The sequence below is a fragment of the Brevundimonas sp. SPF441 genome (genome assembly GCF_009661015.1).
GTDB lineage: Bacteria > Pseudomonadota > Alphaproteobacteria > Caulobacterales > Caulobacteraceae > Brevundimonas > Brevundimonas vesicularis.
In genome coordinates, this window is the sequence record NZ_WJWX01000011.1 from 1 (window position 1) to 90,493 (window position 90,493).

100 protein-coding genes and 2 pseudogenes are annotated in these 90,493 nt (G+C 65.9%); 60 read left to right on the forward strand and 42 right to left on the reverse strand.

Annotated elements, in window-relative coordinates; genetic code table 11:
• Positions 1-693 (reverse strand): transposase zinc-binding domain-containing protein (locus GGC30_RS08110; protein WP_171483816.1); only part of this gene is annotated, 693 nt, incomplete at its 3' end.
• Positions 693-1,739 (reverse strand): annotated as a pseudogene (locus tag GGC30_RS08115) (DUF4158 domain-containing protein); the annotation flags it as partial. The gene GGC30_RS08110 and the pseudogene GGC30_RS08115, both read right to left, overlap by 1 nt.
• Here GGC30_RS08115 and GGC30_RS16765 point away from each other — a divergent pair.
• Positions 1,635-1,892: a hypothetical protein gene (locus tag GGC30_RS16765; protein WP_040214134.1), complete on the forward strand. Its 258-nt coding sequence runs from the start codon at positions 1,635-1,637 to the stop codon at positions 1,890-1,892. The pseudogene GGC30_RS08115 and the gene GGC30_RS16765 sit on opposite strands and share 105 nt — an antisense overlap.
• Before the next feature lie 912 nt (positions 1,893-2,804).
• Here GGC30_RS16765 and GGC30_RS08120 read toward each other — a convergent pair.
• Positions 2,805-2,963: pseudogene (locus tag GGC30_RS08120) on the reverse strand (type II toxin-antitoxin system YafQ family toxin); the annotation flags it as partial.
• Positions 2,964-3,029: 66 nt separating this feature from the next.
• Positions 3,030-5,987: a Tn3 family transposase gene (locus GGC30_RS08125; RefSeq protein WP_153923396.1), complete on the reverse strand. Its 2,958-nt coding sequence runs from the start codon at positions 5,985-5,987 to the stop codon at positions 3,030-3,032.
• 138 nt (positions 5,988-6,125) lie between these two features.
• Between GGC30_RS08125 and GGC30_RS08130 the strand changes: the two genes are divergently transcribed.
• Together GGC30_RS08130 and GGC30_RS16770 are read left to right on the forward strand one after the other, a co-directional pair.
• Positions 6,126-6,677 (forward strand): recombinase family protein, encoded by a 552-nt coding sequence (locus GGC30_RS08130; protein WP_153923397.1) that lies wholly within the window; start codon positions 6,126-6,128, stop codon positions 6,675-6,677.
• Positions 6,678-6,681: 4 nt separating this feature from the next.
• Positions 6,682-7,131: a YiiD C-terminal domain-containing protein gene (locus tag GGC30_RS16770; RefSeq protein ID WP_153923398.1), complete on the forward strand. Its 450-nt coding sequence runs from the start codon at positions 6,682-6,684 to the stop codon at positions 7,129-7,131.
• Positions 7,132-7,146: 15 nt separating this feature from the next.
• On the opposite strand, the gene GGC30_RS08140 is transcribed toward GGC30_RS16770, so the two are convergent.
• Positions 7,147-7,536: a hypothetical protein gene (locus GGC30_RS08140; protein WP_153923399.1), complete on the reverse strand. Its 390-nt coding sequence runs from the start codon at positions 7,534-7,536 to the stop codon at positions 7,147-7,149.
• A 179-nt stretch (positions 7,537-7,715) separates the two neighbouring features.
• On the opposite strand from GGC30_RS08140, the gene GGC30_RS08145 reads away from it, so the two are divergent.
• The 3 genes from GGC30_RS08145 (at position 7,716) to GGC30_RS08155 (ending at position 9,589) form a co-directional block, all read left to right on the forward strand.
• The gene (locus GGC30_RS08145; protein ID WP_153923400.1) at positions 7,716-8,126 is read left to right on the forward strand and encodes a hypothetical protein; all 411 of its coding nucleotides are present in this window, start codon (positions 7,716-7,718) and stop codon (positions 8,124-8,126) included.
• A 273-nt stretch (positions 8,127-8,399) separates the two neighbouring features.
• Complete coding sequence (ligD, locus tag GGC30_RS08150; RefSeq protein ID WP_194943553.1) at positions 8,400-9,377, forward strand: non-homologous end-joining DNA ligase; 978 nt, start codon at positions 8,400-8,402, stop codon at positions 9,375-9,377.
• Positions 9,374-9,589, forward strand: coding sequence for a hypothetical protein (locus GGC30_RS08155; RefSeq protein WP_153923402.1), 216 nt, complete (start codon positions 9,374-9,376; stop codon positions 9,587-9,589). Before ligD ends, GGC30_RS08155 begins: the two co-directional genes overlap by 4 nt.
• A gap of 63 nt (positions 9,590-9,652) precedes the next feature.
• Here the strand turns inward: GGC30_RS08155 and GGC30_RS08160 are convergent, their stop codons facing one another.
• Positions 9,653-10,309, reverse strand: a complete 657-nt coding sequence (locus GGC30_RS08160) for a hypothetical protein (RefSeq protein WP_153923403.1) — start codon at positions 10,307-10,309, stop codon at positions 9,653-9,655.
• Positions 10,310-10,461: 152 nt separating this feature from the next.
• Here GGC30_RS08160 and GGC30_RS08165 point away from each other — a divergent pair, with 152 nt between their 5' ends.
• Positions 10,462-10,800: a hypothetical protein gene (locus GGC30_RS08165; RefSeq protein WP_153923404.1), complete on the forward strand. Its 339-nt coding sequence runs from the start codon at positions 10,462-10,464 to the stop codon at positions 10,798-10,800.
• Positions 10,801-10,868: 68 nt separating this feature from the next.
• On the opposite strand, the gene GGC30_RS08170 is transcribed toward GGC30_RS08165, so the two are convergent.
• The 20 genes from GGC30_RS08170 to GGC30_RS08265 all read right to left on the reverse strand — a co-directional run bounded on the left by GGC30_RS08170 (position 10,869) and on the right by GGC30_RS08265 (position 31,692).
• On the reverse strand, positions 10,869-13,847 hold the full coding sequence (locus tag GGC30_RS08170; RefSeq protein WP_153923405.1) for a conjugal transfer protein TraG N-terminal domain-containing protein: 2,979 nt from the start codon (positions 13,845-13,847) through the stop codon (positions 10,869-10,871).
• A 9-nt stretch (positions 13,848-13,856) separates the two neighbouring features.
• The gene (locus GGC30_RS08175) at positions 13,857-15,410 is read right to left on the reverse strand and encodes a conjugal transfer protein TraH (RefSeq protein ID WP_194943554.1); all 1,554 of its coding nucleotides are present in this window, start codon (positions 15,408-15,410) and stop codon (positions 13,857-13,859) included.
• Entirely contained in the window at positions 15,337-16,278 is a 942-nt protein-coding gene (locus tag GGC30_RS08180) for a conjugal transfer protein TraF (RefSeq protein ID WP_153923407.1), read from the reverse strand. Before GGC30_RS08180 ends, GGC30_RS08175 begins: the two co-directional genes overlap by 74 nt.
• Positions 16,279-16,313: 35 nt before the next feature.
• A complete protein-coding gene (gene traN, locus GGC30_RS08185) occupies positions 16,314-19,472 on the reverse strand; it encodes a conjugal transfer protein TraN (RefSeq protein WP_153923408.1) in 3,159 nt (1,052 codons plus the stop codon).
• A 24-nt stretch (positions 19,473-19,496) separates the two neighbouring features.
• On the reverse strand, positions 19,497-20,345 hold the full coding sequence (gene trbC / locus GGC30_RS08190) for a type-F conjugative transfer system pilin assembly protein TrbC (RefSeq protein WP_153923409.1): 849 nt from the start codon (positions 20,343-20,345) through the stop codon (positions 19,497-19,499).
• Between the two features lie 11 nt (positions 20,346-20,356).
• Entirely contained in the window at positions 20,357-21,469 is a 1,113-nt protein-coding gene (gene traU, locus GGC30_RS08195; protein WP_228763675.1) for a conjugal transfer pilus assembly protein TraU, read from the reverse strand.
• 76 nt (positions 21,470-21,545) lie between these two features.
• Entirely contained in the window at positions 21,546-22,178 is a 633-nt protein-coding gene (traW, locus tag GGC30_RS08200) for a type-F conjugative transfer system protein TraW (RefSeq protein ID WP_153923410.1), read from the reverse strand.
• Complete coding sequence (gene lepB / locus GGC30_RS08205) at positions 22,175-22,684, reverse strand: signal peptidase I (RefSeq protein ID WP_153923411.1); 510 nt, start codon at positions 22,682-22,684, stop codon at positions 22,175-22,177. The genes traW and lepB overlap by 4 nt, the downstream gene beginning before the upstream one ends.
• Positions 22,684-22,947 carry a hypothetical protein gene (locus GGC30_RS08210; protein WP_153923412.1) on the reverse strand — a complete coding sequence of 88 codons (264 nt, stop codon included), beginning with the start codon at positions 22,945-22,947 and terminating at the stop codon, positions 22,684-22,686. Before GGC30_RS08210 ends, lepB begins: the two co-directional genes overlap by 1 nt.
• 4 nt (positions 22,948-22,951) lie before the next feature.
• Positions 22,952-23,455 (reverse strand): TrbI F-type domain-containing protein, encoded by a 504-nt coding sequence (locus GGC30_RS08215; RefSeq protein WP_153923413.1) that lies wholly within the window; start codon positions 23,453-23,455, stop codon positions 22,952-22,954.
• Positions 23,439-23,807: a hypothetical protein gene (locus tag GGC30_RS08220; protein ID WP_153923414.1), complete on the reverse strand. Its 369-nt coding sequence runs from the start codon at positions 23,805-23,807 to the stop codon at positions 23,439-23,441. The genes GGC30_RS08215 and GGC30_RS08220 overlap by 17 nt, the downstream gene beginning before the upstream one ends.
• Positions 23,807-26,395: a type IV secretion system protein TraC gene (gene traC, locus GGC30_RS08225; RefSeq protein ID WP_153923415.1), complete on the reverse strand. Its 2,589-nt coding sequence runs from the start codon at positions 26,393-26,395 to the stop codon at positions 23,807-23,809. The genes GGC30_RS08220 and traC overlap by 1 nt, the downstream gene beginning before the upstream one ends.
• 5 nt (positions 26,396-26,400) lie before the next feature.
• A complete protein-coding gene (locus GGC30_RS08230) occupies positions 26,401-26,823 on the reverse strand; it encodes a TraV family lipoprotein (protein WP_153923416.1) in 423 nt (140 codons plus the stop codon).
• Entirely contained in the window at positions 26,823-27,686 is an 864-nt protein-coding gene (locus GGC30_RS08235; RefSeq protein WP_153923417.1) for a DsbC family protein, read from the reverse strand. Before GGC30_RS08235 ends, GGC30_RS08230 begins: the two co-directional genes overlap by 1 nt.
• Before the next feature lie 33 nt (positions 27,687-27,719).
• Positions 27,720-28,127, reverse strand: coding sequence for a hypothetical protein (locus GGC30_RS08240; RefSeq protein WP_153923418.1), 408 nt, complete (start codon positions 28,125-28,127; stop codon positions 27,720-27,722).
• Positions 28,128-28,156: 29 nt separating this feature from the next.
• Positions 28,157-29,605 (reverse strand): TrbI/VirB10 family protein, encoded by a 1,449-nt coding sequence (locus GGC30_RS08245; protein WP_153923419.1) that lies wholly within the window; start codon positions 29,603-29,605, stop codon positions 28,157-28,159.
• On the reverse strand, positions 29,602-30,327 hold the full coding sequence (locus GGC30_RS08250; protein ID WP_153923420.1) for a type-F conjugative transfer system secretin TraK: 726 nt from the start codon (positions 30,325-30,327) through the stop codon (positions 29,602-29,604). The genes GGC30_RS08245 and GGC30_RS08250 overlap by 4 nt, the downstream gene beginning before the upstream one ends.
• Positions 30,324-31,010 (reverse strand): TraE/TraK family type IV conjugative transfer system protein, encoded by a 687-nt coding sequence (locus GGC30_RS08255; RefSeq protein ID WP_153923421.1) that lies wholly within the window; start codon positions 31,008-31,010, stop codon positions 30,324-30,326. The genes GGC30_RS08250 and GGC30_RS08255 overlap by 4 nt, the downstream gene beginning before the upstream one ends.
• Positions 30,926-31,210 carry a type IV conjugative transfer system protein TraL gene (gene traL, locus GGC30_RS08260; protein WP_153923422.1) on the reverse strand — a complete coding sequence of 95 codons (285 nt, stop codon included), beginning with the start codon at positions 31,208-31,210 and terminating at the stop codon, positions 30,926-30,928. The genes GGC30_RS08255 and traL overlap by 85 nt, the downstream gene beginning before the upstream one ends.
• A gap of 155 nt (positions 31,211-31,365) precedes the next feature.
• On the reverse strand, positions 31,366-31,692 hold the full coding sequence (locus tag GGC30_RS08265; protein ID WP_194943555.1) for a hypothetical protein: 327 nt from the start codon (positions 31,690-31,692) through the stop codon (positions 31,366-31,368).
• Positions 31,693-32,152: 460 nt separating this feature from the next.
• On the opposite strand from GGC30_RS08265, the gene GGC30_RS08270 reads away from it, so the two are divergent.
• From GGC30_RS08270 to GGC30_RS08285, 4 genes are all read left to right on the forward strand, one after another.
• On the forward strand, positions 32,153-32,638 hold the full coding sequence (locus tag GGC30_RS08270) for a hypothetical protein (protein WP_153923423.1): 486 nt from the start codon (positions 32,153-32,155) through the stop codon (positions 32,636-32,638).
• Positions 32,639-33,006: 368 nt separating this feature from the next.
• The gene (locus GGC30_RS08275; RefSeq protein ID WP_153923424.1) at positions 33,007-33,462 is read left to right on the forward strand and encodes a hypothetical protein; all 456 of its coding nucleotides are present in this window, start codon (positions 33,007-33,009) and stop codon (positions 33,460-33,462) included.
• A 219-nt stretch (positions 33,463-33,681) separates the two neighbouring features.
• Positions 33,682-38,028, forward strand: coding sequence for a strawberry notch-like NTP hydrolase domain-containing protein (locus tag GGC30_RS08280; protein WP_153923425.1), 4,347 nt, complete (start codon positions 33,682-33,684; stop codon positions 38,026-38,028).
• A gap of 304 nt (positions 38,029-38,332) precedes the next feature.
• Positions 38,333-39,250 (forward strand): DUF2493 domain-containing protein, encoded by a 918-nt coding sequence (locus GGC30_RS08285; protein WP_153923426.1) that lies wholly within the window; start codon positions 38,333-38,335, stop codon positions 39,248-39,250.
• Here the strand turns inward: GGC30_RS08285 and GGC30_RS08290 are convergent.
• Complete coding sequence (locus tag GGC30_RS08290; RefSeq protein WP_153923427.1) at positions 39,247-39,987, reverse strand: hypothetical protein; 741 nt, start codon at positions 39,985-39,987, stop codon at positions 39,247-39,249. The genes GGC30_RS08285 and GGC30_RS08290 overlap by 4 nt on opposite strands.
• Before the next feature lie 466 nt (positions 39,988-40,453).
• On the opposite strand from GGC30_RS08290, the gene GGC30_RS08295 reads away from it, so the two are divergent.
• The 10 genes from GGC30_RS08295 to GGC30_RS08340 all read left to right on the forward strand — a co-directional run bounded on the left by GGC30_RS08295 (position 40,454) and on the right by GGC30_RS08340 (position 49,120).
• The gene (locus GGC30_RS08295; protein ID WP_194943556.1) at positions 40,454-42,400 is read left to right on the forward strand and encodes a ParB/RepB/Spo0J family partition protein; all 1,947 of its coding nucleotides are present in this window, start codon (positions 40,454-40,456) and stop codon (positions 42,398-42,400) included.
• A 52-nt stretch (positions 42,401-42,452) separates the two neighbouring features.
• Positions 42,453-42,866, forward strand: coding sequence for a hypothetical protein (locus GGC30_RS08300; RefSeq protein WP_040350236.1), 414 nt, complete (start codon positions 42,453-42,455; stop codon positions 42,864-42,866).
• Between the two features lie 175 nt (positions 42,867-43,041).
• Complete coding sequence (locus GGC30_RS08305) at positions 43,042-44,094, forward strand: transglycosylase SLT domain-containing protein (RefSeq protein ID WP_194943557.1); 1,053 nt, start codon at positions 43,042-43,044, stop codon at positions 44,092-44,094.
• A 202-nt stretch (positions 44,095-44,296) separates the two neighbouring features.
• Entirely contained in the window at positions 44,297-44,665 is a 369-nt protein-coding gene (locus GGC30_RS08310) for a hypothetical protein (protein ID WP_153923430.1), read from the forward strand.
• A 357-nt stretch (positions 44,666-45,022) separates the two neighbouring features.
• Positions 45,023-46,426, forward strand: a complete 1,404-nt coding sequence (locus GGC30_RS08315; RefSeq protein ID WP_153923431.1) for a helix-turn-helix domain-containing protein — start codon at positions 45,023-45,025, stop codon at positions 46,424-46,426.
• A gap of 60 nt (positions 46,427-46,486) precedes the next feature.
• Positions 46,487-47,161, forward strand: a complete 675-nt coding sequence (locus GGC30_RS08320; protein WP_153923432.1) for a hypothetical protein — start codon at positions 46,487-46,489, stop codon at positions 47,159-47,161.
• A 283-nt stretch (positions 47,162-47,444) separates the two neighbouring features.
• On the forward strand, positions 47,445-48,209 hold the full coding sequence (locus GGC30_RS08325) for a division plane positioning ATPase MipZ (protein ID WP_153923433.1): 765 nt from the start codon (positions 47,445-47,447) through the stop codon (positions 48,207-48,209).
• On the forward strand, positions 48,206-48,604 hold the full coding sequence (locus GGC30_RS08330; protein WP_153923434.1) for a hypothetical protein: 399 nt from the start codon (positions 48,206-48,208) through the stop codon (positions 48,602-48,604). The genes GGC30_RS08325 and GGC30_RS08330 overlap by 4 nt, the downstream gene beginning before the upstream one ends.
• Complete coding sequence (locus GGC30_RS08335; protein ID WP_153923435.1) at positions 48,601-48,816, forward strand: hypothetical protein; 216 nt, start codon at positions 48,601-48,603, stop codon at positions 48,814-48,816. The genes GGC30_RS08330 and GGC30_RS08335 overlap by 4 nt, the downstream gene beginning before the upstream one ends.
• A gap of 25 nt (positions 48,817-48,841) precedes the next feature.
• On the forward strand, positions 48,842-49,120 hold the full coding sequence (locus GGC30_RS08340; RefSeq protein WP_153923436.1) for a hypothetical protein: 279 nt from the start codon (positions 48,842-48,844) through the stop codon (positions 49,118-49,120).
• 2 nt (positions 49,121-49,122) lie between these two features.
• Here the strand turns inward: GGC30_RS08340 and GGC30_RS08345 are convergent, their stop codons facing one another.
• Genes GGC30_RS08345 through GGC30_RS08360 form a run of 4 tightly spaced genes read right to left on the reverse strand, consistent with a single transcriptional unit; the run spans position 49,123 to position 51,174 of the window.
• Entirely contained in the window at positions 49,123-49,701 is a 579-nt protein-coding gene (locus GGC30_RS08345) for a thermonuclease family protein (protein WP_153923437.1), read from the reverse strand.
• Positions 49,701-50,156 (reverse strand): hypothetical protein, encoded by a 456-nt coding sequence (locus GGC30_RS08350; protein WP_194943558.1) that lies wholly within the window; start codon positions 50,154-50,156, stop codon positions 49,701-49,703. The genes GGC30_RS08345 and GGC30_RS08350 overlap by 1 nt, the downstream gene beginning before the upstream one ends.
• Positions 50,156-50,749: a hypothetical protein gene (locus GGC30_RS08355; RefSeq protein WP_153923439.1), complete on the reverse strand. Its 594-nt coding sequence runs from the start codon at positions 50,747-50,749 to the stop codon at positions 50,156-50,158. The genes GGC30_RS08350 and GGC30_RS08355 overlap by 1 nt, the downstream gene beginning before the upstream one ends.
• The gene (locus GGC30_RS08360; protein WP_153923440.1) at positions 50,746-51,174 is read right to left on the reverse strand and encodes a hypothetical protein; all 429 of its coding nucleotides are present in this window, start codon (positions 51,172-51,174) and stop codon (positions 50,746-50,748) included. Before GGC30_RS08360 ends, GGC30_RS08355 begins: the two co-directional genes overlap by 4 nt.
• Positions 51,175-51,401: 227 nt before the next feature.
• Here GGC30_RS08360 and GGC30_RS08365 point away from each other — a divergent pair, with 227 nt between their 5' ends.
• Positions 51,402-52,337: an ArdC family protein gene (locus tag GGC30_RS08365; RefSeq protein WP_153923441.1), complete on the forward strand. Its 936-nt coding sequence runs from the start codon at positions 51,402-51,404 to the stop codon at positions 52,335-52,337.
• 25 nt (positions 52,338-52,362) lie between these two features.
• On the opposite strand, the gene GGC30_RS08370 is transcribed toward GGC30_RS08365, so the two are convergent.
• From GGC30_RS08370 to GGC30_RS08380, 3 genes are read right to left on the reverse strand one after another with little or no spacing between them, the layout of a single operon-like run.
• The gene (locus GGC30_RS08370; RefSeq protein WP_153923442.1) at positions 52,363-52,998 is read right to left on the reverse strand and encodes a hypothetical protein; all 636 of its coding nucleotides are present in this window, start codon (positions 52,996-52,998) and stop codon (positions 52,363-52,365) included.
• Positions 52,988-53,203, reverse strand: coding sequence for a hypothetical protein (locus tag GGC30_RS08375; RefSeq protein ID WP_153923443.1), 216 nt, complete (start codon positions 53,201-53,203; stop codon positions 52,988-52,990). Before GGC30_RS08375 ends, GGC30_RS08370 begins: the two co-directional genes overlap by 11 nt.
• A complete protein-coding gene (locus GGC30_RS08380; protein WP_153923444.1) occupies positions 53,200-53,931 on the reverse strand; it encodes a restriction endonuclease in 732 nt (243 codons plus the stop codon). Before GGC30_RS08380 ends, GGC30_RS08375 begins: the two co-directional genes overlap by 4 nt.
• 256 nt (positions 53,932-54,187) lie before the next feature.
• Here GGC30_RS08380 and GGC30_RS08385 point away from each other — a divergent pair, with 256 nt between their 5' ends.
• The 3 genes from GGC30_RS08385 (at position 54,188) to GGC30_RS08395 (ending at position 55,313) form a co-directional block, all read left to right on the forward strand.
• Positions 54,188-54,415, forward strand: a complete 228-nt coding sequence (locus tag GGC30_RS08385; protein ID WP_153923445.1) for a hypothetical protein — start codon at positions 54,188-54,190, stop codon at positions 54,413-54,415.
• Between the two features lie 312 nt (positions 54,416-54,727).
• Positions 54,728-55,030, forward strand: coding sequence for a hypothetical protein (locus GGC30_RS08390; RefSeq protein WP_153923446.1), 303 nt, complete (start codon positions 54,728-54,730; stop codon positions 55,028-55,030).
• Between the two features lie 64 nt (positions 55,031-55,094).
• On the forward strand, positions 55,095-55,313 hold the full coding sequence (locus tag GGC30_RS08395; protein WP_153923447.1) for a hypothetical protein: 219 nt from the start codon (positions 55,095-55,097) through the stop codon (positions 55,311-55,313).
• Here GGC30_RS08395 and GGC30_RS08400 read toward each other — a convergent pair.
• Both GGC30_RS08400 and GGC30_RS08405 read right to left on the reverse strand, forming a co-directional pair.
• The gene (locus GGC30_RS08400) at positions 55,310-55,735 is read right to left on the reverse strand and encodes a hypothetical protein (RefSeq protein ID WP_153923448.1); all 426 of its coding nucleotides are present in this window, start codon (positions 55,733-55,735) and stop codon (positions 55,310-55,312) included. The two genes, GGC30_RS08395 and GGC30_RS08400, sit on opposite strands and share 4 nt — an antisense overlap.
• A 3-nt stretch (positions 55,736-55,738) precedes the next feature.
• Complete coding sequence (locus GGC30_RS08405; RefSeq protein WP_153923449.1) at positions 55,739-55,969, reverse strand: hypothetical protein; 231 nt, start codon at positions 55,967-55,969, stop codon at positions 55,739-55,741.
• 61 nt (positions 55,970-56,030) lie between these two features.
• Here GGC30_RS08405 and GGC30_RS08410 point away from each other — a divergent pair, with 61 nt between their 5' ends.
• Positions 56,031-56,420 carry a hypothetical protein gene (locus tag GGC30_RS08410; RefSeq protein ID WP_153923450.1) on the forward strand — a complete coding sequence of 130 codons (390 nt, stop codon included), beginning with the start codon at positions 56,031-56,033 and terminating at the stop codon, positions 56,418-56,420.
• Here the strand turns inward: GGC30_RS08410 and GGC30_RS08415 are convergent.
• Positions 56,417-56,800: a helix-turn-helix transcriptional regulator gene (locus GGC30_RS08415; RefSeq protein ID WP_153923451.1), complete on the reverse strand. Its 384-nt coding sequence runs from the start codon at positions 56,798-56,800 to the stop codon at positions 56,417-56,419. The genes GGC30_RS08410 and GGC30_RS08415 overlap by 4 nt on opposite strands.
• A gap of 174 nt (positions 56,801-56,974) precedes the next feature.
• A complete protein-coding gene (locus tag GGC30_RS08420) occupies positions 56,975-57,184 on the reverse strand; it encodes a hypothetical protein (protein ID WP_153923452.1) in 210 nt (69 codons plus the stop codon).
• Between the two features lie 857 nt (positions 57,185-58,041).
• On the opposite strand from GGC30_RS08420, the gene GGC30_RS08425 reads away from it, so the two are divergent.
• The 32 genes from GGC30_RS08425 (at position 58,042) to GGC30_RS08575 (ending at position 83,702) form a co-directional block, all read left to right on the forward strand.
• The gene (locus GGC30_RS08425; protein WP_153923453.1) at positions 58,042-58,419 is read left to right on the forward strand and encodes a single-stranded DNA-binding protein; all 378 of its coding nucleotides are present in this window, start codon (positions 58,042-58,044) and stop codon (positions 58,417-58,419) included.
• Positions 58,420-58,492: 73 nt separating this feature from the next.
• Entirely contained in the window at positions 58,493-58,732 is a 240-nt protein-coding gene (locus tag GGC30_RS08430) for a hypothetical protein (RefSeq protein ID WP_153923454.1), read from the forward strand.
• A gap of 82 nt (positions 58,733-58,814) precedes the next feature.
• Complete coding sequence (locus tag GGC30_RS08435) at positions 58,815-59,171, forward strand: hypothetical protein (RefSeq protein WP_153923455.1); 357 nt, start codon at positions 58,815-58,817, stop codon at positions 59,169-59,171.
• A complete protein-coding gene (locus GGC30_RS16625; RefSeq protein WP_255488867.1) occupies positions 59,168-59,302 on the forward strand; it encodes a hypothetical protein in 135 nt (44 codons plus the stop codon). The genes GGC30_RS08435 and GGC30_RS16625 overlap by 4 nt, the downstream gene beginning before the upstream one ends.
• 452 nt (positions 59,303-59,754) lie before the next feature.
• Positions 59,755-60,555 (forward strand): hypothetical protein, encoded by an 801-nt coding sequence (locus GGC30_RS08440; protein ID WP_153923456.1) that lies wholly within the window; start codon positions 59,755-59,757, stop codon positions 60,553-60,555.
• Positions 60,556-60,653: 98 nt separating this feature from the next.
• Positions 60,654-60,926 carry a hypothetical protein gene (locus GGC30_RS08445; RefSeq protein ID WP_153923457.1) on the forward strand — a complete coding sequence of 91 codons (273 nt, stop codon included), beginning with the start codon at positions 60,654-60,656 and terminating at the stop codon, positions 60,924-60,926.
• A 181-nt stretch (positions 60,927-61,107) separates the two neighbouring features.
• Complete coding sequence (locus tag GGC30_RS08450; RefSeq protein WP_194943559.1) at positions 61,108-61,596, forward strand: hypothetical protein; 489 nt, start codon at positions 61,108-61,110, stop codon at positions 61,594-61,596.
• A 101-nt stretch (positions 61,597-61,697) separates the two neighbouring features.
• Positions 61,698-62,249 (forward strand): recombinase family protein, encoded by a 552-nt coding sequence (locus tag GGC30_RS08455; RefSeq protein WP_194943560.1) that lies wholly within the window; start codon positions 61,698-61,700, stop codon positions 62,247-62,249.
• A 78-nt stretch (positions 62,250-62,327) separates the two neighbouring features.
• Complete coding sequence (locus tag GGC30_RS08460) at positions 62,328-62,624, forward strand: hypothetical protein (RefSeq protein WP_153923460.1); 297 nt, start codon at positions 62,328-62,330, stop codon at positions 62,622-62,624.
• Positions 62,625-62,843: 219 nt separating this feature from the next.
• Positions 62,844-63,416 (forward strand): hypothetical protein, encoded by a 573-nt coding sequence (locus tag GGC30_RS08465; protein ID WP_153923461.1) that lies wholly within the window; start codon positions 62,844-62,846, stop codon positions 63,414-63,416.
• Positions 63,413-63,727: a hypothetical protein gene (locus tag GGC30_RS08470; RefSeq protein ID WP_153923462.1), complete on the forward strand. Its 315-nt coding sequence runs from the start codon at positions 63,413-63,415 to the stop codon at positions 63,725-63,727. Before GGC30_RS08465 ends, GGC30_RS08470 begins: the two co-directional genes overlap by 4 nt.
• A gap of 388 nt (positions 63,728-64,115) precedes the next feature.
• Complete coding sequence (locus GGC30_RS16270; protein WP_194943561.1) at positions 64,116-64,754, forward strand: hypothetical protein; 639 nt, start codon at positions 64,116-64,118, stop codon at positions 64,752-64,754.
• 369 nt (positions 64,755-65,123) lie between these two features.
• Positions 65,124-65,321 carry a hypothetical protein gene (locus tag GGC30_RS08480; protein ID WP_153923463.1) on the forward strand — a complete coding sequence of 66 codons (198 nt, stop codon included), beginning with the start codon at positions 65,124-65,126 and terminating at the stop codon, positions 65,319-65,321.
• Positions 65,318-66,007, forward strand: a complete 690-nt coding sequence (locus GGC30_RS08485) for a hypothetical protein (protein ID WP_153923464.1) — start codon at positions 65,318-65,320, stop codon at positions 66,005-66,007. Before GGC30_RS08480 ends, GGC30_RS08485 begins: the two co-directional genes overlap by 4 nt.
• A 410-nt stretch (positions 66,008-66,417) precedes the next feature.
• Complete coding sequence (locus GGC30_RS08490; RefSeq protein WP_153923465.1) at positions 66,418-66,591, forward strand: hypothetical protein; 174 nt, start codon at positions 66,418-66,420, stop codon at positions 66,589-66,591.
• A 1-nt stretch (position 66,592) separates the two neighbouring features.
• On the forward strand, positions 66,593-67,294 hold the full coding sequence (gene radC / locus GGC30_RS08495) for a DNA repair protein RadC (RefSeq protein WP_153923466.1): 702 nt from the start codon (positions 66,593-66,595) through the stop codon (positions 67,292-67,294).
• A 380-nt stretch (positions 67,295-67,674) separates the two neighbouring features.
• On the forward strand, positions 67,675-68,751 hold the full coding sequence (locus GGC30_RS08500) for a phosphoadenosine phosphosulfate reductase family protein (RefSeq protein ID WP_228763676.1): 1,077 nt from the start codon (positions 67,675-67,677) through the stop codon (positions 68,749-68,751).
• Positions 68,752-69,121: 370 nt separating this feature from the next.
• Positions 69,122-69,964 carry a hypothetical protein gene (locus GGC30_RS08505; RefSeq protein WP_228763677.1) on the forward strand — a complete coding sequence of 281 codons (843 nt, stop codon included), beginning with the start codon at positions 69,122-69,124 and terminating at the stop codon, positions 69,962-69,964.
• Between the two features lie 340 nt (positions 69,965-70,304).
• Complete coding sequence (locus GGC30_RS08510; protein WP_153923467.1) at positions 70,305-70,631, forward strand: hypothetical protein; 327 nt, start codon at positions 70,305-70,307, stop codon at positions 70,629-70,631.
• Between the two features lie 403 nt (positions 70,632-71,034).
• The gene (locus GGC30_RS08515; protein ID WP_153923468.1) at positions 71,035-71,520 is read left to right on the forward strand and encodes a hypothetical protein; all 486 of its coding nucleotides are present in this window, start codon (positions 71,035-71,037) and stop codon (positions 71,518-71,520) included.
• A gap of 398 nt (positions 71,521-71,918) precedes the next feature.
• Positions 71,919-72,224 (forward strand): hypothetical protein, encoded by a 306-nt coding sequence (locus GGC30_RS08520; RefSeq protein WP_153923469.1) that lies wholly within the window; start codon positions 71,919-71,921, stop codon positions 72,222-72,224.
• 706 nt (positions 72,225-72,930) lie between these two features.
• Positions 72,931-73,314: a hypothetical protein gene (locus tag GGC30_RS08525; protein ID WP_153923470.1), complete on the forward strand. Its 384-nt coding sequence runs from the start codon at positions 72,931-72,933 to the stop codon at positions 73,312-73,314.
• Positions 73,311-73,613, forward strand: a complete 303-nt coding sequence (locus GGC30_RS08530) for a hypothetical protein (protein WP_153923471.1) — start codon at positions 73,311-73,313, stop codon at positions 73,611-73,613. The genes GGC30_RS08525 and GGC30_RS08530 overlap by 4 nt, the downstream gene beginning before the upstream one ends.
• Before the next feature lie 2 nt (positions 73,614-73,615).
• Positions 73,616-73,936 (forward strand): hypothetical protein, encoded by a 321-nt coding sequence (locus tag GGC30_RS08535; RefSeq protein ID WP_153923472.1) that lies wholly within the window; start codon positions 73,616-73,618, stop codon positions 73,934-73,936.
• Between the two features lie 10 nt (positions 73,937-73,946).
• A complete protein-coding gene (locus GGC30_RS08540) occupies positions 73,947-74,774 on the forward strand; it encodes a hypothetical protein (RefSeq protein ID WP_153923473.1) in 828 nt (275 codons plus the stop codon).
• An 824-nt stretch (positions 74,775-75,598) separates the two neighbouring features.
• Entirely contained in the window at positions 75,599-75,967 is a 369-nt protein-coding gene (locus tag GGC30_RS08545) for a ribbon-helix-helix protein, CopG family (RefSeq protein ID WP_153923474.1), read from the forward strand.
• A 64-nt stretch (positions 75,968-76,031) separates the two neighbouring features.
• Positions 76,032-78,194 carry a type IV secretion system DNA-binding domain-containing protein gene (locus GGC30_RS08550; RefSeq protein ID WP_153923475.1) on the forward strand — a complete coding sequence of 721 codons (2,163 nt, stop codon included), beginning with the start codon at positions 76,032-76,034 and terminating at the stop codon, positions 78,192-78,194.
• A gap of 2 nt (positions 78,195-78,196) precedes the next feature.
• Positions 78,197-81,358, forward strand: a complete 3,162-nt coding sequence (mobF, locus tag GGC30_RS08555) for a MobF family relaxase (RefSeq protein ID WP_153923476.1) — start codon at positions 78,197-78,199, stop codon at positions 81,356-81,358.
• A 111-nt stretch (positions 81,359-81,469) separates the two neighbouring features.
• Positions 81,470-81,829, forward strand: a complete 360-nt coding sequence (locus tag GGC30_RS08560) for a hypothetical protein (protein ID WP_153923477.1) — start codon at positions 81,470-81,472, stop codon at positions 81,827-81,829.
• 251 nt (positions 81,830-82,080) lie between these two features.
• Complete coding sequence (locus GGC30_RS08565; RefSeq protein ID WP_153923478.1) at positions 82,081-82,422, forward strand: hypothetical protein; 342 nt, start codon at positions 82,081-82,083, stop codon at positions 82,420-82,422.
• A gap of 14 nt (positions 82,423-82,436) precedes the next feature.
• Entirely contained in the window at positions 82,437-82,808 is a 372-nt protein-coding gene (locus GGC30_RS08570) for a hypothetical protein (protein WP_153923479.1), read from the forward strand.
• A gap of 9 nt (positions 82,809-82,817) precedes the next feature.
• Positions 82,818-83,702 carry a hypothetical protein gene (locus GGC30_RS08575; protein WP_153923480.1) on the forward strand — a complete coding sequence of 295 codons (885 nt, stop codon included), beginning with the start codon at positions 82,818-82,820 and terminating at the stop codon, positions 83,700-83,702.
• 54 nt (positions 83,703-83,756) lie between these two features.
• On the opposite strand, the gene GGC30_RS08580 is transcribed toward GGC30_RS08575, so the two are convergent.
• From GGC30_RS08580 to GGC30_RS08590, 3 genes are all read right to left on the reverse strand, one after another.
• Entirely contained in the window at positions 83,757-84,587 is an 831-nt protein-coding gene (locus GGC30_RS08580) for a hypothetical protein (RefSeq protein ID WP_153923481.1), read from the reverse strand.
• On the reverse strand, positions 84,584-84,811 hold the full coding sequence (locus tag GGC30_RS08585) for a hypothetical protein (protein WP_153923482.1): 228 nt from the start codon (positions 84,809-84,811) through the stop codon (positions 84,584-84,586). Before GGC30_RS08585 ends, GGC30_RS08580 begins: the two co-directional genes overlap by 4 nt.
• A gap of 105 nt (positions 84,812-84,916) precedes the next feature.
• Positions 84,917-85,489 (reverse strand): recombinase family protein, encoded by a 573-nt coding sequence (locus tag GGC30_RS08590; protein ID WP_153923483.1) that lies wholly within the window; start codon positions 85,487-85,489, stop codon positions 84,917-84,919.
• Between the two features lie 216 nt (positions 85,490-85,705).
• Between GGC30_RS08590 and GGC30_RS08595 the strand changes: the two genes are divergently transcribed.
• Together GGC30_RS08595 and GGC30_RS08600 are read left to right on the forward strand one after the other, a co-directional pair.
• On the forward strand, positions 85,706-88,660 hold the full coding sequence (locus GGC30_RS08595; protein ID WP_153923484.1) for a Tn3 family transposase: 2,955 nt from the start codon (positions 85,706-85,708) through the stop codon (positions 88,658-88,660).
• A 137-nt stretch (positions 88,661-88,797) separates the two neighbouring features.
• Entirely contained in the window at positions 88,798-89,442 is a 645-nt protein-coding gene (locus GGC30_RS08600) for a hypothetical protein (RefSeq protein ID WP_228763678.1), read from the forward strand.
• Positions 89,443-89,491: 49 nt separating this feature from the next.
• On the opposite strand, the gene GGC30_RS08605 is transcribed toward GGC30_RS08600, so the two are convergent.
• Positions 89,492-90,247, reverse strand: a complete 756-nt coding sequence (locus GGC30_RS08605) for a 2-keto-4-pentenoate hydratase (protein ID WP_153923485.1) — start codon at positions 90,245-90,247, stop codon at positions 89,492-89,494.
• Between the last annotated feature and the right edge of the window lie 246 nt (positions 90,248-90,493).

Below are 90,493 nucleotides of genomic sequence, written 5' to 3' on the forward strand. Positions count from 1 at the left end.
CACGCCGGTGGCGGGGTGGAAGATGATGCGCGATGGTGAGCTTTGAGAAGCTGCATCAGCAGCATCGCCCTCCTCGCCCGCCACTTCCTCAAACACGCCATCGACTGCGCAGACATGGAAGTGCACATGCTCGTTCAGACTGGAGCCAAAGCGGTGGATGAAGGCGACTGCGCCTATGTGCAGTGCTGCCTTGTCCACATTGGCCGCACCAGGGCTGTTGGCTTGCAGCGTTTGCGCGATGACGCGTAGGAAGATGCGCAGCACCATGCCCAGCACCGGGCCCTCTCGCTGCATGTAGTACCGCAGCCGTTTGGGCACCGACAGCACCCACTGGCGCACCGGCAGGCGGGGAAACACATGGTCGGTGAGGTGTGCCGCCGTCTCAGCCATGCGCCGGGTGTTGCATGAGGGGCAGACACCCCTGCCTTTGCACGAGAAGGCGACCAGGAAGTCGTGTCCGCAGTCGTCGCAGCGGGCGCGGGCAAAGCCGTGGGCGAAGATGCCGCACTCCAGATATTTCTCGAACGCTTTGCGCACGTAGGGCCTGGGGCTGTGGTGGTCGCCCTGGCCCTCAAATTGACCCTCGCAAGCCAGCTCCAGCCAGCTCTCGTAGTGCTCGGCCACGGTTTGGTAGAGCAGAGTGCGTTCGGGGTGGCGGGGGTTGTAGCGCTTGGGTTTGGCGGTGGCTGGCATACCAGGGAGGCCCTGCTCGGTGGTTTGCGTTTCTGGGTTTCGGTGATCAAGGCTTCAAGACGGGCACGCAACTCAGCATCTGGCACCGCACCTTGCGCGCTCAAGGCAACAAGTTCGCCGAGCAGCGTTTTGTACATTGCGGCCCAATTGACGGTAGCGGGGACATCGGCGGCAGCCTGACGCCACAGATCGGCGATCCGGCGCTGCACCATAAGGATCAACTGGTCTGTGGTGGTGAACAGGCAATACCGAAGAAAGCATGCGACCTCCACGGTGCGCGCTGGCTCTTTGATCTTGGCTCCGGCTGAGGGCGGCCTGGAGACAAGTCGGCGCGCGTAGCGGCGCAAGATGAGATCGGGGATGTCTGCCAGGTGCTTATGAGCGTCCAGCGTGTAAAGCAGGTCGATGCGCTCCAGTACCTCGCTGATTTGGCGGGTTGAGTGTTTCGCCGGTGCAGCCCATAGCCAACTCTGCTGGGTTTGTCCATCTGGGCGCAGCTCTGAAACTGAGGCTCGCCAGCGATCAAGTGTTGCTGGATCAACGCTGGCGGCGATGGCGGTGCCTGTTTCAACTTCAAGCTGGGCAAGTGCCGCCGCAATCAGTGTCCGAATTGCCCGCTCGTGCACGATCACCAGCTTGTTCTTGTACAGCCATTGACGCGCCCGCACGAGTAGCTGATCGCGGTCGGCGCAGCGCGCCACTTCGTCGCGCAGTTCACGTACCAGTGAGCGGCGCTGGTGCTCGCTCATCCACTGGAATCCAAGGACCGTGCAGGCTACTTGTTGGTGATCGAATAGCGTGCGCCCGCGTTCATACATGGCTCTCAGCGAGGCGACTTCTGGTGCTGCAATGCCAAGCTCGTTGCCAAGGTGGCGCCACAAGGCTACTGGAATTACCCGAAAGGCACCGAGCAAACGCCCACTCATGCGCAGGAAACCAATATGGAGCGCCAGACCAAGCTTGTGGGAATCACCTCGGCGTGCATTGATTGCGTCGCGCTCGGCACCATCGAAGGTGAAAAATGCCTTCATCTCGAAGTCGCTGATATCGCGGGGGAGCCCACGCATCCCCAAAAACGTTGTGTGCCAACCCTGCATCGTGAACCTCAAAAGTGGGAGGCCACCATACCCGTTTACAAAGCGAACAGGAAAGTCAATGAAATCAACGGTCTACCCAGACCACCCCCGCGCCAGTGCTAGCTTTGCGTACCGTCACTTATTGCACTGAAAACGAGGAGACCCCGTTTCGGGACAAGTCGGCCGAGGCCGGCCGGCGCAGCCCTGACGTTGACACTTGAGGGGCAGCGGGGCCGGCGCGATGTTGACACTTGGGGGGCAGCGGCCGATTTCGGCCTGGTCGAGCCGTCCAGGCGGCCGCCGAGGCGGCCTAAGTGCCTGATCGGCATGGAGTTATCCACCGAAGTTGTGGATAACCCTGTTAGGAACCCTGCCCCGGTATTGACACTTGAGGGGCGGCCCTACTGACACTTGAGGGGCGCGGTTCTTGACACTTGAGGGGCAGCGTATTGACACATGGGGGGCTTATCCATTGACACTTGAGGGGCGGCCTCTTCGCACTTTTCCTTGGCGTGACAACGGTTTACGCGCGTTTTTCGGTCATGCTAACCAGGTTTTTAACCGTCTTTATAACCTTTTTATATAACCAGGTAGTTTTAACCAGAGGCTGGCGAAAAAAACGGCAACACGGCCCAAGCTGCCGCGCAGCATGACCGGCCGCCGAAGGGGGGAAACCCCCCTTCTCGATCCCACCCGGCCGCAAGCGGCCTCCCATCCCCCCAGGGGCTACGCCCCTCGGCCGCCTTGCGGCCTCACCCCACAATGGAGCGCCTTCGGCGCTACGGCTTAGGAGAGCCACGCGCAAGCGCCTGGCGGAAGGCAGTAAGTTCGAGAGCTTGCGAGGGGGCAAAGCCCCCTCACACTCCCCAACCAGGTCGCCGCGGTTCGACCGGCCGCGCGATCCTCAAGCATCGCAGCAGCTCCACCGCCGCAGGTTTTACGCCAAGGAAGGGGGTCGGCCAGCTCGGCCGGTGGCGCGGAAAGCGCCCCTCAAGTGTCAATGAAACGTGAGACGCGGGGCCAGGCCCGCGCCGATCACAAGCCGAGTTCGGAGTGAGAGCCGAGGCGCACCAGGCGCAGCGTGTCGGCGTCGGGCTTCTGGTAGATCAGCACCAGGTCGGGCTTGACGTGGCAATCCCGGTGATCCTTCCAGTCCCCGGTCAGCGCGTGGTCGCGGTGCCGAGGTTCCAGGGGTCACTACACGAAAGTGTATTTTACGTACGCTAAGGGAGAACCTCTCGTGAACACGGGCGCACGCCATCATGCGGCCAGGAGCGATGAAGGCGTGCGCAGCGGGCGGAGTTGGCCGGGATCGGGGCGGCTTTCGACATTCCAACGATAGTCGCCGGTGAGCGAGATATGCTCCCATCCCAGCGGGGCGATATGGCGCGCAATGTCTTCCGGGATCGCCAGCGCCCCGACTGCCCGTTCGAGATAACGGGTGTTCCACAGGATGATGGCGGCCACGAGCAAATTGAGGCCGGAGGCGCGATAGGTCTGGTTCTCAAATCGCCGGTCGCGCAGCTCGCCGAGCTGGTTGAAGAAGAGCGCACGGGCAAGCGCGTTGCGCGCCTCGCCCTTGTTAAGCCCGGCCTGGGTGCGCCGGCGCAGGTCGAGATCACGCAGCCAGTCGAGCATGAAGATCGAGCGCTCGATTCGCCCAACCTCGCGCAAGGCCAGCGCCAGTCCATTCTGGCGTGGGTAAGCGGACAATCTGCGCAGCATCGCCGATGCGGTGGCGGTGCCGCTGCGGATCGAGGTAATGAGACGCAGCAGTTCGTCCCAATGGGCGGCGACATGCCCGATGGCGACCGGATCGCCGGTCATGCCGGCCAGCAGCGGCCCCGCTTCCTGATCCGGCAGCAGATGCAGGCGCCGGTCCTTCAGGTCGCGCAGGCGCGGCGCGAAGCGGTAACCGAAGAAGGGCATCAGGCCGAACACATGATCGGATGCGCCGCCGGTGTCGGTGTAGTGCTCTTCGATCGACAGGCCGGTGGCATGGTATAGCAGCCCGTCGAGGACATAGGGGGCCTCGCCGGCGGTCGCCGCGATCACCCGGCTCGCAAACGGATCATATTGGTCCGACACATGGGTGTAGAAGCTGACACCCGGCTCGTTGCCGTTGCGCGCGTTGATGTCGCCGATCGCGGCGCCGCGCCCGCCCGCATGGAAGAGCTGGCCGTCGCTCGAAGAGGTAGTGCCGTCGCCCCACAGCGCGGACAGCGGCACGGTGCGGTGAACGTCGATCAACCGCCCCAGCGCCTCGCCATAGGCGGCTTCGCTGATATGCCAGTCGTGCAGATGGGCGAGCTGACGCAAGGTCGCGCCCTGACAGGTCTCGGCCATGCGCGTCAGGCCGAGATTGATGCCGTCGGCCAGGATCACGGTCAGGAGCGCGTTGCGGTCATCCGCCATGCGACCGGAGCGGCGATGGGTGAAGCACTCGGAAAAGCCGGTCCAGCTATCGACCTCCAAAAGAAGATCGGTGATCTTCACGCGTGGCAGCCGATCATAGGCGATGCGGCGCATATCTTCTGCGTCGGGCGGCGTGATTGCCTTGAGCGGCGATATGACAACGCCGTTGCCGTCAAGGCGCACCTGGGGCAGCTCTCCCTGCCGAGCGAGGATCGTCACCCGCTCGATCGCGGTGTCGAGGCTGGCGCGGCGTCCGGCGATGAAGCTTTCGAAATCGGTGTCGATCGCCAGCGGCAGCGGTCCCCGCGCGCGCATCGCGTCAAAGGTGGCAGACGGCAGAAGATAGCTGTCGAAGGCGCGATACTGGCGGCTTTCCGCCACCCATATGTCGCCGGAGCGCAGCCGGTCGCGCAGTTGGGTGAGTACGCACAGTTCATAAGCGGCGCGGACGACCACGCCATCACGCAGCACGAATGGCCGCCATGACGGCGGCACGAACCGGAGCGGCGGTTTGTCGGGCAGGCGGCGTCGTCCGGTGCTATAGATGTCAGCCACGAGGCGGACCGCATCGAGCAAGCCCTGCACCGCACCGGCACCGCGAAACTCGAAGGCGTTGAGGAACCGCCCGATCACGGAGCGCAGCGAGCGCTGCCGCTCGATCAGTTCGGCCGTGCGGTCGATCGTTTCCGGCGCGATCAGCAGTTCGGCGTCCACGACCGCCGTTCCAAGTCTTTCCCAGTCGATCGAACCGATGGCGGTAAGAGAATCGACGCCCCGCGCTCGCGCGTCAAGCAAGGCCCGGCACGAGCCGGTGAGCAGGCGAAGCTGCGCCTGAAGCGAACGGATCGTGCCGATCGCCTTATTTTTGGTCCGGTTCTCGGCCCGACGCATCATGCTCCCCAGGAGCTTGTCCATCATCGTCAGCACGGCATCGGTCAGGCTTTCCTCGAGCCGGATGCCGGCAGCGACAAGGATCGCATGCCGGCGTTGGTCGGGCAGTTCCGCCAGATGCTGCGGCGTGATGCGTGCCGCCTCGTCGGCGATCCGGTCGAACGCCATCTGCGGGATCGTCGCGGCGCGCGATGCAGCCAGGCCCAGCCCGCGAACGTGGTCGAGCCGGTCGATCAGTCGCAGGACATTGCGCGGCGCTGGGGACAGCGGCGGGTTGCGCAGCCATGAGAGCCAGGTCGCGCTTTTGTCGTCGCGCCGCGACAGGAGGGCGTCGAGCCGTGCGCGTTCGGGTTCGCCGAGATCCCCGGCGAGCACGTCATGGACCAGCTCCCCGGCCTGCTGCCGCGCCCGTCGTACGATCGCCTCGATCACCGTCACAGGCGGCAGCAGCAATCGCCGGCGTCGCATCTCGTCGATGACGATGCCGGCAAGCCGCGAGGGCTGGGTGACGGTCTGCGCGATCGGCATGGCGAAAGCGACCAACGCGTGGAAATCCGCGCGACCGAAAACGAGATGACCGAAGCGCCGCGACAGGTCGGCAAGGTGCGTTCGCCGCGTCTCGTCGCGCCGGGCATAATCGGGCCATGACGCGGGCGACACATCCAACTGACGTGTCACGAAAGCGAGGATCGGCATGGGCGGCGCTTCGCCGGCTTCCAGCACGCGCCCCGGCCAGCGGAGATACAGCATCAGTATCGCATAACCGAGGCGGGTGGCGTCGCCGCGCCGGGTTGCGATCAGTTCAAGGTCGTCACGGGTCAAAGTGAAGTGGCGCGCGATCTCGCGTTCATCGAGCGACGGATCATAATGGTCCGCAAGCATCTCACGGGTCAGCAGGTGTCTTCTGGCCAAGCTCGAACCCCTCCACGTCGCTGTCCGTCAGACGCCCGTTGGACGGCCACCGGGAATGTGTCCGTCAACTCTGGACCTTCGATGGCGGTTCGGACAATATCGCATAATGATGCGAAAACGGACACATCGGGGCAGCACATGGCGCTGATTGGCTATGCGCGGGTCTCCACCCCCGACCAGAAGCTCTCGCTCCAGCATGACGCTCTGAAGCGGGCGGGATGCGAACGTGTTTTCGACGATCAGGCGTCAGGCGCCAAGACCGACAGGCCGGGTCTCGCCGAAGCGCTGGCCTATCTGCGCACCGGCGATACGCTCGTGGTGTGGAAGCTCGATCGGCTTGGCCGCTCGATGAGCCATCTCATCGAGCAGATCGGCGAGCTGGCGGCGCGCGGCATCGGGTTCCGATCGCTCACCGAGAATATCGACACCACCACGCCGGGAGGAATGCTGGTGTTCAACATCTTCGGCTCCCTCGCGCAGTTCGAGCGCGATCTGATCCGCGAGCGCACCCAGGCGGGTCTGCGCGCCGCGCGCGAGCGGGGCAGCAAGGGCGGGCGACGCCCTGTCGTCACTCCTGACAAATTACGCAAGGCGCGGGCGCACATCGCGGCGGGCCTTACCGTGCGCGAAGCCGCAGCCCGGCTAAAAATTGGAAAAACCGCCCTCTACAAAGCTTTGGAGCAACAGTAACGTCATGGAAATCGCCGCGCTAGAACAATACCTACACCACCAAATTCCACTCTCCGCGGCAATGAACGTTACGGTAAGTGGAACTACACCGGATTCAGTCATCCTAGGCGCTCCGCTAGAACCAAACATCAACCATAAGAGCACTGCCTTTGGCGGTAGCCTCTCAACGTTGGGTATCCTAGCCGCGTGGTCGCTTGTGCATCTTCGCCTCTTGGACGAGGGAGAAGATTGCGAGGTGGTTATTCAGTCTAACCAAATGGAATACCACAAGCCAGTCGTGGGGCCTTTCATCGCACGCTCTGCTCTGGCCGTACCCACCATATGGCCCACTTTTGTCAAAACCTTAAGACGGCGCAAGCTCGCGCGTATCGAGGTATATTCAGAGATAATCTTCAACGAGGACATAGTTGGTAAGCTGACCGGGCGATTTGTGGCGTTCTTGCAGAAGCCCTGACGGAAGCTTTGCCTCTCACCGTCGCCGTTCAGTTTTCGTTCTCAGGTGGCGTACGCAGAATGCACTTTCGTGTAGTGACCCCCACATGGATTGAACCGCTGCCGTGACCTCGGGCGTAGGTCCTGTGCGGCCAGGGGTTGTCGCGGCCGGCGCAGCGGCTTCGCGCGCTTTCTCGTCCTCAGCCCGTTTGGCATCGGCGACTGCACGGGCCGCTTTCTCTTCAGGCGTTGGCGGCGGCATGATCGAGGCGCCGACGATGAACAGCACCACTGAGGCGCCCAGCGCGAGCCCGGCGCGCTTTCGGGTGCCAAGCTTGATCCTTTTGATCGGCCGGACGAGGGCTATGATGCTAACGATGAACAGCACCATGCCGATAAGAGCGATAACCCCGCCTAAGTCGCGCATTTAGAATTCCCCCTAGTGTCTCTGTCTGACACAGAGGCCAACTTCGCGCAAAGGTGGGCGTTTGGGCAGGGTGATGGCCTCTCTAGGCCGGCAGCCTCAAATATATTCCAAATATAGTTGGACCGGCCGCTATCTCGTTCCGATAGTCCTTTCCCCAAGGCGGTGTCAGGACGCACCAGATGTCAGGTCAAAACGGTCCAGCACAAGACGTCGCCGTCGCCGGCGCTTCGATCGCGGACCTTTGCGCTCGATGGCTTTCCGTCGACCGCGAGATTGAGCACCTCACCGGTCGATGGTCGGCTCTGGAGGTTTTGGTGTTGAGGCCGCCGCCTCAATCGGGCGACATCAGCCCCGGCGCGGCCGATGAAATGACGCTTATCGATGATCGCCTCGTCTTCCTGGACGCCGACAAGGCCAGCTGCACTCAGGCGCTGGCCAGGACCTCAGCCAGATCGTTCGCCGATGTCGTCGGCAAGTTGGACGTCGCGTCGCGGATTCTCAGCGGCGAAGGCGGCCTCGTGCACGACATGGTCGCTGACGCTGTAGCGCATCTACCCCGGTTCTTTGCTGATCGCCCAGACATCCCCTGAGATGGGCTTCGCCCGGGCTTGCTCAAGGCGACCGCTGGCGCGGTGATCTCGGGCGTCCCCAGCTTCGCCTTCGGCTGCAGCAGGGGTCCCCTGCCCTTCCATCAGCCTTGACCTTGCCCTCCCGGATTGGTTTTTCGCCGCCCTCGCTCAAAGAGCGATGGCCTGCTCTGACTGGATGGTGGGGATTGTCCGCGTCGGCCGACACCGATGGCCAGTAGTCCGGTGAATATGGGTGCGGAGCGATTCCGGCCGACCTCCGTTGGAGTCCGGATCATGGCTCGCAGAAATCAGGATCTAGCGCTGACGCCCTCGATGCCCGGGACTTTCCTCCCCCTGGCGCATCCGACCCTTGTCGCCCGGCCGCCTAGCGGCGTGGGCTGGATCCACGAGATCAAATTCGACGGCTACCGGTTTCAGCTGAACGTCCAGTCCGGACGGGCTACCTGGTTCACCCGCAACGGCCACGACTGGACCCAGAAGCTGCCCTTGCACTCGGCCGCGGCCGCGATGCTCGAGGACTGCGTGCTGGATGGCGAGCTTTGCGCGCTCGATGATGCTGGCCAGCCTGCCTTTTCGGCCCTTCGGCGATCTCTGTCCGCCCGATCGAGCGGGCGGCTGGTCTATTTCGCATTCGATATTCTGTGGCGTGGCGGCACGGATCTCCGGCCGTTCGCCCTCTCGACCCGGAAAAAGGCCCTGAAGGAGGTCCTCGACGTCGCCGGCGTCGGGTCCCGAATTCGATACGTCGACCACTTCGCTGACTTGCCGGGTGACCAGCTCCTCGATGCAGCCTGCAGGATGCAACTCGAGGGCCTCGTCTCGAAAAAGACCGGCGAGAACTACCAGGCCGGCCGGACGTCGGTATGGGCGAAGGCGAAGTGTCGGCCGAGCCAGGAGCTTGTCGTGGGCGGTTGGAAGAGCGGCCCTGACGGGCGCTTCAAGGGACTGCTCACCGGCGTCTACGAGCGCGAAGGATTGAAGTATGCGGGGTCGCTTCAGACGGGGTTCGCCGATCGGCAGATGAAAGACCTCACGCCGCGCCTGAAGGCGCTGGCCCGACCAGGCACACCGTTCGCCGGCGTCCAGCCGCGCGCCGATCGTGGCGATGCTCTCCATTTCGTGGAACCTCAGCTGGTCGCCCAGGCCGAGATCGCCGAATGGACCGATTCCGGCCGGGTCCGGCAGGCGAGCTTCAAAGGACTGCGATTCGACAAGGTCGCGCTCGAGGTACGTCGGGAACGGCCTCGGTGACCCACTACGAGGCCCTGCAGGAGATCCAGCGCATCATCGCGGCCGCGATGCCGCCCGACAGCGGAGCCACTGTCTCTGGTCTGCTGGGGGACATTTCGGGCCCGCTCGCAGCCGTGGGCCTCGATCCCATCTCGGACGTCCAGGACATAACCGATGCGCCGGCGGAACCGTGCGAGGTGATTGATCTCTTTCCCGGCCGAGAGTCGACGTAACGATAGGGCCGCCCCTTGCGGAGCGGCCCTCTTTCTGCCGGCGGCTTCTTGTCAGAGCGCGAGTTACCGCTTCCAGGCCAGACCCGGGATTTCCGGCTCGCCTTCGATGAGGATTGCGGAGGCGCCGGTGCGAGCTTCGATGGCCTGCACCGTCCCTCGGAGCATGTTTTCCGTGAACTCCTGCGGCGTCCCGACCAGACGGTTGGCCAGAGCCCGGCCGAGGCGTTCGGTCACGCCGCCACCGCTCATCGCGGTGTCGCTGGCGAACATGTTCAGGTGATAACCCTGCCGGTCCTCACGCGCGTAGGGGAACAGGCAGAGCGTGGTGCGCAGCTCCTGGCTGCCCGAGACCCGGCGCGTGACGTGGGCGGTCCAGACAGCGCCGTCGCAGGTCGCGACCATGAACTGCTGAGTGCTGACCCCGCCCAGGGCGGCAAGTCCGGCAAGGCGGCTCTCCGCCAGCGGGTTCGACAGCACGAAGCGGCCGGGTTGCTCCGGAGTCTGGACGGCGATCGGACGGTTCGACTGAAAGTCGCTGGCGTAGCCCTCAAGGACGCGTTCTGCAGCGTCGATAATCACGCCCTTGGCGGCTTCCGTCTCGATGTCGATGATTGCGTAGGCTTGATAGCTGCGCTGACGGTTTTGCGCTTCTGCAGCGCTGGCGATGCCGGCGGCTGCGAGGAGCGCGGCGGCGGCGGCCGCGATGGATTTCATCTTCATTGGTGGGAACCCCTACCCTCACTTGGAAACGATGTTGAAATATCCCACGTCGAGGGTGGTCGACGTAAGTGCAGCGTCACAGATCCGGGCACGCTTGGCGTTTTGCGCGATCTGCGAGATGATGTTGCCGTCCTAGTTGCATGGAGGCCGTCGTGGTAGAACCGAACAAGAACACCAAGGAGACCGATGCCATGCAAGCCGCCCCTTCGTCTTTGAACCTGTCGCCGCAAGCCCAGCGCGTCTTGGAGGCCCAGCTGAATTTCGCGCTCGCGGGTCCGGGACTGATAGCCGGGGCGGTCGCGACCTATGTGTTCGCCGCCATCATGACCGTGGCCCTCCTGGGGGCGGTGTTTTGGGGAATCTCCTACGCCTTGGAGACGGGGAACCCACTGGCGTTGCTTTCGCTGGGACTGCTTCTGTTTCTCGCCGTGCCCTACATCACTGTCCTCAATGCGAACCGACTGCTGAAAGCTCGCCGTTCGCAGGGCTGAAGCGGCTCCCACGAATTCGCAGACGATAGAACGGCCGCCCCTCACCGGGCGGCCGTTTTCTTGTGCGGTCACGTGCCGTACCGGCGGCCCAGACGGGCGCTACCTTGTTCCTGCTGAGTGTCCTCGACATTCCGGCTGTTCCAGAGCGAGGTATCGGCCGGTCGATGAGCATCGATCACGCCGCCGCCCTCCCTGACATCCTCGCGGATAGAGTCACGCAGAGCTGAATTGAACACCGGACGCAGTACCGGTTCGCCGGCGTCGTTGGCCACGCCTCCGCCTGGCACACGACTACGGACGTCGGGCTCGCCGTCACCACTGTCGCCCGCCCCCCGGGCGCTGCGCGAGGTCTGGGCTTCGGCCGCCCGTTCCGCCCGCTCTTCCCGCTCGGCTTGCCATCCAGACGTGCCGGGCGCGAACTCGCTGGTTCCCGATCCGGGTTGACCCAGCCCCGCCAAGGTCACCCCCTGACGGAGGCTGCTGCCGTCCCCGCCGGGCTCGAGCAGCCTTACTTGTTCGGGTTCCATCTGCCGGACGGTCTGGCCGATCTCCCGGCCCTGGACGACCTGTTCCGGCGCAGCAATTTTCATCACCTCTTCCTGACGGAAGGATTGCTCAAGCTCGCGAACCATCGCGGTTTCGCCAGCCGACCCGCGGCCGGACATGATGTAAGCGGCCCGTTCCTCGTCGATCACGCCGCCGTAGGCGTCCCGCTGGCCCACGAGACGCTGCATCGCATACTCGGTGAACTGGTTGTTGAGGTTCTGGTCGATCGTTGCCGAGTTGGTCTTGGTGAAGTCCGCACGCTGGTCATAGGACCTCGCTTGCGATTCCGACTGATCGGCGGCGTCCATGATGCTTCTGGTCGACGAGAAGGTGTCGGAGATCTTCTCCGAGGACATCGACTGCGCCGTCGACGTCTGGCTGAAGGTGTTCGACGCAAAGTTGGCCGTGGTGCGATCCACGCGGTCCGTGAACCCTGCCGAGGACAGGGCCGTGCGAGCGGCTTGGACTTGGTCCGTCTCAGTGGTGTTCCGGGAGGCGGACGCCTCGACGCCGACAGTTGCGCGCCCTCCGGCCCTCACACCAGAACCCAGCACGCCTTGCCCAGGTGTTCCGACCGATCCTTCAACAAAGGCTTCGGCGGCCGCCCGGGCCACGGCCTGTTTGGCTGTCGACTCCGAGTAGCCATGCGTCCGCTGCAGGTTCTGCGAGACCTGGTCCATCACCTGATAGGTGGAGCCCCACGTGTCCCGTTCCTCGGATCCCATGGTGCGGGTCTTGCTGTCGCTTTGCAGCCAGCTGTTGACCCGCTCGACACCTTCCGACGCCACCCGCGACTGTGCCTCGGACACACTGCGGCGCAGGGCCTGCGCCTCTTCACGGCGCATTCCTGCGGCTTCCACCAGCGCCGAGCTCACGCCCTCGCTGAAGCGGGCGTTCCACGCCGTATTCGACATCGAGGACGTCAGGGTCCGCGTGCCATTGGCCCCATACTCCGTGCGGTTCAGATTGCCGTCCGTCGTCCGGAAATTGCCCTGATCCATCTCGCCCGAGGTCACCCAGCGATTGGCGCTGCGGTTGTTCCAGGACGCGTTCTCGAAGGCCGTGTTGCCGAAGGAGAAGTTGCCCGTCGTCGCGGCCGCACCCGCTGCCTCTGCCCCGCTCCGGAACTGCGACAGCAAGGCCTCGCCCTGACTGCCCACGGCCATCGCGCCCTTGGTCAGCATCCCGGCCAGAACCGGGATCATCATGGTCATGACGCCGGCGACGCCGGCGATGTCCGCATTGACGGAGCCGATCGCCTCAAGGTTTGCGATCTTGATGCCCGGTGCGCTGTCCGGAATGTAGGCTGCAGCGGCCGACTTGGTCGCGGCGGTCCCCATGCTGATCTTGTGCACGATGACGTACATCGGGCCCCAGAGCTGCAGATACAGGAACCCTGTCAGGTAGCCCTGAATCATGCGCGGCCCCAAGCCAGGCAGGAGGAAGGCGGGGAACAGGACCGGGAACATACCGATGAAGAGCAGATCGACGACGATCTTGAGGATCACGATCGCCTTTTCGGCCACGCCGCCCAGCAGCTGCTGGGTGTTGCGGGTCTGAACCTCGGCTTGCGTCTCGGCCATGACGGCGACCGCATCGCCGCCGGCCTCGGCCGAGAAACCCGTCACCCCACGTCGCACGGCATTGGCCATAAGGACCTGCTGGAACGTCGACGTCGCGTCGCGCGACGCGCCCAGCATGTAGGGATGCAGCGTGCCCAGCTCATTTTGGAAGGCGGCCTGCAGCTGGCTCTCGTCCAGCTCCGGGCGCAGCCTCCGCTCGAACAGTCGCATCGAGGAACTCAGGGTGGCCGTCCAGTCGGCGTTCAGGCGCTGCGCCGCCACCGTGCATGAAACGATCTCACGGCTGGTCGGGTTGTAATACTCGATCGAGCGGCCGGGGTTCGTGCCCTTGGTGACCGTGATGTAGGTCCACAAGTCGTTCTGGCGCGCCAGCTCTCCGGACGAGTAGTGGCCGTCGAGAATGTCGTAATAGACGCAGCCGCGAACGAAGGCGTGCAGGTTCTGTTCAAAGCGGGGATCCGCGATCCGGGCCGTGCGCAGCCGCTCGAACACCTTGGCGCCGTAGATCATCCCGGTGTTGGAGTATTGCGTCGCTTCCGGATCGCCAAAGGCGGTCTCCGTCAGCTCGATCACCCGGTGACCTACCCGGCTAGTGAGGCTGGCCGTCATCCCCACCCCGAGAGGCACGTTGGCGACGTCGGCGCCGGTCAGCGCCGGGTCGAAGACGTCGGTCACATGCACCTGGACCTTCGGCACCCAGAGGATCCCGTAGGAAATGTAGGCGATCAGAAACCAACGCAGGATCTTGCCGACGTTGAAGTCGAAGACCGCCTTCAGGATGCCCATCATCAGGCCGAGGACCAGCGCCAGCCGGATCAGCGACGAGATTCCGCCCGTCCCCGCCAAGAGGGCGACGGCCTGGAAGATATCGCGGTAGTATGACCCGCCGCCGTAGGTGATGACCTCGACCGTTTCCATGGGGTGTCCTTAGTTCGGGGTCTGCGAAGCGGAGAACGCGATCGCGTCTCCAATCCGCGTGCCAATGCGGGCGGTCAGGACCTGTTCAGCCTGCTGAGTGCGGGAGATCATCGCCTCGATCGACGACGTCTTCTCTGCAACGAGGGACTGCTTGGCGCCGATGTTCTGGCGGACGGTGTCGATGCTCGCGCGCCACTGGTTCAGCTGGCCCTCGTCCATGCCGACCATGTTGCGAGCCCCGTCCTCGACCATGGACACCGACCGGTTGAGCCAGGTGTAGAGGAGGTCCAGCGCGATGATGTCCGAGTATTGCGCCAGAGTGCCGGCGGCCGCTGCGCCTTGCTGGGCCGTGTAGACGCTGGCCATCTTGTAGACGGGCAGGCTCACCATGTTCAGGAAGTCCTGTTCCTGCGCGTTGAGCGTCTGCCGCGCCTGGATCTTGCCCACGATGCCCCGAAGCATGGCCTCAACGCGGTTCTTCAGCGCCTTGCTGGCCACCAGGTTCTGCGAGCCGCCGTATTTGACCGGGTTCAGGCAGAGTTCGACCGTGTCGCAGCGGTGCGTCCGGAGGCTCCCGCCGTCCAGCAGCTTGGTGATGACGCCGTCGTCGTCGGCGTCGGCCGGAATCACGTCGATGATGCACCCGTTGTTGTCCGGGCAGCGGTAGATGATCGTCCCGGTCAACGTCATCATCAGTTCGGCCAACTCGCGGTCGCCCGCCAGAAGCGGATGCTGCTTGGTCGCCTCCCAGGCGATGTTCTTGTTGACCGGGATCGACTTCTTGTCCTGGGCCGGAAGGTTGTTGAGGTTCTGGGCCAGGCGGTTCGGGCAGTCATGTCGGGCCGCAATCCGGTCGGAGTAGAAGCCGCGATACGTGGAAAGGTCCGTGCAGACCTGCATGGAGGCCGTGTCGCTCCGGCCCCACAGCCCGCCTACGAGGGCCTGCGCCTGCTGGCAGGAGCTCATGTTCTGGGCGTTGACCTCGTTGGCCAGCTTCTGCAGCGACTCGATCTGGTCAGCCACGATGGGGGACAGGCTCTTCAGCGCCAGCATGAAGGCATAGCTGATCGCGTTCGACGCGACCGACTTCATGTGGGCGACCAGCTGGTCGCTGTTGATGAAGGAGAAACCGCCGGTGAAAATGTCGATACCGCCGCAGCCGGCGCGAACGGACGGCATCTGGATCGACCCGATCTGGGTCGTTTCCTGCGGCGTCCGCACCGCCATGTTGCCCAGCGTGTAATAGCCAGCGCTCTGCCCCTGGAAGGCAGTCGGGCCGGTGACGTTCGCCGAACCCAGCGAACTGGACCAATAGGTGTCCATGCTGCTGTTCACGTCGCTTGCGGGCGCTGCGCTCGACAGGAGCGTGAAGGAGGCCGCGACGACGCTGGCCAGCGCGGCCCGGCGCCGACGTCGGCCCTTCAACTTGGCGATAGGATCAGCGCCGGGGGCGCGATGGTCGTTCTTGCGCTTCATGAGCGTTGCTCCTTTAGAAATCTGTGCCCGGCTCTTTGGAGAGCAGGACGAAAAGACGTTCGGCGATGTCGTCCATCGCCATGACACCGGCCCCGGCGTAGGTCAGACAACCCTGGGGCTTGAGGCACGGCAGCAGCTCGAGGATTTGACCGTTGCTCCCGCGGACCCGCGTCGGCCGGATCTGACCTGTGCGCGGATCCATGTCGGACTGTTGGAAGAACAGGAGCGCCGGCGTCGTTTGCCGCACGCCCCACGCCGCCAGCTGGCCCTGGTCACGCACCGCGCCGGGGAAGTGCGGGTTCGGCGCGCCGTCGGCCGACACCGCGCGCACCGTCATCCCGTAGCGATCGGAGAAGGCCTTTACGATCGGACTGGCGATCGTGCAGGCGCCGCAGCTGCCCCGGTAGACGTAGAAGACCCCGACGCGGGTCGACACCCCGCGCAAGAACAGGTCCCGATCCGCCATGCGGTCATCGGTCCAGCCATGCTTGGCCACTTCTGTCACCGGCCGGCGCACGGTGTAGTCGAGATCCGGATTGGTCCACGTCAGCCGCCTATAGTGGTCGGCGAAGAGGCCGCCCCGTTCCAGGGCGACCTGCTGCAGACGGTAGTAGCGCTCGACGGTCTCTGGCGTCGGCCGCCAGACGGCAATCGACCGGGCTTCCTCGAGCTGGCGCTGATACTCCTCCAGCTCGCGTACTTCGGGCGGCGTGGCGGCGCTGATAGTCGGTAGCGGCGCGGCCTCTTCGGCGGGCTCAGGCGGGGTAGGTCGCTGGCAGTAGAACCACATGCCCAAGTCGCGACCGCAATACTCTTCAGAAGCGCCGCTCGCGGCTGGCGCGGGCTGCGTCTGATACGGCGATTGGGCCCGGACCGGGCCGGTCAGCATCAGCGAGGCGGCAAGGCCAGCCGCCATCGCGAAGCCGAACCGTTGCGGGATCGAGAACGAGATCATGGAGTCTACCTGGTTGTGGGGAGATTGGCGGACGCTCACGGCTGGCCCCCGCCCGCTTCGTTGGTTTCGCCGGGCCCGGGCGAGCCGTTGCCCATCAGGCTTTCGATGCTCTGCTGAATCCGGCCGACAGTGCCGCCGGCGTCGGGCGTCGAGATCTGATCCATCAGGCCCGCCGTGAACTCGGAGAAGTCGACGTTCGACAGGTCCAGTTGCTGGAACTGTTCGACCGTGAACCCGGAGCAGTCGGCGTCTTTCGGCGTGCCCCAACCCTTGCCGATTTGCGGGCGGCCCGCCTGGTGGACGATCTTCGCTAGCGTCCCTTCGAAGGCGCAGTAGCGCATGGCCTTCTCGGTGCAGATCCCGAAGAACGACTTCTGAGAGCAGTATGTCCCGACATAATGGGTCGCCTTCGCCTCCTGACGCGTCATGAGGGTCTTCTCTTCCTCAGAACACTGCGTCAGGCCTAGATCGACGCCCCAACCGCTGTCCTTGCAGCAGTTGCGGAAGCCGAGGACGGCCTTGCGGCACCGCATCGGCTGGCCTTTGAAGATCGTCAGGTCCTTTTCGTAGTCCTCGCCCGCCATCTGAGCGATCAGAAGCGCGGCCAGGGCGTCCGGCATGTCGGTGTCGCCCTCATCTTCGTTCCCGACGCACATGTTTCCGATGCAGACCCGCGTCTGGCATGAATTCCGGGTTTCTTCGGTGACCACTTCCTTCTTGCATTCGTAGACGTTCTCCCACGCCCGGCATTGGGCGGCGGGCACATCGTCGAGGCAGACCTGTTCCTTCATCTCGCAGCCGGAGGGCGGCGAGCAGTTGTTCCCGGGCTCGCCCATCGTTTCGCAGGTGTAGGTGTCCGTCTCTTCCCAGCACGGCGGCGTGACGGGCACGCCATTTGGCCCGATGCGGGTTTCGCCCGGCTGCGAGCAGGTCGTGCTGGTTAGCGTGCAAGCGCCGTTGCCCCGGGAGGGGCAGGCGTTGTCGTGCATACCGCCACCCGTCCAGTCGATCGGCGTCTCGACCACGGGCTCGTTCGGCACCGGGTTCTCGCAGCGATAGCGGTTCAGCTGCAGCGAGCAGGAGCCGTCCGGCGCCGTGCCGGCGCAGCTTTGCCCGATCAGCTGACAGCTGGCCACCGGCGCACAGGTGTTGACGGCCGTCGCACGATCACAGGTCCAGGACTCGCGCCGTTTCCACGGATTACGTGTCACCGACAGGCCATTGATCACCCGCGTCTCATTGCCGATGACGACCACGTTCGACGTCAGCCGGCACGCCGGGTCATTGCGGTTCGTGGCGCATGGGTCGGTCCAGTATTCCCCGACTACCTCCCGCGGCGTCTCGATAGGCGTTCCCCCGCCGCTGGCGGGGTTCTCGCACCGATAGGTCCGGTCATAGGCCGTGCAGTTTCCGGCCCTGTCCTGCGATGCACACGTCTGAGACTGCTGAACGCAGCCGACGAACGGCGTGCAGCTGTTCACCGTCGAGGACGACGAGCAGATGTAGTCTTCCCTGACGGTCCACGGGTTCCGCGTCACCTGCAGCCCATTGATCGTCCGGGTCTGGCTGCCTTCGATGACCACCTCGCCCTGCTTCACGCAGGCGCCATTCCCGGCGAGGGCGTTGCAGCCGTTGTCCCAGGTGTCGGAGACGACGTCGCGGATGACTTGGCTCGGCGTCCCCGCGCCCGGGACCTGGTCCTCGCAGCGGAACCCTTGTTCGAAGCGGGCGCAGCCGCCCGAGGGGTCGGTGTAGGTGCGCTCCGAACCTGTGCAGGTCCCGCCGGCATCGGTGGCGAGGCATCGCTCACCCGTCAGCGCCATACCGGCCGGGGCGGCGCAGCCCGCGTAGTCCGTCCGGCTTCCGCAGGTGTAGCGCCGCGCATACTTCCAGCATTCGCGATAGACCGACGTCCCATCAATCATGCGACTGCCGGCGGGCTCGGTGCAGACATCGCCGGTCATCCGGCAGGTCGTGTCGGCCTCAAGCGGCGCGCAGGTGTTGTTGGTTTTGACGCCTTGGTCTCTGCCCGGCCCCGCCGTTTTGACGTAGAATTTGAGCCAGTGGGGATTGGTCGATCTGGAGCTCCACCCGGTCCGACCGAAGCTGTCGCCCAGGATCTTGTTCATGTCCGAGATGTTGAGGCCGTTGGGGCAGTTGGCCGAGAATTTCCAGATCGTGCCTTCCTTGCGGTAGTTGCTGATCGTGCACCCGGAGTAGGCCGCTACATCGGCCGCCGTCGTCACCGCGCGCCAGGATTCACCGTCAAAGGTCCCGGTCGGAAAGATCTCCACGACCTGGTTCACATCGCAGAATTTATCGACCGAAGTCCCCGCATAGCCTTGCTGACAGACATAGCTGGACGGCAGGCCCGAAGGCGCAGCGCAGACGCGCCCGCCGGAGGCCACGCATCCCGGTTGACCGTTCGCCGTACAGGCGGCGTTCGGGGCATGGGTCGATCCGTTCCACGTCTGAACGCAGCCATACTGATAGTCCTCGTCCACCACGACGATGCGCCGCCGCTGGCAGCTCGCGGGCGTGTGCGTCCACACCGTCCCGGTCTTGCAGGAGTAGACATAATCCTCGTCGACCGTGACGACGCGCTCAGGCTCACAGGTCCGGGTTTCAGACCGCCACTGGTTACCGGCCTGACACTGGTAGACGTAGTCCGTGTCGAATTCCGGCTTGTAGATCCGCGTGCAGCTCTGAGGCTGGTTCGTTACCGGCGTCGCGGTCTCACAGGTGTAGAGGCTTTTCTCCTCGTGCGTGACCTGCGTCGTCTCCTGCTGGCACGACGTATTCGCGTCCCCTGTCAGGTCCCCAACCTCGTTGCCCGGATCACCGAGCAAATCCAGCGACCGCTTCAGCCAGTCGTCGTTGTTCGACAGATCATAGCGGGCGGCGTTCACGGAGCCGCCGCCAATGACCTGCAGGTATTCGTTGCCGGGCGCATTGGCCTCGCCGGCGCTGATCAGCCGGTTGGGATCGCTGCTGTAGCCAGACCAGCCGGTCGTATCTCCCCCGGCGCCGGGCACGACCTGGCCGGGGTCGCCGAGCGGCGGGGGTGGATTGCTGCCGGCGAACCCGCCCGCTCCCCCGTCGCCCGACGTCGTGGTCTGAGCGAAAACAGGCAGGACGCCGCCCATAAGGGCGACGCCGCACGCGATTACTACGGCGCTACGCGCCTGCTTCAACAGACCTCGATAGGACACAGTCCATCACCCCTCTAACCGGGCCAAAGCCGCTCTCGCGACGTCGGGCGCTTGGTCACCGCCCTGGGCCAACAGGCGCAGAGCTTCCGCGAGGCTGATATTCCCCGCGAGGCGGTCGTGAGGGGTTGCCACGCTATCGCAGTCGACGCCCTGGTCACACGGTTGGACCGGAGCCTTGGCTGCAATAAACGTCGGTACGCGTTCGACACCAAAGGCCCGAAAGACCTGAGGCTCGATCGCCACGCCGCCGATGCTATTCTCGTCGAAAATCTCTTTCGCAGCAACTAACGTTTGCTCAAAAGACCCATTCACCAGACCGCGAATGACGACTTTGGCCCCGGCCTTGTTCGCATCGAGCGCCAGCTGCCGCAGTGCGGGCTTCGGCATCGTCAGAGACACGGCGATGTAGAGCGCTCCCTCCTCCTCGGGCTGCGCTGAAGCGATCTCGGCGGCATCGCCGAAGAACGGATCATTCTTCAGCATCGTCATCCCACGCTGCAGGTTCTGACGGTTCGTCGCGGCGAGGGTCTCGGCCTCCTGCCGATACTCCTGCCCCCGCTCCTGGACCTGAGTGGCCCAGCCCTGAAGCGCCTCCTCGGCCGAGCGCCCGCGGGCCTCGGCCTGGTCGATCAGTTCACGGGCGGCCGCTCCGAGCGCGCCCGGGTCCTGTGCCCACGCCGGGGTGGAAGCCCACATCACGGCCCCGCCGGCCAGCAGCGAGCCCGCCATGGAGAAGGCGACCCACTGGTTACGGAAACCGAGGCACAGGAAGGTGATGGCGGCCGCCAGGACGCCTATGAAACCGGCCCAGCACGCCAGCGTGCCGGAGAACGACGGTAAGATGGAATCGAGCATGGTCCTGCCCCTTATGGAATGACGGTGACGCAGCAGTTCCGCTTGCGCCAAACGAGGAAGCCGTAGTCCTCACCCTTGATCGGGATGGTCTTCCCGCTCTCGTAGGGGACCGTTGAGGAGCCGATCGCGGGGCACGTGAACGGGCCGCGCGTGTGGCGCACGGGGTTCACCAGCTGGAAGCGGTACTGGCGCTTATCCATGATCGGCATCTTGTATTTCGAGCAGACCGCTTGCGGCCCGCTCGTACCGTCGGCCAGCAGTTGCCGGTGCATCTTGAAGGCGAAGCGTTCGGCCGCGAGCAGAGCGCCCTGAATGTCCGAATACTCACCCGAGATATTGCCGTTCATCGGGTACATCGTCCCCTGACAGCCCGCGCACCAGAACATCTCGTGACGGGCGTGACCGGCCGTCGTCGAGGCACAGTCGACAGAACAGGCGGCCGTCGCGATCGGGTTGGCGAAGATCAGCGCTTCAGGGTGGATCAGGATCGAAAGGTGATCGTCCTGCCAAAGCGGATCCAGTTCGGTGATGTAGGCGATATCGAAGGAGGTCCGCTCGACGCACAGGAAGTCGGTCAGCAGTTCCAGCCACACCATGACCGGATAGACGTACCAGTGGACGTGATACGCGGACCGGTCGGCCACCCCGTCGCTCTTGCGCGACGACTTGCCGGGATAGCCGAAGCCCGGATCAATCTTCACTCCGCCCAGGTTGACGAAGCAAAAGGGCCGCTGGGTCACGTCGGCCAGACGCGCGGGTTCCCAGAACCCGACCGACAGCCCAATCCGGAGAAAGAGCGGCGGCGGGGCCGGACAGGCGCACACGGGCGACGACGGATTCGGCGTGTCAGGCTTGTCGCCCTTGAACAGGGGAATGGATCCCAAGGTCAGGGGGAAGAGGCACGACCAGCACACGTCGGTGATGGGATTGACGAAGCGACCTTCGCAGGGGGCCGCGTCAGCCGGGTCCTGCGCAGCAACCGCCGTGGCCGCCCCCGAGACAGCGGCGACCGCCGCCGCGCTAGCAGCCAGAGCGCTTCCTTCCGTCGCGGCCGCGCTCACCGGGGCAAAGACCATCAGGGTCGCCGCCGCTACGGCGCCGACTCGCGAGAACAGGCGTTTCATGTCCACGCCTCCAGCGCCGGGCCCAAGGCGGCGGAGCCGACCAGGACGAAAACGCACCATGCGATTTCGACGCCGGTCACGGCCGGACCTCCGAGATCCGAAGCTTGTCGCCGTCCTTCTCGACGCGCGCCGGAACCTGTCGGATCCCGAAGTGGGTCGACAGTTTGGCCTCCTGGTCGAAATAGAACTGGACCCGCCGGCGGCGCATCAGCTCCATCGGCGCGCCCTTGGTCAGAATGAGCCGCACACGATGCTCGCCGCCCTCACGCAGCTGGCCGACAGCCCAATCGACCTGGGCGGCGTCGTCGCCGTCGAGGAAGATGAGGATGCGGTCAAACCCGGGCAGGCGTTCCAGCGGATTGATCCGTTGGCCCGCGCGGGCAAAGACGCGCCCGCGATGGTCTGAGAAGTCCTGCGGCACGATGATGGACGGGTCGAACAGCCAGCTGCGCGGCTCAACGGTCCGCACCAGCCCGGGAACAGGGTTCGGCCGTTCCACCTTGGCCTGGACCCGCCGCTTGAACTCATCCTGCAGCTGACCCATCCGGCCCGAGGCCTCGGCGCGCTTCAGCTGCTCCGAGATCATCTCGAGAATGTCGCGCTCGGCGATATCGAACGTCTGACCATGTGTCCCGAGGTCGCCGGCCAGCGCAGGCGAGGCAGCGGCCATGAAGAGCGCGGCGGCCGCACCGCACAGCAAACGATTCATAGAATGGGCTCCACTTTTCCGATGATCCGGTCGGCCGAGATCCAGCCGATCGCCGCGTAGCGGCTGTCCAAGGAATCGACGTGGTCACCCACGACGAAGATGCGGCCTTCCGGGATCACGCCAGTCGGGCCGATCGGCGCGGCTTCGCCCGACCGGGCTCGCTCCTTGGCCGCCCCGACCAGTTTTCCGGCGACATAGAAATTCCGCGCCTGCGTCTCGACACGGTCGCCCGCCACGCCGGCGACCCGCTTCACGAAGCGCTGTCCCTCCGGGTAATAGGGGGTCGGCGGCGCTACGAACTCGACCAGATCACCACGGGCCACGGCCTTGTCGGACCGGTCCGTGATGAAGGCCCAATGCGGCAAGCTTTCCGTCACATTGATCCCGAAGCCGTAGCGGGCGCTCACGCCCTCGCCACCCTTCCAGGCCAACACCCCGCCCAGGAAAAGGACGAGCATCCCCACCCGGCGCCATGAGGGCGGATTGGGGTCAGGTTCCAACGGCATCACGCGTTCTCCCTGTCCAGAAGAAGGCGACCGGCCATGGTGACGCGGTACTCGTCGTCGAAAAACGTCTCGATCCGGCTGAAGCTCGTGATCGGCAGTTGAGCGGACACCACCTTGCCATCGGCCAGGACCTTCACGGCCTGGAAGATGGCGTCGCTCCCCGGTGTAGTGGGCACGAACTGCCACGCCTCCGGCAGAGGTTCGGTCAAATGAAACCGCAGGAATGCCATCTCGGCGCTATCCAGAACCCAGCCTTCGCCCACTCTCTTACGGCGCTCCCGCTGCAGTCGGCGTCGGGGCGGCCAGTGCGGCCGGCCTGCTGCCTCCGGAGGCTTCCGCCAGCGCCAATTGTACGGCGTCGCCCACCTCCTTGGTGATGTCGGCCGTCTCGCCGGCCAGCACGCATTCCCGCGCCAGCAAAAGGACGTTCTTGCTCGCCGCAGCGCGCCTGACTGTGTCCTGCGTCACCGCGAGGAACATCTCGGTCTTCACGCGCGCTTCCTCCGGCGTGATATCCGAGAGCGCCAGGCGGGAGACGTAGCCTTGGCTCATCTCGCGGACGCCGACGGTGACGATCATCGGCTGGTCCTCGCGGACGATCTTCACCCATGCGGCCACATTCGAGACCGCCAACAGAGCGATCGCCGCAACGGCGGCCTGCCCCTTCGTGGGCATCCACTTTTCCAGCTTCTCGCGCATCGTCGGCTGGCGTGCCGGCGGCAGCGGAGGCGGCGTGGGCTGGGCGGTCTCGTGTTCAGGCTCGGTTGTCATCGGCTTTCCTTTCCGTCCCGCTCAGGACGGCTTGTTTGCGGGGGAAGCGGCAGAAGCCGACCAGCACGGTCGCGATCAGCCACACCGCCATCATGAAGATCAGCACCGGCTCGCGGGCAGCGGGCGGGGCGTCGGCGTAGTGGGTCCAGAAACCGCCCCACAGCCGCGCAGCCGTGGGGAGCTCGAAACCCGCGAGGGAGAAGGTCAGCAGCCCCAGCACGCAGGCAGCGATGCAGGCGCAGTCGACGGCGAACGCTACCCGGCGACCGGCCGCGTGAACTAGGCGGCGAACCCGGTTCAGCGCAGGCGCGTCGTCGAGCGCCGCCGCCCATGCTGTAAGTCCTGCGGCCATCAGCGACGGCTACCTTCGTAGGCCACTCGCGCCACCGCTTCCGACAGCGGCACGCCGCTCGCCTCAAGGCGCTTGATCTTGTCGAAGACCGCCGGTGTCGTGGAGTAGAGCGTCGCGGAGTAGGGATCGAGGACGAGGCGCGCCAGGAAGCGCGCGTCCGGTCCCATCACCACCATTTCCGAGTATTCCCGGTCCACAACCTTCAGCGACTTCAGCAGCGTCATGGTGGCGTCGTCGACCTTCATCCGGTCGTTCGTCCGCAGCTGCTCCAGCGCCTCTTCCTTCAGACGCAAGACGACCTGGTGATCGCTGTTCTCAAGGCAGGCGCGGGCACCGTCCGTCTTGTAGTAGTCGTTGATCGACTGCGTACCGGTGATGATCGCGCCGCCTTCCTTGCGGCAACGGCGCGCGAACCCTTCGATGAACTTCCCGGCCGCGCCGTCCGACAGGAGCTGCCAGGCCTCATCGATGATGAGCGCCTTCTTCAGCCCGCGGCCGCCCTTTTTCATACGCTGGCGGACGAGGAAGAGGATCGCGAGCACGACGACGGCCCGCAGGTCCGCCTTGCTCTCCAGATCGCTCATCTCGAAGACGGTATAGGGGTTGTCGATCTGCAGCGTGGTCGCGCCGTTGAAGAACCCACCATAGGATCCGTCGCGACCGTAGGCGCCCAGCGCGAGCGCCAGATTCTGGCCGCGCTCGCCGTAGTCCCGAGCGAGGACGTCAATCACATCGGCGAAGGAGCCGTCGCGGGCCTTGTCGGCCCATACGGTCATGACCGCCTTCTCGATCGCCCCCTTTTCCTCGTCGCTGCACCCCTGCGCCCCACGAGCGGCCTGCTCGATCATGAGGCGGATCATCTCGACGCCTTCCAGGAGATACTCCTGAGCGCTTTCCTCAGAGGCCTGCGACGGGTCGATGATCGAGAACGGGTTGATACAGGTCCGCTTGTCCAGATTGAAACGCACGAACGCCCCGCCCAACAGGATCGAGCTGTTCTTGAACGACTCCCCGTCGTCGATGACGAAGACCTCGGCGCCGGCGCCGCGAAGCGAGGCCGCTGTCTCCTGCATGAACACGGATTTGCCGGAGCCTGACGCGCCGACGACGGCCGTGTTGTGGTTGCCCGCCTTGTTCGCGAAGATGCTGTAGGTCATCACCTGACCGCGCCGGCCGACCAGCAGCATGTGCGGAAGATCCATGCCCAGGAACTCGCCCTGCAGCGGAGCGAGGCGGGCCGCGACCGTCGTGGGCATCCGACGAAGCCGGCCCATCGTCGCCAGGTCCTCGAACAGGCCGCCGCCAAGGCTCAAGGGCAGACAGGCAAGAACCGTCTGCAGGTGAATGTCGTCGTCCCGCTGAAGCACGAACCGGCTGTTGCGGAAGACCGAGCGGAGGCTTCGCTCGGCCCGCTCGGCATCCGCGATCGGCGCGACCGACAGGATGAACATCCCCATGCGAGCCAAGAGGGCGCCTTCCGCGACGTCCTCCATCACCATCGTCCAGTCCTCGGCCGCCTTGCGCGACTCCGGGAACATGCGTCCGATCGGATTGCTCACCGCCTGGTTGGTCCGGAGGCGTTTGAATTCGGCCGTCGACCGGGTCTTTTCCGCCGTCATCGGCGAGAAGCAGAGACACATCACGGTCGGGCCGATCAGCCGCAGCTGGTCGTTGAACATGTCGCCCAGGACCCGGGACATCAGCCCTTGGGTCCAGTGTTCGGGGTAGTCCTTGACCGAGAAGCCGCGGATCTGGAAACGCTCATCCCGCGAGGCGCCATCACGCGCCAGCGCCACGACATCGTCCGACAGCTCCGGCCGGAGAAGGTCGTCGCCTTGGGCGCGGCTCTGGACTTCGATCCGATCCCGATACCGGGTCCAGGTCGTCTCCGCATCCACCATCTGTTCGTTCAGCCAGCGGTCTTCACGGAAGACGTTTTCGCGCGGGCGGATGTTGGTCGTCGGATTGAGAATATCCCCGACCAGGGAGATCAGCTGCTGGGGCGTGACGATCGCTGAGTCGCTCCGAATGGCCCGGATATCGGCCATGAACTTCTCGCGCGCCTCGATCATCTGTTCGGCGGCGACCGATGTGTTCGACCCCTCCATCTCGACAGCGATGAAGATCCGGAAATCCCGGAAATAGAAGGGCGCCTGGCTTGAGGCCGTCCGCCACGCCGCGTCGCGGAAGTGCTTGCGCCGATGCCGGGCCAGCGTGTCGAACACACCCCCCTGCTTCGCCCGTTCGGTCGCCCATGGATCGATCACGTCGCCGATCTTCGGTGACGCGTAGGAGATGACCTGGACAGTCGCGCCTTGCGGCACGCTGTGCGTGAAAAGCTCCGCCAAACTGCGGCTGGTAGCCTCGTCCGCGCCGATCAACGGCACGACCTCAAGGATCCAGCCGATCGTCGAGTTCTGCTCGTAGAGGCCCTTCGTCTCGTCGTAGCTGCGGTAGGGCAGGAAGTCGCTCAACCGCGCCGACGAGAAGTATCCCCGAGGCATGTCAGGGGGCGGCGGCTCTTCGAAAACCGTCCGTCCGACCTGTTCCAGAACGCGTTTGACCGCGTCCCCCATCTTGCCAGCCATACCGGCTACTCCTGGACCGCGTTGCGGCCGATTTCCGAGGCGGACGGACCGGGGCGCGGCGCGTTCGGGGCGGGCACCCACCAACCCCCGCGGCGCATCACCGCCCAGACCTCAGACCGCTGGTGATAGTCGCCCTGCGCATCCACCCACGGCGCGAACACGACGGGGAGGATCTGATCGCCTTCGCGGCGGGGGCCTGTGCCGTCCGAGAAGACGAACGGTTGCGGTTCCCACCAGCGAACGGGGACGGCATTCTCGATACCGGGCGATTCCGGGTTGGCGGTCCCCGAGGAGCGAGTGCCGTCGATCTGCGCGATCGACGCGCAGGTCTGACCTTCGCCCACTCCACCGCAGGCCCAGCTGCCCTTGGTGTTGGTGGAGCAAGCCGCGAGGCTTGCTCCTGCCAGCAAGATCAGCGCTACCCGCATCAGCTGGCCCCGCCCAGGAACGCCCGGAGCTCGTTGACCGGCATCCAACCGCTGTTGGTCCGGCCGTCCGCGCGCACGATCATCGGCGTGCCGTTGATCCCGTTCTGCCGGGCGAACTCGACGTTGGCCGCGACTGCAGCTTCGGCGGCCGCGCAATCCCCCGAGGTGACGACTTCGCCGCCGCTGTAGATCGCATCGATCCCCGCCACGCGGTCTTTGGCGCAGAGCGCGAGCTTGGCCTTCTCCGGGCTATCCGGGCCCATGAACGCGATCGGATATTCGGTGACTTCGATGTCGCGGACGTTCTTCAGATCATCATGCAGACGCTTGCAGAAGCCGCAGTTGAGGTCCGTGAAGATGGTCATCTTCAGCGGCGCGCCCGGGTTATGGACGACGGCGTTGGCCTTCGGCAGGGTCACGCGAATGATCGGGCTGTCCGCCGGCGCAGCGGGCGCAGAAGCGGGCTCCACGCCCGGAGCGCCCGCTGCGCCCGGGGCGGCAGGCGCCGCGCCGCGAATGCGGGCTTCGGCCTGACCCACGGCCGCCAGCTCACGAAGTCGGACGTCTGTCACGTCCACCTTGTTTTCGAGGTCCAGGACGGCCCCGACGAAGGCGAACTTCGCGTCGCGAGTGACGTAGAAGACGTTCGAACCGGCGACGACTTCGCACAGGTTGGCGGGGCCTTTGTCGCAGTCCGCCGAGGTGATCGGCGTGTTGGGGAATTCCTTCTGGACCTTGTCCTTCAGGCTAGTCCCGAAGCCGCTGGCCACCGCCACGGTGGCGACACCGATGACGGCAAGCGCCGCCAGGCCGGAAACACCGGCGAGGATCTTCGCGCGGCGGGATTGGAGAGAGATTTTCATGAGATCTGGCTTTCTTGAATGGAAGACGGACGATCAGGCGGTGACGGCGTCAGCGTCTAGGCAGACAGGTTCAGCCGCGACGGTGCTGGCCTTGTCGCAGCACGCCGGGTCCTCGCAGCAGTGATCGTCGCCCTGAAGCGACGCGAGGATTCCGGCGACCGAGGCCATGGCCTTCTTGATGGCGATGGCTGCGGCATTCTGGCCCGGCGCGTCGGTCGGGGCAGACAGCGTGGTCTTTTCCTTGGCGGAATGGTCGTGCGGGGCGTGACCCTCGGCCGACTTCGGCGCAGCGCTTCCAGCGCCCTTATCGGGGCAGACCTGCGAAGACGACGCGGATTGCCCGTGATGAGGGCAGTCGCAGGCCGTCGCGACCTGTGCGACGACCGGCGAGGCGGTCAGGACGAACGCGGCAAGCGCGGCGGCGGTACGGAGGTATTTCATGGCGTGACTTTCTGATTTGAAGGACAGGTTCAACGGCGGGCTGGGCCGCCAATTTCGAACCCGCTCAGGAAGACGAGTTCGACCTCGATGCCGGTCGGCATTTCCACGACCGGCTGGTACTGCTCGGCCCGCTTGACGTAGTAGTCGGCCAGCATCTCGGCGGCGTTGGCGACGCCGGAACCGGCGGCGCCAGCCGCTACGTCACCCGCTTCCAGACGGGGCGGCGCGGTCAGCGACCCCCCTGCCCCGATGCCGATCGAGCTCGACATCTGATCGGTGTAGCGAGACAGACTGTTTCCCAGGCCCTGCAGCGTTCCGGCGATCATGGCGCGGCCGGTCAGCCCGCCTTCACGCGAGATCACATTGCCCCGCACGCCGGCCTTGCCCAGGTGGGACGCGTAACCCTCGACCGTCGCGACCGAAAACTGCCGCGGCCCCGCCGGGCACGAAATACGCTGCAGCCGGATGTAGACCTTCTCCGAAGACAGTTCGGCATAGGCCGCGCCGTTCACCAGGCAGCCGGTCAGATCCGTGCGTTGATAGCGGCCATCCGCGCCGACGTGGATCGCCGGGCCCGTCAGTCGAAAGAGGACCGGCTTCGGGTCCGAGGTGCTGGTGACGCCAGTCGCGGCGTCCACGCCGACCAGAACACGCGCTCGGGTGTAGGCGTTGGGGGGCACGAACCGTTCGGTGTCGAACACCTGCATCGAGCTCGACATGTACTGTCCCTGCCCCGTGCCGCCCGTTCCGCCTGCCTGCGTACCCGCAGCGCCACCGGAGGTGCGCGAGGTGGAGACGGTCGGGCCGCCCGCAGCGCCCCCTGGGCCAGCGGCGCCAGCCACCCTGACCGTCGAAAGAGACCGGCGCGGACGGACGCCAGAATCTGCCCCGGCGACGCCGGGAGCCATCTGTCCGCCCGCGCCAGCCCCGACGGGTGCAAACGGATCACCGCCACCCATCGGAGCCGGAGCTACGCCGTTAGCTTGCATGGCCGGCGCGGCCCCTCCCGCGTTCACAGCAACCCCGCCCGGCCCGGGGGGAGCACTGCTACCGCGAGTCTGAATCTGATTGTTCAGCGCGTCGATCGTGCGCAAGGCATCGGCGCGCTCGGCTTCCAGCTGCTGCCGGGCGCCTTGGGCCTCCGCGCTCAATTGCACGTTCTGCCCATTTAGTTCGGCGATCTGGCGATCCAACTCCTGGACACGCACAGCCAGCTCGGAGGCCTGCGCCTCGCCGGACATGTTCTGGCCGCGAGCCAGGTCAGCCGTTGCGAGAATACGCCGCGCGGCCTCCGGGTTATCCCGCGAAGGAACCGGCTTGAGCATCTGGTAGATTACGAAGCCGCCGCCCGCGAGCACCAACGCGGTGATCGCACCCCAGATGATCGTCTGGCGCCGCTTGGCCGCGCGATTGGAGTCGCCGGGAATGGGACCGTCAAAGGCGGGCTCGGCCGCCGGCAGTTCAACTTCATGGCTCAACGGACTTCCTCCACGACGAAGACCCGTCCATCAGCGCCCGGGAGCAGCTCCACCCGGTCGGCGGCGGCGGCCATCACCCCAGCGACCAGGAAGCTGTCCACGACGACCGGGACGGTCGCCTCGGAGGCGTTGCGGATCGCGAGGACCTGACCTCGCAGGTTCGCGACTTCGTAAGTCTCGACCACACGGAGTTCGAACGGCCCGACCCGTGTCGCCTGGCCTGCCCGCGCTTCGCGCCGCACGCCTTCGGGGGCCTCTCCGTTGAACATCAGCCGGAAGAGCGCCGTCACGGTTTCCATGTAGCCGCTGCGGCGTTCGGAGCGCTGGACGGTCTCCCCCGAACCGGACGAGGCCGATGCGCCCATATTCACCGTGACTGTCTGCCCCGCCACCGCAGCGGGCGAGAGGGTCGCTTGGACCGTTCGGCCTGACTGCGTGACCAGGAACAGGGTGAAGGTCCGCCCCAGGACGTCGCCGTCAAAGGCGACATAGACATCACCTGTGGCCTCCTCGGCCTCGACCATCATCTGAGGGCCGTCAGGTTCGCTGATCGAGCGCACCGAGACGATCTTGTCGCCCTCGATTGCGATGCGGGACATCTGGTCGGCCGATACAACGGCTTCGAATTGTCCGTTGCGGACCTGGACGGGATCGGCATGGGCTGGGTTGGTCGCCAGCAGCGCGGCGCAGAACGCGGCGCCCGTGAGAAGCGCACGCTTCATAGCTGTTCATCCTTGTTGGAAACTGGAGCGCGGGTGCCCTGCGCCTGGTCCTTCTCGACCGGGACAAAGCTGGCGAGACGAAGCATCGAACCGCGCTTGTTGAAGGTCAGGCCGTAGGTCGCCCGTTTGGTCTCGACGATCCGCGTGCCGTTGCTGGTTTCAAGCTCACCGACGACTTCGACGTAGAGCTTCGATGGGTCGACGAAGAAGTCGTTCGGATAGAAGGTCTGCGACGTTCGCGTGTTCTGCCGCTCCTGGCGGTCAAGGATCAGCGCCGCCTTGATCTCCTGATAGGTTTCCGGCTCGGTGATCCGCTCAAGGTTCCGCTCGAAATACCGGGCGCTCTCGGGCGTCCTGTTGAGGAACAGGTAGGTCGCATCCCGCGCCAGACGTTCGAGGTAGTCACGGTCAACGCCACCGTGCGCCGAGATCTCGACCGAGTCCGACAGGCTGGGGACCAGAACCACCTTGTTCATCGTCGCCACCGAAACCGCCATCGCGGCGTTGGCGGTGATGCTCGCGGCCAGCATAATCGACACCGCTGTCAGGCGCCGGTTCAGCACACGCGCCTGATTGTTCACGTTCATTGTTTTCATGGTCAGCCCGCCAGCTCGCGAAGATGGGAGGGCGGCGTCGCCTTCAGCCGGAAGACGTCCGAGGGCAGAAGCCAGTAGGCCGCCCATTTCAGTCGGCTGAGGGAGCTGCCCTGTTTGAACTTCCGCAGCGCCCACAGGCACGTGCCCGCCACGATGAGGCCGACCAGGAAGTTGAAAACCAGAATGCAGATCAACAGAGGAGCGACGACTACGGCCAGCTCGTCCGGAGTAAACACCAAATAGCGCTCAGGCGCGTCGAGGTGTTGCGGAATATATGTGTCTTTCATGGGCCTAACTGGTTGCCCCGAAGAACAGTGCGCCGGTTTGCAAGCTACGCGCTGTACTTGGGATTGCTGAGCTAGGGAGCGGAGCGACGTGGAACCCCTTCCGACGCCGCCCCGCCCTCATCGCTCTGAGAGTAAAGGGGGGATGCTCCCCTCTCTTAGAAAACGGCCGAAGCCAGAGCGGAGACGATCCCCGGGCCCGTGGCTGCTGTCAGCCCGATCCCCGCTGCGCCGCCGATCAGACGCCAGTCGAACTTCATCACCATGCCGACCAGGGCCACGGCGACACCGGCCACACCCGCCAGCTTGCCGAGCGAACCTTCGGTCCAGTCGGTCAGCTGAGAGACGGTCGAGTCGAACGTGTTGTCCGTGCCGGCAACGGCGGTGGCGGTCACCGCGACAGCGACGGCGCCCAGAAGCAGGGCGCGCTCGACGTTGCGGATAACCTTCGGGTCGGACAGCACAGCGGCCGAACCCAGCGTCATCACATTCCTCTTCATAGTTATAAACCTCGTTCCTAGATGAGCCGACGCGCTAGGCCGCCTCGGCCCGACCTAAAAACTCATGGTTCGGATAGCAACGCAATCCTTTTTATTGCGTTGCGCCCTGAAATCGGCGTTTTGTTGCTTTCCGATTACTTAACACGCTGCGGTCTTACTTCCGCTTCTTGCGTATTCGAAGCCGCCCGCCGCCCGCGCGACTCCGTGCGATGCGGCCCCCTCCCCGCTTTTCGCCCGTCGGCATCCGCGCCATGCGGACGCGCTTCCGCATCCGTCCGCCCTCGGCCTGCGTAATACTGCTGCGTTGCTGCGTTTCGCGCGTTCAGCCCCGCGCGTTGCGTTGTCCGGGCCGCATTCGGGGGGCGCGGTTAATGGCGGAATCTGTTACGCCGCATTGGTGCCCCGGGCGGAAGAACAGTGGTCCGGGGGGAGGACGGGATATCTTTTGGGCAACGACACCATTTCATCGGGTGGGGACGAACCCGTGCGCGAGCCGCAGGTCCTCAAAATCCCGCTCACGGCCGATCCTGTGTTCTGGAATGCAGTTGACGCAGCCAAGGCTTTTCACCGCGTCACCCAAGGTCGGCAGCTGTCGACGTTGGACCTCGTCGGTCCAGCCCTCCAGGCCCTGAAGCAGCGCACCGGCGCCATCGCGACGAAGCGTCTCGAAGCGCTCGACATCGGTTACTACTCGCGCAAGGGCACGCTGCGGCTCCCGCTGTCGACCAAGCCCTTGGCCGACGAGGTCGCTATGCACCTCATGGCCACTGATGCACGTCGCACCGGTTCGGCCCCTGGACACCGCCGGCACTATTGGAGAACCACGCGCGCCGTCGTGCTGGTCGCCCTCTACATGTACGGCCTCGCCTGCCGTGCCATTTTGATATCGACCTACGGCAAGGACGACTTCCCGCCGCCCGACCGTCCTTAACAATACCTTAAGTTGCGGCCCCTCAGTCTCTTAAAACGACCCGCCAGCCGCGTCTGTGCGGCGTTCCAGCCACGGGATGCGTCTTTTTTTGGGCATCGTGCGGACTCCGCTCCGCTTTCCGCTTGCTTCCGCTCGCCTATTTGGTGATTCTAGGGCTCCGCTGATTTGCAACTGGCGGACGAATGGCCTCTACGCTGATCCGCGGCCCCGGACCCCAGCGCCAATGAAGCCAGGCTGAGCAACCTACCCCTCTGCCTTGCGCAGATCACAGACGCCTCTGCTGCGGGGGCGGCCTAGATGAGGGGGGACTCGGCCAGATAAGTTGGGGTTACGCCGCAGCGCGCGGCCAGTAGTTTTTTGGGGGCCTTATGCCGTGGAAAGACAAGACGCCGTCGCCTGATCAGATCAAGCGTCGCGTTGCCTACTTGATTGCCGTTCGGTGTCGCCAGCAGGGCATCAAGAACATCGCCGAGAAGGCGGGCTTCAATCGAGATACAGTGAGCGCCTACGCCGATCCCAATTACGGGTCGAAAGGCGGGCCTCAGAAGTTAGACATCACCCTCGCCATTCTCGGCGCAACCGGCGACGATTTCGCCCAGGTGATGTACGCCGCTCAGAACTCGACCGATGAGGCGACCTTCTGGGCGATGATGCACTGCGTCCTGGTCGCCCAACAGCAGCTGGCCATCCGTGCGACCAATGAGGACCGCCTCGCGGGCGGCCGCCTCCTGCCACAAGCCCTCGCAGTGCCGCGCACACGCGCCACCGACCAGGTCATTTCTCACGAACCGATCTACGACGAGCCACACCGCCTCGCCATCTAACACCCGCCCGGCCCAACAAGGCCCCGCCCAGGCAACTGGAGCGGGGCCTTTTTGCGTCTGGGTTTCCGGCCTGACGCCGCCGTTCCGACCGCGCCGATCGTCAACCGCCGGAGCAGGCGGACAGAGCGAGAGGGAGAGGAGGATTCGAGAGGGGCAAGATCGATAGGGCGAGAGAAGAGAGCCCTTCCGGTCCGGTTCAACCCTTTCCGGAGACCTCCGATGACCCACGCTTCCGCTCGCCTGATCACAGGTTCGCTTTTCGACGCCCCCAGCCGGACAGATGCACTGATCGCCGCCGCTTGGGTGCTGGCCGTCGCCCTGGGCAAGGGTCGTCAACTCGACGCCCGGCTCCTCCGCACGACCCTGGAAGACACCTTCGGCGCAAGCGACGCCGAAGGGGCGTGGGACTGGAAGGACGCCTACGAGGCCTCGGAGCTGGCCCAGGTCCTTTACCTTCGCCGGCAGGCTTCCGCCCTGATTGGGCGGCGCGACGCGCCCTTCGAGATTCTCGCGGAGTTACGCGATCTTCTGGCGCTCACCCCGTCCCAGACGCGCCGGTCGGAGAACCAGGTCGCCTTCCAGCAGTTCTCCACGCCGGTCGACCTCGCCTTCGTCGCCAGCATCGCCCTCGACACCCGGTCCAGTGACGTGGTCCTCGAGCCTTCCGCCGGCACGGGCCTTCTGGCCGTGTTTGCCGAAATGGCCGGCGCGCGCGTCCACCTCAACGAGCTGGACCCGCGCCGCGCCGAGTTGCTCGACACTCTCTTTCGCGACACGCCCGTCACCCGCCTGAACGCGGAACAGATCAACGATCGCCTTCCTGCGTCGGTCCAGCCGAACCTGGTCGTGATGAACCCACCCTTCTCCGTCACGCCAGATGTCGTTGGGCGGGCTCAGGGCGCAGACTTCCGGCACATCGCCTCCGCCCTCGCCCGGCTGGCCCCCGGCGGCCGCCTTGTCACCATCACCGGCGCCGGTCTTTCCCCTGAAGCTCATCCCCAAAGGTTCGCCGCCCTTCAGCGCCGGGGCGCCACACTCGCTTTCACAATGCCGGTGGACGGTCGGGCCTATGCCCGCCACGGCACGACGATCGACACTCGCCTGACCATCTTCGACAAGGTCGCCCCGGCCGATGCGGAGCAACTGACGCAATCGGGCCCGACCGCCAGCGATTCAGCCGCGCTGCTGCAGGCGGTCTTGGACGCGCCTCGTCGTCTCGGCGCTCCCGCGCCAATCGCAATACCCCGTGCGCCCGTTCTGCGCCCAACCGCCCCCCGCGTCGCGGCTCGCCCTGCATCCGGACTGGTGACCCCGCCTTCGCCGACGTTCGCCGACGTCATCGAGCTTGACTACGCCTTGGCCAACGCCGGAGATCACCGCCCCGGCAACGACGCCGACGGGATCTACGAGACCTACGCCGTCGAAAGCATCTCCATCGCTGGCGCGAAACCCCACCCCACGCCTCTGGTGCAATCGACCGCCATGGCTGCGGTCCGCTTGCCGCGCCCGACCTACCGTCCCCACCTCCCCCGCCGTCTGGTCGACGACGGCATCCTTTCTGAGGCCCAGTTGGAGACCATCATCTATGCCGGCGAGGCGCATAGCGCGGATCTGGCCGGATCGTGGGTCGTCGACGAAACCTTCGACAACGTCAGCGCCGCGCCAGACGGCGATGAACGCGCAGTCACCTTCCGCAAGGGCTTCTTCCTCGGCGATGGAACAGGGGCCGGCAAGGGGCGTCAGCTCGCCGGAGCCATCCTCGACAACTGGCTGAAGGGCCGCCGCAAGGCCGTCTGGATTTCGAAGAACGACCCGCTCCTCGAGGACGCTCAACGCGACTGGACCGCCCTCGGCGGCCGCCGCGAGCAGATCGTTCCGCTCTCCCGCTTCAAGCAGGGCGCCCCGATCACCCTGTCTGAGGGCATCCTGTTCGTTACCTTCGGCACGCTGCGTTCCGGCGCTCGCCAGGAGAAAGCTTCGCGCCTGCAGCAGATCCTCGACTGGCTGGGACCGGACTTCGACGGCGTCGTCGCGATCGACGAGGCTCACGCTCTGGCCAACGCCGCAGGCGAAAAGGGGGCTCGTGGCGACCGCGGACCCTCCGAACAAGGCAAGGCCGGCCTCCGGCTGCAGAACGCCCTGCCCCGCGCCCGGGTCCTGTACGTCTCAGCGACCGGCGCAACGACGGTGGCCAACCTGGGCTACGCCTCCCGCCTCGGCCTCTGGGGCGGCGCGGACTTCCCCTTCCCCACGCGCGCCAGCTTCGTCACCGCGATGGAAGCCGGCGGCGTCGCCGCCATGGAGGTTCTCGCTCGCGACATGAAGGCGCTGGGTCTCTACACCTCGCGCGCCCTGTCCTACGCCGGCGTCGAATATGAGATCGTCGAGCACGCGCTGACCAGTGCTCAGATCGAGATCTACGACGCCTACGCCGATGCGTTCTCGATCATTCACAACAACCTTGAAGACGCCCTGAAAGCGACCGGCATCAGCAGCGAGGACGGCGGCGCCCTCAACGGGAACGCCAAGGGCGCGGCCAGGTCGGCGTTCGAGGGCGCGAAAGTCCGTTTCTTCAACCACCTTGTCACCGCCATGAAGGTCCCCACGCTCATCCGTTGGATCGAGAAGGATCTTGCCGAGGGTTTGGCGCCCGTCATCCAGCTCGTCAGCACCGGCGAGGCCATGACCGATCGTCGCCTGGCGGAGGTCCCCGTGTCCGAATGGCACGACCTGCAGATCGACGTCACGCCCCGCGAGTACGTGATGGACTATCTGATGCACTCCTTCCCCGTGGCCTTGTTCGAACCGTACTCGGACGAGGACGGCAACATGCGCTCGCGACCCGCCGTCGACGCCGGCGGCCAGCCCGTCCTTTGCCAGGAGGCGCTCGCCCAACGCGACGAGCTGATCGAGTATCTCGGCGCCCTGCCCCCCGTTCAGGCCGCGCTGGACCAGATCGTTCATCACTTCGGCACGGATCGCGTCGCTGAGGTCACCGGCCGGTCTCGCCGGATCGTCCGCAAGACCACCCAAGGCCAGAGCCGACTCTGTGTCGAGACTCGCCCGGGCTCCGCCAACCAGGGCGAGACCGCCGCGTTCATGGACGGCAAGAAGCCCATTCTGGTCTTTTCGGACGCGGGTGGGACCGGCCGCAGCTACCACTCGGATCTCGGTGCGGTGAATCAGGCCACACGCGCACACTACCTCCTGGAGCCAGGCTGGAGGGCTGACGCAGCCGTTCAGGGCCTCGGCCGCACCAACCGCACCAATCAGAAGCACCCGCCGATCTTCCGGCCGGTCGCCACCAATGTGAAGGGCGAGAAGCGCTTCCTCAGCACGATTGCCCGCCGCCTCGACAGCCTCGGCGCGTTGACCAAGGGCCAGCGCCAGACCGGCGGCCAGGGTCTTTTCCGGCCGGAAGACAACCTCGAGTCTGACTACGCCAAGACGGGCCTTCGTCGGCTGTATCACATGCTCTATGCCGGTCGCGTCGACGGACTGACCCTTGGCGCCTTCGAGGCCGCGACCGGTCTGTCCCTTTGCGACACGGATGGCACGCTGAAGGAGGACCTGCCCCCGATCACGCAGTTCCTGAACCGCGTCCTCGCCCTTCGTATCGACATGCAGAACAGCATCTTCGGCTATCTCGAGGAACGCATTGAGGCCGAAGTGGAAGCCGCTGTCGCCGCCGGCGTCTTCGAAGTCGGCGTAGAGACCCTGACGGCGGAACGGTTCACCGTCACCGCCCGCAAGACGATCTTCACCCACGCCGAGAGCGGGGCGGAAACCCGCCTCCTCACCGTGACCCAGGTCCAGCGCGTCCAGCCGCTGCGCCTTGCCGACGTTATGGGGATCCGCGCCGATCGCGAGGGGGTCTTCCTCATCAACCGTCAGTCCGGCCGGGCGGCGCTGGCTGTTCAGGCCCCCGCAAGGATGTTCGATGACGGCCGCGTTGAAGACCGCGTCCGCCTGTATCGTCCAATGTCTCGCGATACGGTCAGCGTCGGCGAACAGGCGGCGTCGCAATGGCAACCTGTCGAAGAGCCCGCCTTCGCTCTGGCCTGGCAGACCGAGATCGACAGCCTTCCCGAAACCATGGAGTCGACCATCAGCGTCGTCACCGGTCTCCTGCTCCCGATCTGGTCACGACTGCCCCAGGACACGACGCGGGTCTATCGCCTGCAGACGGACGACGGGGAGCGTATCATCGGCCGTATGGTCGCCGAAGCAGACCTTGGCGGCGTCTGCCGCCAGTTCGGTCTGGACGCGCCGGCTGTATCGCCAGTCGCCGGATGGGCCATGGTTCGCGATCAGGGCGTGACCCTGCAACTGGCCGAAGACGTTTCGGTCCGCCGCAGCCTGGTCATGGGCGCTCAGCGCATCGAGGTGACCGGCATCCTGCCCTCGTCCCTGCCCGCCATGAAGGCGATGGGTATGATGACCGAGATCATCAGCTATCGGACCCGTCTCTTCATTCCTTCGACCGACGCCGGCGCCGACATCCTGGCGCGACTGGTCGCTCGCTATCCGCTGGTCTCGACGATCGCCCGCCCGCGGGCCGCTTGAGGCCTTCCATGAGGTCCACCTGAACCAGGGCCTCGACGTTCAACACCCCGCCGCCTGTCGGCGGCCGTCCTGCAGGGTCGGCTGATCACGGCGCCAGTCCTTTGGGGCCTGAGAGAGCCGCATCCGCGCCTTCACGAGAGGGGGACCGGCGAAGGGTCGGGCTAGAGCGCCCTCGACGGTCCAGGCAACCGCTGGCGCGGTCCTCCACTCCGTTTCGGCCCTTCGGGTGCATGCCCGTCGCCCATCGCCTGTTCGGTCCCCGTGAAGGTCGCAGGGTGCGGCCCGGCCACAAGGAGGACTCGCCATGTTGAACCCCGATCCCCATCCCGCCCAGGACATCAGTCCTACGGCCGCGTTGCTCGACGAGCTCGCCCTGACGGGCTATCGGCCCATCGGCGATGAACAGGATCCGCGTCCACTTCCGGAAGCGGACGTTTGCCGACAGGCGCTCGCTGACGCCTTCGACGCAATCGGATGGATGCTCAACGACACGCGCCTCGAGGAGGAGACGTCCGACATCCTCTGGCAGTTCACCAACATCTTCCACCGCAAGGTCGATCGGGTCGGCCGGGTGCTCGATGACAACGAACAAGCGCAGCGCCGCTCCATGATGGAGCAGAATGGCTCGGAGGTCCGCTCAGTCGAGCTGGAGCGCCTTACGGCGGAGGGGATCAGCCTTGTCGAGCAGCGGAACGCCTTCGAATTTGTCCGCGACACCGCCGCTCAGCTGTTCGCCCAGCACACCGGGTCCGCGTGGCGGCCGGCGGCCGGCTCGATGGTCAACCGCAAGACGGTTACGTCGGCCATGATCGACAGCCGCGATTACATGAACGCCAAGGCCCGGGCTGACAACGCGGTCCTGGTCCCACAGGGCACCCTCATTGCCTTCACTGCAGGCCCAGACTTCAACGACCACGACAAGATCTTCGCCGCTCTCGATCGCGTCCGGGAAAAACACCCCGATATGATCCTGATCCACGGCGCAACACCCAAGGGCGGCGAGCGCATCGCAGCGTGCTGGGCCAATAACCGGGGCGTCACTCAGATTCCGTTCAAGCCTGACTGGAACCGCCACGACAAGGCGGCCCCGTTCAAGCGAAACGATGTGATGCTCGATCAACTGCCTGCCGGCGTCGTCGCCGGGCCCGGCAACGGCGTGACCATGAACATGGTCGACAAGGCCCGTGCGCGTGGCATCCCCGTAATGCAGCTCGCGGCCTAACCGGCTACGCCCACCGATTCTCTCAACCACCTCTGCGCGGGTGGATTCGCCCGCCATAGCGCGTGCAACTCGCTGCTTCGCCATTCGAGCGCTGCACTCCGATCAGTGCCGGAAGTATCGGCGACCATCGCGACGATCTCCGGATAGCGACGCCGCGCGATTTCCAACGCCTTGCCCATCCTCTCCGCGTCCCCGCGTCGATGGGCCGCCAGCAAATCCGTCAAAACCCACGCCGGATGCTCGTCGCCCTCGAAATGAGGTCGGCGGCGCTCGAAGGACGCGTCATCACCGGTGCGCACGTCCAGGATCGCAAGCAGATACCTCGCGCCCATGCTGTCGCGAGGCTGCTGTCGCATCACCCTGCGATAAATCCCGCGCGCCAGATCGGCGTGGCCGGTCTCCACCAGACAGCCCGCCAGCAGGGTCGCGGCCCGGAGGTACGGGCGCGCCTCCACCATGTCGAAAACATCGCGTTTCGGCGGCGCCATCACCTTCTGCCGGGCCCTGACGCGATTCCAGGCCTCGTCATGCGCAAGATGCGCCAGCGCCAGACGCACATAGGGCGCGCTGGCCAGCCGGCGGACCTCTTCCTGATCCGCGAGGACAATCAGCGCATCGGGACATCGGGGATCGATCTGCAGCGCCGCCTCGACGCCGAGGATCTCCTCCAGCGCTCGGCCGCTTACCCAGCCCCTCGGCCAGGACTTCCTGCGCCCGCAGCTGGCGTGCACCAGCATCCATCGACTCCATTTGACCTCCGATTGTTCGTCGTTCCTCCTGCCCCATCGCCCCCCGCCACGGCTAGATATCCCGCCTATCTCCGCTGGCGCGGCCGGCGGGAGAGGGGCTCGCTGCGCTCGCGCATTCCTCGGCGTTGCAGTCGGCATTGGAGGGGGGCCGCCCCCTCACACGTCAAGACGACCCCTCGCCCTGACGGGCGGGGGCGAGAAGGCCCGGTATCCCCAGCCTTCGCCGCTTCGCGCCTGCAGGCCGGGTGATCCCCCTCCGGGCCTCTCGGTCTGTGACGTGTTTCACCCCCCTAAGCGCGCGGCTTTGCCGCCCGCGCTCCGGAAACTCGCGCGGGCGTGTTTCGATTAAGTCGTTCCTGCGGTGCTGATTTGGAAAGGCCGGAGATTGTCTCTGGCGTGGGCATCGCGAGGCTTGGGAACCGTCTGCGTCCAATCAAAAACAAGGACGATGACGATGCAAATGACCCCTATTGATACCGCTTCGGCGACCGAAGTTTCCGGCACCATCCGGGTGCGCCTGGGTGCGAAGTTGAAGGTTGCGCCTGAGAACGTGCGGGCCAACAGCAAGCCCGCCCAAGACGACATCAGCGGACTGTGCGACTCCATCGCCTCCCCCGTGGGGCTGCTGAATCCTCTGGTCGGCTATGAGGAGGACGGCGTCCACTACGTCACCGCCGGGCGGCGGCGTCTGCGGTCGCTCGAACGGCTGAAGAAGGAGAAGCGTCTCCCGGCCGACATTCAGGCGCTCGGGGTCAGTTTCGTCCTGAAGCCCAAGGCCGTGGCCCTCGAAATCAGTCTGGCCGAGAACGCGCAGCGCGAGGCGATGACGGTTCAGGAAGAACTGTCGGCCTACAGCGCCCTTTCGGCCAAGGGGCTGGACGCAAGCGAGATCGCAGCGGTGACGGGTTCGACCCGCAAACGTGTCGCGCAGCTTCTGAGCCTGTCCCATGTGGCCCCCGCCGTCCTGGACGCGTTCTTCGCCGGTCGGTTCGACATCGACACCCTGCAGGCTTTCACCCTGACGGACGATCATGAGCGGCAGCTGCAGGTCTGGGGTCGCTTCGAGGGTCAGCGTCACATCAACGACTGGAATGTGCGCTCGATGCTGCTGGACAGCACTCTCGACGCGTCGGATCGGATCGCCCTCTTTGTCGGGCGGGACGCCTATGCGGCGGCGGGCGGCACGTTCGTCATCGACCTGTTTCAGGACGGGGACGACACCACGGCGGCGTGGGCTGACAGCGCTCTCGCCCACCAACTCGCCCAGGACAAGCTGAACGAAGCCGTTGAGGCGGTTCGGGCCGAGGGATGGGCCAATGTCGAGGTGGCGCAGAAGTCCTATGGCTACGAGGGCGGTCAGCGCCGGCAGTATCCGGCGCGGCGTGACGCCACCGAGGCCGAAGCGGCGCGGATGGCCGAACTTCGGGCGATCAGCAACGACCACGATATCGGCGCGTGGGATCGGGCCGTAGCCGGTGAAGAACTGCGCAAGCTCACGGAAACGCTTGAGGTCTGGACCGACGAGCAAAAGGCGGCGGGGACTGTGTTCCTGATCCTGCAACACGGCGGGAAGCTGACGATCGAGCGCGCCTACTTCCGGGCCACCGCGCAGAGCGGGGGCGGGACCGGCGAGGCGAAGGAGAAGCCCGCGTTCGGCCACGAAGGCCACCAACGGATGACCCGTATCGCTACGACCGCCGTTCGCAACGCCGTCGCCGTCAACCCGGCCGTCGCCTATGACACGATGGTCGCCCACCAAGGCTGGATGGTTCTGCGGAACCGTTCTGACCACGGCTATGCCCTGTCCTTCGCGAAGGCGGGGGCCGAACCGGCCGAGGGGATCACGGTCAAGGGGGATCGCGAATACGAGGACCTCTATGCCGCTTGGGATGAGCGTCTGCCTTCGACCTATCTGGAGTTCTTCCCCTACGTCGTCGCCCTGAGCGCGGGGGAAAAGGCCGAGCTTCTGGCGCTCTGCGTGGCCTGCCAGTTGAACGCCGTCGAGAGCCGGGCCGACTATCGGCGGCCTCGCGCGTGGGCCCAGCTGGGGCTCATCGCCGCTCACGCCAAGGTCGATATGGCCGAGCGCTGGACGCCGGATGCGGAGTTCCTCAAGGGCGCGGGCAAGAAGGCTCTGACGCAGGCGATCACCGATATGGGCATGGACGCCGAACCGTTCGCCAAGGAGAAGCGCACGGGACTGGTCGAGATCGTGGCCCGGAACGCCGCCAAACACCGCTGGACCCCGCCGATGCTGGCGACCCTGGCGGAACCGACCCTGTCACCCAGCAACAACAAGGCTGATATCGGGGCTGGACCGGCCGGGGCCGTTGATGACGATGATTTCGCGGACGACGAGTTCATCCAGGACGAGGACGCCGAAGCGGGCGCCGAGGACTGAACCTTTGCGGAGGGGGCTTCGGCCCCCTCCCCTACTCTTGTCGGAATCCCCCATGTCCCGTTGCATCCCTATCGACGACGCGCACCAGGCGACCTTGGTGTCCATCGCCCTTCGCCGTCTGAGCGTGTCGGCCGAGATCGCCCAGCATCCCGCCAAGGCCGCCGCCCTGCGTACCCTGATCGAGCGCGCCTCGTCGGCCGCCCTCGCGGAACAGCCTTCCACTGCCTTCATTGCCGCCGTTCGGGCGGACGTTCCGAGCCGACGTTTTCGGCTCGTTCCGATGGACGGCGCTGACCGCCTTGCAGCCGGTTACGCCGTCCTCGGCCTCAGCGAGGCGCAGACGCTCGCCGACGCCGCCGCCCAGGTTGGTCAGTTGATCGGGCAGACTGTGCCTCGCGCTCAACCGTTGGAACACTTGGCCGAAGCCGGGTTCCACGTCTTCCATTCGCCGGCTGGCCTCGACTAGCCCGCATCCGTCGCATCGAGCCTGGACCACTCTGGACAGGCCACCTTGGGGGTCAGCTTCGGCTGGCCCCTTTTTTTGCCCTTGTGGGCCCTGGGTTGCGCGCGACGGGGCCGGTGTGCGAAAAGGCCCGCGCTGTCAGTCCGATCCCTGCATCCCCCACCCCATGGATGCAGAGATGAAACAGAACCTTCTCGGCCGACCTTCGGCCTTCGCCATTGTCGCCTGCGCCGTATCGGCGCTCGCCTTGTCCGCCAGCGCTCACGGGCTTCGTTCTCATTCGGAGATCGAGGCGGCGGCGTTCGCGGCCGTGCGCGACGGCCCCGGGCTGGACCTCCTCACCGACCCCACGCCCACACTCGATATGCTCGCTGCGGATCCAGTGGCGCGCGCGATCCGCGCAGAGGCCGACGCCAGCCGGCTCGTCGGCCGGGCCCTGCCCCATGTGCCGACCGCTCCGGACGCCGCCGCTCCGCTCGATCCCCTGATTGCCGCCAAGGTCGCCTCGACCTTCGCCGCATTCTCGGAACCCGGCGCGACGCGGCCCGCCGCGCCGGTCCAGGCGTTCAGTTTCCAGCGCTACCTGTCTCGAGCAGCTCGCGCGCCCCGGACCCGCCGCGCTTCGTCGCGATCGTCGACGCCGGCGGCTCACGTCCAGTTCGCCATCCAGGCCGCGGCCGAGCGGTCGGGCGTATCGCACGGCTATCTGTGGCGGGCGGCCAAGCGGGAATCGTCATTTGACCCCTCGGCCAGGGCGGCGACGTCCACGGCGGCGGGCCTCTATCAGTTCATCGAAACGACCTGGTTGCTCACCGTGCGTCGCCACGGCGCATCCTATGGCCTCGGTCACCTCGCCTCTCAAATCCACCTTGACCGAAACGGCGAGCCCTTCGTGAACGACCGCGTCGTGCGCCGCCAGATCCTCGCGCTGCGCTATGACGCCCAGCTTTCCGCATATCTCGCCGGCGAGTTCACGCGCGAGAACGCGAGCGCCCTGCGCTCCTACCTGCGTCGGCCGCCGCGCGACGGCGAGCTGTATATGGCCCACTTCCTCGGCTCCGGCGGAGCTGTAAGCCTCCTGCGCGCCAACGCGCATGATCCGGCCAGATCAGCGGCGGGGCTCTTCCCTCGCGCCGCCTCCGCAAACCCGAGCCTGTTCTATGCCGGCGGCCGTCCCCGCAGCGTCGCCAGCCTCAGGATGCTCCTCATCTCCAAAGGAGAGGCCGCCTAACCGCAGTTTTCAGCGGAGTCGCAAGCTCGGACGTATGTCGTTGGATTCACGGAATGCCTCTATATTGCGTCGGGCTCCGCGCGGCGCTAATGGTGATCCGCACGGGGCTGTTCGCAGTCCTCATTTTCACATGTCCAGACACCGCCCCGGCCCTTGTTTCGGGGCGTAACTCACCGCATAGTGTGGGCGAGAGGTGCTGTTCGTGTCCGACAAAACCCACGCCAATGTTGCCGCCCGCCTTCCCCAAAGCGTCATCGCTGGGCTGAAGGCTGAACGGGAAGCCCTCGGCCTGCGATCAGTGTCGGCCGTTGTCGAGCGCCGCCTACAGCGTTGTGTCGCCAACGGTTTTGCCGCCGGCATCTCGCGCCAACCTCTGTCGGGAAGCCGCGTTGACCTCGCCTTCAAGCGGCATTTCGTCGATGCCCTCAAAGAAATCGCCAAAGACCAGCAGGCCGACCTGGGCTCGTTGATCTATTCGGCCACCGCAGATCTTCGGGCGCCTTCGCGCCTCGAAGGCGTGTCCACGCGGTCACATCTCTCCGCCGACCTGAGCGGAGCGCGCGCCGCCTAGCGGCCGCATACCCCTCGCCGGGGCCTTTCCAGGACTCAAACATACCGCCGAATTGTAACTTGGCGTTAACCCATTCGGCCGCTCATTGCCCCTGTTTCCCAATTGCTGTTGGGAAAACTTGACGCGAATCGTGGGGCGCCGTCCCATGACCGCACCACCAAGCGAGTCGGAGGGGTCCAGACAAAGAAAAACCGCCGTCCCCAGAGGGAACGGCGGGCGTGCTTCAAAAAAAGCAAGGGTCTAAATTGTGCAGAACCCTTATGCGCGCTCGCTCCCCCCATCGTCAAGACAAAAACGCCCTTTGAGGGCGACGGCGAAGCTTTGCCCGAAATCCCTCCCTGAATAAGGGAGCGACCGATGCTCACGCATCATCAGGCCAGCGCGGGTGCGCGGGGCCTACGACCAGTCACGCCTGCCCATCGGCGGGCGGAGGATTACGCGCGCCAGTGGTCCGGTTTGCCGGATGGAGCGACCAAATCCAGTCTCCTCCGCCTCCTGGAGGACGTCCCTGCCCGCGCTATGGGCCTCAAACCCCGGGAACGGGCGTTCCTGCATCACCTGGTGAAGCTTCAGCCGGCGGAGTGCTTCAAACCCTCGGCGGCCTTGGCGGGGCTCGATCTGGATGCGGCTGGGCTCGCCCTCATCTCGACCTACGCCGACGCCTATCTGATGGCGGATCTCGACGTCACTTGCCGCACCTTGGCTCGCTGGCGCGAGAAAACGAGCCGCCTGGGCTGGATCAGCTTCCGGGACAGCCCCGATCGCACCCGCTACCGGATCGGCGCGGCGGACGCGCCCGAGGAGGCCTACGGCGTCGATCTCCGGCCCCTGATCGTCCGATACCGCGAACTGGAAGCCCTTCGCGACCAGGACCGCGTCGATCGCCACGAGCTGCGCACCCTGCGACGCACCCTCAGCTGCCGTTCAACACGCATTCGCAGCCTGCTTGCCGTCCTCCTCGCCAGCGAGGAACACGGCTTCGCCCAGACTGCTTTGCGCGCCATCGAGGCGGTTCGCCGCGGCAAGGATCTCGACATGGCCCGGATGGCCGTCGCCCAGGCCGACGCAGCCGTGGGACGCCTTGAAGCCCTGCTGGACCACCAGGTCTGGAGTTCTTCAGGGGTGACAGAAGAGTCCGGCGCGCCTGACAGAAACGGCGCCCAATTACTCCCTACTCAGCCTGGAAAAATTCTAATTAGTGAATCTTCTCTAGGTAGAGGGGCTCTCCGAGAGGAGTACGCGGCCTCGACGGAGCCAACACCGGCCGAAACCGACGCCCTGGACGAGGATGGCGAGGTCTTGTGGCAGTCATCCGCTACCTACGACGATGATCCTGCTGAGGATGACCAGGATAGCGTGACCGTCATCGAAATCACACCCGTCTCAACGACCCGCCGACGTCCCCGGGTCAACGCCCCGGCCATAGGCGACATCATCATCGCCCTGCCCGATATCCTCGCCCAGAAGGACTTCCCCTTCACGCGCCATCCCATGTTCCCGACCGACGAGGCCCTTGTGGTGGCCTACGGGCAGTCCGCCGCGAGCCGTGTTGGGCTGACGAAGGAAGAGATCCGCCGCCATTCCGCCGGCGACGCCGGAGTTGCCTTCGCTGTGGCGGCGCTTTTGGCCGAGTTTACGGCGGACGTCCGCAACCGGCGGGCCTACCTGCTCGGCCTGGTCGCGCGCCTCAACGATCCTCTTGTGACCGTCAATCTCTGGGCCAGCTGGAAACGTCTCGTCCGCGTATCCACACCGGACTGACTTCACTAAGATTCAACCTCCGGACGTCACACTGGCGTCCAAGTATTCGAGGGCGTGACCATGACCTTCCCCGTCGTAGAGACCTTTGCCGACTTCGACAGCCATGCGCGGCGAGCTGCGACCGCGCAGGACGCCAGTCGGGTTCTTGGCGGGCGGCCCGTCGAGTTCGCCAGCGAATACCTCTCGGGCCCGTGGCCGACGCTTGAAGGCTTCGATCAAGACGCCGCGCGCCTCGGCGTAGCCGAATTCGCCCGCCGCGTTCCTGTCATGGGCGGTTGGGTGGTCTCAGTGTCCTTTTGGCGGCCGCGCCCTGCCCTGCCCCGCGCTATGACGCCTAAACAGGCCCTGGCCGCCCTCTCCTGCCCTCCTACCGGTCCGGAAGGGCCACCGGACGCCCGTACAGCCGCTGGCGAGACCTTTGGTCCCTCCGGTCGCCTGTATCGCTCCCTGGCGGCGCTTCGGCGCTCCAACGCCGCCGCGCTTGCCGCTGGCGTCATCCGGATCAGGCCGCTCGACGAGCGCTGGACGTTCGACATCCGTTTTACGCCGGCTCCGCCCGTCTCCAAGTCCGCTCGCCCGGGCAAGACGACCGTTCCGGCCGCATCGGCAACCCCTTCCTCGATCGTCCCGCCTATCTCGGACCTCGGCGCCAACGAGGTTCACGATCCCCTTGGCACTGACGTGGTCTTGGTTGACGATGAGGGCGACGGGATTCGCGTCAGGGCTTCTGCCTAGCCTAGACCACTCTAGACCACTCTAGACCTGTCTAGACTGGTCCGTGGCCTCCGGGGTTGTCCGTGCCATCCGTCGCCCGCCGTGTGGTCCGTGTTCTCCGTTGTTTGCCGTGCCCTCCGGGCCGTCCGTGCCCTCCGGGTTATCCGTCACCTCCGTGACTTCCGTCGCGTCCGTCGCGTCCGTCGCGTCCGTGGTGTCCGTCTTGTCCGTGGGGGCCGTGTGGTGTAGGGTCTCCGGATGCCACGGCGCGTCCGTGCTCACCGGACGCTCGGGAGGGAGCCTCATGCCGAACATCATCTTCGCCAACACCAAGGGCGGCAGTGGAAAGACCACGGCCGCTTTGACCCTGACCTCGGAGCTTCTCGCCGCAGGAGCCCACGTGGCGCTCCTGGAAGGCGATCCGAACCGTCCGCTGGCGCGCTGGGCCGAACGCCGGGGCGCGCCGGTTATCGACGGACCAAAGACTCGAGTGGGCAGCGCGGCCGACGCCGCCGTCGCGATCCGCGAAGCAGCCGGCGACAGCAAGCTGCTGGTCATCACCACGGACAATGATGACGAGGCCGTCCTTGACTGGCTTCAGGCCGCGCAGGGCTGGGGAACCTTCGTCATTGCCGATCCGGAGGGGAGCCCGAACCAATGGCTCGCCCAGGTCATCTCCCAAGCCCATCTGGTTCTTGTGCCGTTCGCGCCCACGACGTTGGACGCCAATCAGGTCGCTCGCACCATCCGGCAGATCAATCAGACGGAACGGATCTCCAGCAAAGCCATCCCGCACCGGATCGTCATCACCCGGGCGAACCCCGGCGCCGTCATGACCCGCGACGAACGGGACATCCGCAAGTCGCTCCTGGAGAACGCCTTGCCGTTGATGGACGTCTCCCTGGCCGACCGGCCTGCTTTCCGGGGCATGTTCAAACACGATGCCCTGCTGAGCGAGTTGACCCCCGACCAGGTGGGCGGTCTGCCGCAGGCGCGCAGCAATGCCGCCGCCTTCGCGGAAGAAATCATCGAAATCCTCCGCCAGCCCGCCGCACAGAAAGCCGCATGATGACCAAGTCCAGCGACGCATTCGGATTCGAGGCGATCGGCGAGGAGCGCAAGGGCCTCGATCTGTCGGATTTCACGCGCTCGCCAGGGGCGCCGATCGACAGGCCTGCGGCCGAGGCCGCCCGGGAAGTCGCCGACGCGGCCGGGTTTCAGTCGCGCGGCAAACCTGCATCGCCGCGCCGCGCGGGGCAGGGGAGGGCCAACCCTCCCGGAAAGGTCAAGATCAGCGATCTGATAGGCCGGCCCGATGTCCCCGACGAACCTCGCGCCCAGCTGAACATGATGGCCCCGGCGAGCCTTATCGTGCGGTTCAAGAAGATCGAGCACGAACGGGGCGTCAGGGCGTGGGAAGTGCTGAAGGCCGCCTTGGACGCGCTCGAAGGGCCTGAGCAGTGAGGGACCGCCTTCACCAGCTCAACGACCACGAACTGTCTGAGGTTCTGGCCGCCCTCGCGGCCTGGCAGTTTCCGGGCGGTTTCACCGACGAACAGCTTCAGGAAATCGCTACTGACGGCGGACGCTACGCCCGAATGGACACGCGCGGCCTTCAGGCCATCATCGACCGGCTCAACCGCGAGGGTGAACCGGTCCAGTCTCGGCCGGCATAACCGGCTGTCCCGGTCGGAGGTAGTGATGGACAAGCGGCGCATCGCTGCCGAACTGCACAATCTCTTTGGCGACGACCTGGACAGCCGGTTATCGGCGGCCAAGGTCGCGAACAATCTTTGCGCCCGTAGCCCTCTCGTAAATCGCGCCTCCGCGACGGAAGCCGCATTTGCGCGGATGTGGGATTACGAAGCCAGTGGGCTTGTTGAGAACTGTCCTGGCCCCCGTGGAGGCGCTGGTTGGAAGCTCACGTCCAAGGGCACGGCGCTGCTAATGACCCGCGCATCAACCCCACATGCCGGATAGCCCTAAAGTCGGTTGAGAGACCGGCCGCAGGGCCGCCGCGTTTCCACGCCCATGACGTCGCTCGTGAAGTCGCCCTGCCGGCGATAGGCGCTCGGGCGGGCGAAGGAGCCCGCCCAGAGGCCCAGACGCGCCTCACAGGCCCGCATGGCGCTGCTGCGGTAGTTTCCCACGAAGAAGGGAACGGCCAGCCCTCTGGACGTCAGCCAGTCCGCCAGATCCACGCCCCGCACCGTGCAGCGCACGACGGCCCGGTCCTCATGGTTCAGCGCCCGGGCCGGGTTCCAGTCGCGGTAGTCGCAACGCACCTGGTCGCGCCCGATGTAGGTCCGGAGCGCCTCGGCGACATGCTCTCCGCACAGGAACGCCTGGCCATTGCGCAGGCACTGTTGCCGGATCTCGGGCGCGTCCACGCCCCACAGCCGTAGCCGATCATTGCCGATCGCCAAGGTGTCGCCGTCGACGACGCGGGCCCGGCCGACATAGGTCGCGCGCCTTTCCGTAGCGGCCGCGGCGCTGGCCAGGGCGATGGAGAAGCCGACCGCGATCGTGGCGGCCCAGAAGACGACGGGGAGATTGCGCATTATCGGGTCTCGGTGATTTCAGGCAGGGCAGGGGAGCGGGCTTCAGGCGTTGGAAGGACGACGAGGGCGGTCAGCAGGACCCCCACCATCCATGTCGCGGCCGCGAACCAGACGATGCGCTTGCGGCGCTTGGACGCCGCGCTGCGCTGGCGCCCTTCAATGGCGTCGTGGATCCAGCTGAGGTAGCCCAACACGCCGGCGGAAAAAAACGACAGGCACGCCAGCGTCAGGACCGTGGAGGCGCCCAGGAGCGGGGGGACGATCACCGCTGCGCCAGAGATCAGCGCCACCCGCAACAGGAATCGGGAAAGGCGCTGAATGGCCCCTGACTGGCCCACCAGGCCCGCCCTGACCCTCGGCGGAATGATCCGCCGCCAACCCAGGTGATCGCGCCCTGAGCGGCTTCCCCAGGGCCCGGCATCGCCTTCGGCCTGCAGCTGTCTCTTTCCGAACATCAGCCGCCCCACACCGGGGGCAAAGCGACGGATCTCGGGCGCGAGGCGCGGAGTATCTCGAGCTTCGTCGGAAGCGGCATGGGTCCGCGCTCGAGGAGAACCTCGCAGATCATCTCCATGAACCTGAGCTTGCCGAACGCCAGCTGGCCGGCCGCGCCGACCGCTGTCGTCGACGGCGAGACGTCGAGGGTCGCCGCCAGTTGCCGCAGTTCGTAGATGTGCAGAAGGCTGAGCAGATCGGACACGCCCGGCTTGCCGATCGTCGCCGGCATCGCCAGCGCCGGCACAATACCGGGCTTCGCCACCCGGAAGCCCACATGAAGGGGCAGGCAGCCTCGCAGCTCACCCACGGCCGCCGGCGTCGAGAGAACCCAGATTTCCGCCAGATACGCCTTGGCGGCCGTCACCAGATGGACCAGGGCGCTCCGATCGGAGGCCGCGTTCCAGAAGAAGATCCCGCAGATCCGGCCATCCTCGATCACCGCGAGGTCTACCTTGCCCCCACACGGCAGACGCAGGTCCCGCATCGTCCTGCAGTGGGGCCGTTCATTCTCCAGCCAGACATAGGCCGCATCGATCAGATAGCCGGTCATGCGGCCACGCTCCGGTGAACCGCTTCCCGTTCCAGGTCGAACGCATCGAGCGCTTCTTGTTTCGCGCGGCCGAGGATCTCGCGGATCGAGCCATCCGCCTCGAGCAGATGCACCACCCTGTGACCCAGGGGCCCGCGCGCGATGACGCCCGCCTGCAGGAACCCCAGAACCGTAGTCCCTTCACGCCAGGCGAACACAAGACCGCCGTCCGACGCACCCAGCGCCGACGGCAAGCGCAGCAGATGTTCCGGGGTCATCCCGTGGAACGACGCCCTCCGGACAAACTCCATGATGAACGCATGGCCCAGCCGGATGGCCTTGGCGATGTCGTCTCCCGTCACGACGTGCGTCGGCTCGACGATTAGCCCCGAAAGCTTGTCATACCAGGGCTGGCAGAGCCCCAGCTCCTCATCATCGAAGATCATTGGGTTCTCCAAGTCGGTCTCTCCTGTGTGATCAGATCTGTTTCGCCCCGGCCGCGAGCCGGCCCCGGGCAGCGCTCCCCGAAAATCGAAGGGCGGGCCGCGGCGGCCGCAACGGCTTCGCCGTCCTCCGCTGCGCTGCGGTCCTGCGGATGCGTCCCCCGCTCGGAGCCCGCCCGATTGGTTTCGGGTCGCCCGGGGATCGGCCCCGCGCGCGAGGAGGCTTCCAAATGAAGGATCGCAAGAGTCCCGCCGACCGGATCACCGCCAGCATCATCGAGCAGCTGGAACAGGGCGTTCGGCCCTGGACCAAGCCGTGGGCGTCCAAGGCCGGCGGATCCGTCGCACTGCCGTTGCGCGCCAACGGCGAGCCCTATCAGGGCATCAATGTCGTCATGCTCTGGCTTCGCGGAGCCACGGAGGGCTACTCCGGCTCCCGATGGATGACCTACCGCCAGGCCGCCGCCCTCGGCGGGCAGGTCCGCGCGGGCGAGAAGTCCACCCTCGTCGTCTATTACGGCCAGTCCCAGGCCAAGGGAGAACCCGATCCGTCCGCCGGCGACGCAGACGCCCGCAGCTTCCGTTTCCTGAAGGGCTATCCCGTCTTCAACGTCGAACAGATCGACGGCCTTGACGCCGAGTTCTACCCCACACCGGTCCCCGCCCAGGAACCCGATGCGGCCGCCGAACAGGCCCGCATCGCCTCGGTCGAAGAGTTCCTCGCCGCAACCGGCGCCCAGATCAGCTGGTCCGGCGATCAGGCCTACTACGCCCCGGGCCCGGACCACATCCGCCTCCCCGAACGCCACCTGTTCCGCGACATCGAGCAGGCCTACGCCACGGCCGCGCATGAGCTGATCCACTGGACCGGCGCCAAGCACCGGCAAGACCGCACGTTCGGCTCCAAATTCGGCGATCCCGCTTACGCCCGCGAGGAGCTGGTGGCTGAGCTTGGAAGCGCCTTCCTCGGCGCCCACCTCGGCTTGCGGCCCGACCACATCGAGAACCATGCGGCCTACCTCGACCACTGGCTGAAGGTCCTGCGCACCGACAGCCGCGCCATTCTTCGCGCCGCGTCCCAGGCCCAGGCCGCAACCGATTACCTTCTGGCCATCGCTGGACGCGCGGTCGCCCCTGTCACGGAGGATCTCGCAGAGGCCGCGTGACGGCCTTTCCCTACCCTCTTCGTGTTCAAAAGGCGGCACGCCGGCGGCCCTCCGTCGGCGTGTTTCCTGTCGGCGTTTTCCGCAAGGAGAGCGTCTGCCCCATACCCGACACGACATCGATGGGCTCGACGATCTCCTCCACCAGTGTCTCTCGGCCGAACAGTTCCGCCAGGCCGCGCCAGTTGCGGCCATAGGCGACGCTCACGCGGTATCGACCTGGCCTTAACAGTATTTCGGTATGCCCATCTCCAGCGACAAAACCGGTCGCGACAGGACTTCCGTCTTCCCATCGCCGAACCCTAACGACTGCGCGGGTCTCGCCGCCGGCGCCTCGCACCACGAAGGGCTCGTGGCCCGCGGAATAGTCGTTCGGCTCGTGAAGATTGACCGTACCACTCGTCGGGAAGGCCTCCTGTGGCCCTAGCTCGACGACCGCCGGCACATCGGCCAACCCGAAGTCGATCGTGCGCCACCAATTCTTGGCGCCGAGCGCGAGAGTTGCTCCAGCCGAGAGCAGAATCGCAACGCCCGCGAGGATTTGCCTATCGATCACCCGGCGTCGCCCTTTATGACGCATCTGACGCGGGGTCGCATCGCCGAACGCCTTCCGCAAACGCTCGGCCCGGGCCTCCCGGAACCACTCTCTGTCCTCAACGCCCACTGACTTGCTCCTCTCTCACGAAGAGCCAGCCGTTCACCTGCAGGACCTCGCCGGTGTCCATGCACGTCGCCTCGAACGTCCCGTCCAGATCGGCGTCTGCAGCATGGGCGAGATCTAGATCCACACCCGTCGAGAAGAAGTCTCCGCGACAGTCATGGCCGCGCTCGGCGGCCAGCTGCGCGGGCGATCTCGGGGCGGCGCTCACAGCACCGCCCCTTCGATCGCTGCGCGCCCCTTGGAGGGAGGGGGGACAGAGGCGCGCGCGATTTGAGGTTTTCCGGCTTCGACGGGCGAGACCGGCGACGCCGGCGCGAGGGTCAGACTGACGCTATGCCCGGCGAAGAACTTCAGCAGCTCCTCGCCGCTGATGATCCGGACGTCGCCGCACTGGCGTTGCATCTGGCGCAGTCGCTCGGGCGTCCGTCCCGTATGGACGAACAGCCCTCGCGCCTTGCGCCTTTGGCAGACGGCGTCGAAGGCCCAGACGTGATCTTCCTTGATGTAGGCCTTGTAACGCTTGGCCTGGATGAGCCAGCGTTCGCCGTTCAGCGTGAACTGGCCGTCGATTCCGCCGTCCCCGGAGTAGGAGGTTCCCCGGATGATGTTGATGCCGCGCCGGGCCAACTCCGAGAGGATCATGTCCTCGAACCGGTAGGGGCACACCTTGCGCAGGTAGCCGAAGACGCGCCCCGGGTTTTCCAGCGGCGCCATCGAGCGGATGAGCTTCAGGTCGTCCCAGGAACGGCGCTCGTTGTAGGCGTGCTGTTTTTGCGCCTTCGTCTGTTTCGGTCGTTGCAAGAAACCGATGAAGATCGCGAACAGGAAAAACCCCGCCAGATAGGGCAGGGCGGGTTGCATCGCGGTCCAAAGGGCACCGGCGATGTCGATGTTTTTAGTGGCTTCGAGAGCCGCGTTTTCACTCATGTCCTGCATCCTGGGGTTGGGGATGCAGGGATCGGACTGACAGCCCGACTGTTTTGCCACGATTTTCCGGCGAAGTCTTTAACGGCGAGGGTTAAATTCGGGCGTCTCCCCGCCGAGGCGGGGGCGGGCTCTACTCGTCGCTGCGCTCCTCACCGAACCTCGCCAAGGGGCGAGTTTCGTCCCGTCCGGGTGACGATCCCTGACGCGGGATGCTGGACAGCGTTACACCCCGTGTGCAGTCTCCCCGAGACCAAAGGAGAGCACATTGGAACGACTTCCGACCCCTCTGAAGATCGTAACGGTCGCTTTGGCCGTGCCGCTTTTCGCATTCGCGATGTGCGCCATCGCCGTTTTCGCGGTGAAGCTCTTCGGCCTTATGCCCGTATCGGTGGCCGCGCTCTTGCTCTTGCTTGTCGGACCTTCGACCTACGGCTTTCTGGTACGCGCCCAGGAACGCAGAAAGCCCTTCGTGCGGTACGATACCAAGCGCTAGGACTCCGCCGTCCGTCTGGGCATTTCGCCGAGTTCGTCAACCAAACTGCGATCTGTCAACCACGGCTCGGTTTGTAAACCGGGCCACTTTCACGGTTCGTTCCGTTCCTATGTCGTGAACAGGACACCGCCTGTCCCTCGGCCCTGCTCCTCGAGACCGGAAGGTGCGGACCCCAGATCGCTAGCGGCCCGGGCCCGGTCGCCGCCAACCGCTGCGCAGTCCTCCACTCCGTTCCGGCCCTCCGGGTGCGGCTCAGACCCTACCCGCTACGCGTTCGGTCACGCACTGATCCCGGTGCTGTCTGGAGGCCCCATGTCCGACTTCGACCCCAAATCCCTCGACAACAACACCCGCCGGATGCTCGACGTCTCAACGGCTCACATCTCCCAGGAGACCTGTGACGCCGCCACCGCCAAGGCAATCAGCTGGGCGAACACCGGCCCGACCGAGTTCGGTTTCATCGTCTACGTTCACCAGGAACGCGACGACGAGACCCACAACGACCTCTGGGCCGTCATCGAGTTCGCCCGCGCTTGGGGCTTCGACTACGTCATGTTCGACCGAGACGCTCCGCACCTCCCCGAAGGCGCCGCTCTACCGGTCTTTGACTGGTGACCACGCGCGCGGCCGCTGGACACGACCGGTGGCCGCGTGTGACCATCCTGAAACGGAGCCCTTCATGACGCGCATGACCTCGCCCCTCTTTCCGATGACCTTCGCCGCCATGGCGATCGGCCTTATCGCCTCCCTCCTGATCGCCTTTACGCCGGTCATTCATTCCGGCCTTCCGCTGGCGATCGTCGCCGGCGGCCTCATGCTGGCGCTGATGACCGCCGGGATCGCCATCGACCGGCGCCGGGCTATGCCCGCCGCCGTTCTGGTCCGGACCAGGTCTTAGGCCTCGACCACGTCCGCGAACGCCCTGCAGTCGTCCAGCAGATCGCGGGCGACGGCCGCGCAGTCAACGAGCGACGGCCTACCGGCATCCTTCGCCATGTCGTCCAGTTCGTGCCTCGCATAGCGGGGACTTAGGGCCGCGACGACGGCCTGCGTCCGGTCGTTTCGCACCTTCAGCCCCGCGCCGGTCGCCGCCTTCAGACCACGCATCAGGTCATGCCTGATCTCGCGCCGGTTCTGATCGTCCGTCCAGCCGTTTGCAATCAGGGCGGCCTTCAGCGCCAGCTCGATGGCGCAGCACAGCATCTGCGCGCGCGGGGCCCACGCCTCCGGCTCAGGCCCTTCGGAGCCGGCGCGCAGGAAGCCCTGCGCATTTTCCAGAAACACCGGCACCAGGTGGGCGTCCGCCGATCGCTGCCGCATCGTCTATCGCCCCCTTACGTCCGCTGACACCCGCACCAGGTCCTCGCCCATCATCTCGAGCACGATCCGCTCCTTCTCATTGGTCGGCCGGATGATGATCCCGAAGGTGAACGGTCGCTCCACGAACGCGGCTGGGCTCAGCAGCGAACGCACGTGTTCGATCTTGTCCGGATCCATCGGCATCCACCATTCCGGCATCTCATTACCCACGCTTGTTTCGCCCTTCTCGCGCACGTTGCGATTCCAGTAACACCGCTCGGCTTATGTTCAACTCACAGTGGCGGGGGAGAGCCGCGTGTTTGTCGTGATAGCCGCTTCAGGTATCGGGATCGCCGCCTCTGGCTGGGCGGCGCTGCGCTGGCGCGCCCGCCGTGCTGCAGAAGCGCCTGTTCACGAGGAACTATGCCGCCTCATGCTCGCCGCGGCAAAGCCCGCCTTGCGGGCGTCGCCCACGGTGACGCACGGGCGCACGGTCGACGGGGCCTGGATCATCCCCGAAGGCTTCCCGCATGACTTCGTCACGGGATGGGAGGAGGTCCGCCACTATCTCGGCACCACATGCGGCGGCGAAGGCCTCGCTCGCCGCCGGAGACGACTCCGCCGGGCCTGCCGCGCAGTCCGGCGCGACCTCGACCCGGCGCAACGCGATCGCCTACGGACGATCTGCGAGACCTATGGCGGCTAGGCCGCGTCCGGCCGCTCGAATTCTCTCGCGACCTTCAGCAGCAACGCCCGGTTCGGCGCCGGCATACGCGAGAAGCTCTCCGCCAGCTCGTGGCTTCCCTTGATGGCGCCGAAGCCCGCCTGGGGGCTTGCCGCCTCTACACCGTGCACCGGGAAGACATCCCCCGGATGGAAGTCCAGGACGCCCGCGATCCGGTGCAGCATCGAGGCCGAAATCCTGTTCGCGCCTTTCTCGTATTTCTGAATCTGCTGGAAGGTCACCTTCACCGCCTTGCCCAGGGACTGCTGGTTCATCCCGGCGCGGAGCCGATACGCCTTCACCGCCAGCCCGACATGCACATCCACGGGGTCCGGACCTTCGTCTTCCACCTTGCCGCTCATCTCAATCTCCAACGGATTACCACAACCCCCACTGGCATATTCGCTCACAGGTTCACTGTCACGGGGGAGGGCGCGGATCGACGAACCCACTCCCTCCGCCCCGGCCCTTCCGCAGAGACCGCCCGGGCTTCGGACGGACGGCCCCTGCGCAAAAGGGGGGCGAACCCCCCTCCCTTAGTGGACGCTCTCGATGGCCGACAGCACCCGGTGGAACTGGTGGAACACCCGCTCGCTCGGAGGAGTGGCGGTCCAGTCCGCCCACGCCTGCAGCTTCTGTTTCCGGCTCAGCTTCTCCCAGCCTGCGGCCAGTTGCTGCGCATGATCGATCATCTGTTCGACGATGACCTGGTGACGGTTGGCGGTTTGGATCGAAACGGTTTGCATGGCGAAGCCTCCATTGAAGCCGCCCCCAACGGGCGACGATGAAGCCTTCGGGGCACGGTGGGCCCCGGCCAGTCACCGGAGCGACGGCTCTTGCCGGCGCGGAGGGGAACGGCGAAGCCGTTGACGGGCAGGGTGCCGTGACACGATGCGTAATCGACGCGCGTGGGGCCTGTGGCCGCGACTAGCGGCCACTCGATCCGGGTAGAGAGCGCAGCGAACGGACCGGGAACCGGCGGGGCCGCGTCCTCGCCGTTCAGGGGCGGATGCCCATCACCGATCTCTGGGCCAGCCACTCATTGACCAGCACAGACCCCGTCGGACGCCCTTCGTACAGGGCATAGGCTCATGGTGACGACGATGGATCGCTGTCCTCTTCGACGGCTTCGTCGCTTCGAATGCCTTTGCTGAAGGCCGAGGCGGGGAGGGGGTGGGCGTCTGGCTCTGGGCCCGTCCCCGGGCGTCTTGGGGGCGTCGGAGTTGGGCGCGTTCGGGGGCGCGTCATTGTGGAAGCATCGGGACGTTGATGGACCAAGGGCGGCCTGTCCAACAGACTTCAGCGCGTTTTCCGCTCACCTGAAGGATGGGTTCCCCCGGCTGGGCGGGTAGCCGCAATGGATCACTCTTAACCTACGACGGGTCGGGTTCTTACCGAAGGCAACCCCGCTGCGCGGGGCGAGCCTGGCGGACCCTCACGGCGCTGCGCGCCTCGGCCTTCCGCGCTGCGCTTGTGCAGGCCGGTTTCCACCAGTCTCGGCCTTCGGACGTCCCCTTATCCCCGTCGCTGACGGTCTCGTGATCGCGGCAGTGCCCGCGAGCCGGTCGGGAAATCCCGGCCGGTGAGAAAAAGGAAAACGACGATGCTGAACCAAGTTGAACTGATCGGCCGCCTGGGCAACGACCCGGAGTTCCGCACCCTGAACAGCGGCGACCGCGTGTGCAACATCCGGCTGGCCACGACCGAGACCTGGAAGAACGATGCCGGCGAGCGCAAGGAGCGCACCACCTGGCACACCGTCGAGGTCTTTGGCAAAGGCAAGGTCAACGCGATCGAGAAGTGCCTGCGCAAGGGTTCGCTGGTCCACATCATCGGCCAGCTGCGCTACGACGAGTACGAGAAGGACGGCGTCAAGCAGGTCCGCGCCAAGATCAACCTGAGCGGCCCGAAGCACCAGGTCCTCTTCCTGGACAAGAAGCCGACCGAACAAGCCGAAGACGAGCCCGGCTCGCAAGGCTGATCCGCCAGCAGCGGCCCCCCGGGAAACCGGGGGGCCTTTTGGTTTGCGAAACCACAGCAGCCTGGAGGCTCACATGTTCGATAGCATCCAAAGCACCCCACCCTGGGACGAGGTCCAGCCCCGGCCGGACCATCCGGGACCCTTCGCGGTGATGCACCGGCCCCACGGCCGGCTCAACATCGAGACCCGCTTCTACGGTCCGTTCGACAGCTTCGACGAGGCCTATGACGCGATGGACTCGATCCCCGCTCTCGGGTTCGCCGTCGAGCTGCCGGGCGTGAAGTGGATCGTGCCGCTGGAGCGTCTGCCGTGAGCAGCCGGCGGCCCGAGGGGGACACTGGTCCCTGGTTCAGAAACACGTATGAGTGCCCGTGCGGCACGGAATGGAGCGACGAATGGTCATGCGCCTGCGACGACGACTGTCCCGACTGCGGGACCACCTGTTCACCTTCGGACAGCGAGGAGGCCGACTGATCGGCCGCGGGCTGGCCTTGGCGTCCGGCGTCTTCCGTCCGGACCATCCCAAGGTCACCGAGGAGCGCCTGAAACTCGGCGCCAACGGTTGCCAGACGGCGGCTCTCACGCTGGCCGTGGCGGTGTTCGTCACGCCCCAGCTGAACGCGGCCTTCGTGGTCACGCCAGCGTGGATCATCTCAAGCGGCATCGGCGTTATGTTGCTGATCGTGGCGGCCCATGCTCTTTTGGGCTATATTCCCAATCCACAGACGCCCCAGAAGGAGGATCGTCCATGATTGAAGTTGGTCTCTTCGGTGTCGGCCTCGCCGCTGGCGCGGTCATCGCCTGGTTCGTGAAGCCGCTTGTTGCTGGCTTTGTCGCCGGTCTTCAGGCCTCGGCCACGCAGCCGACCATCCCGGCCGAGTAGATTTCTCGCACCGCCATTCGAGGCCCCGCCGTTCCCCGGCGGGGCCTTTTTCGTTTTATCCGCTCAGCGCTGGCTCTCGCCGCCTGCGAAAGCCGTCCGCGCGAAGCGCGGTCGCTTTCTGTGCGCTCGGCCTAGCTGGACGCGGTCCTTGCCGTCTAAGGTCGCTCTATGCCCGCTCGCGGGCATAGAGCGGTCGTCTCACTTCCCCCCGACGTCGACCGCTCCAGAGATCCTGACGGCGTTCTCCTGCTTTCCGCCGTTGGGGTCTCTGTAAGGGGAGGGGGCGCGCGGTTCTGTCCCATCCTACCGTGAGGGCTCCGCCGGTTATCCCGTCAACGGCTAAAGCCGTTCCCCTCGCGCCGCCGAAGGCGGCGCTTCGGTGACGGGCCGGCACCTCACGTTCGGATTGCTCCATCACCGCCCAGCCCGGGCGGTCTTCACTGGAGGATCCCATGACTGCCGTTTCCATCGAAACCATTCAGCCAGACCCCGCCGTCATCTTCGATGACGCGACCGCTGCGCTCGATGAGAATTTCGACGATCATACCGATTTCACAGGGGACGATGACGACATCGACGACGTCCCCGCGCAGCGGGGTCGCTCGCGGGAGCCTTCGTACATCGATCTCCGCGATGCCGCCGTGTTGCGCATGGCGCCCGATCTCCCGGCCGACCAGGCCGGATTGGACACTGTGGCGCGCGAAGCGTTCGAGGCCTTCCACGCGGCCGTCGTCATAGGCGACGAGGCCGCCATGATGGCCGCCAGCATTCGCTACGATGCGGTTGTCTGGAAACTGAACGGCGGCGCCTTCTTCGCCTGCGAGGCAGGCAACGAGGCGGTTTCACCCCGCCTGCGGGCACGCCTTGCCGCCGCGCCGGGTGCTGTCCCCCTGTGGGGCCAGTCCGGAGAGTTCCTGGTCGATCATGCCGGCATCAGGGCGATCGTCATCGCCCGGGGCGGTCCTTCGTCCCTGCAGGTCGAATTCCGCGCCGTGTCCGCCACCGGTCCATTCATCTCCAACACGGGTTATCGGTCCCTGTGCGGCTGCCGGCCGATTTACGAGACGACCATGGATGAGGCCGCCCGAATCTGGATCAGCCAGATCCTGACCGAGAAGAAGGGCCGGGAGTTCATCGGCCCCCAATACCGTGATCGCGACTTCCTCGCGGCTTTCCCCTGGGCCGAGGCCGGCGAAGCGGCCTCTCCGGCCCAATACCAGGAGCCGACCGGGCAGTTCGCCTTCGGCTTCTAGCCCGGGCGGGTCGCGGGGGGCGCGACCCGCTTCGTCGTCCCCTTGTCCAGCTGCAGCCCTGTTGCGATCTGAGGGGGCCATACATCGCGAGCCCCTTCATGTCCCCGACCCATACCCTCACCGCAGACGACTACGGCGTGCTGGCCAACGCGGATGCGGCGGCCGACGGCCGCTGTCGCATCAGCCCTTCGGCCAGCCCTGAAGGGCGCGAGGCCACCAAGGCGGCCCTGCGCCACCTCCATCGCCTAGCCGATGAGGGTTATCTTGCGGAGATCCCCGTGCCGCATCGTCCGGACTACCCGGACTTCGCCCTGACCGAGACGGGACGGACGGCGCTGGCCGCTCGCACGGCAGGTTCCGCAGCAGACTGATCGGATTCGGCATCTGTCGGCCCGGCCCATCGTTCGTGGGCGCCCACACTCGGCGGCAAGGGACGCTTCGCTCTGAAGCCCTTGCCGCCTTCGTGAGCCCACTACCGCCAGGCTCCGGCCGCCAGCGACGCGGCTTCAAAAGGAGCCTCCCATGTCTGCAGCACAGGCTACCCTGCCCGGGTTGTTCGCCACCTCGGCGCAAAGCGCCCTTGTGGCCTCGATGTCCCCTGACGAGGCCATTGGCTTCGTCGCCTGTTCCATCATGTCGGTCGCCCAGGCCTGCGGTTGCGATCCTGTCGCCAACACCGTCGATCGCAAGCTGCAGAACGACATTCGCTTCCGCTCGGCCATGAGCCAGGCCGTAGGCCTGTCGCTCGCCCTCGATGATCGGGCCCGGAAGCTGGCCAGCGACCGTTGCGCCTTCCTCACCAAGCATCTGCGCGATCGCGGCGCCGGCGGCATTGCGGGCAAACTTGCCCGCGCCGCCTATCTTCTCGGCCGCGCAGCGCAGGCGGTCGAAGAGACGGCCGACATGACCGAGGCCCTCGCGCTACTGGATGAGGCGATCGTGCTTCATGCGATCATCCACCAGCAAGATGTCGCCGTCGCCCGCGCCCGCCACCAGCTCGGCATCCTCAACCGGGCGCAGCCCGGTCGTCGCCTTCACTAGGCGGGCGCTGTTCCGCATCCTGCGGACCGGCGCTAGTCGCGCGGGTCTGTCTTGTCTCAGGTTGCGCCATGTCCAATCTGAGACTTGAGACGGAGTCACCCATGATCGGCTATGCCCGCGCGCTTCGCCGCGGCCCCGCTCTTATCGCCCAGCGCGAGCGGCTGGTCGCCGCCGGCGTCCGCGAGGTCCATGAGGACCTTCGCGGCGGGGCCACGGTCCTTCGGCCAGCGCTGGACCGCGCGATAGCGGCGCTTTCGCCCGGCGGCGTTCTCTACGTCACCGCACTGGACCGCTTCGGGCGGGACCATCGGCAGATCTTCGATCTGGCCGTCAGGCTGCAGGAAACGAGCCTGCACCTGGTCGCGCTCGATGACGGTATCGACACCCGGCATGACGGCGGGGCGTTCTTCCGTTTCGCCGCCATGATGCTCGCCCACGAGGCCCGGGCTGCAGAGGATCGCCGCGCAGAGCGCGAGATCCTCGACGCTCCGCGTCCGCCCGGTCCCAAGCACGCAATCACCGACGCGGCATGGGCAGAGGTGTCACCCTTGCTCGCGACGGGAACCATCACCGTCGAACAAGCCGCCGATCGGCTCGGCGTTGGCCGGGCCACCGTCTACCGTCGCCTTGGCCGGAATGAGAACGGGACGTGAACAAACGCTTGCGTTCGCGCTGTCGAGTCCTCTAGACCGTCCGCTGGCAGGGGCGCTTAGGCCAGCGACGTCAGGACCGTGGGACGCAAGAACCCAGACCGCTACACCCGTGAGGACTGGCGCGCTGTCTGCGGCACAGTCGACTCGATGCGGACCAAACGCTGGCGGGTCACCGTCGTGTGCAACCGCTGCCACCTCAACATGGGCGTCGATCTTCGCGTCATGGCCTTCCTCCTCGGCGGGGAGGGCGTCCTGTGGAACCGACACCCGCACTGCCGGCGGGTCGGTTGCGAGGGCCGGGTGACCTTCTGGGCCCAACCGCCCGAGGTCTACACCGCCTTTCCTCTCCGGGCTGAATGGCCCGTTCGCGAATAGCGAAACCGCTCATTCCAGCATCGCACGGGTCCAGGCGCGGCCGCCGCGATCAATCACGCCCAAAGAGGTCGGGGACATCGTCCCCGCAACGGCTCCGCCGTCCTCCACTTCGTTGCGGCCCTCCGGGTGCAGGTCCTCCTTACCCCCGACAGGCAAGGGGCGTGATCGCGGCAAGCCCGCGGGCCAGCTGGATCCCCCGGCTGGAAGCTGGAGACCTTCATGAATCTCGCTGACTTGCACGACCAGGCCGCCTTGGCCTCCGTCTCGTCTGATCTCCTCGATAAGGCTGCATCCGCCGGCGTTGAAGCCATGGCCTCCGTCCTGGCTGACGCCATGAGCTGGACGTCCGGCGATTTCCTGCCCTGCCAAAGCGCGGCCCTCGAGGACGGCGCGCGCGTGATCGCCGGCGCGCTCGCGCGCATGGCGATCGAGAACGGCCTGCTTCCCGAGGAACCCTCGGCCGTCGCCGACCCCGTCCCGGTCGATCCGGCTGTCTTGTTCAACTGCTGCACTGACGGCGCCGAGCCGCACTGGCGAGAGTTCACTGTGCTGCAGATCGGCGGCTGTCGCATGGACCCCGACGACGACGGTGTCGTCGACGGCGGCCAGGACCGCGCCAGCACCGAATTCTACACCGTGTACGGCATCAACGCTGACGGTGAAGCGCTCGCCATCACCGACCTTCCCAATGCCGACCTCGACCAGGCCAAGGCTGTCGCGGACACCCTTTCGGGCCTGTCCGGTCTGTCTGTCGAGCTGCATTGCGCCCTGACCCAGGAGATCACCCAATGAGCCTCATCACCTTCCTCGATCGCATCGCCGGCATGAAGACCGGCGAAGAGCTTGACGGCCATATGTCCGGCGCCGACGCCGTGGACACGCTGTCCTATCTCATCATCGAGGCCCGGGCGCTGCGCGCCTCGGCCTCCGCCGCCGAGCTCAGCGCCGACGGTCTCACGGTGCTTCGCACCCTGCGCGACCTCGTCGATGAAGCCCTGTTGACGCACATCTACCAGGACGAGAGCGAGATCCCGGCGGACTGTGGCTACGTCCTCGCCCGGGATGAGGCAGACGCGATCCTGGACCTTCACCCATCCGGGTGACGGCGACGGCCGCGCCTTACGGCGGGCGGTTCGCTCCGCTCGCCGCATCGGCCTGCCTACCGTGAAGTCAGGGGGCGTTCCCGGGCTTGGCGACCAGCTGGCCTTCGGCCTCGCGGTCGCTTGCGCCTGGTCACGTCCGACAGGTGCTGCCGGCGACGGCCTCGCTGCGCGCGTCGCTCCCTATGGGTCGCGACGACGGCCTGCCGGACAGAGAGAGGGGCGGCGGGGTCGGCCGATCCTGATGCAAGGGCACCGCCGGTTATCCCGTCAACGGCTTCGCCGTTCCCCTCTGACCGGCCGGACGGCCGAGTCCTCGGTGACGGGCCGGCACCTCGCAACGGATAGGGCGCGCCCCGCCCATTCCGGGCGGCTCACCGAGGAGAACCCGATGACCCACGCCACACTGTGCGAGCTTATGCGCCAGCACGAATTGGACTTCACCGCTCCGGCCGACTGCGCTCCTGCTGCGCGCCCGCTAGCGCGGCCGCGGCTGCTGATCCTCGCCTGTTCCTCGTCCAAGGCTGAAGGCGAAGACCTCTCGGCGCGGGACCGCTACACCGGGCCGCTCTGGCAAACCCTCAAAGCTACCGACCCCGACGGGTCCCTGGCGCACGTCGCGTTCCTTTCCGCCCGCTACGGCTTCGGGCACTCCCGGGATCCTCTGCCCCACTACAACACCCTGCTCACGGCCAAGACCGCCGACGCGATGATCCAGCGCGGGCTGGCGGGGTACTATCCCAACTATGACCTCACGTTCCGCACCCAGGGCGCGCGCGATCGGCACCTTGCCTGCCGCGAGCGGCTGCGGACCGCCGGCGGCGTCATCGCTCGTCTCGTCCGCGAAGCGGGTTGCGCCTTTGAGGACGTCGCCATCTGCGGCGGCAAGGAGTACGTCCGGGTCGGGCAGTCCTATGTCGCTGAGATGACCGATCACGGGTTCATCGCGGCCAGCGCGCCCGTGACCGTCATCAACGACCAGATCGGCTACATGCGCGCCAAACTCCGGCGCTGGCTGTGTGAGCCCTGAGAACGGCCGCTGCGGGGCGTGGGGCCGCGCTGGGGGCGCGACGCGGTCAACGAGGCTTTCCCGGCCATGCCGCCCGCAGCGTGGGCTCCAGGTGCGGCTTAGGGGGCAGGGCGGCGGGCACTGGCTATCGTCGGTCAAACAGGACAACGGAGCGCTTCTCGGTCGCTCCCGTGGTTTCCGGCCTGCGGGTTCCGCGATCAATCACGCCCAAGAGGGGCGGGGTCGCCGGTCGCTCAACGGCTACGCCGTCCTCCACTCCGTTCCGGCCCTTCGGGTGCGCTTCCGGCTCAAACCCCGCCTGGCAAGGGGCGTGATCGCGGGACACCCGCGAGCCAGCCGGATCACCTGGCTGGGAGCTGGAGAAACAAGATGCCCCCTCCCGATATGTCAATCATCGCACAACAGCTGCAGATGCAGCGCGCCTCCATCATCGCCGCATTCCAGAGCCTGTCGGGCACCGAGCGCATGGCGCAGGCCAACAGCTACGCCGCAGCCGAGGCCGCTGGCGAGGCGGTCTTCCACCCCTTCCACCTGTGCTTCGACGGCGCGCGGGGCCCGGTCCAATGACCGGCGCTTCGCTGCGTCCCGTCAAATGGCACTTTGACGATTCCCCGATCTGGGACGGCTTCGCCCACGGCACAACCTGGAACGGTTGGGCCGACATCAGCATCACGCCCGCCGTTCAGACCGAAGTCGCCATCTGGCTCGACGGCGAGTCCGACAGCGTCGACGAATGGCGCGCGCTGCAGCCCGGTCCGGATGGCCTGGTTGACCTTTCCGGCGGCCACACCCCGAACATCGACGAGGACGCCACCGCGTGCGCCGCGTTGGGGCGTGCCCTTGAGCTGTTGACCGGTCTGGTCGCCTCGCTCTCCGCCCGGTTCGTCGAGCGTCTGAAGGAGACGCTGACGACCGAACAGTGGGCCGAAATGCTCCGGCGCAATGCCGAGGCGTGGGACAGCCCATTCGACACCTGTGCGTCGCACGATTTCTGCGACTCGAACATGGTCATGGCGGCGGCCTTCCTCGACGTCGTCGGTCACGAGCCGAGCGGGTCCTACGAGACCCACTACGATCCCGCCAAGGGCTACCATGTCGCGGACGACCCGGCCGAAGAGGCCCGGGCCGACGCGAACATGTGGTTCTGGAATGAGGCCTGGTGCATCGCCAAGGGCGATCACCTGATGGACATCCAGCTGGCCGATCGGCTTGAGGCCGAGGCTCACGCCGCCTGGAAGATCCTGCCCTGGTGACATTCGTCTCCGGCCTGTTGCGCCGGCGACGGCCGCGCCGTGCGGCGGGCGGTTCGCTCCGCTCGCCGCCTCGGCCTGCCTACAGATAGACCGGGGGCGCTCCCGGGCTTGGCGACCAGCTGGCCTTCGGCCTCGCGGTCGCTTGCGCCTGGTCACGTCTGACGGGTGCGGCGGGCGACGGCCTCGCTGCGCGCGTCGCTCCCTATGGGTCGCGACGACGGCCTGCCCGCACCGGAAAGTTTACTGCGCACGTCGTTTTCGCATCGTGTCACGGGAGCCCGGAAGTCAACGGCTGCGCCGTTCCCCTCCGCCGGCGGCCAAGAGGCCGCCGCTCCGGTGACTGCCGAGCGCCACCCGTGTCCCGAAGCTCCATCGCCGATCGCTGGGATCGGCCAAAAAGGAGCATCGACATGAACACCGTCACGATCAACGGTTTCCCCAAATGGCAATGCCTGGTCGGCAGCGTCACTCAGTTCTCGGTCATCACCTGGGCCGCCACGGAGTTGGCCGCCCGCCAACAGGTCGCGGCCTGGCAAGAGGTTCCGCTGCATTGGGTCACCGCTCAGCAAGTGGCGGCGTTCTAAGATGGCCCGCCGTTCCTCAACCCCGCCCGGCGTCTCGGAGTTGGCGTTGCCCTTCACCGGGTTCTTGCCCCGCGAGACCGTCTCGCCGAACCACGACCACTGCGGATCACTCAGCGATACCGACTTGCTGGGTCGGCTTCTTCGCCACAACGGCGGCCTCGGGGCCGCCTACATCATCATCGACGAGTTCGGCTCAGCGGCGGCGGCAACGTCCGCCACCGTAGGCGACTTCACCCATCGAACCGGCCTCGACGCGGCGGTTCATCAGGATCTGCAGCTTGCCTCGGAGTTGGGCGCCCGAATGGCGCGGGCCGGGATCGAGGACCGTTGCGTCCTAAGCTCCTGGTCCGTCCTGAACGAATACCTGCGCGCGCGGCTGGCCCATGCCAAGATCGAGCAGTTCCGGGTTCTGTTCCTCGACAACAAGAACCGCCTGATCCGCGACGAGCTGCTGGGGGCGGGCACGATCAATCACGCGCCGGTCTACCCACGGGAGGTTATACGGCGCGCCTTGGAGCTTGGCTGCGCCGCGCTGATTCTGGTCCACAACCATCCCTCGGGCGATCCCACCCCGTCGCGGGCTGACATCGACATCACCAAGTCCCTCATCGAGATCGGCAAGCTCATGGGCATCGCCGTCCATGACCACGTCATCGTAGCGAGCGAGAGCTGCGTCAGTTTCCGGTCCAAAGGCCTCATCTGATCGAGGGGGCTTCGGCCCCCTTTTTGTGCGCGATCGGTCGGTGCGACGCCGACCGCGGCGCTTCGCGCGCGGTGACCCGGCGACGGACAGGGCAGGGACCGTTCCCGGGCTTGGCGACCAGCTGGCCTTCGGCCTCGCGGTCGCTTGCGCCTGGTCACGTCCGACAGGTGCGCCGGCGACGGCCTCGCTGCGCGCGCCGCTCCCTATGGGTCGCGACGACGGCCTGCCGGAATGAAAGGGGGGCGACCGTCATCTTGGCATCGTGACACGGGAGCCCGGAAGTCAACGGCTACGCCGTTCGCCCTCCGCGTCGGCCGAGTGGGCCGCCGCTCCGGTGACTGCCGAGCGCCACCCGTGGCCCGAGCCTCGGAAGCCGATCGTTGGGATCGGGATTCGAGGAGATCATCATGACCAGTCCACTCATCGAGGCCATGGAGGCGTGGAAGGCCGAGGCCGCAGGCAATCAGCATTCCTTCTTCGAGGCCGATACCCCGGTGATGGTGGCATACGGCGGCGGCGTCGACAGCACCGCGATGCTGATAGAGCTGATCGAGACCGGCATCCGCATCGACATTGTCCTGTTTGCTGACACAGGCAGCGAGAAGCCCACCACCTATGCCTTCATCGAACTCTTCGCCAAATGGCTCGCTGATCGCGGCGTGACGCTAATCACCGTCCGCTATCAGCCCAAGAACTACAAAAACTTCCCTCCCTACCGCTCTCTCGATGAGAACTGCCTGACCAACGGCACTTTGCCGTCGATCTCTTTCGGGTTCTCCAGCTGCTCCCAGAAGTGGAAGATCGAGCCTCAGAACAAATGGACCGAACAGTGGGAGCCTGCCGTCACTGCCTGGGCGAACGGGGGCAAGGTCATCAAGCTGATTGGCTACGACTGCTCCCCAGCCGACGCCAAGCGCTACGCGCACCGCGAAGGCTATGTCGATCCCCGCTACGTCTACGGCTACCCGCTTCGCGTGCTGGGCTGGCATCGCTGCGATTGCGAAGAGCGGATCCGTCGTGCAGGCCTTCCCGTTCCCCCGAAGAGCGCCTGCTTCATGTGCGGCGCCATGAAGACGTGGGAGGTCCACACCCTGCCTGTCGAACAGCTGCGCAGGATCGTGTTGATGGAAGCCCGCGCCGCGCCCCGGCTTCAGAAGATCGAGGGGCTATGGCGCAACGGCGTCAAGGGGACTCGCGGCGGCGAGAAAAAGCCGGGCCGCATCACAGACTATATCCGCGAACAGGGGCTTCTATCGTCGGAAGCGATCGACGAGATCACCGCGATGGCGCCGCAAGCCCTCGTCCGCTTCCAGGACGCAGAATCCGGCGTGCCTGTCACAGAGCGCGCCGACCTCGGCCAATGGCTAACCCTGTTCGACAAGCGTGACGCCGGCGTCTTCGACGTCTCTCCGTCATCTCGGCTGTTTGCCGAAACCCCTCATCCACGCGCGGCCTGATCTCAGGCGCCGACCGCTGCCTGACGGCGCGGTGACCCGCGACGGATAGAACAGGGGGCGTTCCCGGGCTTGGCGACCAGCTGGCCTTCGGCCTCGCGGTCGCTTGCGCCTGGTCACGTCGGACAGGTGTGCCGGCGACGGCCTCGCTTCGCGCGCCGCTCCCTATGGGTCGCGACGACGGCCTGCCGGAATGAAAAAGAAACGCGCACGTCTTGTTCGCATCGTTTCACAGGAGCCCGGAAGTCAACGGCTGCGCCGTTCGCCCTTCGCGTCGGCCGAGTGGGCCGCCGCTCCGGTGACTGCCGGGCGCCCACCTGTGCCCCGAAGCTCCATAGCCGGTCGCTGGGACCGGCCAACGATGGAGACCACGATGCAAGCGATCGAAGCCCTTCCCGAAGTCACCGCCCCTCCCGTCATCATCGCCGAGGCTCCCGCGGCCGAGTTGCCGCGCGACGAAATTGGCGACCGCCTGATCGCCGAAGGACTGGCTCACAATAGCTTCCTGCTGGATCTGAACCACGCCCTCACCGTCCCCCACGACTGGACCCTCCCGGCGCCGTGGAATCTCCCTTCTCGCCTGTTCCGCTTCCCGATCGAGGTCAGCGAGTATCAGGAGGGCGGGCGGCGGCTGGGCCTCATGCACCCGGCCCTGGTCGATCATCCCTTCGTCAAACACGTCAGCCAGGTCATGGGCATGGCCATCCCCGCCGGTGGCGCTCCGAACCCCTACGGCTACACCAAAACCGGCCTCGGCATGTGGTGGCACGCCGTCGATCTGATCTCGGCGGGTCGCTGGCAAGATGCCCTCGACACCCGCCAGTTCACCACTGACGCCCATCTACTGCAGGCCGTGACCTTCTCCCTGAGCTGCGGCCGGGAGGAGGGCGACGCCCTCACCCCCGCTGAGGCCCGCCACATCTTCGATGTGCTGGGCGTTGCCTGTCCCGTCGATCCGAACGCCATCCTCTGCCGCTTCCCCCGGCCGGGGTCCGTCACGGCAGACGACAAGGTGGAGCGCTGGCCCGTGAACACGGGCTGCGATGCGCCAGGCGATACCGCGTGGGCCATCGTCATCGGACTTGAGACCGGATGGTTCGCCAAGGACCGCAGCGGCCACCTGCAGTGGACGCGCCTCGGCCGGGACCGACACCAAGCCGGACCGTCCGCCACCTTCATCGAACAATCGTCGGGGCAGGGGGCCTTCGCCTTCTGACACCGACACCGATCCGACCTGTTGCCTGAGCGGGCGATGGGTCGGGCTACCGGGGCACGACGGCGGCGGCCTGTGGCCGTCGCCGCGACTTCGGCTGTCCGCGTCCGGATCATCGTCAGCACACGCTGCGCCCTGACGGGCTTGCTGATCGTGTGCCCGCTAGTCGCGGGCACTTTCCCGCGCACGTCGTTTTCGCATCGTGTCACGGGAGCCCGGAAGTCAACGGCTTCGCCGTTCCCCTCCGCCGCGGCCGAGGCCGCGCCTCCGGTGACTGCCGAGCGCCACCCGTGCCCCGAAGCTTCATCGCCGGTCGCTGGGATCGGCTTCATGGAGAACAGTCATGCAAACGATCGAACAAGTTCAAGCCGCCTGGGCCGCTCTGGACCGTCAGGCTCAAATCGAGGCCTGGGACGCCTTCACCCGCTCGATCGACTACGGAGATCAAGGTCATGATCCGTTCTACCTGGTCCTGCAGCCCATGTGGGATGCGGGCACCTTCCCCTTTGAGGACGAGGATATCCGGGACTCGATCGAGGAGCTGCAGCACACCAGCGCAGCGGACGAGTGGTTCGATGCCATGATCCTGGCCAACGATCCCAGCGACAACGCCTTCTGGGATCGCTTCGATCCGGCGGCGGCGGACGCCATGATGGGCTGCCCCTTCTAATCGAGGGGGCTTCGGCCCCCTTTTTGTGCGCGACCCACAAGCGGGGCGCCGACCGCAGCGCTGCGCGCGCGGTGACCCGGCGAAGGCGAGGGCGGGGGCGTTCCCGGGCTTGGCGACCGGCTGGCCTTCGGCCTCGCGGTCGCTTGCGCCTGGTCACGTCCGACAGGTGCGCCGGCGACGGCCTCGCTACGCGCGCCGCTCCCTATGGGTCGCGACGACGGCCTGCCGGACTGAGAGAGAGCGCGCGCGTCTTCCCATCCTGTCACAGGAGCCCAGCCGTCAACGGCTTCGCCGTTTCCCTTCGATCGCGACCAAGGCCGCGCTCTCCGGTGACTGCCGGGCACCCACCTGTGCCCGTCTGGTTCATCGCGCCTCGCCCCGGGGCCGACTAAAGGAGAACGCCATGACCCAACGTCACATCGTCCGTGAGACCTACCAGTTCAGCACCGCCTTCCTCGCCGAGGCGCGTGAGCATTTCGGGCGTGCGTGGGACAGCATCTATCCCGCTCATGCCGTCATTCGGCAGGTTCGCGTCTGGACCATCCTCGGTCCCCGTTGGGTCGATGCAGAAACTGTCTGCCAGACATGGCGGACGGCTGATGCGGGATTGACCGCTTACGCCGAAGACAAGGTCGCCACGGATCGCCGGTTCCGCTTCCGGCTCTGGTTGAACCGACCGGCCCTCGTGGACGAGATGTGGGCACGGGCTCGCTACGCTACCCCGGCGTCGTTCCGGCACACCGTCGATGTCACCGCCAGCGTTCGAATTTATTGGGATCCCGCGCATCGGACCTGGACCATTAGCCAAGTCCGCCGGGGGAACCATTCAATGCGCCTCGCCAGCAGCTTCGACAGCGCCTTCACGATCGCCGACGAGATGATCGTCTAGGGGGCCTCGGCCCCCTTTTTCGCGCGCACAACGGGTGCGGCGCCGACCGCAGCGCTTCGCGCGCGGTAACCCGGCGACGGATAGGGCGGGGGCGCTCCCGGGCTTGGCGACCAGCTGGCCTTCGGCCTCGCGGTCGCTTGCGCCTGGTCACGTCCGACAAGTGCGCCGGCGACGGCCTCGCTGCGCGCGCCGCTCCCTATGGGTCGCGACGACGGCCTGCCGGACTGAGAGAGAGCGCGCACGTCTCCTCCGCATCGTGTCACGGGAGCCCGAAAGTCAACGGCTGCGCCGTTCCCCTGCGCGTCGGCCGAGGCCGCCGCTCCGGTGACTGCCGGGCGCCCACCCGTGCCCCGAGGCTCCATAGCCGGTCGCTGGGACCGGCCCCATGGAGATCCATCATGTCCGAATCCGCCACGACCCAATCGGCCCCGGCCGGGCTCACGAGCACCGAACGGTACTACGGCCCCGGCGATGCGAACGGGCGCTACCTCGTCCTGGTCGTCGATGAGATCGTGGGCGAGGAAGAAGCCTACCGCACCTCGGATCTCGCGGTCGCCGCCGCCGAGTTTGACCGCTGCCAGGCGCAGCACCCCTATGTCACGGCGGTGTCGATCTACGACACCGTCGAGGCCGAGACCCGGAAGCTCTGGCAACGCGACCCGGACCTGACCCCGCAGACGGCCTTGGCTCGCTGTCCCTACTGATCCCCGGGGGCTTCGGCCCCCTTTTTGTGCGCGCTCCGTTGGTGTGGCGCCGACCGCTGCCTGACGGCGCGGTGACCCGGCGACGGACAGGGCAGGGGGCGCTCCCGGGCTTGGCGACCAGCTGGCCTTCGGCCTCGCGGTCGCTTGCGCCTGGTCACGTTCGACAAGTGCTGCCGGCGACGGCCTCGCTGCGCGCGCCGCTCCCTACGGGTCGCGACGACGGCCTGCCGGATGGTCAGGTTGCGGGCGCTCTGGGCGGGCCGATCGCTGGCCTTCGGCCTCGCGATCATTACCGCCTGTCGCGTCAGCGTCTCAGCGGGGCGCCGACCGCAGCGCTTCGCGCGCGGTGACCCGGCGACGGATAGGGCAGGGTGCGCTCCCGGGCTTGGCGACCAGCTGGCCTTCGGCCTCGCGGTCGCTTGCGCCTGGTCGCGTCGGATTACCTCTTTCCCCCTTGGGGGGCTCCGCCCCCGGTCGTCCCTCAAGGCGACCGCCAAGGCGGCTTAGGCGGCGGTGTCCCCGCCCTTCGGCTCCGCCTGCAGGGCGGGTGATCCCCCTCCGCCGCCACGACCTTGATCTCCTTCCTCCCCCGTCCGCGGTGCGGCTTTGCCGCCCACGCTTCGGAAAAGCGCGGGCGCCTTCCATCACGATTTCTGGCCCAGTGCGAACCCTTCGCCCGCCGTGTCTGTGGCCGAAAGGAGTAGTCATGACCCCGATCACATTGCGGGACCTGCCCCGCCGCCAGCGCGCGCGCATCTATGCCGTGGCGCTGGGTGAAACGTCCGCCGACTTCGCCCTGGCGGAAGCGCTGGCCGCGTCGGCCAAGACGGGCCTCGGCGCTGCTGACCGTCACCGCCTCGCCGGGGATGCTGTGCGATATGCGCTGGCCTGTCACGGCCTGCACGATACGACGGCGGCCTGCATTGCGGTCACCGCCCTGGCTCGCGGGGTGATCCCTCGGCCGCTTGCGGTCCTGCGGCAGGCGCGCCGGGAGCAGCGGCGGATCGAGCGGGCGACCCGGCCCCATCTCGCGCTTCGGCTGCTACTGTCCTCGCCCGCCGAGGCGGACCAGATGCGGGGGGCGATGTGAGCCCGGTTTCCGATTTGCCAGCGGGCTGGCTTTACCTCGAACAGCGCCGCGTCGTGGTCGATCCGAGCCGTGGGGTCGTGGCCACTGTCAACGGGACCACGGCCGATGGCGTGATGCTCGCTGGCGCCCAGCGGCTGTTCGCCGCTCTGGTCGCCCTGGAGCAATCCGCCGGCGCGGTCGCCGAGGATATCAGCTCGCGCAGGCTCGCCGTGGATCCGGCTTTGGTCGCGGCGTTGGGCGAGGCGCGTTGCGCCGCCGCCCAGGCCTTGCGGCTGGCTGGCGAACCGACGGAGCATTGACGGTGTCGCAGCTCGCCCTGTTCACGGCTTCGGATGCGCCGCCTTCGGCGTCGCCCGAGGTCCGCTATCTCTTCCTTGCGCCCGTCCTTTACGTCTCCCCGGTCATGACGATCGGGCGGCATGAGTGGGCCTATGTCATCTACGACGACCCGCATTGGGGGGTGCTGGCTGACTATGTCTGGCGCCGTTCCGGCGCGGAGTGGGCGCGGTCGCGGGCGTGGCCCAGCTACGACGGCGACCGGTCGGACGGCGGGCTTCCGCTGACCTGCCGCCGACTGTGGGAGCGTGAATCGGAAGCCCGCGCCGCGCACGGTCTGGCCTAGGAGCGCCGTCATGCAGTTCGTTCGCAAACAGCGCCACGGCCCCCGCGTCATCACCCCCCGCCAGTTGTCGGCCTATGAGCGCAGCTGTCGCGCGAAGCGCGAAAAGCTGCCCTTGCTGGCTCCGCTCATCGCGGAGGCTCAGCTTCCGGCCGAGGAGGAGATGGCCCGTCGTCAGGCGGGCGATATCGTCTGGGAGCAGAGCGCGCGGGATGCTCATGCCGCCAAGTGGCGGGAGGTCCGGACACGGCTATTCGCCCTGCCGGACCATGCCCGCGCGGCGGTGCTGGCCCGGTACAATTCGAGCCGATGGTTTCCCCGCAATCCGGGGCTTCTGGCCTCTCTGATCTGGGACACGCTGAAGGGTGTCGCGGTGCCCGCATCCACCCTTGTCCCGATGCCTGCGGCGGAACGTCTCTCCGCCGTGGCCGCTCTCAATGATCGCGCACGCGCGGGGGACACCAACACCCGCTGCCGGCGGGCCTATTCCCCCGGGGCGATGGCCTTCCTTGCGCCGGGCTTCGTGCCCGATGAGGAATACGAACGGCCGCAGGTCTATCTACATGTCAGCCGGGGTCGCTGGTGTTTGCTCTGGGATGGCGTTGCCGACTTCGTCGGCTTCACTCACAACATCGATCCATCCGGCGAGCGCCGGTGCGGGGTGTTCTCGGCGCTGGGCACGCCCTTCCGGTTCGAGGTCTTCTATCTGAGCCACCAGGACGATGGCGACGCGGTCGCCCCGTGGAACAGTGACCTTTCGCGCCGCGTGGTCTGGGTCGGCTGCGCCGATGAAATAGCGGACCTGTCGCAGGCGACTTTCGAGAGCGGATGGACGCCATAGGCGTCTGTTCCGGCAGGGGGCGCGCGGCGTGTTTTCGGTTGCGCCTTCGGCGCGGGATTGAACCGAAAACGCCGAGGCGTTCTGCGACGCCTCGCGGGCCTTTGGGCGGCTGCGCTGCGCGCGAGCTGTTGCCCATTCGGCCCTGATCGCCAGCGCTGTTTTTTCGCGTCGGGCTGCGCCCGCTTTGGCTTGTCCAGGGCGGGCCCTTTTCTGTGCTCGGTGCGCGGGTCGGCGTGGATTTGTTGCGCCTGCGGCGCGGGGGACGGTGGCCATGGCGGGGGCCATGAGGTCGATGCCTAGAGGCGCGGGGCGCCTTTCTTCCGGCCCGGGGTCGCTGCGCGGCCGCCGGGAGGACCCTCTCGGATACGCACGTGCGTCTACGACTCCGTTTTTGATCCGCTGACGGTTCGCCTTTGCCCTGGCCCTGACGGGCGACGGGAGGCGAACCGCCTCTGGCGGATCTGGCGAGCCGCTGTTCGCGGGTCTTTGCTCGGCCGAAGGCGGCCTCGGTCGAGGTGTTCTCGATCTGGTCGGTGATGCCGAATTGGGTCTGTGCCTAGAGGGTCGGGAGGCCTTTCTCGGAGTCCCAAACCAGTCACGTGAGTGAGGAGTGGCCCCTGGGGGGGCCTGTTGAAGAAACCTCCCTGTGGGAGGTGCACACCTTACGCACACCTGCGGTTCTTCTAAGTATCGGTTTTTGCAGGCGAAACGGCGGGCGCAACCGGGTGTCACTAGTGCCCCCACTTCGGGGATTTGCCGGTTTCCCTCGCTGAAACAACGTGCTACGGGAGGGGTACTAGTGCCGCCATAATCCCAGATCGCCAATGCCAACCAACCTCCCTCGCATCACAGCCTATGTCTCAAAAGAGGCCCAGCAACGGCTTCGCACGCTGGCGAAAACCCGTGGTCTGTCGCAAAGCCAAGTGATCGAGGAGCTAATCAACACCGCGCACCAGGATCGGCGCGACTGGATCGCCCAGCAGGCTGGTCACCAGACGATGCTGACCCTCGCGCTCCTGACAGCCTTGGCCAAGCGCACCCTCAACGAGGAGGAGCTGGCGAAGGTGAGACAGATGGGAGGCCAGGCTGGGGCGCTCCTTTTTGGTCCCCTTGGGAAGCGTCCATTCGACGTCGATGCGCCGCCGCCGGAAGATGATCGCCTCGTGGCCCTTTTCGCGGCGCTGTCAGAGTAGTATCAAGCGCCACCCCTTCCGACGCCGCCCCGCTCTTGTCGCCTAACCCAATCGGGAAGTGACAATGAGCCGACCCTCCAAGGGCAACCTCTCCGCCTGGCTTCGTGGTGGACAGACCATCGGGCATACCTTCGACATGATCCGCGAGGTTCTCGCGCGCATCGTGATCGTCCTCATTCTGTGGGGAGCCGTCTGCGTCATCTGCGTGAACCTCCGCGCTTCGGATGATGAGCAGAGCTATGGGACCCTCGCCCTTATGGCGAACGTCCTCGAATGGGTTGGTCCGCCAGCACCCCAACTCATCAGCGTGCCCACACCCGGACGTGGACCCCGCCCGTACCCTGTTGGCGAAGTCGAGCAGCTCAGCTGGGTCGCGCCCCACGCCTACGGCTACTTCCATCATGCCAAGCTGGGCTTCGCTCTTTGGATTATGGGCGCGGCGCTGACCGGGATCGCCACGGCCTATTGGTACACGCGAGCGGGCAAGGAGAAGCTGAAGACCCGGCAAATCCGAGGACAGCAGGTTGTTCGCGCACCTCAGCTTGCGCACGAGATCACCCTATTCAATCAGGAGCAGGCCAAGGCGAAGAACCGGCCCGACCACCTCCCGGCGAACCTCGTTGGCATCCCGTACCCGATGGACGCCGAGCAGGAACACACCCTCATCACCGGCAGTCCGGGCGCGGGTAAGTCGGTCGCCATGCACCGTCTTATTCGGTCCGTCCGCGCGCGCGGAGATCGCGGCGTCGTCTACGACCCGGAGCTGGAATACATCGCCCAGCACTACAACCCCGAGACCGACCTCATCCTCAACCCCTTTGACGAACGGTCGCCCGCCTGGTCGCCGTTCCACGACGCCACAGATCACGTCGAATGGGATCGTCTCGCCCACGGCCTGTTCAAGGACCCCAAGAGCGGCGACCCCTATTGGAGCAACGTCGCCCGGTCGCTGTTCTCTTGGACCTGTTTCACTCTGAAAGAGCGCGACCCCAACGTCAGCCTCGATACGGCGCTGAACATGCTGTTCGGTTCGACGAAGCGGCTGGAACGTCTCCTCGTCGGCACCCCAGCCCACAAGCACATCAGCGGCGGCGCGGGACCCCGGGTATCGTCGATTGAGTCCGTGCTGGTCGAGGGCGTGACGCCACTCGTCTACCTCCTCGGAAAGGGCGAGCCCTTCTCCATCCGCCGCTGGGTCAATCAGGAACGTCGGACCCCCGGGCTTCTCTTCCTGTCCGCACCTGAGACCCATGCCGACACCCTTCGGCCGCTTCTCGGTTTCTGGTCCGAGATCGTCATCAGCGCCCTGTTGTCGCGGAACGCGGAGGGTATCGCGCCGCATCCGACGTGGCTGTTCCTGGACGAGTTCCCCTCGCTTGGCCGTATCGACAAGCTGGCCGACGGCCCCCAGCGCCTTCGCAAGTATGGCGGCGCCATGGTCTTCGGGATGCAGCAGGTCTCGCAGATCCAGGAGATCTACGGGAAGGAGAAGGCCAGCACCATCATGGGTCAGTGCCTCAATAAGCTGATCCTGCGGTGCAGCGATTTTCAGACCGCACAGATCATGAGCGAAACGATCGGCGAGCGCGTCATGCACCGCGTCTCGGAGAACACCTCCTATGGCGCGAACAGCATTCGCGACGGCGTCGGCATCGCGCCGCGCGAAGAGAAGGAGCCGGTTTACCTCCCCACGGACCTGATGAACCTGCCGTCGCTGCAGGGCGTCATTCGGATGAGCAACAAGCGCGCCGGACGGCCATTCCCTATCGCTCCGGTCGCCTTCAGCTTCGACGCCAGTCCCCGGATCGCGGACCCCTATGTTCCGCGCACTGGACCTGACCCCATCCGCGAGTTCATTGCGCGCGCGCGGGGCGAGCGGCCGGACGATCCGGCTGAAGGCACTGCAGCTGCGCCCGCAGCCGCCGCCGGCGGCCCGGTCCTCGTGGCGGTCGATGGCGACCTCGTCGTCGACGGCGAGGCGGACGAGGCAGTCAACGAGAACGACCTGGTCGCGGATCCCGGCGCGTTGCCGACAGAGAAGGGCAGGGCAATCTCCCTCGCTCGCGCCGAGGCCGCCCGGGAGGAGGCCGCCCGCGAGAACGAACAGAAGCAACAGCGCGAGCTGTTCGACGGGGACCGGCCTACCCCAGAGCCGCGTCCTGCCGGCGAGGAGCATAGCCTCGGCTCACTCGGTGAATTGACCGGCGACTATGGCCGGGGGCTCTGACCATGCTTTCCGTCAGCAGCATTGGAAGCTCCTCCGGGGCCGCCGAGTACTACGGCAAGGACGACTATTACGTCACTGGCGAGGCCGACACCCCCGGCCTGGAATGGGGCGGCAAGGGTGCCGCCAAGATCGGCTTGGAGGGCAAGGCTGAAGGAACGGACTTCAAGAAGGTCCTCCAGGGCACCCACCCAGCCTTTAAGGACGGCGACAAAACACCCGCTGGCGCGGACACAAAGCACCGGGCGGGATGGGATCTCACCTTCTCCGCGCCCAAGAGCGTCAGTCTGGCCATCCTGGTTGGCGGTGATCGCCGCCTCGACGTCGCTCACAACAAGGCCGTCGATCGGGCGATGGTCTATGCGGAGAAGCACTTCGCGATCACCCGTGTGCGCGATCAGGGCAAGATCCGTGAGGTGAACACCGGCAACCTCGTCTACGCCAAGACCGTTCACGGCACTTCCCGTCAGGGCGACCCCCAGCGTCACACCCATGTCGTCGTCGCCAACGCGACTGTAGAACCCTCCACGGGCAAGGTCCGCGCCCTGGAGAGCTATCAGCTCTTCAAACACATCCAGCTGGTCGGCCGGATCTACCGCGCCGAGTTGGCCAAGGAGGCCTTGGCGCTCGGCTACGACGTCCGTCGTGATGCCAAGGCCGGCACCTTCGAATTGGCCTCGTTCGGCGAGCAGCAGCTGCGTCAGTTCAGCAAGCGCCGAGAGCAGATCGAGGCGGCCATTGCCATCGAGGAGAAGCGCAAGGGTTCCCCCCTTACCGGCGCCCAGAAGGATGCGCTGGCACTACGGGACCGGCCGAAGAAGCTAGACACCCCTCGCGCTGAACTCATCGCGCGTTGGGCGGTGGAGTCGAAGGCCGCAGGCCTGGACGCTCGCGCGCTGGCCGGCGCTGCAATGGAGCGCAGCGCGAACGGCCGCGACGTGTCCTCATTGGTGTCTGGCGCCGCTTCCGATGCGGCGTCTCGTTTCGTGGCCGCCCTGCGGCGCATCACCGGGCGGTCCGATCCGGCGACGGCGAATGATCCTTACGGATATCGCAGACCTGACCTGGTGCGTGACGATGCGGCCCGCGCCGCTGTCTCCTTCGGGTTGCGCGTTGCTGAGCAGGGGAGGGCTGTCTTCACCCGCCACGAGGTAATGGGCCGGGCGCTGGAGTTTGCGGGCGCAGGGATGACCGCCTCTCGCATCGAGGGGCAACTGTCCGCCCTCGAGAAGGACGGGCGAGTGATCAACGCCGATGCGCGCCTAAATGGTGGCGTCACTACCAAACCGGCGCTCGACCTGGAGCGCGGCATCGTCTCCCGTATTGAGCAGGGCAAGAACACTGCACCCGCGCTTATGACGTTGGCGGAGGCTGGGGCCGCCTTGACCCACGCGGCTGGCCGGGAGGGCGGAATCGTCCTCAGCGACGGCCAGCGGGCAGGGGCGGAGAAGCTCCTCACCAGTCACGACCGGTATGTTGGGGTTCAGGGTCTTGCCGGCGTGGGCAAGACGAAGATGTTCGAAGTCGTCCGCGAGGTAGCTGCGGAACGGGGCGTCGAAATCGCGGGACTGGCACCGACCCACCAAGCCGCTGAAGCCCTGTCAAAAGGCGCCGGGATCGAGTCTGGCACAGTCGAAAGCTTCCTCCAGCGATATGAGGGCCTGATGACTCGGGCCGAGACTGGAGGCGCGGGAGCCGGGCTCGACCAAGCCCGCGAAAGCTGGGCCAAGAAGACGCTCCTGGTCGACGAGTCGTCGATGCTGTCGAACTCGCAAGCTGACCGTCTGATGCGTGTCAGCGAAACCCTGCAGATTCCCCGGATCATCTTCGTCGGGGACGAAAAGCAGCTCGGCTCTCCCGAGGCTGGGGCGCCATGGCGTCTCGTTCTCGAGGAAGGGCTTGATCATGCCCGCATGACCGAGATCCGTCGCCAGAAAGATCCGGAGGTTCGCGCCGCCGTCGAACAACTGGCTCAGGGAGCGCCTGCCCAGGCGCTCCGGGCCCTAGGCTCTCGCGTCGTCCAAGTCGGCCGTGACGCCAACGACGACAAACTGGCAGAGGCGGCTCATACCGCGTGGGCCCAGGTGAAAGAACGTGGCGGTGATGCTCCCGTCATCGTGCCTACCCACTCGCTTCGAGAAAAGGTCTCTCAGCTCATCCGCGGCGACTTGGCCGCCCGAGGCGTTCTAACCGGCCCCACAACGTCCGTACCTACCCTGTCGCACGTCCGCATGACCCGCGCGGAATCATATCAGGCGGCCAGCTACCGCGAGGGCCAGATCCTCGTGCTCCACAGCGGCATCAAGGAAGCCGGCCTGACCAAGGGCGCCACGGTGACGGTTGTCGGCCGAGATGAGCGCAATGATCGGCTCATTGTCGCTTCAGACCGCGATCGCCGCACCACAATCGACCTCACGACGCTCCGCGATCAGCGGAAGTCCAAGTTTGAGGCGTACCGTTCCAAAGATCTCGACGTTCAGCAGGGTGACCGTCTGGTGTGGGAGCGACGGGACGCTGATCGGGGCTTCAAGACCGGGGAGGGGTTCACCGTTGAGCGGCTTGGCCGGGATAGCTGGGACATTCGCGGCGCTGACGGCAAACAACACACCTTGAAGACCAGCGACCCGGCGCTGCGGTTCACAGGCTACGCCTACGCTGAAACGGCCGACCGCTCGCAGGGCTCGACCTATCAGAACGTGGTCGCCGTGTTAGCGAGCACCCACGGCGAAGGCGCCAACCAGGCTCGCGCCTATGTTCAGGTTTCCCGCACAGCGGAAACCCTGACCTTGGTGACGAACGACACCGCTTTGCTGGCCATGCGCCTCAACAAACAGGACGGCCAGAACCTCATCGCCATGCACGAGGCCAAGCTTGCGGGCGCCGAGCTGGCTGCGCTCGCATCCAGTCTCCCGGATCATGCCGATCGCTCGAACGAGCCCTTGGCTACGCTGGCCGCCGACGGACTTGACGGCTCTTCCAAGGATCAGACCGACCTCGCCCGGTCTGCCGGCGCTGACGGTCCTGAAAAGGACGATGGGGCCGACAAGCCCCTGCCGGGCACGTTGGAGGCCGACAAGCCCAAGGAGTCCGAGCCCGCCAAGGAGGCCGAGAAGGACAAGTCCTTCGATAAGGCCGTCGAGATCAACAGCCCGGCGATGGGGCTGTGATGGCGGCCCCGTTCTGCCCACGCCTCCTAGCCGCCTCGGCGGCTCACCGGCTACCGCCTTCCCGTAGCCGCTCCACTGCGAAACCCCTTCATTCACAAGGAAGAAGTTCAAATGATCGAATGGCAAGCCAGTAGGACCAGGCTACCCCGCAGCAACCTCCGGGCCGTGCCGGATCTCCGAGACCGCCTCGACGTATCGCGTTTCGACGTCGCATACGCCTTGCTCTTCGCCGCCGGGATCTTCCTGACGGTGCTGCTTTGGTTCTCGGCGGGTGCGACCTTGGCGGCCCGCGTTACCGACGCGGCGACCACTGCAGTCCCGTGGTTGATCGCACCCGTCGTGATGTGGCTGTCCAAGGCCATTCCCTTCTTCCACCGCAACGAAACCGCCCGCTGGCTCCTGGTCGGAACGCCCGCTCTTCTCGTGGCGATGATCGTCCTTGCGCTGATCGCCGGAGGCCCCGGCCGGTGATGTGGAACCGGACCACTCCGAAAACGACAGCGCCCCGGCGTTCGAGTCCAGGGATTCAGGCACCGGAGTCCAGACATTTGGGAACCGACGCCATGACAGCGGGCGAATCCAGCGATTGCGGAAAACCAATATCTATTAGTAACCGCTACTGTGTCGCTTCACATAATGCTTATTATGCGAGGGAAATCAATATGTTAGCAGGTTTTTCGATCTTTAGCAATTCTGACCTTCCTCGCGCGGCCAACGACGAGATGCACGCGGTCCTCTCCCGGTTCTTGGCGAGGTCGAAATCGGACGATCCTGCCGCCGGCGTCGTTCGCACCTGGTGGCAACGCGACCCGGTGGATGCTGCGCTGGACGCCCGTCTGCTTTGGCAGCGCCTTCGGCGCGACGGGGCCAACGTCTCAATGGCGCCGCCTGTGCGGCACGCCGTCATCCGTCTTCAGCAGGATTGGACCCGCCGCTTCCCGGCGGCCGTCTATCTGTTGGCGGCCGAACGCCTGTCCCAGGTCATGGACGCCTGGGCCGATGCAGAGCTGGCCAGCGTCATCGCTGGCGGCGCTCCCACTCCCTCATCCACCACCACCCCCTAATCAAGGAGCCAACCATGCAGTTTCGTGAAGTTCAGAAGGCCCGGCCGGGCGCAAACGGCGCCACGATCGCCGTCAACAAACAGGGCGCCGCCCTCAGCATCCCCCTTGCCCTCCTGAAGGAGGCTGGTTTCGCCGACGCCACGCCCGTTCGCATCCTCTACGGCGAGGAAGGCCGGCGCCGCTGCATCCAGCTTGTATCGGACCCAGAAGGAAAGTTCCGCCTCAGCCCCCGCAAGGCCGTTTCCCTCCTGCAGGCGCCTGAGCTGACCCCCAAAGCCAAGATCGACAAGAAGCAGTCCCTCGCTCACTCCGAACCCGGCGGCGGCAAGATCATCTTCGACCTGCCGGCGGGATGGGATCTCGCGCGCAAAGACGTGCTGGCCTAGCGGCCGCCCGTGGCCAGCAACGGCGGACAGGACCTATTCGAGCTCGCCCTCCTTGTCGCAGACATGGAGGCGATCGCTGGCGTGAAGCTATACCGCTCCGGCCATCGGCTGCGGGGGTCCTGTCCGCTCTGCAAGGCGTCGCCTAAGCGTAAGGATGGCGGCGCGTTCTCCGTCGACCCCGTCAAGAAGACATGGAAATGCTGGGGCTGCGATGTTCGTGGCGGCGACGCCGTCGACCTTGAACACCGTCTGCATTCCCGGCTTGACCAAACTCTCAGGGACGCCGCGATCCGGATCGTCGGTGAAGATCCAGCCAGCATCGACGTCAAGAAGGCGCGGGCCGAACGCGAGGCGCTGGCGCGCCAGGCCGATGCGGATAACGAACGGACCCGCCTCTGGAAGGCCGCGATGGCCCTTTCGTTGTGGCGAGACGCCCTCCCCGCCGCCGGCACACCTGTCGAGACCTACCTCCGGGGTCGCGGCATATCCGGCCGGCCTCTTGCCGAGGCGCTGAAGCAAGTCCGATATCATCCAGCCGCCTATCATTCCGGCCCGATCGCCAACCCGGTGACCGCCCCAGCGATGATCGGACTGCTTATGACGCCGTTCGGCCCCACGGGCGGCGTCCACGCGACCTACCTGTCTGCAGACGGCAAAACCAAAACTCACCTGGACCCCCAGCGTCGCAAATGGGGGCCGCCCGGGCGGATGGACGACCACGGCGTTGTTCATCCCGGTGGCGTCTGGCTCACGCCGCCCACGTCCAAGGGGCCCCTCGTCTGCGGCGAAGGAATCGAGACCACGCTCTCCGCCGCGTGTGAGATCGGTATTCCTGTCCGGGCCGTCGCCGCTCTCGATCTCGATGCTGGGCTCACCTCAAGGTTTGTTCGCTAAAGTACGCTAAGAAGCACAAAGAGCGAACCTGGACGACGTTCGAAGCACCTGCTGTCAGGCCGTTGCCGACCTCTGCGCAGCAGCGTCGGTCGGAGGCTGATAGGCCGCGATGGCGGTTTGAGTTTGAAGCGTGGGCTTCGCCGTGGTTTCGGGGGAACTATCGGCCGCGCTCTTAGCCGACTGCGTCTTCTTTCGGTTGGCTTCAAGGTCATCGAACCACGCATCGGCTCTAGCCTCGTAGTCGGCGGAGAAGGCCGGCGCGTTCCACTCCTTGATGTCTTGCGACACGCTCTTGAACCACTCTTTGTTGATGTCCTGGCGGCCTCCGGAGCGCGCATAGGTCATCCGCGTGAACAGCTCATTCGCTGCCGCCTTGTCGGCTTCCGACGGAGGATTGCCATTGTCATCGACGATCATCGCATCGCCGCCGACGGTGAAGAGGTTATAGCCCGTCACTTGGCGGAACATCGCTTTGTCATCGTCAGTGATTTTCGAGTAGGCGCCGGCCATGCTTCCGGTCTGGTCGCCCGCGCCCAGGTATTTCTGCATAGCCAACAAGCTGGTCACTGCGTCCTGAGTGGAGTCGATCATGACCCCCTTCTTCATCTGCAGGGCCGGGGCTTCGCTATTGATCTTTGGGGTGCCGTCATCGTTCATTTCGAACAGAGCGCTCAGCGTGTCCGTAGACAACAAGCTGGAGCCGTTGGTGAGAATGCCGTTGACGAATTTAGGCGTCGCGACCTGACTTTGAGAGTTGGCGGCCGTGGTCGTCGATACCGTGGACGCGCTGGCCGTCTGCACCCCGACGGTCGATTTAATGGGAGCATAGCTGTAGCCGGAGGTCGTTGATCCGATTTGCATGGTGGTGCCTTGAGTGTCGCTCACTTCAAGCGTGCAAAGATGATGCCGCTGCGAAAGTGCAGGAAAAACAGACTGCTATCTGAAAAGGCCAGCACCTTGGCACTGCGCGATGGCGCCCTATCGGCAATTGTTGCTGGGATATTCCGATGATCGTCCGTCGAGCTGCCGACTGATCGGATGGTGGTCGCCGAGGTATCAAGCAGTTTGGGCAGTCTTTTCTGCCGCTTTAATGCCGGATCGACGGCCAAGCTTCAGGCCCGCAATCCACCCTTCCCACGGACTTCAAAAGTCCGCTTCCGGGGATTCAGGTCGACCATCGATTGCGGCCCCGGAGCCAATTGGCCGAACGAGTGTCATTTTGCGCGGCTAAGTTCTCGGTAGAGCGTAGATCTCCCGAGCCCCAAATGCCGTGCTGCAGCGGTTGGCGACATACCGCTATCGACGAGGGCACGGCCGGCGGCGATTTTCTGTTGGTCCAGCGGAGGGCGCCCAGCTCTCGCGCCGCGGGCTTTGGCCGCTGCCAGACCGTCGCGGGTTCGCTCGCCGATCAGGCGCCTTTCAAAATGCGCGATGGCGCCGAACACATGGAAGATCAGCTCGCCGGCCGCCGAGGCGGTGTCGATCTTCTCCTCCAGGCTCATGAAATTGATGTCTCGGCGCTTGAGGTCATCGACGGTCTCCAGCAGTTCCTTCAGCGAACGGCCGAGGCGATCGAGCCGCACCACACAGAGCGTGTCGCCTGGCCGGGCATGGTCGAAGAGTTGGGTCAGGCCGGGCCTGTCGAAGCGCTTGCCCGAAACAATGTCTTCAAAGGTGCGGATCGCGCCCGCTTCAGTAAGCCGCTGGCGTTGACCGTCCAGATCCTGATCTTCGGTGGATACCCGAGCATAGCCCAAGATGTCGCCGTCGCGTGTCTTCGCCGCCATCGCTCGTCTCCAAAACGGCCGGTTTATGGACGCTCGCGCAGCCCGCCCAAAAGGTGGCCCTGCGCCATCCATAAATACCGTCTCTATATTCCGCTTCGTCCCAAAACGAAATAGACCCTTTGTGGACGAATCGGGGAGGCTGAATTTCAGAACGGCTGGTCAGGCTCTGATTTTTCCAGAATTGTGATCCTTCGCAGAAGCGGCGGAGACCATCCCATGGCGCGGCGAAGCTTGCTTACGGGTGATGAACGGCGTCGGCTGTTCGAGCCTCCGGTCACAGACCGCGAGGTGGCGCGCTTTTACACGCTGTCGCCCGTCGACCTTGAATGGCTCGAAGAGCGCCGAGGGCCGGCGAACAAGCTGGGGGCCGCCGTGCAGATGGCGCTGCTGCGTCATCCAGGGTTTGGATGGTCGCCGGGCGAGATGGTCCCAGAAATCGTGCTGCGTTTTCTCTCCGACCAGGTTCATGTCGCGCCGGAAGCGCTGAGTGAATACTCGACGCGGCCTCCAACGCGCGTTGAGCACGCCAGCCAGCTGCATCAGCGATTGGGGCTGCGCCTGTTTGTTCGCGGCGATCTTCGTCAAGCGGTGTCGATCGCCGCTATCGCGGCTCGCGCGACCGACAAGGGCGGACCGATCGTCGAGGCCCTGATCGCTGAGCTGCGCCGGAGGGGGATCATCTTGCCGTCACCCGACACCCTGGAGCGTGTCGGTTTAGCGGGCCGCTCTCAGGCAAGGCGCATGGCGGCGGAGGATCTTCTGGCGCCGATCTCGCTCTCGCAACTGGAGCGCATCGATCAGCTGTTGGTCAACGACCCCGAACTCAAGAAATCGGCCCTGGCTTGGTTGCGCGATATCCCCGAGTCGCCTAGCGCCGCATCGATGTCGGGGATCACCGAACGTCTGGCCTACGTTCGGGCCATCGGCATCGATCCAGCGATCACCGAGTCGATTCACGAACGACGCTTCGATCAGTACGCTCGTGAGGGCGCAGTCGCCCCGGCTTTCCTGCTCAGTGGCTACAGCGTCGGACGCCGTCGGGCGACCGTGGTCGCGCAGCTGATTTTTCTGGAAAGCCGCCTCAGCGACGCCGCCGCTGATATGTTTGACAAGATGGTGGGCTCACTGTTCGCTAAGGGCCGGCGCGGCCGCGAGCGCAAGTACCAGGCCAGCAGCCGGGAGGTCAGCCAGATCATGCGGCTGTTCAGCGGCGTGATCGGCGCCGTTGATCAGGCCCGGGTCGATGGCGGCGACGTGCTCGACCGGATCGACGCGCAGGTCGGTTGGTGGAAGGTCCTGGCCGCCAAGCCGAAGATCGACGCCTTGGCCGCCCTGGCGATCGAGGATCCGCTGGTCAGCGCCGCCGACCGCTACGGGGCGCTGCGGCGGTTCGTCCCGACCTTCCTGGAGCACATGCGGTTTCGGGCTGGAACTGGCGGTGCGCCCTTGCTCAAGGCGCTGGAGATCCTGCGCGACCTCAATCTGTCCGGCCGGCGCGAGATCCCTGACGACGCGCCACTGCCGTTCGCGTCCAAGCACTGGAAGGCCTTGGTCAAGCCGATCGGCGGCCCGATCAACCGGCGGCTCTACGAGACCGCCGTGGCCGCCACACTGCGCGATCGCCTTCGCTCAGGCGATGTTTGGATTGAGGGTTCGCGCTCCTACAAGCGTTTCGCCGACTATCTGCTGCCCAAGGACGAGGTCGCCGCCGAGGCCGAGACGCTGCCCGTCAATGTCGAGATGGGCGCTTATTTGGCTGAACGGGCCGGCCTGCTGGACCAACGGCTTGCCGTATTCTCCAGGCGGCTGGCGAAGGATGACCTGGTCGGGGTGACGCTGAAGGGCGAGGAGCTGTCGGTCACGCCGGTCAAGGCCAACGCGCCCGACGAGGCCCGCTCGCTGGACCGGGCGATCGACGCGCTGCTGCCCCGCGTCCGGATCACCGAACTGCTGCGAGAGGTCGACGCCCTGACAGGCTTCTCCTCAATGTTCCGCGAGCTGCGGTCGGGCAAGGTCCACGACAACCCCAGTTGCATCCTGGCCGCCGTTTTGGCCGACGCGACCAATCTGGGCCTTGAGCGCATGGCCAACGCCAGCCAGGGCGTCACCTACGCTCAGCTCGCCTGGACCCAGAGCTGGTATCTGAGCGAGGAGAACTACAAGGCGGCGCTGGCCAGGATCATCGAGGTCCACCACGCTCAGCCGTTCGCCCGCCACTGGGGCGACGGCCAGGCCTCGTCGTCCGACGGCCAGTTCTTCCGCTCCGGCCGGCGGCGCGGCGGGGCCGGCGAGGTCAACGCCAAGTATGGGCCCGAGCCCGGCTTGCGGATCTACACCCACCTGTCGGACATGCACGGCTCGTTTCACACCCGCGTGCTATCGGCCACCTCGTCGGAGGCGCCCTACGTCCTCGACGGCTTGATCGGTCGCGGCGGCGGCGAGCACTACACTGACACCGGCGGGGCCACCGACCACGTGTTCGCCCTGTGTCATCTGCTTGGATATCGGTTTGTGCCGCGCCTTCGCGATCTGCAGGATCGCCGCCTGGCTATCATCGGCGCTAAGCCGCGTCACAAGATCCTCGAGCCCCTGCTGGGCCGCCCTATCCGGGTCGATGTGATCGAGGAAAATTGGGACGACATCGTCCGGCTGGCCGCGTCAATCAAGGCCGGTTCCGTCGCGCCGTCCGTGATGCTCAAAAAGCTGTCGGCGTTCAAGCGGCAGAACCGGTTGGACATGGCCCTCGCCGAGGTCGGCAGGATCGAGCGGACGTTGTTCACCTTGGACTGGTTGGAGAGCCCGCAGTTACGCCGGCGCTGCCAGGCTGGCCTCAACAAGAGCGAGGCCCGCCATGCGCTGGCCCAGGCGGTGTTCGTTCACAAGCAAGGCCGGATCGCCGATCGCACCCTGCACAACCAGGAGCACCGCGCCTCGGGGCTGAACCTGGTGATCGCCGCCATCGCGCTCTGGAACACATTATATATGCAGCGCGCCGTCGAGCATCTGCGCGAGCGGGAGGTGGCGGCGCCCGATGAGCTTCTGGCGCACCTTTCACCGATGAGCTGGGCGCACGTCGGCTTGACGGGCGACTACCTTTGGGCCGACGCCGCGACCGCAGGCGGGTTCAGGCCGCTGAACGACCCGGCCGACCGGCTGTACCGAGCAGCGTAGCCGTATGTTCCTGCTTCGTACTTCTTAGCGAACTTTAGCGCACAAACCTTGAACCGCGCGGCTACTGGCTTTCGCGACCCGCATTGTCGGCATCTGCCAATCATCGTCTATTCGGCCGGCAACCCGACGGAGTCACCGTGCTACAGTTTGAATTGCTGAAAAACCACGCTGGCATGGTGCTGATCGGCGACTACCTGACGCTTCGCGAGCTCCATACCCTCGTTCACAAAGTCAACGAGGACTCGCCGATGATCCACGACAAGGAGGGGCCGTTTCTCGGCCTGGCTTACGACATACGAAAAGCCTACGAGCAGCAGCGGCGCGTCATTGATCCGCCCGAGCACATCCCCGAGATCGGCCCAAGGTTTGGCGTGGAGATTCTGTGGCCAGTCCTGCTGTTCCAAACCCGATTGCTCCGCCGGGCGCTCGCCTGGGTGCCGCATGGACCCGGCGACCAAGCTTTAGTCTACGCCCTTGAGCACACGGTCCAGACCGCGATCGAGGCAGCCTTTAAGGACCTCGCACCGACGGTCGTCAGCGCGTGGCAAAACCTGGACCCCGTGCAGCCCGAGGCCGACGACCAGCTGGACGCCCGCGGCGCATTGTTCTGCTCCTGGCCTAAAGCGCGCCGGAGGCGAGACTTCGCCAACCTGCTCGAAAGCTTCAGTCCCTTGTACGCCTTTGCCTACGAGGTGAACGTTGGCAGGGGAGAACGGCTGCTCCTAGACCCGGCTGAGATCGAGCTTTGGCGCGGAGCCGAGTGGCCCGACCCGAAGTGGTAGCGTTCTCAAGGTTTTTGCGCCCGTAGCGCTGAAGTTCTTGGTTTGTACTTCAAAGCGTGTTCTGGCGAACAAACCTTGAGGTGAGCCCCAGCTCACAAGCCTTTGTCAGCCCACCCGTGATCACCAGATCACCCGCCTCCAGCCGCTGACCAAACGCGGCCAGCTCCCGCGCCAGCCGCGCCACCGCGTCCAGGGGGTGGCCGTCGGCATCGGCGCCCACGCCCTGTCCCAGCGTGTGGTGGCTGCCGTCGTGCAGGCGCACCGCCACGGTGCCCGCCGCCATCAGGTCGGTCACCGGCAGGCGTGGCCCGACGACGACCTGGCCGGCGGACGAGTTGTCGGCGGTGTTCTGTTCGAGGTTGAAGCGGTAGCCTGTCCAGGTGGAGTGCACGACTTCGAGGCAGGCGTAGGCGCCCTCCACGGCGGCGACCACGGTGTGGCGGTCGACGGGCGCGTGCCGCGCGTCGAGGGCGGTTTGGAGGCGCAGCCCGATCTCGGGTTCGACCCGCGGCTGCACCAGGCGCTCGTGCACCGCGTCGCCCGAGTTCAGCAGCATCCGGTCGGTCAGCGGCCCGATGTTGGGCCGGGCTATGCCCATCTGGCGGCGCATCACTTCCGACGTGTAACCCAGCTTCCACCCGACCACGCGCTCGCCGGCGGCCAGGCGCAGGCCGAGCAGCGCGCGCTGGATGGCGTAGGCGGTGGCGAGGTCGGGCGTGCCGATGGTGGCTGCGGCGTCCAGTGTCCGACCGGCCTGGCGGGCGGCCCAGATCGCTTCGGCGAGTTGGTTGGGCGTCTGGGTCATGGGGGGGCTCCGCCTGGAAAGGTTGAGGGTGGGGCGCGCCGGCTATGGCAGGTCGGGGGATAGGAAATCCAACCGCATGAGCACAAGTATAGGGGATAGGAAATCCAACCGCATGAGCACAAGTATAGCACACGTTTGGGGCGTCTCAGGCATGCACACAGGGGACTGCTGGGTTGATTTCTCAAAGCCAGTTGCCCGAGATTTTTCGGTATGACCCGTTTTTGGCGGTGACAGGCGCAGCGCTGC

Bases quoted from the DNA above. Each gene is read 5' to 3' on its own strand.
- GGC30_RS16765 (WP_040214134.1), top strand. From the start codon at position 1,635: ATGGAGCGCCAGACCAAGCTTGTGGGAATCACCTCGGCGTGCATTGAT.
- GGC30_RS08130 (WP_153923397.1), top strand. From the start codon at position 6,126: ATGGCGCTGATTGGCTATGCGCGGGTCTCCACCCCCGACCAGAAGCTC.
- GGC30_RS16770 (WP_153923398.1), top strand. From the start codon at position 6,682: ATGGAAATCGCCGCGCTAGAACAATACCTACACCACCAAATTCCACTC.
- GGC30_RS08140 (WP_153923399.1), bottom strand. From the start codon at position 7,536: ATGCGCGACTTAGGCGGGGTTATCGCTCTTATCGGCATGGTGCTGTTC.
- GGC30_RS08145 (WP_153923400.1), top strand. From the start codon at position 7,716: ATGTCAGGTCAAAACGGTCCAGCACAAGACGTCGCCGTCGCCGGCGCT.
- ligD (WP_194943553.1), top strand. From the start codon at position 8,400: ATGGCTCGCAGAAATCAGGATCTAGCGCTGACGCCCTCGATGCCCGGG.
- GGC30_RS08160 (WP_153923403.1), bottom strand. From the start codon at position 10,309: ATGAAGATGAAATCCATCGCGGCCGCCGCCGCCGCGCTCCTCGCAGCC.
- GGC30_RS08170 (WP_153923405.1), bottom strand. From the start codon at position 13,847: ATGGAAACGGTCGAGGTCATCACCTACGGCGGCGGGTCATACTACCGC.
- GGC30_RS08180 (WP_153923407.1), bottom strand. From the start codon at position 16,278: ATGATCTCGTTCTCGATCCCGCAACGGTTCGGCTTCGCGATGGCGGCT.
- trbC (WP_153923409.1), bottom strand. From the start codon at position 20,345: ATGCTCGATTCCATCTTACCGTCGTTCTCCGGCACGCTGGCGTGCTGG.
- traU (WP_228763675.1), bottom strand. From the start codon at position 21,469: ATGAAACGCCTGTTCTCGCGAGTCGGCGCCGTAGCGGCGGCGACCCTG.
- traW (WP_153923410.1), bottom strand. From the start codon at position 22,178: ATGAATCGTTTGCTGTGCGGTGCGGCCGCCGCGCTCTTCATGGCCGCT.
- lepB (WP_153923411.1), bottom strand. From the start codon at position 22,684: ATGCCGTTGGAACCTGACCCCAATCCGCCCTCATGGCGCCGGGTGGGG.
- GGC30_RS08215 (WP_153923413.1), bottom strand. From the start codon at position 23,455: ATGACAACCGAGCCTGAACACGAGACCGCCCAGCCCACGCCGCCTCCG.
- GGC30_RS08220 (WP_153923414.1), bottom strand. From the start codon at position 23,807: ATGGCCGCAGGACTTACAGCATGGGCGGCGGCGCTCGACGACGCGCCT.
- traC (WP_153923415.1), bottom strand. From the start codon at position 26,395: ATGGCTGGCAAGATGGGGGACGCGGTCAAACGCGTTCTGGAACAGGTC.
- GGC30_RS08230 (WP_153923416.1), bottom strand. From the start codon at position 26,823: ATGCGGGTAGCGCTGATCTTGCTGGCAGGAGCAAGCCTCGCGGCTTGC.
- GGC30_RS08235 (WP_153923417.1), bottom strand. From the start codon at position 27,686: ATGAAAATCTCTCTCCAATCCCGCCGCGCGAAGATCCTCGCCGGTGTT.
- GGC30_RS08240 (WP_153923418.1), bottom strand. From the start codon at position 28,127: ATGAAATACCTCCGTACCGCCGCCGCGCTTGCCGCGTTCGTCCTGACC.
- GGC30_RS08250 (WP_153923420.1), bottom strand. From the start codon at position 30,327: ATGAAGCGTGCGCTTCTCACGGGCGCCGCGTTCTGCGCCGCGCTGCTG.
- GGC30_RS08255 (WP_153923421.1), bottom strand. From the start codon at position 31,010: ATGGGCGGCCTACTGGCTTCTGCCCTCGGACGTCTTCCGGCTGAAGGC.
- traL (WP_153923422.1), bottom strand. From the start codon at position 31,210: ATGAAAGACACATATATTCCGCAACACCTCGACGCGCCTGAGCGCTAT.
- GGC30_RS08265 (WP_194943555.1), bottom strand. From the start codon at position 31,692: ATGACGCTGGGTTCGGCCGCTGTGCTGTCCGACCCGAAGGTTATCCGC.
- GGC30_RS08275 (WP_153923424.1), top strand. From the start codon at position 33,007: ATGCCGTGGAAAGACAAGACGCCGTCGCCTGATCAGATCAAGCGTCGC.
- GGC30_RS08280 (WP_153923425.1), top strand. From the start codon at position 33,682: ATGACCCACGCTTCCGCTCGCCTGATCACAGGTTCGCTTTTCGACGCC.
- GGC30_RS08285 (WP_153923426.1), top strand. From the start codon at position 38,333: ATGTTGAACCCCGATCCCCATCCCGCCCAGGACATCAGTCCTACGGCC.
- GGC30_RS08290 (WP_153923427.1), bottom strand. From the start codon at position 39,987: ATGCTGGTGCACGCCAGCTGCGGGCGCAGGAAGTCCTGGCCGAGGGGC.
- GGC30_RS08295 (WP_194943556.1), top strand. From the start codon at position 40,454: ATGCAAATGACCCCTATTGATACCGCTTCGGCGACCGAAGTTTCCGGC.
- GGC30_RS08300 (WP_040350236.1), top strand. From the start codon at position 42,453: ATGTCCCGTTGCATCCCTATCGACGACGCGCACCAGGCGACCTTGGTG.
- GGC30_RS08305 (WP_194943557.1), top strand. From the start codon at position 43,042: ATGAAACAGAACCTTCTCGGCCGACCTTCGGCCTTCGCCATTGTCGCC.
- GGC30_RS08315 (WP_153923431.1), top strand. From the start codon at position 45,023: ATGCTCACGCATCATCAGGCCAGCGCGGGTGCGCGGGGCCTACGACCA.
- GGC30_RS08320 (WP_153923432.1), top strand. From the start codon at position 46,487: ATGACCTTCCCCGTCGTAGAGACCTTTGCCGACTTCGACAGCCATGCG.
- GGC30_RS08325 (WP_153923433.1), top strand. From the start codon at position 47,445: ATGCCGAACATCATCTTCGCCAACACCAAGGGCGGCAGTGGAAAGACC.
- GGC30_RS08330 (WP_153923434.1), top strand. From the start codon at position 48,206: ATGATGACCAAGTCCAGCGACGCATTCGGATTCGAGGCGATCGGCGAG.
- GGC30_RS08340 (WP_153923436.1), top strand. From the start codon at position 48,842: ATGGACAAGCGGCGCATCGCTGCCGAACTGCACAATCTCTTTGGCGAC.
- GGC30_RS08345 (WP_153923437.1), bottom strand. From the start codon at position 49,701: ATGCGCAATCTCCCCGTCGTCTTCTGGGCCGCCACGATCGCGGTCGGC.
- GGC30_RS08350 (WP_194943558.1), bottom strand. From the start codon at position 50,156: ATGTTCGGAAAGAGACAGCTGCAGGCCGAAGGCGATGCCGGGCCCTGG.
- GGC30_RS08355 (WP_153923439.1), bottom strand. From the start codon at position 50,749: ATGACCGGCTATCTGATCGATGCGGCCTATGTCTGGCTGGAGAATGAA.
- GGC30_RS08360 (WP_153923440.1), bottom strand. From the start codon at position 51,174: ATGATCTTCGATGATGAGGAGCTGGGGCTCTGCCAGCCCTGGTATGAC.
- GGC30_RS08365 (WP_153923441.1), top strand. From the start codon at position 51,402: ATGAAGGATCGCAAGAGTCCCGCCGACCGGATCACCGCCAGCATCATC.
- GGC30_RS08380 (WP_153923444.1), bottom strand. From the start codon at position 53,931: ATGCAGGACATGAGTGAAAACGCGGCTCTCGAAGCCACTAAAAACATC.
- GGC30_RS08390 (WP_153923446.1), top strand. From the start codon at position 54,728: ATGTCCGACTTCGACCCCAAATCCCTCGACAACAACACCCGCCGGATG.
- GGC30_RS08395 (WP_153923447.1), top strand. From the start codon at position 55,095: ATGACGCGCATGACCTCGCCCCTCTTTCCGATGACCTTCGCCGCCATG.
- GGC30_RS08400 (WP_153923448.1), bottom strand. From the start codon at position 55,735: ATGCGGCAGCGATCGGCGGACGCCCACCTGGTGCCGGTGTTTCTGGAA.
- GGC30_RS08415 (WP_153923451.1), bottom strand. From the start codon at position 56,800: ATGAGCGGCAAGGTGGAAGACGAAGGTCCGGACCCCGTGGATGTGCAT.
- GGC30_RS08420 (WP_153923452.1), bottom strand. From the start codon at position 57,184: ATGCAAACCGTTTCGATCCAAACCGCCAACCGTCACCAGGTCATCGTC.
- GGC30_RS08425 (WP_153923453.1), top strand. From the start codon at position 58,042: ATGCTGAACCAAGTTGAACTGATCGGCCGCCTGGGCAACGACCCGGAG.
- GGC30_RS08430 (WP_153923454.1), top strand. From the start codon at position 58,493: ATGTTCGATAGCATCCAAAGCACCCCACCCTGGGACGAGGTCCAGCCC.
- GGC30_RS08435 (WP_153923455.1), top strand. From the start codon at position 58,815: ATGGTCATGCGCCTGCGACGACGACTGTCCCGACTGCGGGACCACCTG.
- GGC30_RS16625 (WP_255488867.1), top strand. From the start codon at position 59,168: ATGATTGAAGTTGGTCTCTTCGGTGTCGGCCTCGCCGCTGGCGCGGTC.
- GGC30_RS08440 (WP_153923456.1), top strand. From the start codon at position 59,755: ATGACTGCCGTTTCCATCGAAACCATTCAGCCAGACCCCGCCGTCATC.
- GGC30_RS08445 (WP_153923457.1), top strand. From the start codon at position 60,654: ATGTCCCCGACCCATACCCTCACCGCAGACGACTACGGCGTGCTGGCC.
- GGC30_RS08455 (WP_194943560.1), top strand. From the start codon at position 61,698: ATGATCGGCTATGCCCGCGCGCTTCGCCGCGGCCCCGCTCTTATCGCC.
- GGC30_RS08465 (WP_153923461.1), top strand. From the start codon at position 62,844: ATGAATCTCGCTGACTTGCACGACCAGGCCGCCTTGGCCTCCGTCTCG.
- GGC30_RS08470 (WP_153923462.1), top strand. From the start codon at position 63,413: ATGAGCCTCATCACCTTCCTCGATCGCATCGCCGGCATGAAGACCGGC.
- GGC30_RS16270 (WP_194943561.1), top strand. From the start codon at position 64,116: ATGACCCACGCCACACTGTGCGAGCTTATGCGCCAGCACGAATTGGAC.
- GGC30_RS08480 (WP_153923463.1), top strand. From the start codon at position 65,124: ATGCCCCCTCCCGATATGTCAATCATCGCACAACAGCTGCAGATGCAG.
- GGC30_RS08485 (WP_153923464.1), top strand. From the start codon at position 65,318: ATGACCGGCGCTTCGCTGCGTCCCGTCAAATGGCACTTTGACGATTCC.
- GGC30_RS08490 (WP_153923465.1), top strand. From the start codon at position 66,418: ATGAACACCGTCACGATCAACGGTTTCCCCAAATGGCAATGCCTGGTC.
- radC (WP_153923466.1), top strand. From the start codon at position 66,593: ATGGCCCGCCGTTCCTCAACCCCGCCCGGCGTCTCGGAGTTGGCGTTG.
- GGC30_RS08505 (WP_228763677.1), top strand. From the start codon at position 69,122: ATGCAAGCGATCGAAGCCCTTCCCGAAGTCACCGCCCCTCCCGTCATC.
- GGC30_RS08510 (WP_153923467.1), top strand. From the start codon at position 70,305: ATGCAAACGATCGAACAAGTTCAAGCCGCCTGGGCCGCTCTGGACCGT.
- GGC30_RS08515 (WP_153923468.1), top strand. From the start codon at position 71,035: ATGACCCAACGTCACATCGTCCGTGAGACCTACCAGTTCAGCACCGCC.
- GGC30_RS08520 (WP_153923469.1), top strand. From the start codon at position 71,919: ATGTCCGAATCCGCCACGACCCAATCGGCCCCGGCCGGGCTCACGAGC.
- GGC30_RS08525 (WP_153923470.1), top strand. From the start codon at position 72,931: ATGACCCCGATCACATTGCGGGACCTGCCCCGCCGCCAGCGCGCGCGC.
- GGC30_RS08540 (WP_153923473.1), top strand. From the start codon at position 73,947: ATGCAGTTCGTTCGCAAACAGCGCCACGGCCCCCGCGTCATCACCCCC.
- GGC30_RS08545 (WP_153923474.1), top strand. From the start codon at position 75,599: ATGCCAACCAACCTCCCTCGCATCACAGCCTATGTCTCAAAAGAGGCC.
- GGC30_RS08550 (WP_153923475.1), top strand. From the start codon at position 76,032: ATGAGCCGACCCTCCAAGGGCAACCTCTCCGCCTGGCTTCGTGGTGGA.
- mobF (WP_153923476.1), top strand. From the start codon at position 78,197: ATGCTTTCCGTCAGCAGCATTGGAAGCTCCTCCGGGGCCGCCGAGTAC.
- GGC30_RS08560 (WP_153923477.1), top strand. From the start codon at position 81,470: ATGATCGAATGGCAAGCCAGTAGGACCAGGCTACCCCGCAGCAACCTC.
- GGC30_RS08565 (WP_153923478.1), top strand. From the start codon at position 82,081: ATGCACGCGGTCCTCTCCCGGTTCTTGGCGAGGTCGAAATCGGACGAT.
- GGC30_RS08570 (WP_153923479.1), top strand. From the start codon at position 82,437: ATGCAGTTTCGTGAAGTTCAGAAGGCCCGGCCGGGCGCAAACGGCGCC.
- GGC30_RS08590 (WP_153923483.1), bottom strand. From the start codon at position 85,489: ATGGCGGCGAAGACACGCGACGGCGACATCTTGGGCTATGCTCGGGTA.
- GGC30_RS08595 (WP_153923484.1), top strand. From the start codon at position 85,706: ATGGCGCGGCGAAGCTTGCTTACGGGTGATGAACGGCGTCGGCTGTTC.
- GGC30_RS08605 (WP_153923485.1), bottom strand. From the start codon at position 90,247: ATGACCCAGACGCCCAACCAACTCGCCGAAGCGATCTGGGCCGCCCGC.